The sequence below is a fragment of the Photobacterium angustum genome, assembly GCF_002954615.1.
Lineage (GTDB): Bacteria > Pseudomonadota > Gammaproteobacteria > Enterobacterales > Vibrionaceae > Photobacterium > Photobacterium angustum_A.
The window spans coordinates 1,325,851-1,441,193 of record NZ_MSCJ01000003.1 but is presented as its reverse complement, the minus strand read 5'-3'; the positions used below and the strand labels follow the sequence as shown (position 1 = coordinate 1,441,193).

The window sequence follows — 115,343 nt, the reverse complement described above, 5'->3', positions numbered from 1 at the left end:
AGTACTTTTTTCAATGATGGTGGTAAGAATAAAAACATAACAAGGCGTTATGTGTAGTGGAGTAGCCAATGATTGAGATTGGAAAAGTTGGGTTAATCGAATCTGGAGATGATATTGGTTTTCAGGTAAAAGTCATTGATGCCCCTGAGAGTACTGGTGGTGTTCTTATACTTACAGGAAAAAATATTTGCAATCCAAATCTAGAGATATTTGATAGCTGGGTGTCAAATAAAGAAGAACTTACATGCTACTTCAAAGAATCTAATTGGATAATAAAGTGGCTCTAAACAGAGCAATATATAACAAGACCATCAAACATCGCGTCCTAAGGAAGCTGAACTTGCAAACACGCTCGCCGTTTATGGCTACGTTATCCTTACTTTTATTAATATCTACCCATCAGAGTCCCTAACTCATTTTTGTCCATACATGAGTTAGTCTATTCGGCTAACTCATCATTACCTCTTTTCCTGTTAGATAAAAGCTTATTACCAAATCTGGCTCTTATCACTCAATTTTTGTTCTAAATAATCAAGAAATACCTTCAATTTTGCTGGCATAAATGCACGTTCAGGATATACAGCGTATATGCCGTGTTCGGGTAACTGATATTGTTCCAATATTGGCATTAGCGTGCCGTTGTCTATCTCATGTTCAACAAGGAAAAGTGGCATTTGGCAGATCCCAATATCATCAAGCATCAGCTGTTTTAGAACATTACTGTTATTTACCTGAATGTTACCTTCTGGCTTAATTCGTTCTAAGCCGTTGGGACCATAAAAAGTCCACTCTATGCCAGATCTGAAATAGGAATAATACAAACAGTTATGTTGTTTTAGATCGTTTATCGCTGTTGGTGTTCCGTATTTTTCAAGGTATCCAGGTGATGCGCAAAGTACGCTGTGACACGGCGATAACTTACGAGCCACTAAATTTGAATCCGATAATGCTCCGATTCTAAGTGTCATATCCAATCCATCTTTTACTAAATCGACGACTTTATCATCCATCGATAAATTTAGTTTTATATCTGGATAAAGATGCAAAAACTCACTGAGTAAAGGGGCAATATGAAGCTCACCGAATACCATAGGGACGCTTACTTTAAGATGACCTTTAGGAGAGCCCTGAAGACTGCTGATAGCATCCTCACCTTCATTGACCAAAGATTTTGCTCTATGTATGTAGCTATAATATTGCTCTCCCGCCTCAGTTAAGCTTAGTTTCCGTGTCGTCCGTTGAATAAGCTTGGCACCTAGGTGAGTCTCTAATGCGCTAATTCGTTTGCTTACCGCTGACTTGGTTATTCCGAGTTTGCGGCTCGCTTCGGAAAAGCTACCCAATTCTACGACGGCTGTGAATATGGGAATGGTTGAAAATGTGTCCATCTAATATTGTTAACTTATAGGAAACAAAGGGTTCAAAATATAACGGATTATCAATATAAAAGAAACGCTATATATTGCATCCCAACAGATAACCATTGGAAAAATAATATGAAAACTCAACCATTTCATTTATCTCTAGCGATGGCTGGGGGAGTAACACTCGCCAGTATGATCGCACTTAATAGTCATATGGCATTTTTTAGCTCCCCTTTACTTGCATCTTGGGTTGCACATGGCATCGGTGCTGTGGTCTCTCTTATTGTATTGATGATCGCCAGTATTTTAATTGGGAAAAAAATATCGTTATTACCTAAAACTAAAACCCCAATTTGGGCTTATTTAGGAGGTATACCAGGCGCTTTCACTGTGATTTTGGCTGCGATTACTGTTAATAGTCCATTGGGATTGTCTGGTTCACTCGCACTGATCATGGCAGGTCAGGTGCTATTTGGACTTGTTTGCGATTCTTTTGGCTTGTTTGGTTTGGTTAAACGGACAGTGAATTCTCATGATTTTATTGCATTAATCTTGATGGTAGCAGGTTGTTTAATGACATTATTCGGTAGGGGGTAATGATGACGCTAGTTATATTTCTTGCACTATTGAATGGTTGTTGTATCAGTTTTTGCCGAGTGCTTAATGGAAGACTTAGTCAGGATACCAGCGCATTTTATGCATCGTTTTGGAATCATGTTGTAGGGTTTATTTTTCTGAGTTTTGTCGTTTATTTTTCATCTACTGTTCCGGTTAAAACCATTATGGATGCTCCTGTGATAGCTTGGCTTGGCGGTGTGATGGGGGCTTTGTTTGTCGCTCTTAATAGTTATGTGTTATCAAAAGTTGGCGCAACGCTGACAGTAATACTTGTCATAACCGGTCAATTGCTGACGGGAGTTGTTTGGGATGCTATCAGTAATGGTGTAGAACTCGCCCCTTTATTGGGTATTTTGTGTATCCTTATGGGAATATTGGTCACTAAGCGCGGACAAGACCAGAAAGCAAACATTAAAGGATAATAAGTTGAATAATCAGAAAGCATGCTGGGGTATTGCAGGACTTGGTAAAATTGCACATCGCTTTGTTTCAGACCTGACTATGCAAGTCGACAATGCTGAACTCTACGCTGTTGCGGCACGAGATAAACAGCGAGCTGATAGCTTTTCAAATCAATATGGTTGCCAAAGAAGTTATGGCTCCTACATAGAACTCGCAAACGACGCTAATGTAGATATTGTCTATATCGCGACTATTCACCCATTTCATAAAGGCTTGGTAGAATTATTTCTTAATAAAGGAAAGCATGTTCTTGTAGAGAAACCAGCATTCACAAACTTACAAGATTGGGATGCTATGTCGACGCTTGCTGAAGAAAAAGGGTTACTTTTAGTGGAAGCAATGAAAACAGTCGCATTTCCAGCTTATCAAGCAATGAAGCAGTTTATAAAAGAAAACAAGGTAGAAATTAACGCTATAGAAGCTTCCTTTGGTAATTGGCATGAGTTCGATAGTGATTGGCACTTATTTAATCCAAAGTTATGTGGCGGGGCTACTTTAGATGTTGGTGTATACGGTCTCTGGTTTTACGCTGATTTGTGTCGATTAACAAATACTCCTATAGAGAAACCAGCTGTCGAGTACGTTAATGATAATAGCCAAAGCGAAGTCGATGAAAATGTTGTGTTTAAGTTTGATGGCCAGATAAAAGGTGAAATTTGCGCATCGATCACGCGTAACCTCAAACGAGAAGCCATCATTCGAGGGCCTGAACTAGAAATTGTTATTCATAATAAATGGTGGAACCCAAAGAAAATCGACATATCGTTTAAAGGTGAACAAACACAAATTTCAGCGGCTGTAAGCGGAGGTGGGTTTGAATACGAGATAGAGCATATATCTTCGCTAATTCTAAATAAGATCAATTATTCGGATGTCATGTGTAAAAAAACGAGTCGGCAAGTTATTTCTATTATGGAAGAGTCTCTCGTTGAGAATGGCTTTGACTATCTAGTTTGTTCGAAACCCTCAAGTAATTGATAATTCATATAACAGTTAGTTAAATTTAGACTCCTCTATACTGATATGCCATTTGCTGTGTAAATTGTTCACTCGCATTTGGCATCTATCAGCAAGAGATGATGAGTTATCTATAGTTTTAGGTTTGAGAGTTAGATGTATACAACCCGAAAAGCAGAAAATAGTGATTATGAGTTCCTGTTCGAACTTAAGAAATCAGCAGAATTTAAACCGATTAAAGCAGTCTTTGGTTGGAACGAAAATATTCAAAGAAAAATTCATCGTGAAGAGTGGGACGAAGAAAAGCCGTTCATAATTGAAGTCGATGGAGTCGCAGCGGGGAGTTACCTTGTACAATTCCACGCTGAACACCTGTACTTTTGTCGTTTTTTCTTGTTACCAAAGTATCAGGGTAGAGGCATTGGTAGCCAAGTCTTGAAAACTGTTATTGAATTAGCTAATCAAAAGTCATTGCCTATTAAGCTCAGTTATTTACAAGGAAACCGAGTGGGACAATTATATAAAAGATTCGGTTTCGAGATTACTGGGCAAGACAAAGAGTTTGTATACATGCTCAAACCATGCTGTGCATGATAAAACCAACGTGGATGTTACTTATTTACCTTATTAGCACGCAGGTTAAATAACATTACAAGGGAAGTACTGTTATCGAAATTATATTAGGGATACTTGCTTTAGTAACTTCTATGATCGCCGCCGTCGTCGGGTTTGGTGGCGGTATGTTATTGATTGCTTTTCTACCTTCATTTCTTGCGCCAAGCCTTATCATCCCTACTCACGGGCTTGTTCAATTAGCAAGTAACTCATCTAGGATGCTGTTTTCAATTAATAAAGTGAGGTGGGGGCTGCTACCACGCTTCTTAATTGGCTCGGTGTTCGGTTCACTTGTCATCGGTTATGGTTTGTCTCATATATCGATGGATTATGTTCCATTGGGTATCGGTCTGTATATTTTACTTAACTTATGGAATCCGCGTTTTTCTAAAGCTGTCAGTAAGTATGAAAACTATTACTTGATCGGCTTTCTACAAACAGGATTAGGGCTTGTTATTGGTGCTCCTGGCCCGCTTGCTCTGACGGTGTTAACGAAACAGCTTAAGTGTAAAGATGAAATCATAGCGACCAGTTCGTTATTTATGTCTATCAGTCATTTAGCCAAGATCCCCGTGTACCTTGTACTTTCCTCGGAACTCCTTGCTGATGTACCTGTCATTGTTGTTATGGTTATAGGGGCGGTGATGGGGTCATATATAGGTACAAAGCTTCGCTTCAAGGCAAATAATGCCGTTCTTGTTAAAATGATAAAGATATTACTGACGCTATTAGCTCTGCGTATGATAGTTGAAGTTTTATTTTAAGACGGTTTCTGCTGTTTAAATAAATGTATTCATGATTTGGTTTTGGAACTCTATTTAATGGTTTGCTTTGAAAGTTGAGTATTATCCTTAGTGTGAACCAAAATTTTAATACCCTCGGTTATAGTTATATATTCTTTAATTATAAAGTGGTAATGCCATTATTCTGATTATGTGTCGTGTTGTTTGATATATTTAATGATTAATATGTCTCGCGATGTATTTAATTGAGAAGTAATGCGATAGAACACACGACTATGGTTATCATTAGTTATTGCTCATTTACCGTATAAGGTGAGATGAGTAAGGTGTTTATTTATAAAATAATACCAACGATGTTGTTACTCTGTATTCGCCGTAGTTAAGTTGTGATTTTCACTCTTTTATACAACATCTCTATTGAATAAGTCATTAAATTAGAAAAAGGAATCTAATTATGCATCCAGACGTAATTTTGCTCAATGGAACAGGAAGTTCTGGTAAAACAAGCTTAGCTAAGGAGCTACAAGAATTATTATCAATACAATATTTAAATTTTAGTATTGATAGTGTTTTATATGCTTTACCTCCAACAGATCTAAGACTAATGATAGAAGGAAAGCCTATAAACCGTTCTGGATACGATTATGGTCGATTAACCGAAGGCTACCACAATAGTGTTAAAGGGCTACTAGAAGCTGGTTGTAAACTCATTATCGATAATGCTTGGATAAATGAAGATGAAATTAAAGCACTAGAAAGAACGTTGAGTGGCTTTCATGTAGTACGAGTCAAAGTAATGTGCCAATTGAATGTTTGTGTCGCACGAGAATTAGCTCGAGGGGATCGTGCAATAGGCTTAGCTGAATCTGAGTATCCATTAGTTCATAAATTTATGAATTATGACGTAACAATCGATACAAGTGATATAAAGCCAAAAGAAGCAGCAATGCATTTACTTAAGAAATTAGAACTCGATTGATAACAAAGTATAAGTAAATAGTTGATGTCTCTAGAAACTGGCATTTTATGAAATTTATTATTGTTCGCCACCACCAGACATCATATTAGAACTGCGTTTTACAGCGAAATAACAAGCGAAAGAGAAGTAATGAGAACAACCCTAAGAAATAAAATTATCGATGTGTGCGATAAGAAAATAGCCAGTAAAGGTGAAAATGTAGGCGTGTCATTTTACGCTTTTTTCAAAAACAAAAATGACGATCCTGACTTGTTAATGGAAGCTGCTAAATGGTGGATTGAAACGCATCAGCTCGATCATTTTGAAAAAGCATCTAAAATTAGAGATTTAGTCAAGAAGGGAAATAATTAATATCACCGCTGTTTCTTTTATTACTAAAAGAGGCAATGTTTATATTAAGTGATAAAAAAGCAAAGCATTTCTAATGATAACGGTAGTTGGCAAATATTGAAATTAAACCAACCCGTTGTTAAATGATGTTTAGAAACGTCATTATGATAGTTGGTTCTCTTTGGTACTGTTAGTGAATACACGATCAAACTGGCAAAGAGGAGCAACTTTTGTACTGGCTTTACGTTGCCATTTCGTATGATTTGCGACTAACCAAGTTTGTTGTGAATTTTCTAAAATAGCCTGACTAACTCTGCTTTCTCTTAACTCATGCTCCATCGCAACAGCTTGCTTTTTCTCTGCCGAATAGGTGGTTTGAGGTGAGGCGTAAGGTAATTCACTGATACCCGCACAGCCAATAATACCGATGTCTGCTGCAAATTGACTAAAGTAATTGAGTACCGTGTCGTCGACAATATCACCACCATTCGCTCTTATTCTGCCACTAGGTATCCAAGTTTCTATATTTTCGAACTTAGAGAGTGTATGCGCAGCTTGAAAGTTATTCGTCACTACACGTAATTCTTGGTGGTTAACTAATTGCTCTGCGATACATGCAATGGTGGTTCCGATACCTAAAAATAATGTACACCCATTGGGGATAGCTTTAGCGACGTTTTTCGCAATCTCTTGCTTTTCATCTTTATTAGTAATTTGTCTTGCATCGTAACTTCGATTGCTCAACGTAACAGGAAGGCCAACGCCACCATGATGACGCATAGCGATCCCTTGTTGGCAAAGTAAGTTAATGTCGCGTCTGATCGTCTGGGGCGTTATTTCAAACTGTTGCGCTAATTCTTCAATTGAGCAATATTCTTGCTTATGTATTAACGTCATTATTTGTTGTTGACGGGTACTTAAATCATCCATGAAATATGTTGCCATCCTTTATTTGATTATTTTGATGCTAGATAACGGTGTGGCGTATCGGTGATCATCATATCAACTCCCCATGTCCAGAGTTCTTCAACAAGTTCCGGTTGGTTTGGGGTGTAACAGTAAAGCTGATAACCTAAACGTTTTACTGCTTTTGCCTTTTCTTCTGTTAAATAACGATAGTCACAATGGACACTAAAAGCGTCTAGCTCGCTTAAAACATCAGCGTGATTGTTTGGGATCGTTTCCCACAATTGACCTCTTCTTACGTGAGGAAGGTGCTGCTTTATAATGAAGAGTGCTGATTGGTCAAAACTAGAGAAAAGCATCAACTCAGGTTCAATATTTAGCTTATTAATCACTTCAGCAACTTTTTCACATAGCAAATGAATACAGTCTCCTGCGTGAATTTTTAATTCTATATTTAACGCGACCTTAGCTTCACTTGTTAGCTGTAATACTTCTTCTAATGTCGGTATGGTTTCACCCTTAAAATCATCGCTAAACCAAGAGCCAGCATCTAGCTGTTTTAGTTCTATTTTTGACAAGTTTCTCACTTCTCCTTTGCCGTTACTGCAACGGTTTACTGTCTTGTCGTGTATTACCATAGGAACGTGATCAGCACTTAATTGAACGTCAATTTCAATCCACTCACAGCCATAGTTAATCGCTTCTTTCATCGCTGCAAGGGTGTTTTCAGGGGCTAAGCTAGAAAAACCACGGTGAGCTGTAATTTTCATTTTCTTTTCCATCTTCAGTTATTTTCAAATGAACTATCCATGTGTTTGATGAAAATTTTATTACAACTATCCTGAAAGTCTTAATCTTATTTACTTCATGCAACTGTAACCGAGATGTCACTTTTTGCTTCTAATGTTCACTTGAAAATAAATGAGTGGTTGGAACACAAGAAGTGAACATCCACTAAATCGTCAGCTTTTGTTAAAAATGGTTTCCAAGGAATAAAAATGGCTTTTAAACATATTGCAGGACTTGCCGTTACAGCGGCGCTAATGAGTACACAAGTGCAAGCAAAGACCGAAATTGAATGGTGGCATGCTATGGGTGGGGCATTAGGTAAAAAGGTAAATGAAATTGCCGACAACTTTAATGCCAGCCAATCTGAATACGAGATTAAACCTGTTTATAAAGGTACTTATGCCGAAACGATGACAGGTGCAATTGCTGCATTTAGAGCGAAAGAGCAGCCTGCTATTGTACAAGTTTTCGAAGTAGGCACTGCCACTATGATGGGAGCTAAGAAAGCGGTTTATCCTGTATATGAATTAATGGCTGATACCAAAGAACCTTTTAACAAAAACGATTATTTATCAGCTGTAACAGGTTATTACACTACTAACGATGGCAAAATGTTATCGTTGCCATTTAACAGTTCAACCCCAGTGCTTTATTACAACAAAGAAATGTTTGCTAAAGCGGGGATTACCACTCCACCCAAAACATGGAAACAAGTAGAAGAAGATTCTCGTAAGCTGATTGCTTCAGGTGCTAAATGTGGCTTTAGTACAACATGGCAGTCATGGACGCAAATCGAAAACTTCGGTGCAAGAAACAATGTTGCTATGGCAACCAACAACAATGGCTTTGATGGTGTAGATACTAAATTTACCTTTAATAATGCGCCTTTCGTTAAACATATTGAACAGATGGGTAAGTGGGCTAAAGAAGGTCTGTTCAAATATGGTGGACGTCAGTCTGATGGTATGCCGCTTTTCTATACGGGTGAATGTGCGATGACCATGGGCTCATCTGCGGGTCTGGCTGGCATTCAAGAGAATATGAAAGGGGTAGATGTCGGTGTTGCACAGTTACCTTATGATGATGAATTAGTGAAAAAACCACAAAACACCATTATTGGTGGTGCATCGTTATGGGTACTTCGTGGACACTCAAAAGAAGAATACAAAGGTGTTGCTAAGTTCTTTACCTACCTTTCAAGCCCTGCGGTTCAAGCTGATTGGCACCAATTCTCTGGTTACTTACCAATCACAGAAAAAGCGTACGAACTCACCCAAAAGCAAGGCTTTTACAAAACTCACCCGGGGACAGATGTTGCTGTTAAGCAGATGACATCAACAACACCTACGGTTAATTCAAAAGGCTTACGCTTCGGTAACTTCTTACAAACGCGCGACATTATTAATGAAGAACTTGAAGCCGTATGGGCGGGTAAAATTTCGGCAAAAGAAGCATTAGATAATGCGAAAAGCCGAGGTGATGCGCAGCTTCGTCGCTTTGAAAGAACTCAAAAATCATAATTTAAATATTTGATTAAGATTCATCCCCCGCTAATTTTGGCGGGGGATATACACCTTGCCTGTATTATTTTGGTATTTGTATGTCATCCCCTGTTGTATTTAAAAACAAATGGCTTCCGTTTTTCCTTATTGCGCCACAACTTCTGATCACGTTTGTGTTCTTTATTTGGCCAGCAGGACAAGCTATTTATCAATCATCTCTACTTGAAGATGCTTTTGGTATGAGCCAAGAATTTGTTGGTCTCGAAAACTTCATGAACCTGTTTCATGATCCTAATTATTTAGATGCTTTTTTTACGACGCTCCAGTTCAGTATTAGTGTTGCCGTATTAGCATTAGTTTGTGCATTAATATTATCGGCATTAGCCGAGCAAATTATCCGTGGTTCATTAGCCTATCGAACATTTTTAATCTGGCCTTACGCTGTAGCACCGGCTGTTGCTGGTTCATTGTGGCTATTTTTATTTGATCCAACGATTGGTGTGTTTACCGATATGCTGCATTTCTTGGGCGTAGATTGGAATCCTAAACTCAATGGCAGCCATGCGATGTGGATGGTGATCATTACTTCGACTTGGAAGCAAATCAGTTATAACTTTCTGTTCTTCCTAGCGGCATTGCAATCTGTTCCTAAATCATTACACGAAGCCGCAGCCATCGATGGCAGTGGCCCGATTAAGCGTTTCTTAACGATCAGTTTCCCACTGATCTCCCCAACGAGCTTTTTCCTATTAGTCGTGAACTTTGTGTACGCCTTTTTTGATACCTTCGCGATTATTCATGCGATGACACAAGGCGGGCCAAGTAATAGCACCTCGACCTTGGTTTACAAGGTATTTAATGATGGCTTCATCGGATTAGATTTAGGTGGCTCTGCGGCTCAGTCAGTGATCCTAATGATATTGGTTGCTTTATTAACGGTTATTCAATTTAAGTATGTTGAAAAGAAGGTAGCGTACTAATGGTAGAAAGAAGACCTCTTTTTAATTTTTGTTGTCATCTATTGTTGATACTTGGCGTGATTTCTATCGCGTTACCAGTATGGTTAGCAGTTGTGGCAACGACACACGAGAATCATGATTTCGCGACTAGTACTCCGTTATGGTTTGGTGATCTTGGACTTAGTGTTTTTAAAGATTTACTGAGTGGACATACGGCTTTTAGTGATAAGTCTTTATCCATAAATGGGCTATTACTTAACTCGTTTATTATGGCGCTGTGTATCACTGTGGGTAAATTAACAATCTCTATTATGTCTGCTTATGCGGTGGTTTTCTTCCGTTTTCGCGGCAGGATGATTGCTTTTTGGTTGATCTTTTTCACCCTGATGTTGCCTGTTGAAGTGCGTATTATGCCGACTTTTGAGGTGATCAGTAATTTGGGGATGTTGAATTCATTTTCAGGCTTAACCATTCCATTGATTGCCAGTGCAACAGCCACGTTCCTATTCAGGCAGTTCTTTTTAACGATTCCCAATGAACTCGTTGAAGCCGCACGGATTGATGGTGCAGGTCCAATAAAATTCTTTTTCGATATTTTATTACCATTATCACGCACCAATATCGCAGCCTTATTTGTGATCACTTTCATCTACGGTTGGAACCAATATTTATGGCCGTTATTGATCACGACGGATACCCATTATTTCACTATCGTCATGGCGATCAAGCAAATGACAGGAGTGGTTGATGGTGTCATTGAATGGAACAAAATTATGGCAACCACGATTATCGCAATGCTACCACCAGTCATTGTCGTTATAGCAATGCAAAAAGCCTTTGTTAAAGGCCTAGTTGATTCGGAGAAATAAATGTCTACTTTAACGCTTAATAAAATTGCGAAATCTTACCCTAATGGTTTTAAAGCAATTCATGAACTGAACCTTGATATTTCAGACGGTGAAATGGTGGTATTAGTTGGTCCAAGTGGTTGTGGTAAATCAACATTACTTCGAATGATTGCAGGGCTTGAAGATATATCATCAGGTGATTTAAGCATAGATACGACACGGGTCAACGATCTCGAACCGGGTGAGCGTGATATTGCGATGGTTTTTCAAAACTATGCCTTATATCCCCATATGACGGTATTTAATAACATGGCTTATGGTTTACGTAACCGTAAAACGCCAAAACACGAGATTGAACGATTAGTCAATGAAGCGGCGACTATGTTAGAGCTTGACCATTTATTGGATCGCAAACCTAATCAATTATCGGGTGGTCAACGTCAGCGTGTTGCTATGGGTCGGGCTATTGTAAGGCACCCTAAAGTGTTCCTTTTTGATGAGCCATTATCAAATCTCGACGCTAAGTTACGTGTTCAAATGCGCCTTGAAATCAAAAAGCTACAACGTCGTCTTGGTACGACATCAGTATACGTTACGCATGATCAGGTAGAAGCAATGACACTGGCTGATAAGTTAGTGGTGTTGAACAAAGGTAACGTCGAGCAAGTGGGGACACCAATAGAAATTTATGACAACCCAGCATCTTTATTTGTTGCGACATTTATTGGCTCTCCTTCTATGAACATTCTTGATGCGAATATGACGTCTCAAGGTATTGAGCTAAATGGACGTGTAAAATCACTATCAGCAAAACCTGTAGAACAAAAGAAAGTGAAGCTTGGGCTGCGTCCGGAACATCTACAAATCGATAATGAGCAGCCTTGGTTTAACGTTGAAGTAGAGTTTATTGAAGCATTAGGAGCTGACTTATTGCTTTACTGCCAGACACAAGAGGCGCAATCACAGCAGCTCGTTTTAAGAGTAGAAGGGCACAGCCCAATAAAAATGGGCGATAGCTTGGGAGTAAATATCAAACCTGAAAATATCCATTTATTTGATTGTGACACTTCAAAACGTATACCTTATGATCACTTCAAACAAAATGAAGAAGTGATTCTTGGAGTGGTGAATGGTTGAGTCATTGGACAAAGTAGATGTTCATCAGTTGAATAAGCTGAAATGGTTACTGACAGATGTCGATGATACGTTAACTTGGGAAGGTAAATTACCACCAGAAACGTTACAGGCATTAAGTAAGCTTGAAGCCGTTGGTGTTAACGTTATTGCTGTTACGGGCGCATGTGCAGGCTGGTGCGATCAAATGGCAAAGTTATGGCCTTTACATGGTGTTATTGGCGAAAATGGCGCGTTTTGGATGCGTAAAGATCAGCAAGGTTTTACGACACACTATATTCGTAACGCTGAGATGATGAAAAGAGAGCAACAAGTACTGAGCCATGCTATTGAGAGTTTGTTACTGGATTATCCAGATGTAAGTTTGAGCCTTGATCAGCCTTTTCGATTTTGTGATGTTGCTGTCAATATTGCACAAGATAGAGTGCCGTTACCTTCGGATGTAACAAAAACCATTCTTGAAGAAATAAAGCATCTTGATATTGAAGGGCAGAGAGTTCATGCAACACAAAGCTCAATTCATATTAATGCTTGGGTCGGTAATCATAGTAAACAGCAAACGAGTGAAGCTTACTTAAAGCAATTTTCACCACATGAAAAACTTGATTTAACTGAAGTCAGTTATGTCGGCGATTCTTTAAATGATGAAGGTATGTTTGCATGGCTGCCATTAACATTTGGTGTTAATAATATCCGCGCATTATTACCAAAGTTAATTCATCACCCCAAATTTATTACGGCAGAAAATGGGGGGTATGGATTTGCCGAATTAGCGGAAAAGATAGTTAAGGCAAAACAAACCAATTAATTTAAAAAGCACTCAATTGAGTGCTTTTTTACATTCAATAAGGCAGAAAATCGTCATTATTAGACTAAACTTATGCTATTCAATAAGTTAAAAAACAACGGAAAAGGTTTAAATATTTACAAGGCTAAAAAACAGTCTTGTAATATGAGTAATGATTAACATCAGGTGCACGTCTATATGTGCAGTGTGTTATAGATCGCAATAATTAAAAAGAAACACACTAACTTTGCATATCATCTAAAAATTTGTTTTGAATACATTAACTTCTAGTATTTATTGATATCGATAACCTCATTACAGGGTATTCATAGGAAGTTACACATGCGAAAAAAAATTATTTTATTGATTTTACTGCCCTTACTTTCAAGTTGTGTGGCGGCTCAAGTGCTGCAACCTATGTCTCTACAGCAAAGACTTGGAAGTAAACTAATTCCATTAAACCTCATCACAGCGAATCAACAATGTGTTGTTATTAAAAATGGGGCTTTTGACCATTCATTAACTACAGAACCCTGTATACCGACATTAAAGCCTCAATGGATACCCACCGAACAAGATAATAAACTATCACTCCAATATATGGGTAAAGATAACGAGTTAAGCTGCTTAGTCGAAAAAAACAATAACCTTAGCGTCGGTAGTTGTGATGACAAAAATATTATTTTACTAGAAGAAGATGCAACTGATAAAAATCATTATAAATTGCGTACTGAAGATAATCAGTGTTTAACTCTCTCTAATCAAAATGAGTTGTTCCTCGCTTCATGTAACCTCAATTTAGCTAAGATGAAGTTTCAGATTTCTCCCAATCGAGTCAAGGTTACTGGTGGTGAAATTGCTGGGCTTCAATTTGGTAATACAGCGCGCTTTATGGGGATCCCTTATGCACAAGCGCCCAAAAATAAGTTACGCTTCATGCCACCTCAACCACTTGAAAATGACAGCTGGCAAGGCGCTTTGTTAGCGTATCAACCTTCCTTTATGTGTCCTCAGAAAAACTTTAGTGGCGACTATTTTGGCAATGAGGATTGTTTGTATTTAAATGTTTGGACTTCACAAGATGCCGTAATGTCAAATCAATCTAAACCAGTTATGGTTTGGATCCATGGTGGTGCATTAGCGATAGGGGGTAGTTACTACGGACTTCCTGGACACACTAAAAATTATAATGGGAAGAAACTATCTGAGCTGGGTGATGTTGTTATTGTTTCAATTAATTACCGTTTAGGGACACTAGGTTTACTCGGTAATAAAGGAAAGTTTAAAGGTAATAATTCTTTAAGAGATCAAATAGCGGCATTGCAGTGGGTACATAACAATATCAGCAAGTTTGGTGGCGACCCCAATAATGTGACCCTTTTTGGTGAGTCAGCAGGTGCTTGGTCGATTTGCAGTATTCTCGCGGCCCCAAGTGCAGACAAACTTTTTCAAAAAGCGATTATGGAAAGCGGTGCTTGTACTTCTAGAACCATTGAAGACAATAACGTAGCCAATGAATGGCTGATCAAAAAACTAAACTGTTGGCACAATGGTAACACCGCAAAACAAGAGCAATGTCTCTTAAATTATTCGCCTCAAGAGTTAACTCAAGCTTGGGTGCTTACTCAGCCCAAATCAGCAGAGATTGCAAATGCATTTGTAATTGCACCTTATGTGGACGGGGATATACTTCCACAACCACCGTTAGAGTTATTTAAAGAAGGAAAAATAAATAAACCTTTAATCAACGGAGTTAACAAAAAAGAGCTCGCCAACTTTTCTTGGATATTATCATTAATGGGTGTTATTGATTTTAATAATTCAAAACTTCTTGAATCACTCGTTGATAACCCACAAGCCAAAGCCTATGTTGCACCAGCTTTAGAGTATTATAAAAAGCACAATAAAGGTGAAGGCGATCTTATCGACGATATATTATTTAAATGTATCAACTGGCAATTGTCCAATAGCATGGCAACCCATAACAAGGTTAACTATTCATACCTTTTTGATATGCCGTTTCTTTTTGATTTCAATATCCACACTGAAGAACTCCCATATATTTTTCAGCAAAAAAATAATGCTGTTGCTCGTGAGCTAGGTTTGTACTGGACTCACTTCGCTCATACTGGAACTCCTAATTTTGATACGTACAATCTATGGTCGAAGCAGAAAAAAGAGCAATTAACGCGACTCGTGATTGATAAAAATACAAAAGTATTTCCATGGAAAGAAGAAGAGAGGTGTAAGTTATTACAAAAATTTGTACCTTGGACAGTTATAGGTAGAAATGCAGGGTGGCTACCAACAACAATTAAAAAGTAATAAGTCTTAGATCTGTTTAAGTCATAAAGTGGAAAAATCTATACCTTTTTTATTCAAAAATAATAGGGTGGCTATCGTATAACTGTATTACCAGAGCTTCATCAGTTCATGACATAACTTTGACTCCCGTTACCCGCTCCATTTCTGACTGCTCTCACATCAAACAAAAAACCGCAGTGAAACACTACGGTTTTTCTTTGCATTCTATAGGTATGTATACAAATACCATTAAGGTTGGACTCAAAGTGTCGAGGGCAACCCTTTATCATTAATCGCATTGTGCGCGACTTTTGCTACCATACGTAATAATAAGCGTCTAAATAACCCTAATTTCATATGAGCCAGTACGATACAACATGGCTTTCCATCAGCACTGTAACCAACTAATGTTCTAAAACCTCCTTTATCCAAATGTAAAGCAAGCACATTATCTGCTTTGGACTCTTGAGGCTGAAATAAAGACACTGGTGATTTACGGTTCACCACTTTGTGCCACTGCTGTTTGTTGTCTAACGCAAATTTTGTTGCCGCTGCCGTGCCCAATAGCAGCTTTTTACCTTTCACACGTTTTTCAATAAACATGCGTAATTGATTAGAAGCAATGTACCAATGTTGTACCGAGGAATCATTTAAACGAAGTTCGCTAAATGCCAATTGTTTATCATCAAAATAGCTATAAACGTTGATTAAACTGTTCTCAAGTTGATGAGCAATATTCAACGTATCACAGTGTTTTTTAGCATCAACAATCGCTAACGCTTTATCACTTAAATTTAAACAACCGACTTGATGCTGTAATAAGTCACTACTTTGATATTGCTCTATCAAGGCATCAACGAGCAACGGGCGTTTAGATACAACATGAAACGTTTTTGATTCAATTATATTATCTTTTAAATCAAGTAATTCGATCTTGTATATACCAGCAACACACAAGCTCTTATGCGAAAACGTCCATCCCACATAACAGCTATAATCTAGTGTCACTTCTGAATCCCACTGCGAAACATACCCGTCATGACTTCGAATATAAGGATGATGAACACGCACTTTAAACGCTAATACTTCAGGCAATGCTTGTTCTTCATCATCACTGAAGTAGCCGACCCTCATACCAATCATCACACCGACTTCCGCTTCTACTAACAATGTTTCCTTTTGGTGTTCGAGTTGGGTAACAGCCACAAACTCATCATCAGTATCGTCGTCTAGTTCAGTTACCTCACCATCATCAACTGTCCCTACTTCTGTATAAATACCGTAATTGATTACTTCAAGCAGAGAAGAATGCAATGGTGCATATTTGCCATTGTGAATGTCAGCGACTAGATCACGGATCCGACGTGAAGCGTGATCTTTAAACGTGGTAATAAAGTGTTCAAAATTGCCTAACTTAGCGACATTGATTAATAGCTGATATAACGTTTCGATATCCAGCGTTTGTGCTTGCTCAGCAAGTAGGTCTTGATTAGGTAATAGAACTAAGCAGTTATGCCACTGCTCTTTAAGGATCAACCGTAGCAATTGCAGCGTGTTCATTCCTAATCCCAGTGCCCGTTCACAAAGCCAATATTGTTGCTCTTCATTACGCCACTGGCACAAAACATCAAACGACATATCACTGTGATGAATATAGATCTGCATGAGGTTGTCTTGCTGCACTGAAGACAAATGCCAAAACAGCTTATCAAGCTCAACACCACCATAAGGACTATTAAAGTCATCGATATAGCGTTTCTCCATCATTGACACAACAGCATCAATTTGAGCTGACGAGGCTGGTGTATCTAACAACAGATATTGGCGCACAACTTCAACATCATGTCGTTCTTGCTGATTGAATTCACGTTTGTCATGAATCGTATTTTGAATACGTTGCGTGACACGATTTATCACTAAATCCAACAGCATTTGTTCAAAATAGTTAGGGATAAGAGCCGAATTAAATTGCTTCAGCTCTGTCATGAATATTTGCTGATAACGCGGCAAAATAATGGTGAGAGCATGATGTAAACTACGTTGCTCTTCTGGTAACGATAATTCCTCTTGAAATTGCTTAAACCAAAGTTCAAACACCACTTGCATATCAGTATCGCTTGGCATCTCACCAATCAAGTTTTCTAACAAATAAGCACTTTCACCAACAGCCGTTACACCTTCTAGTTGTTCGATAAATGCAATTTTTTGGTGATGACGTTTATCAAAGTCGCTGTAGGACTCATGACCGTAACGAGGTTTAACATGAAAATAAGCCAACATCTTCAAAGTTTTCGTTGGTGCAATGTGTAACCACAACGCCACATAACGTTGAGCGAAAAGCTGAATCGATGATTGAGAAAACTGAGCAATAATTTGGGCGCAAACTAATAATTTTTGGGCTTTATCATCAAAATCACGTAAAAATTCGTAATGCGGCAACGCACGGAAAAGTGCATCTTCTTCATCGCAACGTACTTGATGCTTTTCAAACGCAGTTAAAACAAGCTCAAAATCTTGCGCATCCCCTTTTAGGTATTGCTCTACGATTTGCCAATCCTGATTTATTTGGCTGATTTCAGCTTCATCTAGCTTACTGTAATCATTGCGATAACGACGTTTTTTTGCGCACTGGAACAGACTTGTTTCTGCCGTTTGCTGATAAATAGCAGCAACAAGCTGATCATTTAAGATCTGTAATACTTTTTGAGTGAGATCATCACAAATGGTATGTTGCTGATCAAAATAAGCAATAATGGCACAAAGACCCAGTAAGGTTATCTGTTCACAGTCTTCATCACTTGCCATCTTGGCTATAAATTCAGCAACTTCTGATCTATGTTGTTGCGTCAATGCATACAAACTTTCTGCTTCATTACGTTCAATATTACTGCGATAACCTGAAAATGAATCCAGCGCGTGACTGAACATAATTCGCCAATCACCAGGATAACGAGCCATAAACGCACTGTGACTAAAGAATTCATATTCAGTGACCATATGCTCGATAAAATTAGGATCAAACTCTTTATTACCATTGCAGCGATAAAGCACATCTAATAGACGAAATAACTTAAAACGCCCCTCAGACTCATTCGCTTCACCATCATCATCAAACGTCCAATCAGCAAGTACATCATAAATAATCTTCTCTAATTCACTATCAAATGAATCAAAGCTGCCGACAAAATAATTTACTTTACCAATAAGTTGATAGTTACCTGCTCGGATCAACCCTTCAATATCACAAGGTTCAACCTGTTCCAGTATCTGCTCATTGTCACCACTAACAATAAAATCCCATATTTCTGTACCGTGATTTAATGCTCCAGTAATAAAAGCTTTCCACTGGGAAATTCCAGTTCCACGATAATAATGCTCAGTCAGATCATCATCTTCTTCGATCGTTTTAGGTGCAACAATTGAACGACCTAAATAAGTTTCTACTTCTAATTTAAGATCCGCAGCAGCATCATCGGCAGATGAATCAATAAACCATGCCTCACTCATCGTAAGAGATTGTTCATCAGTATCGTAGCAACCCGAACCGTCATCTGTGGCGACTAAAGACATGACAAAGCTACGAATAGGATCTTCATTGTAATAACGTTCATCATCAACATACTGAAGATAATCTTGTTCAGAAAAACGCTGCTTAAGTAGTTTTTTAAATACTTCAAACTCTTGTGGTTGCTGGCGGAAGGTATCTAGCAATGATTGAGGCTTAGCATCGCCGACTGCTGCTTGATGTTCATCATAAGTCGTATGTTGCAAAGCAAACATTTTGGCGCGGGCACTGTCGTTATCGCAATAGCAAAATGCTTTTAGCATATCGTGACTGTAACCATGATGGCTTGCAACAAGCGCTAATACTTCTTCACCAAAAGGCGCATGTTCAGTATCCCAATATGGAACGATGTAAGCTGCTAATAGATAAGTATATTTAGGATATTTAAGTGCTAAAGCGAGCAATGCTGATAGCCCTAGTACTTCTGTATCAGATATCCACATTTCTGCTGAATCATTTATTTGACGAGATACCTGACTTAGCACTACCGCTGTTTGTTTAAGCTCGTCTTCTAACTCAGGATACGTTAATGCTCGTAAGAAAAAAGCGGTTTCAGGCTCTATATAACAGTCTGCTAATTTATGATTTTGAGTTAATTCTGTAAGGCTGACATCACTAAATGATAAAAGAGTTTTTAAGAGGGGATCATGCAGTAATTCAGCGAAGCTGTCGTCGGTATTGTCTTCTAATTTAAAACGAACATGGCAGTGAAAATCACTAAAGGCTTGTTCTTGTTGAATGAACTGGCGGTAATCTTTTAGGCCATTTCTTAATGAATGAATATTTTTAGGGTCGTATGTAATCGTAAACGCAGCAGTTTGTGCTTGTATCGTCATGCGGCTATTTTGAATGTAATAGATTAAAGCATATGATTTTAATATACATTTAAAGGCAAACATATGCGTTGCTTACTAATCCCTGCCTTAAATCACAAATTAAACGCATGGCTGGATATTTACTGGTCAAGATTAAGTGATTGAAACTACGTGTAATCGTAGCTGATTAAACATTGTTGGTGAACTGAACCTGTCTGATATTGGGGCAACCATTATTCATGATTATAAGAGTATGAACCGTGACATCATTGTTCGTTTTTATTAGCGTTTTCTTTTGATAACCGATCACAATGAAAGCGTGTTTTTACTTGTCATTAATGATTCTAACTGATGTCGCAGAATAGCCTATAACCCAAAGCATTAAGATAATTTTCATGCTAGTTTCTTCGCGTTAATATTTTCTTATTGTCATTGGAGCAAACATTGAAAATTGAAGTGTCTGTTCAACCCTCTGAGCATCAATTACAAGTGATAAGTGATGGTATCAGCGCTTTTAATGCACCACATTTACCTAATGAAGGTGAGTTTGAATCAGGCTTACGTTTTGCGATTATGGCGCAGAATGAACAAGGTGAATATGTTGGTGGGCTGCAAGCAAGTGTGGTGTGGAGTTATTGCGTATTGGAGTTGCTTTGGTTGTCGGAAGAAACTCGTGGGCATGGTGTTGGTTCTCAACTTATCGAACAATTAGTGACGTTCGCGAAAGAAAAACAATTAACACAAATACGAACTGAGACGTTAGATTTTCAAGCAAAACCGTTTTATGAAAAGCAGGGATTTAAAGTCTATGGCGAAATTGATGATTCGCCCAAAGGGCATAAAACGTACTTTTTAGTAAAAGTGTTATAACAAAATTAAATACCAGTAGCTTAATTTGCTGACTGGTACTTTTAATAAATAAGTCATGATAAGAAGAGGCAAAAATGGATTTATCCTCAAACTTTAGAATGTTGGCAATATACAATCAGCGTATGAATAATCAGCTTTTAAATGCATGTAAACAGCTTACAGATGAACAACTGTATCAAAATACCAATGCATTTTTTCCAAGCGTAATGGCGCATTGGAATCATATTCTGTTTGGCGACTTAATTATGCTGCGACGTTTAATAGCTAATAATATCGTTGAGGTTAATTCGGAAATCCTAGAGCAGTTACCTGTAGCGAAAAGGATTAATGATACATTCGTAACAACAATGGATGAACTATCACAATTACGTACCTTAGTTGATGCTGTGTATATTGATATAACAAAGGGATTTACCGTAGCAACCTGTAATGAAATCGTGAGATATACAACAACAGATGGTCAGCTCATTGAACGCTATGTTGGTGAGTTTTGTCAGCATATTTTTAATCACCAAACGCATCATCGCGGTCAAATGACCTGTATCTTGAGTCAGTTTGGTGTTGATTTCGGTTGTACAGATTTACCCATAATTGTACCAGAAGGGGCCCGTTGCTAGATGTCTTTTCGGGAAGAGTAGATTCATAACGCTATAATTGAGCTAATCTTTTTGTTAACACATGTTGCTTATATTTAAATGAGGCGTATCGATGAAAAAGTACTGGCTAATTATATTTGTCTGTTTGTCATTCCCGTCGTTCGCAGCCAAAAAAGTATTAGATTGCGATAACCCTCGTAATACGTTGGAAATTAATGATTGTGCATCGTTAACCTTGACCTCTGCGCAAGAAGAATTATCCAAATATTTAGCTGCTAGCGTTGAGCACAATAAAAAAGATCCTGAGTTAGTGAAGGCGATAGAGAAAGCGCAAAAAGATTGGGAAGTGTATATGAAAGCGCAATGTAATGCGGTTTATACCCAATGGCGTGAGGGTACTATTCGTAATGTAATGGCATTGGATTGTAAAACTCAATTAACCAAAGAAAGAACCCATGATGTTTGGATGCACTTTTTAACTTATATGGATAGTACGCCACCTGTTTTACCTGAGCCTTCAACCTATTTTAAGAAGTGATTTTTTGATGTGTTAGATAGGGGAGGTATGTGCAAGTCACTGTTATCAATGCATAATGTGCTCAATAAAAAATCTCAGCTAACACGCTGTAATCGAATAAATAAAAGCTCTGTTTACGGCTATGTATTCAGAGCTTTATTTTTTATGTCTTTTATTAAGGACTAAAACAGGCGGCGTTTTAATCCTGTTCTTTCTAATATTCTGGTTGAGATTTCTTCAACGGACATACTGGATGTGTTGATATAAGGGATCGCCTCTCTGCGAAATAAACTCTCTACACTGAACAGCTCAGACTCACACTGGCTTTCACTGGCATAATCACTATTGGCGAGTCGGTTGTTTCGGATTTCTGTCAACCTCTCTGGATCTATAGTTAGGCCAAAAAGTTTATGTCTATGTATTTCAAATTCAGGCAGTAAACGAAGTTTGGCAAGATCTTCGGCAATAAATGGGTAGTTCACAACTCTTAAACCAAATTGCATTGCCATGTAAAGGCTGGTGGGTGTTTTCCCACTGCGTGACACGCCAAGTAATATCAAATCAGCGTCCTCTAAACCACGAAGAGAAATACCGTCATCGTGGGAAAGGGTGTATTCGATAGCCGCTATTCGATCAAAATAACCGTCTTGATCCTTACCAACACTGTGTGAGCGTTGTAGTTGTGGCTTTGGTTCTAATTGTAGATCGTCGGCAACAAAATTAACCATGGTTTGTAATACATCGTAGAACAGGGCATTGGCTGACAGTAACTGTTGTTTAATTTCAGGTACGACCATAGAGAAGAAAACCAAAGGCTTTTCTCCCGTCGCTAAAAAAGATCGTTCAAGCTCTTTAATAACTTCAGCGACCTTGTGCCCATTTTCCGTGAAAGGAAAGGTCTGTTCATTGACTTTCAATGGAAATTGCGCAAGGACAGCATGTCCAACCGTTTGACATGTTATGGCCGTTCCATCAGAAATGTAGAACACGTCACGAGTTTTAATTTTGTGATGCATAATAAGTTCAAATAAGGATTTATTTTTGAGATAAGATGTTAATAAAGTATAGAAAAGTCGTCGTACGTTCTGTAACTAATGCCACAACCTGACGAAAAAGTGGTTTTTTTTACGCAGTAACGCAAACGATTGCTTATGAATGGTAGCTGAATTACTTCGGAGATACACATGCAAAAGTACACCCTTTGGTTCAACACTTTATCAATGAATGATGTGAACCAAGTTGGCGGAAAAAATGCCTCGCTTGGTGAAATGGTATCAAACCTTTCAAATGCGGGAGTGTCTGTTCCTAATGGGTTCGCGACTACCTCTTACGCATTCCATGAGTTTTTAGAATATGAAGGGCTAAATAACCGTATTTACGATTTACTTGGAGCTCTTGATGTTAATGATGTTGAAGCACTTCAGCGCACTGGGGCGACAATCCGTAACTGGATTTTAGATGCGCCGTTTCCACTTGAATTAGAAGAGAGCATCCGTCGTGATTACCTTGAGCTTATTGAGGATAATCAAGCGTTGTCGGTTGCGGTTCGATCTTCTGCAACGGCTGAAGATTTACCTGATGCTTCCTTTGCGGGTCAACAAGAAACATTTCTTAATGTGAAAGGTGTTGATGCCGTATTAGAGGCAACGAAACACGTTTATGCCTCGCTATTTAATGATCGCGCCATTTCTTATCGCGTTCACCAAGGTTTTGATCATAAGGGTATTGCACTGTCTGCAGGTATTCAGCGTATGGTGCGTTCTGATAAAGCAGCGTCAGGGGTGATGTTTACGCTTGATACGGAATCAGGCTTTGATCAAGTTGTGTTTATTACCTCCTCTTGGGGCTTAGGTGAAATGGTGGTTCAGGGGGCAGTAAACCCTGATGAGTTTTATGTCCATAAACCAATGTTAGAAGCTGGGCATGCACCGATAGTAAGAAAGAATTTTGGTTCAAAACTTATCAAGATGATCTACTCAGATAATCAAGAAATTGGTAAGCAAGTAGACATTGTTGATACCACAGATGAAGAACAATACCAGTTCTCGATTAATGATGAAGAGATTAAAGAGCTTGCTAAACAAGCGATGATCATTGAAAAGCACTATCAACGTCCAATGGATATTGAATGGGCGAAAGATGGTATTGATGGCAAGCTGTACATTGTTCAAGCACGTCCAGAAACGGTATGTTCGCAAGAATCTCAAAATGTAATTGAGCGTTATGAGCTGAATAATAAAGCGGATGTGTTGGTAGAAGGTCGCGCGATTGGACAACGTATTGGCAGCGGTAAAGTACGCTTGGTTGATTCGCTTGATCAAATGTCACTGGTACAAGAAGGGGATGTACTCGTCACAGATATGACTGATCCTGACTGGGAACCTGTGATGAAACGTGCTTCTGCGATTATTACTAACCGTGGCGGTCGTACTTGCCATGCTGCCATTATTGCTCGTGAATTAGGCATCCCTGCGATTGTGGGTTGTGGTAATGCAACTGAAGTATTAACAGATGGCACAACGATTACTGCTTCTTGCGCGGAAGGTGAAACAGGTTATGTTTACCAAGGCGAATTGAACTATGAAGTTCGACGCTCTGCGGTAGATGAATTACCAATATTACCAACCAAAGTGATGATGAATGTAGGTAATCCAGAGCGTGCATTTGATTTTGCACAATTACCGAATGAAGGCGTAGGTTTAGCGCGTTTAGAATTTATCATCAATAAAATGATTGGTATTCACCCGAAAGCATTATTGAACTTTGATGCACAAAGTGATGAGTTAAAAGCGCAAATTCGAGAGAAAATTAAGGGCTATAACGATCCTATTGATTTTTATGTTAGCAAGTTAACCGAAGGCATTTCTACCATTGCTGCGGCGTTCTGGCCTAAGCGTGTGATTGTTCGAATGTCTGATTTCAAATCTAATGAGTACAGTAACTTAATTGGTGGTAAAGAATTTGAACCCCATGAAGAAAACCCAATGTTAGGTTTCCGTGGTGCTTCTCGTTATATATCACCAGTATTTGAAGATTGCTTTGAACTTGAAACACAAGCGATGAAACGTGTTCGTAATGAAATGGGTTTAAAGAACGTTGAAATTATGATCCCGTTTGTACGTACGCCTAGTGAAGCTGCATCTGTTATTGAGTTACTGGCAAAAAATGATTTACGCCGAGGCGATCAGGGTTTGAAAGTGATCATGATGTGTGAACTGCCATCAAATGCCGTATTAGCGGATGATTTCTTGAAATACTTTGATGGTTTCTCGATTGGTTCGAACGATATGACTCAGTTAACGCTCGGTTTGGATCGTGACTCTGGTGATGTTGCGCATCTCTTTGATGAGCGTAATCCTGCGGTTAAAGCAATGCTGAAAATGGCGATTGATGCGGCAACGAAAGCGGGTAAGTACGTCGGTATTTGTGGTCAAGGACCATCAGACCATGATGATTTAGCAAAATGGTTAATGGAGCAAGGTATTAGTTCTGTTTCGCTAAACCCTGATACTGTGATCGATACTTGGTTAAAGTTAGGTGATGTAAATAAAAATCATTAACAGACAGGTTAGGTTTAGTTGATAAAGGTAAAATTAAGCTCTGATTATTGATCAGAGCTTTTTTATAGCGGATTGAAAATTAAATGTCGTACACCTAAGTTAGGAGGACATATGGTTGTTGTAGAGCGATTTTCTTTTGTACATGAAGCGCATATAGCGAAAGCCAATCTAGAAAGTGCAGGTATTCACTGTTGCCTTGCCGACGAATTTACGGTCAATACACAATGGCTCTATTCTAATGCAATGGGGGGAGTGCGTTTGATGGTGGAAGAAAAAGATATAGAGTCAGCAAGAGTGCTACTTGAAAGTGATTTTTCTGATGCGCTAGAAGAACAAATACCATCTTTTGACAACGAGCATGAACATTGTGCTTATTGCGGTAGTCATGATGTAGTTACTTATACGAAAGGTAAGCGCCCAGCATTTTTAATGTTTATTGTGCTAGGTTTCCCTTTGTTTACATACCAACATGGTTATAAATGTAACCAGTGTGGTAAATTTAGTGAGGAGTTGTAAAACTATTTAGTATTAGCTTAATGCTATTACTTATCCACACGCTGTTACTTCTGTTTTAAAAGAATGTTTAACGGGATACGATAACAGAACGTTAATCTAGATACTTTAGTTTATTTTATGGCATAACGATTTTTCTATGTCTGTCATTTATCACCCTTTTTTCTAGTACGTAACCTTGATCTTTTAAAAATGATCACGTTTTTTAAAAGTAGTTGATTATTCAATTAAATAGTGCGTTATATCTGTTTGAAGAGTTTTTAGTTTGATATATGATTACCTCATCGATTTTCCTGAATTGATAAAAAATAATTGATGGTTCGCACACCCATCGACATAAAGACCGCTCCTTGTGAGCGGTTTTTCTGTTTATGGTCATTTAACGCTAAATTTTCTAATTAAATAAGATTAGAAAAATATGAGTAATAAAGACTACTGTCATTCATTCATACTTTATTAATTTACCGATTTAAGTGCTAACGCTAATGTTTGTTTTAATTCATCCAGCCACTGATAACGGTTTTTATAAAGCTTGCGTTTATTACGATTGAGTGTGCTTAAGTCTTTTCGCTCTGGTAATAAAGGTAATTTATAGGTTACGTTACTTTCTTTAACACCCTTATATTCTTGCCAGATCTGGTCATAGTCACAGTTAACCGCATGACGTTTTGAACCGATATAACGGAGTGCTTGATAAATGTGGCCATTATTACTGACAGCGGTAATGTTTTTTAATTGATAAGCATCAGCAAAAATTAGAGCTAATTCCACCATTAATGCCTTAGGACGTAAGCCATATAGTCCCTTAGTTAACTCTTTGATGAGTTCTTGACGGTTCTCAATATCACTGTCTGGGCCTTGTAACGCACCAATATGTAAATGGTTTTGATCTTGATTAACGGTAAAACTAATACAATATAATTGCATGTCGTTACTATCGGTGAGCGTAAGACCCAGCGAACCTTCTCTTGAGTAACCTGCATCAAGATAGATATTGTAAACGTTGTCGTTTTTATCTGTTATTTGAGATAACTTAAGGCCTTCATGCTGATATATATTTAAAAGGTTTGAAGAAAAGTTGTTCAGCATAAATTGGAGATGTTTTTTCAACATCTGCATTCTTTGTTTTTTATCCCATGAAACACAGCCATATGGCTTAAGTGGTTTCTCAATAAATGACGGATATACCGTGATTAATTTTTCAAGTAATGGGTCATCGAAACAGCTCATTAGTTCATCAGTAACTTTAGGTGAGAACACACACCAGCAATAGAGACGAAATTTTTTTCTTACTTTATCAATTCCAGTGATGTTTGGATAAAGCATGTTGGATAAAAATGATCCACGTTTAAATACCGCGCTTGATGCGATGGCTTGTTGAGACATTTTTGATAAACCTTATAGATATTTATATTTTTAGTTATGGATATTTTTCTTTCAATTACAATTGAATATTAAAAATCAAATTAAACAGTGTTTTGTTTAATGAAGCCTGAACAGAACATTAATATTTAAGACCTAATATTTTCTTTGTTAATTGCATTTAATATTATTAAAAGTATTTTCATTTATAGAAAGGATGGCGTGCTTTTTGTGACTATTTATGAATAAAGTGTTTCTGTGTGTAACAGGTAAAGGTATTAGACAATAGATTAAAATTTTTTCACTACGAATGTAAAATTAATAAATGACTATATTTTAGTTAACTTGTATCTATTTTTAAGCGCGAGCATTAAGAGGTTGGTAAAGTTCAACCATTTTATACTTAATTATTTGAATTCCGAATGAGCAATTAAAAGAGAGCTATACATTAATCCTGCTTGTAATATATGTGTTATGACAGCACGAAAGTGTGGCGCACTTAATGCTTCATTAAAAGGCGCACCAATCCAATACGGTAAAAAGAAAGCGGCAAAAATCACAAATAAGATTTTCCACGATGTTGGCGTTCGCCATGTAGTTGAGCCAAAGTAAATCAGGTAAACCATCGCTAATAAAATCAAGTTACTGGTTGCTTCTCGAAAGAAGTGATACCAACTGTGTATTTGGTAATGGGGATCTCCAATATGGCTTAACGTTAGCCCCATACTGCCTAGAAAAAAGATTGAGCCAATGAGTAGTAATAGCCTTGATAAGGTCAGTTTTGACATTGTAATCCTAAGATAAAAATAGTTTATTTAAGTGTTAGGGCAGGATAAAAGTACCAAGGTGAAAAAAGTGTAGAAACGATGATGTAGGTTAATTGTAAATATCATTTAGGAATGTGCGTTCACACCACTTATCCCAAGTATCTGGAAATGGAATATTTGTTAATGTAGAGATATGTTTATCAGGGAGAGCTTACAATGATCAAAGAAATCACCTTTCCAAGTTCAGCTGGGATCTCAGGCAATGAAAAAGGCCGCTATTATCGTGATTCCTTTTCCGTCAATATTAGTCAACAAAACTTAAATGCCATTGATGTGTATTATGCTATTTTTTCACATCTACCTAAGCCTGTGATTATTGCAATGAAAATAAGAAATAAGATCATGGGTTGGCTGGGTTTTTCAGCGGGCGCAACGGAAATGTCGTTACCAAAAGAGCAAATAGCCACAGGTAAACAAGCTGGTTTTCTTGTGTTTGAATCGGTATCGGAAATGGAGGTAGTTGCAGCAGCTTATGAGAAAAATATGGATATGTGGTTATCCGTATTAAAGCTTTCTGAAAGAGAATACGCGGTTTCAACATTGGTGAATTTAAAAACACGATCTGGACGTTTATACATGGCGTTCATTAAACCTTTTCATAAGCTGGTAGCTAAGTTCTGTATTGCTCAAGCATTGGGTGCAAAGCGTATTTAAACAGTTAATAAGGCGTAACATTTTACTATTAACTCTTGTTTAGAATTTTAATGTAAATTGCTGCTATCTAAGAAGTGATCACTGCGATCTGATAAAGGAAGATCATTGATGGTAGCGTTATTTTTCAAGTGTTTGTTAGGGGCTTTTGCTGTTTTGCTCATTGCGTTACTTTCTAAAAGTAAGAGCTTTTATATCTCAGGCTTAGTGCCGTTATTTCCTACCTTTGCTTTAATCGCGCACTATATCGTCGGCACAGAACGCACCATGGCAGATTTACGTATGACCGCATTGTTTGGACTCTATTCGTTAATCCCTTATGCGGCATACCTTATTGCTGTTTATTACTTTAGTTATAAATATGAGTTAGTTTGGACACTATCATTGGCAGCATTAGTATGGGCGTTCTTTGCTTGTTTGTTACTAATGGGGTGGACGAAGTTTAGCCCTGCATTGAGTTAATTGAGATAAGTCAGCATGGCGTGTTTAGTGCTTCTTTACTCTAAAACACGCCATAATATTAATGCGTTGACACTTATTTATTTACGAAGCCTGGCAGGCTTAGATCGCCTGAAGCAACATCAAACACATCTTTCACGCATAATAGTGGCGCATGAGCACTTTCATTGACCCGTAACCCAGATGTGACGCCATCGAATTTCGCCAGTTTTAAGCTTGTAATATTGTCGATTTTAATTGTGACATTTAGGCTATCTCCTTTAAATTGCGGTGTAGCATTTGGGCTATCAATAAGCAATGGTAAGCCAGGCCATGTTTTGGGTACTTTGGGTTTTTCACCTTTTGGAATATCAACCACTCCCAATGATCCTTTACCACATTTATCATTCGGTTTTAGCACAACCCAGTGACTGTGCCAAACATTACCATCATTAGCATTGTTACCATCACCGTTCTCGTCATAAAGAGGGGTGTCATCAAAATCTGGATGTGACGTGACAGCTAATGCAAGAATACCAGTATCTTTTTCAAAACCAACTTCAGCAGGGTTTAACGTGGTTGGCCAGACATAAGAAAAAACGTCACTACCGGCTAATTTTCCCGTTGGTGTCGGTTTTACCTTGCCTGCCATGCCTGATACCGCGATGTGAAAAGTTGCAAGATCGCCTTGTGTTGTGATTTTAGCGTGTACGATATCAAACGCGGGATCCTTAGCATTATTGGCGGAAGCTTTAATGCCGTTAGAATGCGCCATTACGCTTGATGCGCCAATAAACAATACCGCTGAAAGTGTGTGTGCTAAAAGTGTAGGCATCGTATTTTTAATAGTCATCATGCTAAATCCTTAAGTTTGTATCGACTCGATACTATACTAGGTTTAGCAGAGCATTAATCAGCTTGTCAATATTGTTTTGAGTCGATACTATTAAGTTATGAATATTACACTTATCCATCAGTTACTTGAGCGGCTCGGAAATTTGATCCGTAACGAGACGAGAACGTGTTTAGTTGAACATGGGCTGCAGCCTGTGCAATTAGATGCATTGTATTATTTGTCGGTGTGTAATCGATTTTCCAATACACCAAAAGCTGTCACTGAATACCTTGGTTTAACAAAAGGGACGGTGTCACAAAGCTTGAAAGTACTGGAAAGTAAAGGCTATGTCCGAAAAAGCATTGACCCTGATGACAAACGGATCACTCATCTTACTGTCACAGAGCAAGGTGAGAGTTTAATCGCTGTCATTCAACCATCACAACTTTTGAAAAAGGTATGGCAAGACAGTAGGGGAGATGAGTGTGGATTGGATGGCGAACTATTAGAGCAACAACTTACAAGCCTTTTAGCCGCGATTCAGCAGCAAAATCAGTGCAAATCCTTTGGCGTGTGCAAAACCTGTAAGCACAATCAAACGTTAACAGATGGCACGCACTTGTGTGGTTTAACCCAAGTGGCTTTAACTGACAGCGATATACAGAAAATTTGTATTGAGCACATTGATTCGATACAAATTGAATAAAAAAAGCCAGCATATTTGCTGGCTTTGATGTTTTATAACGATTGAAACGTCTTAACTCTTCAACGTTTTCTCATTTAAAAGGTCGATGAAGAAAGCATATTCCAATGCATCTTCGTGGAGTGCTTTAAAACGACCTGACGCACCACCGTGGCCTGCTTCCATATCGGTTTTAAACAGTAAACGATTGTTGTCTGTCTTCATCTCACGCAGTTTTGCTACCCATTTCATTGGCTCAAAATACTGTACCTGTGAATCATGTAGCCCTGTTGTCACAAGCATGTTTGGGTAGTCGTGCTGACCAACATTATCGTATGGCGAGTAACTTAACATGTACTCGTAATACTCTTTCTGATTAGGGTTACCCCATTCGTCATATTCGTTTGTCGTTAATGGAATAGACTCATCCAGCATGGTCGTTACCACATCAACAAATGGCACTTGCGCTGCAATACCGCAATATAATTCAGGCGCTTGGTTAGCAATCGCGCCCATTAACAAACCGCCTGCAGAGCCGCCAACAGCAAAGATTTTATCTTTCGCACCGTAACCTTGTTCGATAAGTGCTTTTGTTACATCAATAAAATCATTGAAGGTGTTTTGCTTGGTGAGTTTCTTTCCATCTTCATACCAAGGGCGACCTAGCATTTCAGAGCCGCGAATATGCGCGATAGCATAGACAAAACCACGATCAAGCAAGCTTAAACGTGATGATGAAAAACTAGGATCAATGGTTGAACCATAAGAACCGTAACCATATTGGTAAAGCGGATTGGTGCCATCTTTTTTAAATAAATCTTTACGGTAAACCAAAGAAACAGGTACCTGCTTACCGTCACGAGCGTTGATCATTAATCGCTCTGATTGATAGTTGCTTGCTTCAAAATCGCCTAGTACTTCAGCCTGTTTTAAAAGGTCGAACTCACTGTTATCAAGGTTGATATCAAAGTGAGACGCTGGCGTTGTCATACTTGAATAGTAAAGGCGGAGTTTATTGGTATTAAGCTCTTTATTGCCATAGAAGAAAGCGGTGAATGCTTCATCATTAAAGTGTAATTCACGCTCTTCATTGGTATCTAATTGACGTACTGTCACATGGGTTAAACCATTTGAACGTTGCTGATATACAAGGTAGTTATCAAATAATTCGTAATCTTCTAGCATCACACCTTCAGCAGGTGCTATTACATCTTGCCATTTTGACTTATCACCGATTTGATCGGTATCAACCTTCATTAAGCGGAAGTTAACAGCCTTATAATTGGTCAACACGTAAAATTGCTGCCCAAGTTTCGAAATACTGTACTCTAAGCCTTCTTCACGCGCCAAGAATGGTTTTGCCGTAGCGTTTGGATCGTTAGCATCGATAATAGAAACAGCACTGGTTTCAGTGCTTGAATGCCAAATATACACCAATTCGTTATCTTTACTTTTACCTATTGAGGTATAAAACGTTTGATCTTTTTCTTCAAAAATCAACACGTCTTCAGTCTGGTTTGTACCTAATTGGTGACGGAATACTTGATACCCCAATAAGGTTTGCGGATCTTTCTTGATGTAATAAAACGCTTTGTTATCGTTCTGCCACGCAATGGATCCACTGGTGCCTGTGATTTCATCAGCAAGGTATTCACCCGTAGCCAGGTTTTTTACTTTGATAGTGTAAATACGACGGCTAACGGTGTCTTCACCATAAGCCAGTAAATTTTCATCTTGGCTAATGCTCAGGCTTGAAACGTTATAGTACTCGTGGTTTTTAGCCAGTTCGTTAATATCAAGCAATACGGTTTTATTCGTTCCTTCAAAATCGTCTGCTCGAACTGAAACAGGATATTCATTATCACCCGTTACTTCGCTGGAATAGAAGTAATTGCCTTGTTTTACGGGGACTGAATTATCATCTTTTACAATACGGCCTTTAATTTCTTCAAAAAGCTGCTGTTGTAATGCTTCTGTATGCGCCATTACAGCATCGGTATAGGCGTTTTCTGCGTTTAAGTGGGCAATGATCTCAGGATCACAGCGTTTATCATCACGCATCCAATAGTAATTATCAGTACGTGTATCATTATGGATGGTCATTTCATGTGGTACTTTCTTTGCGACTGGCGCGTTAAATGAAGACGCATGAACCACGTTTGTTGTTTTTGTATTCACAATAATGTCCTTCCAAGTATTTTCTTTCATTGAGCATAAAAGAAAATTTAAAATAGGATACAACGATTGCCTTAAGATGTTGTATTTTTGTTGTTTTTTAAGACAGATTTAGGCATGAATAAAAGCGATAAGAATGTATTTATAGTTTTATTATGCTCTGCTTACATCCTATATCTTGGGGTATTTCTCTATTTTTCAATCCTTAGAATTAAAATCGTAGAATTAAAATAAAAAGTAATGTCGTAGATACTATTTTTTCTCATATGAAATAGAGAGAGTTGAAATTGAAGATTTCAATTATATTTAAAATAGACAAGATTATGATTTTATTAGTGATTTATAAAATAAGCTATGTATTTTTTGATCATATAGTCAGTTGTGGTTCTACAAAACGAAATAACGTGATTTCACTCACGAAATGAGCTTTGCTAGAGACTAATATAATAAATATAACTAATTGATAGTATGTATTTTTATGAAAAGCACATGGATTATAGCTTTAGGCATTGTTGTTGGTGCTATCGTGATAGGTGGACAATCTTTTTACCAGTTGCTGACCTCACAAAATATTCTTAACGAACCAAGTGGTGAAGTTAGATTAGGTGACGTTTACGATGAACAGTTAACGACGACAGTTACGATTTCAGATGCAGATAATAAGACGCCCATCTTGATGATCATGACGGACACAGATCAGATCACAACGGCTGTGAAGCAAGAGCTGAGTCAAATGGTAAAAGAAGCCAATGAAACGCTACCTGCACATGAAAAAATGCGATTAGAAACGACCTATTTTGATACGAATGTGAACATTGAGCTAACCACAGAAGTGGCCTACCATTCTCAATATCAAAATAAGATGAAGGTAACAATTGACGATACAGTGTTATCTCATCCTGCTGACGATCAATATCATTTTGCTGCAGCCGTCGATATGTTAAATACCTACGCGCAGAAAATGGATACGCTTTTTCATCAACAATATTCATTTATCCATAAAGTATAGTGATAAAAAAGGCGCTCAGTGAGCGCCTTTTGGTTGTGGTATCTGAGACTAACTAATCACGACTAAGCAATTAGGTAACTCATTTTTATTTTCAGTTAATGGATAAGCATTAGCCAGTAACTTGCTTGATTGCTCTAAGCACTGCAGAAAGCCTTCATAGGTTTTTCCTGCGCGAACATTGGTTGTGAAATCAGCAACAATAGAACTCCATGCTTCATCACTAATTTGTTCACTAATACCGAAGTCCGTTAAGATTTCAACGTAATGTTCGGCTTCACACACAAAAATCATCACGCCTAAATGCTGCTTGGTACGATGAATACCATTGGCGAGAAATTGCTCTCTTGCCACAAGGCTAGCACGACGATGTTTCACTGCTTTTGGCACCAGGCGATATTTAATCGCAGGGATCCTAAATAGCAAGGTAAACGCGATAAAGCCGACTAACTGACATAATAGAACATCGTTTAACTCTAACCAAAAAGGTAAAAAATTGAGTAGGGCGGGAATAAATAACGCAATAATTGCTGCCCATAATGTCGGTACAAAATAATAGTCGTCGGCTTTAGTTGCAACAACAGTCATTAATTCAGCATCGGTTGTTTTTTCAATTTCCCCAATTGCTTGGCTGATTGTTTCTAGTTGTTCTTTAGTAAATAACTTCAAATTTACCATCCTCCTGATGCGCCGCCGCCACCAAAGCCACCGCCGCCGCCACTAAAACCACCACCACTACTGCCTCCGCCAAAGCCACCACCATTACCGCCAGAGCGAGGAAAATTCCCCGAACCAAAACCACCACTGGTGAATACATCACCATTGCGACGATAATATTGTGAACGATTACTTCTGCGTCGGCTAAAAGCGATAATTTGAATCACGATGACAAAGAGTATGAATAGGTAAAGATCATAAGACGGTTTTTCTTCTTGAACCACAGGCTTATATTCACCTTTAATTGCACCAAGGATCGCTAAGACGCCATTTTCAATCCCTTTGGCAAATTGTCCTGATTTAAACTCAGGTTTTATTTCGTGGTTGATTATACTAATGGCTGTCGCATCTGGCAGTGCACCTTCTAAGCCATAACCGACTTCAATCCGGATTTTCTTGTCGTTATAGGCAACAATTAATAGCACACCGTTATCATGCTCTTTATTGCCAATACCCCATTGACGACCGAGTTGATACCCATAATCGGCAATAGGGATCCCATCTGTTGATGGAATGGTAACAACAACGACTTGGTTTGAAGATTGTTTCTCTTCATCCGCAAGCAGTTGCTCTAGCTGTTTTGTTTGCGAAGCATTAAGGATATGCGCATCATCCACCACACGTCCCGTCAGTTTTGGGAAGGTGGGTTGTGCAAAGCAAACTTGGCTAACTAGCAACAAGAGTCCGGTAAAATACAGGACTTTTTTTATCATTAGAATGCTACCTTAGGTGCAACATCAGCATTGGGTGTCGTTGCTGAGAAGTTTGGTTTAACGGTTAAATCGCTATACATGATCCAATGCCAGATACGACCTGGGAAAGTACGAATTTCTGTATTAAAGGCTTTAACACTATTAATGTAATCACGACGAGCAACGGCAATACGGTTTTCTGTGCCTTCAAGTTGTGCTTGTAGTGCGATAAATTGCTCATTGGCTTTTAAATCAGGATAACGCTCAGATACAACCATTAAACGAGATAGCGCACTGCTTAGTTGTCCTTGGGCTGCTTCAAACTTTTTAAAGGCTTCAGGGTTGTTTAATGTTTCAGGGGTAACCTGCATAGAAGAGACTTTTGCACGTGCTTCTGTAACAGCCGTTAATGTATCTTTTTCATGGCTAGCATAGCCTTTCACCGTTGCTACAAGGTTCGGGATCAAATCAGCACGGCGTTGGTAATTATTTTCAACTTGTGCCCAGTCTGCATTTACTTGTTCATCGAGCGTTGGAATTGTATTAATACCGCAACCGGTCAGTTGGAGCAGTAAAGCGAAGCTAAATACCCATTTCAGTACTTTTGGAAGATTAAACATTCGTATCCCTTCTGTTATGTATGGTCATGATTATATTTACGTTGTTTATTGATAATTGAACAATGCAAAATAATGGAGTTTATACATGTTAAGTATAAATAAAATTAAATAATTATCATAAATATGTCATTGTTATTTTTAGTATAAAAAATCAATAAGACGCAATTATTATGGCAAAAATAAAGAGTGTATTAGGTGTTATGTAGATCTAAATGTGTAACATCTACCTTGCTTGTTACTAGCTGACTTTTTGGTGGCTTTAAGTAAGGAAAATGTGTTTCTTTGGTAGTCGCGGTTTCTTTGCGAATTGAAGTTAAAGAGGAGAGATACAGCAACATCTGTCATGCTGAAACGATGTCTTTCTACATTATGAATTAGTAATTCATCTAACTAGGAATTGCCCCATTATGAGTTTCGAGAGTAAAGACGGCAGAAAATTTTATTGCTGAGTCTTGCACGCATATTTTTATAACATGAACTGTTGTTCCTCTTTTAGTACATTACACCTATTGTATATTTCATGGGTTCTACAATGTCTCGAAGTCAACGCCTTTTAGAGCTTCTCCAACTACTACGACGCTATAAATACCCAATATCCGCTGAGAAATTGGCTAGTCAGCTTAATGTAAGTGTGCGCACTATCTATCGTGATATTGCTACTTTACAAGCTCAAGGTGCCGATATCGAAGGAGAAACTGGTCTGGGGTATATCTTAAAACCTAGCTTTGATTTACCGCCAATGATGTTTAGCTTAGAAGAGCTTGAAGCCCTCAGGTTAGGAGCGGAATGGGTGGCAAAGCAAGCTAACGGAGAGTTTAGCGAGGCTGCCATTAACGCACTTTCTAAAATCTCAGCAGTGTTACCCACCGATCATGAAGCTAAACATATTGAGAGCGTCATTAGAGTTGCATCAGCTCTCAACGCTCCGAAGTTTATGATCTCTCTAAATGAGTTGAAATCAACGATTCAGAAAGAGCATAAAGTTGAAATTGTCTACGAAGATGCCAAAGGCTCTATCAGCAAAAGGATTGTGTGGCCAATTCTCATAGGTATGTTTGAGCAACGTTCTATTTTGGTTGCATGGTGCGAAGCACGAGACGACTTCCGTAATTTCCGACTTGATAGAATCCACTCGACTTCTCAACTTGATTCGAAATACAAGCGCTCTCGTCACGCTCTACTCACTGAATGGGAAGCCTTGGAGGGCATCAAGCATAAGCGTATTCTCTACTGACAAAAACTGTCAGCACTTTTGGATATACTTGATTCCGCAATTTATGAAACGAAGGTAATTACTATGTTAGCAATTGATTCTATTGTTCTTTATGTAGAAGACGTCCAACTTAGCATGGCTTTTTATGAGAGTGTATTCGAGTGCCAACCAAAGCTTTTGTCACCAACTTTCGCAGTTGTAGAGTTTGCTGAAAACGTGAAGATTACTCTTAAACAAGCTGATGCTTTAACACCAAGTAGCCAAGTTCGAGGCGGCGGCACGGAGCTTTCTATCCCAGCAACGAGTCGCGTCGAGCTAGACAACCTGTTCGAGCAATGGAAAAAGCAGAGTGTAGTATTTGCTCAAGAACGTGAAGAATCTGTATATGGCGTTAACTTTGTTGCATTAGACCCAGACGGTCACCGCTTACGAGTATTTGCTTAACATTGCCTTTTGGTTTAAAAGCTAGCATCTTTGCTAGCTCATTTATGTCCAAAAACGAACGACTCTGTCGCATCTTAACTACCCAACAAAAACGTAGCTATAAAACCCATTGTTATGATTAATAGTTAAGGTATCAAGCAACCCAATCGGGGGAACAATTGGGCTGCTTGATATTAGGCGTTTAACACCTTCTGATTGCTTGAATGCCAATCAAAATAGGAGTTGTTACAACCATAGTTTCTTGCTGAGCCTTTTACAATTTTGATCGCATTATCTGAAGACTCAGAAAACGTAAATGGTTTGGTTGATTCACTATACCAATGTTTATCACCTTGATGAAAAGTAAGGCGAAAGTTCACAATTTGTAAGGCATCGTTAATTTGATAAAAGCCCTGATCTTCGGTGGTTACTGAGGTCTGTATTTTGCTTGCTTTATCGTTATAAACAAAATCTGTGGTATGAATATCGTAATGATTACCTGTTCGTATAATGTTTAGTTTTCCATTTATTGCGATTTCAGCAGTATTGATATCAATCGGGCAATGAAAGTTTTTTCTTGTTGGTGTTTTATTAATACACTTTTTTGCCTGCTCTAGAATGCTTTGGTTTATATCAAGTTCTAACTTTGATTGCAGTGTTTTTTCTTGCTTAGAAAAATGCGCAATATTAGCCGTCGGTTGTTCGGTTTTATTGTAATAAAAGCAGCAAATCGTAATTAGTGCTACTGCGCCTATAAGACCATATTTCTTCATAACTATGTAATTGACTGTTGTTTTATTGCAGACAATAAACGAGGTGTCTAGGGCTGTAAATAGACTAGAGCAAGGGCAAAGCGAGTATCACAAAGAAATGACAAACGTGAATCGAATATGAAGACGAAGATAGTCATTGTTAAGTTCATGGCGAGGGGGAGGCAGATAATTGCCAAAATTTAGTGTGTTTTTATTAAAAAAATCAGCGAGTCAGTTTTTCACTAACTCACTGATTATATAATCATATTCTAACTAATGATTGTTGTTAATGCCCAGTCAGCAGTGCATCAAGAGCGTCTGGTTTATCGTGTATGCAGAATTTATCGACAATGGTACGGGATGCCGAGTTCATTCCAATGAGGTCGACATGAATCCCTGAACGGCGAAACTTGAGAATGACTTTATCTAATGCTGTTACCGAACAAACGTCCCAGAAGTGCGCAGATGATAAGTCTATCGTTACCGTCTCTATCATTTCTTTAAAATCAAATGACTCGATAAACTTATTGGATGAAGCAAAAAAGACTTGTCCAATTACGGCATACTCTCGGGATTTATTTTTCGGTAGATCACTTTTCTGAACTGTCATATGGCTAATTTGGTGCGCGAAAAACAATGACGCAAGTATTACACCGACTAATACGCCTATAGCCAAATTATGGGTTGCGACAACAATGCCGACTGTCGCTAGCATGACAAGGTTAGTCGATAGTGGGTGCTTTTTAAGATCCAATATCGAACGCCATGAAAAAGTACCGATAGCGACCATGATCATCACAGCAACTAATGCAGCCATTGGGATCTGTTTTATCCAAGGGCCAAGAAAAACCACCATAAATAATAAAAAAACACCAGCAGCTAAAGAAGACAGTCTTCCTCGTCCACCTGATTTTATATTAATTATGGATTGTCCAATCATGGCACATCCCGCCATTCCACCTAGCAAGCCTGTAAAAATATTGGCAATGCCTTGACCTTTACATTCTTGGTTTTTATTACTTGCTGTATCGGTGAGATCATCAATGATAGTTGCTGTCATCATTGATTCTAATAAACCGACGGCGGCAAGTCCTATCGCGTAAGGGAAAATAATACTCAGGGTTTCAAAATTTAAAGGCACATTTGGCCATAGAAAAATGGGAAGAGTATCGGGTAAGTTACCCATATCACCCACAGTACGTACATCTATTCCGAACATAATGGAGATAGTGGTTAAGGTTATAATGCAGACAAGTGGTGATGGGATTAATTTTCCAATAACTGGGATATAAGGGAATAGATAAATAATACCAAGACCTGCCGCCGTTAATGCGTATACATGCCATGTAACATTGGTTAATTCGGGTAATTGCGCCATAAAAATTAAAATGGCTAATGCATTAACGAAGCCTGTAATAACGGCTCGGGAAACAAAACGCATTAATTCCCCCAATTTTAAATAGCCGGCTAAAAGTTGCAAAATACCGGTTAGCACTGTTGTAGCAAGTAAGTATTCTAGTCCATGCTCTTTGACTAAAGTCACCATTAACAGCGCCATAGCACCCGTTGCAGCAGAGATCATGCCTGAACGACTACCTGTAATGGCAATGACAACAGAGATACTAAATGAGGCGTATAGTCCTACTTTGGGGTCAACACCTGCAATTATAGAAAAGGCAATCGCTTCAGGGATTAATGCTAAAGCAACAACGATCCCTGCAAGTAAGTCACCACGAATATTAGACGTCCAGTCGAGTTTTAAATTTTTGAACATTGAATTCTCAATATTTACACGTCAACACGCACCTGAAAGAGATCAGGTATGAGTCTTATGTTTGTTTGATAAATTTTAGGCGCGAGAAATCAGCCCTGAGGACATAAATTTATAGCGCAAAGAAAAAGCCAAATACCGAAGATAGTATTGTGCTTAAGTTAGCTGTGATAGCTAAAGGGGGGAGAAACTAAGGCGGCGTAATTAACACGGAGATTAATATCCTCATACTGATAAAAAAAAGCAATATACAGCAATCGATAATAGAATTAAATGCTAATTAAAGACGTTGTTGTGAATAATATGTATTATTTAATGTTTCATTATTAGCGGTTGATTTTAGTTATTTACTTTGAGTGATATTTAAATGCTTTACAAATTAAGCACGCCTTTTAAATATTTATCTCTAACAAGCTACGCTTAAATATGAGGGTTATATTTATTTTAGTGTGGGGTGAATATGGGTCTGTGGTTATACCTACAACGGATCACGGTAAAATATTTCTCTCAATTAACTGGGCGAAATATTGCAGTTATCACGGGTTTATACATCGCAATAAGTTGGTTGCTACTATTCCTTGTGGGTGAAAAACAATTAAGTAGTTCTTTCTCCACTTTCTTTTATTACTTAGTCGTAACAGCTTCTACCGTGGGCTATGGCGATCACTCCCCTGAAACCGCACTAGGTAAATGGGTGGCTGCGCTATTTATTATTCCGGGTGGTTTAGGGCTATTTGCGATTGTTGTTGGTCGGGTAGCAACCTTGTTCGTGAGCGTTTGGCGACGTGGCATGTTAGGAAAAAGGAGTCTTCAAATGGAACAGCATATTTTACTGTTGGGCTGGAATGAAAATCGAACGCTTAGCATGTTGCGAATGTTACTACATGAAGAAGCAGGGCGTCGCACTATTGTGTTATGCACGCGTTCTGAAATCGAAAACCCTATGCCTGATAAGATTGAATTTGTCCGTGTCACTAGCTATACCAATGCAGAAGAAATGGCGAGAGCCAGTCTAGATAAAGCTAGTTGTATTATTGTTGATGCGCTACATGATGACATAACCTTAACTGCGGCATTATTTGCGGCAGGTCGTAATCCAAATGCACACTTACTGGCTTATTTTGATGATGAGGGACTGAGCGATTTATTAAAGCTTCATTGTCCTAATGCGGAATGTATTCCTTCGGTTGCGATTGAAATGCTTGCTAAATCAGCCGTCGATCCGGGTTCGAGTTTGCTTCATCAAGAGCTATTGAGTACGGATAAGGGGATGACTCAATATGCAATCGATTACCCAACGACACAACAACCAACGACCTTTGCGTTATTGTTTGAGCATTTTAAATATCAGCACGATGCTATCCTTATTGCCTATGAAGATGGTAAGGGCATTCAAGTCAATCCACCTTTAAACCAACCTATTACTCCTGCTACTCGTCTATTTTATATTGCGGATGAACGTGTTGATGATATGACGTGGCCAGAGCCTGTATCTTGATGACTCATCGTTGTGCAATGAAGCATTATATTGGTGCTATGGGTACTTACGGTAGAATTTAAAAACCAAATGAATGGTAACTAACTTACTGTTATTTATTAGTAATATTATATTTTTTCATGTTGGCATACTCACTGCATTAATCTTATTGCACATCACTATTACGTTAAGCATTGGCGCTTATCTCTTCCCGGGATAAGCGTTTTTTTTATTTCAGTGGCAGTGCGATATTGTTAAGGGGAAGGGATGATTAGCCAAGGAATTAAATCAGCATGCCCATATTGTGGTGTTGGCTGTGGCGTTGTAACAAAGCAGTCTGAGATTATTGGTGATGTATCTCACCCAACAAATCGTGGTGCACTTTGTGTAAAAGGTTCGTCACTCGCAGCCAGTATGAGCCAACCTAATCGATTGTTATATCCTCAAATTAAAGGAGAGGTTGTCGAGTGGGATCAGGCAACAAGTCAAATAGCTGAAACCATTAGCCGTGTGATAGCAGAATCCGGTCCTGAAGCCATTGGTATGTACTTATCAGGTCAGTTATTGACGGAAGACTATTATGTTGCCAATAAATTAATGAAAGGCTTTATTGGTAGTAGCCATGTCGATACAAATTCTCGGTTATGTATGGCTTCTGCTGTTGCTGCACATAACCGAGCATTCGGTGAAGATATCGTTGCTACCAATTATAGCGATTTAGACAATACGGACTTAATTGTGCTGGTGGGCTCTAATTTAGCGTGGACTCACCCCATTGTTTTTAAACGTATTCAACAAGCAAAAAAACAAAATCCATTATTAAAAATTGTGGTGATAGATCCGCGTAAAACGGCAACAGCAGAACAAGCGGATTTACATTTAGCATTGGCCAATGATACTGATATTGATATTTACAATGGATTAATTCGTTACCTTATAGAAAACAACGCTATTGATCGTGATTTTATTGCTCAGGTAACTGAAGGTTTTGATGCATTACAGCAAGAGGTAATGAAAGATAAATATTCATTGCTTGAAGTAAGTCGAAGTAGTGGCATTGCGATTGAGCAACTAGCAACATTTTACCAGTGGATGAAGGAAGCGCCGCGTGCTGTAACTGTGTTTTGCCAAGGGGTGAATCAAGCAAGTTGTGGTACAGATAAAGCCAATAGCATTATTAACAGCCATTTAGTTAGTGGAAAAATGGCCAAACAAGGTTGTGGTCCTTTTTCTATAACAGGCCAGCCTAATGCGATGGGAGGAAGAGAAGTTGGGGGGCTTGCTAATCAACTCGCCGTTCATCGTGGCTTTGATGAGACTTCAATTTCGCAAGTTAAAGCGTTTTGGCAAGCGCCTAATATCGCAACAACGGCAGGGCATAAAGCGGTCGATTTATTTAAAAGCGTAGAAAACGGTGATATCCGCGTGTTGTGGATCATGGCAACTAACCCTGTGATTTCAATGCCAGATAACGAGCAAGTACGCCGAGTATTAGAAAAGTGTGAATATGTGATTGTCTCTGATATTACACCTGAATCAGATACAGCAGCGTATGCAGATTGCTTATTACCAGCAGCTGCATGGGGTGAAAAATCAGGCATGGTGACAAACTCAGAGCGTATGATGAGTCGACAACGGGCATTTACAGCAATGCCTGGTGAGGTCAAAGCCGATTGGCAAATTATATGTGATGTGGCGAAGCAGTTAGGTTTTAGCAAAGCGTTTGATTATCAATCAGAAGCCGATATTTTTCGTGAACATGCCGCTTTGAGTGGTATTAACAATAGCACTGACTTGTTATTTGATATTTCATGTTTAGCATTGCTTAGCGATGATGATTATCAAACGTGGCAGCCGCAGCAATGGCCCCTCAATTCGACCAGTAATGGCGTATTTGAACAACACAATGACCTTCCTTTATTCTCGACTCCAACCAGAAAGGCCCAATTAGTCGTTACGCCTTCACCAACTGAAAACACGTTGTCAAATGTGATGTTAGCGCAAGATTCCTCTCAATCGATCTTCTGGCTTAACACTGGTCGACAACGTGATCAATGGCATACCATGACACGAACTGGGCATGTTCCAGTATTGGCACAGTCTGAAGTCGAGCCGAGTCTTTACATTCATCCAACCTGTGCAAAACATGTTGGGTTAGTTGATGGTGACTTTGTTTGTATTGAATCGCTTGAGAGCTATCAAGGTTTGAATAAACACCTTGCTCGGGTTGTTTTTGATTCGACACTTAGTCAGCAGCAAGTGTTTATGTCTATGCATTGGGCTGGGAAATACGGTGCGAAATCGGCTATCAATCAAAGTGTGATTGTGGCTTGTGATCCTATTTCGGGTCAACCAAGTTTTAAGTCCGCACAAGTAAAACTAACACCGATCTCGATGGAATTTCATGGCGTGTCACTAGGGGATATTCCAGCACAATTGGATTATGAATATGCCAGTTTCCAAACGTACCAGAATGCACATTATCAGCAGAAAGGGATTTGGCGATATGCAGGTATGGCTTGCTTAGACAAAACGGCGCTATTGCGATCTTTATCTGGATCTAAACAGCAGTATTTATTAGTAGAACAAAAGTGGGGGTTTGCCTTAGTGCAATTAGCCAAGGTTATTAACCCTGATGTTAAATTGAATATTACGGCGATCCATCTTTTTAGTAATCAGCCAATTAATGTTGATATGACGACTCTTGTAAACAGTGTTAATCAACCCTTTGTGATGACTGATGTGCTTGAAGCTCTAGGTTGTCAGCATAGTAAACAAACGCTTGTCTGTAGTTGTTTTCAAATTACGGATCTGATGATTGAGCAAGCGATTGTCACCAATAACATCACATCATTATCCGATCTTACTAAGCAATTAAAATGCGGTACTAATTGTGGTACTTGCCTACCTCAAGTTGAACGACATTTTTTTGAAAGTCAGCAACTTATTCCAACTGTTCAATTATAAATGAAGGATGAAATCATGGATGATTTTTCAACAATCAAACGTACCGCTAAACAAGTATTAAAAAGCCGATTCCAGCCTCATGACGATCAGGGGTATAAAAAGGTACTGAGACCGCTTTCATCGACAAGTCGTAAGCCTGATCGCGGATTTGTAAGTTTAGTGGGAGCAGGCCCGAGCGATCCTGATTTATTAACGATAAAAGCATTACGCGCACTTGAGCAAGCCGATGTTGTCGTTTATGACCGTTTAGTTAGCCAAGATATTATTGCGTTAGCCAACCCTGAAGCTATCCACATTTATGTGGGTAAGCGTTGTGGTAAACCGAGTTTATCGCAAGAGGAAATTAATCAGATCTTGATATCAGAAGCACTTAAAGGACAGTACGTGGTGAGAATTAAAGGAGGCGATCCTTTGATTTTCGGACGAGGAGGAGAAGAAGCCTTAGCCTTGGTGGATGCAAATATTAATTATGAGTTCATTCCAGGTATTACTGCCGCGATTGGCTGCGCGGCTTCTGCTGGTATTCCTCTTACTCACCGTGAAGTTTCGCGTTCCGTTACCTTAGTCACAGGACATGTAGCAACTGGGGCTTTTAATGCGTGGTCGCAACTTGTCGCGAATGGGCAAACTTTAGTGTTTTATATGGGGCTAGAGAAAGCACAACAGATACAAAACCAATTGACTGAGGCCAAGTTAAGTGAAGAGACGCCTGTTGCTGTGATCTGTCATGGCTGCTCCGTTAATCAAGCTGTCTATATTGAACAACTTAAAGGACTCGCGGCATTAGCCGAAGACCTTAAAGGTGAATCCCCAGCCTTGATCATCATCGGTGATGTGGTGGCGTTACGTGAGCAGTTACAGCGCACAGCAAGGCAATTAACTGAGCAAGTGTGTTTGCTTTAAGGGGCTGATTTTAAATAAATACATTTATTAATAGTTATGTTTTTAGAGTTGGCAGTCTAATTGCAGTGTACGTAATAGGAAAATAACCACTTGTATAGAAAGACGTTGTTATCAAGGAAAGATTATGTCAGTTATCCCTATTATTATTTGCAGCGACAGCCAAGAAGAACAAAGCAAAATAGCGCAGCGTGTTGCCATTGATTTCCGCGTTGTTATCGAGGTTAAGTTTAATCAATTAGCTGGGATGTTATCGCAATATCCTGACGCTACTATTGTGACCTCATGGCTACAGCCTTGTGCTGAATTAAAAGAGATCATTAAACTCACTTCTTTAAATAGTACGCCGCTTATTGTTTTTATTCGTAAGTTTAATATTAATACTTTCAATATATTACCAGATCCTGAAGGGTATTTATTATTGCCATCAACGGTTGACTGCGAGTTTGAAACGTGGATTGGGCGAGCAAAACAAGTACGTGATAACCAAATAAAACTGACGCAGGAAATTGCAGATTTAGAGCAAAAAATCATGGATAAAAAATGGATCGATAAAGCGAAAGGCTTACTCCAAAAGCACCATGGTCTTAATGAAAATCAAGCTCATGACGCACTACGAAAAGCGGCGATGGATAATGGTTTGCCGATGGTGAAAATAGCGAGAAACTTAATCTCAACATTACAGAAAACCGAACAATATTAGCTTTATTTACTTTGTTATCTGTTACTTATCTGGTGCGACCTGCACCATATTAAGGCAAATATTAATAAAACAAATAATCGAAACTTCGTAACTAGCTGTTTTTAATGTTTTTTACGATTTTAAAAAAATTGGCATAAATGATGGATTAATTAATGTGTAAGTTGTGCAACCGCATCACTTACACAAAATTTTTGGTCGCACTTGAATAACCGATGAGAGCGATAAAAATCCATAGCTACCATGAAGGTACTTGGGATGGCACCGAAGCCACTGTTTCTTAACCGAAGCAGTGGCTTTTATTTTTAAGTTGGGTAGGAAATATTATGGCTATAAAAGGACTCATGCAGCTCATCAAAAAATCGTACGGCGTCAGTTTATCTGTTTTGCTGTTTGGGGCGTTAACGGTCAATGCATCGCCGTTGGTGTTAGGAGAGCCTGAGAAAGAAGAACTAAAACTAGGCTTTATTAAACTTACGGATATGGCACCGCTGGCTATTGCTTATGAGAAGGGCTATTTCGAAGACGAAGGCTTGTATGTCTCACTAGAAGCTCAAGCGAATTGGAAGGTGCTACTTGATCGCGTGATTGATGGCGAGTTAGATGGCGCGCATATGCTGGCAGGTCAACCTCTCGGTGCAACAATCGGTATTGGTACCAAAGCACCGATAATTACGGCATTTAGCATGGATCTAAATGGTAACGCGATCACTGTTTCCAATGAAGTATGGCAACAAATTAAGCCACAATTACCGGTTGATGAGAATGGAAAAGTTATCCATCCGATTAAAGCTGAAGCGTTAAAGCCTGTACTGGAACATTACAAAGATACCGGAAAGCCATTTCAAATGGGTATGGTTTTCCCTGTATCAACCCATAACTACGAATTACGTTATTGGTTAGCAGCCGCTGGGATCAATCCTGGTTTTTATGCCCCTGAAAAAGGCGATAACAGTGGCCAACGTGAAGCTGAAATCTTACTTAATGTCACGCCACCACCGCAAATGCCAGCCACTATGGAAGCAGGAACAATTCAAGGATATAGCGTTGGTGAACCTTGGAACCAACAAGCGGTAGCGAAAAAAATTGGTGTACCGATCATTGCTGATAATGATATTTGGAAGAATAACCCAGAGAAAGTCTTTGGTGTGACGGAATCATGGGCGAAAGAAAACCCTAATACGCATATTCGTTTAGTTAAAGCCTTAATTCGTGCGGCGGCGTGGCTTGATCATAATGGAAATGAGAATCGTGCTGAGGCTTCAAAGATACTTGCTCGTAGTGAGTATGTAGGGGCAGATGAAAAGGTAATAGCGAATAGCATGACAGGGAGCTTTGAATATGAGGCTGGTGATATTAGACCTGCACCCGATTTCAACGTGTTCTTTCGTTATAACGCAACTTACCCTTATTACAGTGATGCTGTTTGGTCATTAACCCAAATGCGTCGCTGGGGACAAATACCACAAGCAAAACCTGATAGCTGGTATATCGATATCGCCAAACAAGTTTATCGTCCTGATATTTATCGATTAGCAGTTAATGCGCTGATTTCAGACGGCCTGATGAAGCAATCAGATTTTTCAGACGTCGATAACGAAACGGGTTTTCGCCCTCCTCATAATCATTTCATTGACAATATTACCTATGACGGACGTAGCCCTAATGCGTATCTCGAGCAATTTTCGATTGGCTTAAAAGGCGATCAGCAGATCTAAGGAGAGATCATGTCAGCAACGATTAGTTTTCTTAAACAATTACCCGAGCAAAAAGTCATGTTAAAACGCTCAACCGAATGGTTACTACCTATATTAGGTATCTTGTTTTTTGTCGTGATTTGGCACTTTTCTGCACTACAAGTAAAAACTTCACTTGGTTCATTACCGGGACCTGTGCAAACTGCTGAACAGTTTGTGTTACTGGTTGAAGATCACCTGCAAGAGGGAGAAAAAGAGCAGGCTTTCTATGATCGTCAGGAAGAACGTAATGCTAAAAAATTAGCCACTGATCCTGATGCCAAGATTAAAATGCGTGCTTACACGGGGAAAGCGACATTCTTTGATCAAATAGTCACCAGTTTAGTGACCGTTGCTTGTGGCTTTATTTTAGCATCCGTTATTGCGATCCCATTGGGGTTAGTGCTTGGACTCAATCACAAGTTATACATGGCGTTTAACCCTATTATTCAATTATTAAAACCTGTTTCACCATTGGCATGGTTGCCTTTAGTGACCATGGTAGTAAGTGCAAGTTACGTAACGAAAGATCCGTTAGTCGCAAAATCCTTTCTTAATTCAATGCTTACCGTCACCTTATGCAGTTTATGGCCAACCTTAATTAATACGGCCGTTGGCGTAACGAATGTTGATAAAGATTTAGTCAATGTGAGTCGAGTATTGCGTTTATCTTATTGGCAGCATATCCGAACGATTGTTTTGCCCTCTGCAATTCCCATGATTTTTACCGGCTTAAGATTATCAATTGGTATCGCATGGATGGTACTTATTGCCGCAGAAATGCTCGCGCAAAATCCGGGATTAGGCAAGTTTGTATGGGACGAGTTTCAGAATGGCAGTGCAGCATCGTTAAGCCGAATTATGGTTGCGGTGGTGATGATTGGTTTTATTGGCTTAATGCTCGATAGATTAATGCTCATGATCCAAAAGCGTGTTTCATGGGATAAGCAGCAAGTGTTGCGATAAGGCGAAAAAGGAGAAGTAAGATGCAAAAACCATTACTTGAGTTAACTCAATTAGGGATGCGTTACCCTGTCGCAACGGGCGAATTTGTTGCTTTGAAAGACGTTAATCTAACTGTCAATAAAGGAGAGTTTATTTCCTTAATTGGACATTCTGGTTGTGGTAAATCAACCGTGCTTGATTTAATCGCAGGTCTTCAGATGCCAACCGACGGTGGGGTTATTGTCAGTAATAAAGAAGTTGCAGGCCCGGGTCCTGATAGGGCGGTCGTCTTTCAGCATCACGCTTTATTACCGTGGTTAACGGTTTATCAAAATGTTGAGTTAGCGCTTAAACAGGTCGCGATACATCAAAAACAAAAAGTGAGTAAGACCTTACTTAATCAACAGGTGATGCACTACTTAGAGTTGGTGCAAATGACTCATGCTAGTGACAAAAAGCCTGATGAAATTTCTGGTGGTATGAAGCAGCGGGTAGGGATTGCTCGTGCTTTAGCGATGCAGCCCAATGTTTTACTGATGGATGAGCCATTTGGTGCTTTAGACGCACTGACAAGAGCACATCTGCAAGATGCCTTAATGGCAATTCAAGCTGAGCTTAATAATACCATCATTATGATCACCCACGATGTGGATGAAGCTGTGCTGTTATCTGATCGCATTGTGATGATGTCCAATGGTCCTGCAGCCACAATCGGTCAAGTATTAGCAGTTGATCTACCTCGCCCTAGAAATCGTGTTTCTCTCGCAAATAACGAACGGTATCAATATCTACGTCAGCAAGTTTTACAATTTTTATATGAGAAACACTGCAAAGTTAAGCCAATGACTCAGCCAAGAACGCAAGAAGTCGCGTAAGGAGGCAATATGAACAACGGAATGGATAAACAACATCTTATTGTGATTGGTAATGGCATGGTGGGGCACCACTTTATTGATCAATTAGTCGATAAAGGCGGTTTAGTACACTATTGCATTACGGTTATTGGTGAAGAGTCGGTAGCGGCTTACGATCGGGTGCAATTATCAGCGATGTTTGCTGATAAATCTCAACAAGATCTTATGTTGGGTGATGTGTCGTGGTATCAAAACCAAGGTATAGATTTACGGCTAGGGCAACAAGTTGTTGAGATCAATCGCGCTCAGCAAACGGTTAATATTCGTGATGTGGTTACCTCTGAGCTGATTAGCTTAGACTATGACAAATTAGTGTTAGCGACGGGATCAACACCATTTGTTCCGCCGATTAAAGGCAACGATCGTCAAAATTGCTTTGTTTATCGCACTGTTGATGATCTTGCGGCGATAAAGAATGCCTGTTCACAAGCCAAAACTGGCGCTGTTATTGGCGGTGGGTTACTTGGGCTTGAAGCGGCAAATGCCTTACGTTTATTAGGTTTAGAAACCCATGTCGTTGAGTTTGCTCCTCGATTAATGCCTGTTCAGTTAGATGATTTAGCGGGTGATTTACTGGCAAAGAAAATCACTGAATTAGGCGTTCATATCCACACAGATATGCGTACAGAAAAGATAACTGATGGGGAAACCGCCACTCATCGTTTATGGTTTGAAAATGATACGCCATTAGATGTCGATGTGATTGTTTTTTCTGCAGGGATAAGACCGCAAGACACCCTTGCTCGCCAATGTGAATTAGAGATTGGCGAACGTGGCGGTATTGTGATTGACGATACCTGCTTAACCAGTGATGCACATATTTACGCGATTGGTGAATGTGCGTTATGGCAAGCTCGAATTTTTGGTCTTGTTGCACCAGGTTATAGCATGGCGCGTACTGTTGCTTCGCAATTAGTTAGCGATACAGAGGCTAAGTTTGTTGGTGCGGATATGAGCACCAAATTGAAACTATTAGGCGTTGAAGTGGCTTCTATCGGTGATGCACAGATGCGCACTGAAGGGGCGAAAGAAGTTGTATTGCAAGACAGTGCTGGTGGACGTTACAAGAAGCTAGTTGTGAATGCTGATAGTACTCAAATTCTAGGCGCTATTTTAGTGGGAGATAGCAGCGATTATGACGCCTTATTACAATGTTATTTAAATCAGATAATATTAACCGAGCACCCAGCACAACTGTTATTTGATACTTCAATGTTAGCGCCATCCACTGATGAAAATAGTGTGGTTTGTTCATGTCATAACGTTACTCGAGGCGCATTAATCAGCCAAGTACAGCAGGGGTGTCACGAACTCGGTGAAATTAAACAAGTGACGAAAGCGGGTACAGGTTGTGGCGGCTGTAGCTCCATGGTTAAACAGATTGTTGATGAGCAATTAGCGAGCATGGGAATGGAAGTAAACAATCATGTTTGCCAGCACTTTTCTTATACTCGCCAAGAGCTTTTCCATTTATGCCAAGTGGAAAAAATTCAAGATTTTGAAACCTTACTCTCTACTCATGGAAAAGGGTTAGGTTGTGATATATGTAAGCCAACAGCAGCATCAATTTTTGCTTCATTATGGAATGAGCATGTTCTCGAATCACCTTATCAACCTCTGCAAGATTCTAACGATGCTTTTCTCGCAAATATTCAAAAGGATGGCAGCTATTCAGTTGTGCCTCGTGTCCCCGGCGGTGAAATTACCCCCGATAAATTAATCACCCTTGGTGAAGTGGCCAAAAAATATGATTTATATACCAAAATCACAGGTGGACAACGGGTTGATTTGTTTGGCGCACAATTATCACAATTACCTGATATTTGGGCTGAGTTAATTGAGGCGGGTTTTGAAACGGGTCACGCCTATGGTAAATCATTACGAACCGTTAAATCTTGCGTTGGTTCGACGTGGTGTCGCTATGGGGTTGATGATTCAATGGCACTCTCGATTGAATTAGAAAATCGTTATAAAGGGTTACGCTCACCGCACAAATTGAAATTTGCTGTCTCAGGTTGTACCCGAGAATGCGCAGAAGCACAAAGTAAAGACATTGGCATTATTGCAACAGAGCAGGGCTGGAACCTCTATGTTGGCGGTAATGGTGGTATGCGTCCACGTCATGGCGATCTATTTGCTGTTGATTTAGATAAACCCGCCTTGATTGCTTATATCGATAGAATTTTAATGTTTTATGTAAAAACAGCTGATCGTCTACAACGAACATCAGTGTGGCTAGAAAATTTAGAAGGTGGGCTCGATTATCTCAAACAAGTGGTTATTGAAGATAAACTTGCCATCAACACCTCATTAGAACAGCAAATGGAACATGTTATTAATAGTTATCAATGTGAATGGAAAACAACCTTATCATCAGAGCAAAAACTGAACCGCTTTCGTCAGTTTGTCAATCTCAAAGATGAAGAGATCTCTTTACCATATCAACGTATTAGAGGTCAGCGTATCCCTATTAAGGAGGAATTATGAGTGATGTAATGGAAATACCTCAATCAATAAAATCAGATCTTCGTTGGGTTAAGATCTGCCATAAAGATGATTTAGTTCCTAACTCTGGTATTGCCGCCTTAGTGAATCAACAACAAATTGCACTGTATTACCTGCCTAAACAAAATAACGTGGTCTATGCCGTTGATAATTGGGATCCTATTGCAGAAGCTTATGTCATGAGTCGCGGCATTATTGGTGATCAAGATGGTGTGCTATGTGTCGCCTCACCATTATTGAAACAACATTATGATCTGGCGACAGGGAAGTGCTTAGAAGTCCCTGAGCATACCCTAGGTACATGGAAAACTCGCTGGAACAATAACGAGTTATGGCTTTATACAGGCTAGTGATTACTGTGAAGTTGAAAGATTTGATGTTATTAAGAAAACGTTGAAAATCGCGCTCTATCACTATCAACAACAAAGCTGGCTTAAGGCCGGCTTTGTTGTTAATGGTTTTAAGTTAATTATTCGCAAGTTGTTATAGGGAACGACTAAAGGTGTGATGAATAAATAACTTTTAAAATGACTTTGATGTTCTAATATCATATTGAATACAAAGTGATTTTATACGTATATACATTTATGTGTATTGAAAAGGAATGCGTAAATGCGACTAATAATAAAATTATATACATTATTATTTATCTCAGCGTTAACGATGGGCTGTACCCAACAAGAAAGTAAGTTGGCATTAGGAACATTGGAAAGAGATCAAATCAAACTAACGTCAACCGCTAATGAAATCATTACCTCGTTACCGATTAAAGAAGGAAGTGACGTTAAAAAAGGCGATGTGCTCGTTACCTTAAGGTCTTTACAGCAGCAAAGTCGATTAGATAAAGCACGTGCATCGCAACAACAAGCCGAGTTTTATTTAAAGCGTTTAACCAATGGTGCTAGGCCAGAAGATATTGCTGAAGCCCAAGCTTTAGTTGTCCAAAATCAAGCAAATCTCGAAGAAAAACAAGATGCATATGTTCGATTTCAAAAGCTCTTTAAAAAACGAGTTGTTTCGGCCGCAGATCGAGAGCGTGTTTTGGCACAAAGAGATATAGCTCAAGCTGAATTGACAGTCGCTGAGAATAAACTCAAAAAATTACTTAATGGCGAGCGTTTAGAAGACATTAAACAAGCGCAGGCGGGACTGTTAGCGGCAAAATCTGAAGTGCAATTACAGCAAGAATTATTAAATGACTATACGATTAAAGCAACGCGAGATGGTTTACTTGAAAGTTTGCCATTTCATGTGGGAGACAGAGTAGCTTCAAACAACACGGTTGCAATTTTAAGCGCGCATACTGTCCCTTACGCACGTGTTTATGTACCTGAACCTTATCGAGTTAAATTGAAAGCTGGTGATATTCTTAAGGTACACATTGATGGACTTGAAAAGAGTTATCAGGGAACACTGCGCTGGATTGCTACCCAACCTTCATTTACACCTTATTATGCGTTAAGCGGTGATGATCGCTCTCGTTTAGTTTATCTCGCAGAAATCGATCTACCGCCAGATGGTAAAGATCTACCAGCCGGTATTCCTGTACAAGTGGAGATGCCGTAATGAGTGATAATGCGATTGTTACTCAAGGTCTTACTCGTAAGTTTGGTGATTTTGTTGCGGTTGATAATTTAAACCTGACAGTGCCAAAAGGTGCTATTTATGGGTTTCTTGGCCCGAATGGCTGTGGAAAATCCACAACATTAAGAATGCTAACAGGCTTGTTAACCCCGAGCCAAGGTAAGGTAGATGTATTGGGGTTATCCATTCCTCAACAAGCCGAACAACTCCGTCTTCGCATGGGGTATATGACTCAGAAATTTTCTCTTTTCCAAGATCTTACCATCTATGAAAATCTTGAATTTATGGGGCAAATGTTTGGGCTATCGAATAAGGTACTAAAACCAAGAATTCATGAACAGCTTGCTGTATATGGTTTAGATCAGAGAGTAAAACAGCGAGCTGGAAGTTTAAGTGGTGGTCAAAAGCAACGTTTGGCCTTAGCTGCGGCCACAGTGCATAACCCTGATCTTTTGTTGCTTGATGAGCCTACTTCTGCCGTTGATCCAGAAAATCGTCGTGATTTTTGGGAGCAGTTGTTCGATCTTTCAGATAAAGGAACAACCATCCTTGTCACTACACATTATATGGACGAAGCCGAACGCTGCCACGGTCTTGCAATTATGGAGGCGGGAATTGTGCGCGCTGATGGATCTCCACAGCAGCTTATGGAGAATATGGCTGTTAATGTTGTTGAAGTAGAAGCTGAGCATTTAAGGCAGTTGAAACCGATTATTGTACGACTTCCTGAAGTACGCTCTGCAGCACAACTTGGTATACGTTTAAGAGTGTTAATAGCCAAACAAATTAATAATCCTATCGAATGGCTAAAAGTTCAAATTCCTCAATTGCAGACAGCAACAATGACGATTACACGCCCCAGTCTTGAAGATGTTTTTGTTACCAATACTGGAAAAGGTCGGCAGTAATGAATCAAGCGACATTAAGTTTATTGCGTATCAAAGCGCTAATTATAAAAGAATTACGACAATTAAGCCGTGATCGTATCACCTTTGCCATGATTGTTATGATCCCATTGGTTCAATTATTACTGTTTGGCTATGCGATAAATACGGATGTACGTAATATACCTGTAGCGGTTGTAGATCAAAGTCATTCAACTACAGGTAGAATGATGGTAGAGGCAATAAAAGCAACGCAAGCTGTTGATGTAATTCATCGTTATGCTACTCCTCAGCAGGGTGAAAAAGCGATTGTTGATGGCAAAGTTAAAGCTGTACTTGTGCTTCCAGATGATCTTGAACGTCGAATTATCCAGCATCAGGTATTAGGGCAGTGGCTTGTTGATGGTTCAGATACCGTTATTAGCTCGACCATCATGCAGTTAAAAAACATGCCATTTAAAGATGTATTACCACAGAGAGCGATCGCAACTAACAGTTTTGAAATTGCCTTATTTTTTAACCCTGAACGAAAGTCTGCCATTAATATTATCCCAGGCTTACTTGGGGTGATATTAACAATGACGATGGTGCTATTTACGTCTGTTGCAATCGTAAGGGAAAGGGAGCAAGGAAATTTAGAGTTATTGATCACGACGCCTATGTATCCCTCTGAGCTTATGTTCGCCAAGATCATTCCCTATATATTTATCGGCTTAATTCAATCATTCATTATATTAAGTTTGGGTAATTTGGTGTTTGATGTGCCGATTAATGGTGCAATCACGCAGATATTTTTAGCAACGCTGCTGTTTATTCTTGCCAGCCTAACGCTTGGGTTAGTGATATCGACGAAAGCAAAGACGCAATTGCAATCAATGCAGATGACAATCTTTATTATTTTGCCTTCTATTTTATTATCAGGCTTTATGTTTCCCTATGAAGGGATGCCGTTATTTGCACAGTGGTTAGCTGAGATATTACCGACGACGCATTTTATTCGTATTATTCGCGGAATTGTACTTAGAGGTGCAGATATGATGGAGTTATGGCGTGATACGCTGTGGCTTGTTGGCTTTACGATAATCGGTATGCTCATTGCGATAATGAGGTTTAAGAAAAATTTAGATTAGTATTTTGGGATATGTAAAGGTCGTTATAACAAGTAGCTAAATGCTAAGTTTTTAACGACCTTTTACTACTGAATAATATTTTACTTATTCAGTTGTGCTTTTGCTTCTTCAACTTTAGAGAAGTCTAAGCCTAACTCTTCAACTGCTTCTTTGATTAATGCTGGATTTTGCATTACCTGAGCCATCAATTGTTGTAGCTTATCTTGTGGTAAGCCGAGCTGACTAATTGTTGTCATTGCTGCAAGAGGGTTTTGCGTCAACGTCTGAAAAATCTCATTAATTTGGGAATCGCTGATATTGTTCTCTTTCAACAGGGCAATAATTGGGTTCATCACATGACCTTTAACGACTAAATAAAATAGACAATTAGTTTAACACTAGCTTTTCATTGTGAGTACTGAGAAATGACGCTTACTTGGAAGTTAAGAAGTATTGTTAATTACACATAAATAATAAGCGATTAAATTTGTTACTTACATATCTATAGGTTATAACTTTTACATAACCTTTACATACGAATTATCAAATAGTTATATGATGGCGTAAAATTGCTCTGATGCTCATATATAGGATTAATGATGTTTGTACCGAAAATCGCTATTCGACACTGTGTTTTATTATTTGCTTGTTTGTTAACAGTGGGAGGATGTGCAAACTCAGGTAATACGGAATTAACAAAAAAAACTGTTTTAAACCATAGTCATCATACTGAATACGGTAAAGCATCGTATTACGCAAATAAATATCAAGGGCGTAAGACAGCAAGCGGACAGCGCTTTGATCAAAATAAACCAACAGCAGCACATCGAACATTACCTTTTGGTACCAAAGTTAAAGTAACTAATTTAGCAAATAGTAAAAGTGTTGTTGTGACCGTTAATGATCGAGGCCCATTCACAAAAGGGCGAGTAATAGATTTATCCCGTTCAGCTTTTAGTGCGATCGGAAATACAGCGTCAGGTGTACTTAAGGTAAAAGTTGAGACGTTAAATTAGCCTGTATTAGTTTATCGTTATGACGATGATTGAAAGGATATTAGATGATTTTAGAAACACTTCACCAGTCGGTACAAACCGTTTTTTCTAATAAAAGACGGTTAGTAAAGGCATTACTCATTCCATTTATAGTGACGTATTTATTACGTTCATTAAAGGTATCAATGGCTGGTAGTGAGATATATGAGGAGCTTATTGTATTTGTCCTAAATATAGCAATTTTCCTTGTTTCTTCCATTATTTGTCTACGAACTCAGCAAATACTAGACAGCCATGGTACAGACGATACGCGCTTTTCTACCTGGAAAGGTATCAGTTTTGATGCCCAGCAGCGTCACTATACGGCTTATTTATTCCTACTGTTTGGATTGTTAAATGCTATATGGGCTGTTTTTCAAATCGATTATGACTGGGTAAATAACGGCGTACTGTATTGTATATTGTTACTATTAGGCTGTGCAGGTTGGGTGATTTTTTCTCGTCTATCTTTTGTTTTACCTGCTATTGCTGCGGGGAAAAAAGCGTCTTTTAAAGATGCACTAGAGCTGACTAAGCATAAAAGGTTATATGCCTTTGTGATTGCCGGGCTGCTACCTGTTGCGTTTTATATGTTGTTTATCGGTTTACCTATTTTCTTATTATTTGCTAACCCTAACTTTGCGATGAGCCTTAAATTTATTTATGTGTTTATCTGGGGCGTTATTGTTATTGCAATTCCATTTATTATTGCAGCAGTTGAAGCTACGGCTTATCGTGCTTTAATGGATAATTCAGAAGCAACCGAAATTTCTAGCGTAGAATAAATGCGAATTTCAGAGAGATAAAAAAAGAGCGCTGATGCGCTCTTTTTTGTTTTTATAATCGATTATAGGTCGTCGTCGAAGTCACCAAAGCCACTGTCGTCGCCACCACCAAAACCATTGTTAGCGAATGTATCATCGTCACCAAAGCCGCTGTCATCACCGCCAAAACCTGAATCGCCAAACCCTTGGTTATCATCAAAGCCTGAGTTACCAAATCCACCGGTGTAATCAGAGCTAAAGTTGTTAGCTGTGTCGTCTAGGAAACTGCTGCCGCCTTGGTCGTCAAACGCTGGGTTTGCTACATCAGCTTCTGGTACAGACTGATCTGCAGATGCTGTATCAGGTGCAGCATCTTGGGTTGTATCCGTTGCATCTGCTGCTGGCGCAGGATCTGCCGCTGCTGTATCTGCTGGCTGATCGTGATCAAATAGCATGTTACTAATTACGCTACCTGCAACCATACCTGCAGCAACACCTGCCGCTGTTTGCATAAATCCACCAAATGCACTTGGCTGGCGAACTGGTGGTTGTGGTGGCTGAGGAGCAGGACGTGAGCCACCAAACATACGACTTAATGAACCACGGTTTGATTCTTCTTTATAGTACTCAGCATTCTTTTCTAAATAGTCGTTCTTCTCTTTTAGTTGTTTTAGTGCCATTTCTTGTACTAAAACTGCTTGAGTAAGTTTGTAAATAGCATCGGGTTGAGATGCTATTTCATCGGCTATGAATTTTTCAGCATCTGCATCTTTTTTGCTTTCTGGGCTTTGTTTGAGCTTAGTAGCAACACTTTGAATAAGATCTTTTTCTTGTGGAGTCATGGTTTTTACCTTCTCAATACCCTATGTGCAGGGATAGCTTAGTTGCATAGCTGATTCTGAAATAAAGAGAATCAGCCGTGCTTTATAGGTTAGTTCGTTACTGCATTATTCGCATTATTAACTTGAACAGTAGCTGAATATGCTAATACAAGCCTTAAATCTAAATAAAATGCCCAGATAATGTATTACGAAAGTTGTAACACATCTACTCTTCGCCACAAAAATTAGGGACGATTATTGTTACGATCTGTAAATGAGGGCTGCAATATGAAATATCAATACAGTAATAGGTTAAAACAGCATAAAATCAAAAGTATGCTGTTGTTATGATGCGCATGTCTGTTGTTAGCGTAAGATATTGTTATCGTGTCGCCAGTCCATAATTGTCCACTCATTCATTTGAGCGTGAAGTGCGAGAGCTGGATCAGGGTTAACAGCAAAAGGTTTTTGAACGAATGTAAGTAAAGGTAAGTCGTTGATGGAGTCACTATAGCCGTAATAGTGACGAAAATATTGTGATTGCTCTGCTAGCCATGATTCAAGACGTGTAATTTTACCTTCGCGATAGCTGAGAACACCACATGTTTTCCCTGTATATACACCGTTAATCGTCTCTAAATTAATAGCGATGCAATGGGAGACGCCGAGTTTCTTCGCAATTGGTTTCACGAGATGTTCAGATGAAGCTGAGACAATAATGATTTCATCACCACGTTTTTTATGCCATTCAATTCGCTTAATAGCATCAGAATAAACGGCAGGTGAAATATATTCTTCAATAAAACGTGTAACGAGGGCAGATATTTCTTGCTCCGTTTTTCCTACTAAAGGAGCTAATGTTTTATGCATATAGCTCTCCATATCAAGCTTACCTTTTTTGTAAGCTTTCATCATTTCAGCTTCTTGTTGTTCTAACGATGAAGAAGCAAGTAGGTTATTAACGAGAAATGTTGTCCAAAGGCTAGCTGAGTCTGCTGCGATAAGTGTTTCATCAAGATCAAAAATGGCCAAACAAGGGCGAATGTTGTGTTCAAGATTAAGTGACAAATCTCATTCCTTACTAGTTAGTTATCACGATAAATTGCTGATTGAGGGTAGGGAGGTAGCATGACATTTTTGTGTCGTAACCATGTAATTTTTACTAATTCATGATTACGACAGATAAATGTAAACGGAACGTATTGAGAGATAGAAGAAAATATTAAGCGATGCTTTCTTGAATGAGCTGTTCATTTAGGTACTTACAGCGGTGATGTTTGGCAGTTTGATTATCAAACTCTTTTGTCATGTGAAAAGGCGTTCCCTTTGCAAAATGCCAAAAGTATTTTTCGAGCTCTTGATTAAATTGACTCTCGGTACAACTGGCGACAGGTGCAAAAAAAGCAAAGGTTGTTATGTCGTCTTTGTCTGAATTAACAAAGCTGCGCTCAAAGCCATTAAACCCAAATGCTTTGACATTAGGAGTGGGTAAACCTCCAGGCACTAAATGCGCTGGCACTGTGATTGTTACGCTTGTCATGCTCATCATGTCATCTCCATTGCGTATTGATGATAATTATACTCTACAGAAAAAGACGGTATTTCACTATAAAAATTAAATCTATCAAATATTCCCTTAACGTATTGATATATATAGTGATGATGGGGGTGGTGTTTTTTTGTGACTAATATATCTATTTTTAATAAAGAAACAGTAATTACGGTTAAATTGTTTAAGTTAGATCTAGATAATTACTGAAAATAAAGGGATTTATGAAATATTCAACGCTTTCTTCCTCATTAATGCTAATGCTAGCATCTACATCATTTAGCGCTCTTGCAAATGAACATAAAGATCCTCAAACAACGATTTTCTATGGTGGCTCAGTGATCACTATGGAAAAATCACAACCAAGAGCTGAGGCGGTTGTGACGAGTAAGTATGGCAAAATTGTTTATGTTGGATCAGAAAAAGAAGCATTGAAACAGTATCCAAACTCTAAAAAAGTAGATTTAGACGATAAAGTACTGATGCCCGGCTTTATTGAACAACACTTACATCCTTTCTTAGCTGCGTTAACATTAAATATGCCTGTTATAGCGCCAGAAGAGTGGCAACTGCCTTCAAAAACGTGGCCTGCTGTAACTAACCATGATGACTATATTGCTGCTTTGATAGCGCAAGAAAAAGCGTTAAAAGATCCGAATGAAGTGCTATGGACATGGGGATTTAACAATTTCTTTCATGGTGACCTCTCACGTCAAGAGCTAGATAAAATATCTAAAACACGCCCAATAGGTGTGTGGCATCGTTCTGCGCATGAGTTTTATGTCAATTCTGCATTTATTGAAAAATTTGGTCTTAATCAAACTGATATTGATAAGCTAGGTAAAGAAGTTTCCGATCAGGCTAACCTTGAGAAAGGACATTTTTACGAAGGTGGCGCTTTAATTTACTTACTTCCACGTATTGCCACTGAGTTAGGTACTAAAGAGCGTTTCTCTGCTGGTTTACAGCAAATGGTGACGATGCTGCACCAAAAAGGGGTTACCGCTTACAACGAGCCTGGAGCATTTATCCCTGATTATATGATTGATACTTACCTTGATATTCTTGGTAGTGAATCAACACCTATGTATTCATTCTTTACGCCAGAAAGTAAAACGCCATATTTTGCAAAGGGTAAAGAAGGTGTATTGAAAGAGGTTGAACGCATAACGACAATATTACCTGAAGATGGCAAAGTTCGTTTCTTTGATAAACAAGTTAAGTTGTTGTTTGATGGTGCGATTATCTCTCAGTTGATGAAGATGAAAGATGGCTATACCGATGGACATCATGGGGAGTGGATTCAAACGCCAGAAGATGTTGAAGCTATCACTAAGATTTTCTGGGAAAACGATTACCAAGTACTGGTGCATGTAAACGGCGATCTTGGCGTTGAGAAGTTAATTAAGATTTTAGAAAAGCGCCAGGCTGAATACCCACGTGAAGATCATCGCTTTACCATTATTCATTTTGCAAACTCAACGGATAAGCAAGTCGAGAAGTTAAAATCACTCGGGGCTATTATTAGTGTAAATCCTTATTATGTGACTGGCTTTAGCGAAAAGTTTGGAGAGGTTGGTTTAGGTGAAGAGCGTGCTCACTCAATGGTTCGCTTGGCAACGATTGAGAAACAAGGTATTCCGGTATCGCTTCACTCTGATGCACCAATGGCGCCATCAGATCCATTATTACTAGCTTGGAGTGCAGCAACACGTATAAGTAATGAAGGCAATGTTATTCGACCAGATTTAGCACTATCTCGAGATGCTGCTCTGCGTGGTATAACAATTGAAGCGGCTTATTCATGGGGCCAAGAAGAGACGCTAGGCAGTATTAAAACGGGAAAAATAGCGAACTTTACTATTCTAGAGCAAGACCCGTATAAAGTGGAAATCAAAACCCTTAAAGATATCCCAATTTACGGCACTGTATTTGAGGGTAAACTGTTTCCAATTGATAAGTAACAGACTGTAAAAGCAATAAAAACGCCTATTAACAGCATGTAAGCTGAAAATAGGCGTTTAGATCATGGGCCTAATTAATCTTTAACCCATTGATCATTAACTTTCTTCAGTGCAACTTCTTCTGAAATGGTATCGACAACTTGACCTGCTTTGAAATCGCCGTATTTCGCTCCGTAAGCTACAACCATAACTTCTGAAGATAGGTTGTTCTTAAGGCTGGTTAATGCTGAACCTAAATCGTTTTTGGTTTGATCTGCGGCATTATTTTCTTTTGCTGGCTGCTCTGCAACTTTACGCATTGATTCTTTGAATTGCTCAAGACTCTTTGTTGCAACAAGATCGTAAGTTACTTTTGCTCTGTAATCAGTTTTGGTATCAAGTAATACTTTATCAATCTTTAGGTTTTTAACTTCAAACGGAGTTGTATCAGCTGTTATACCAAGATTTGGTTGTTCGTACTGGCTTGATTGTACAACATTACTGATTGTTGATTCGTCAACTTTGTCACTGCATCCAGTAAGTAATAATGATGATGCAATCGCTGCCGCTAAAACAAACTTTTTCATTGATAACGCTCTTTAAACGATAAAATATGCTTTATTTTATACCCCTTGAATGAAGAAGGAGCAAGCCTGTACTAGCAAGTTTTTCCTAATGCTAACAATTGTATACGAAATTGATGGGTGTTTTTTTACATTGCAATATACATAAAAATCTTTTTAATAAAGAATAAGATAGATGTGATGTAAAAATGTAACATATGAACAAATGGCAGTAAGTTTAGTTTTGTTGATGACGATAAAGGAAATTGACATTGTCTTACTCTATTACATAATTCTCTAAATCGAGAGTCTCAATATTGATTAATTCGTTACACTTAAATTAAATAAGAGCAGGGAAGAGATAATAGTCATATATGTAGTTAAATAGTATGGGGTCGTTGATGGTAGTGATATCTAATTTTATTTTGGTTAATAATAGCTTGCGTGTTGTTTAAGGCTATTGATAAATACTGCAGCTCAGATGGATGAAAAAGATGAAATTTAAGCTATTTGTGCTATCAGTCAGCACTATGGGGTTGTTTTTTATGTCAACAGCTCATGCCGATCCGATAGAAAAGCCTTCAGACGTAATTAGCATCCCTAAGGCCATGAAAATTCTTGAAAAAGGTGGCTATTATGATTTTCGAAAAATTAAGGTAGTGCGAGAATATAATGAGATAGAAGTCGATGCATTAAATAAAGATGGTCATCGTGTTGAGATTGAAATGGATCTCTATACAGGTGACATCATGCAAGAACAGTTGGATTAAGCAATACAAAAACGGCGATGAATAATCATCGCCTGATATTAAATGATTACTTCTTTAGTCGTGATCATCATAATAAAAACGTCCCTCTAGCGAGTAAGGGTCATTTTGGTCATATAAATTATGGTGTCCCCGCATTTTCTTTAATTGCTTCTCTAGGGCCCGGGCCTGATCAAAATGACCTTCTTGATAGGCAATAGATATTTTTTGTTCGATATCTTCAATTCTATCTTGGTTATTCATGTTCAGTCCTCCATCTATATCATTATCATATGCCACGATGAATAATTGCCAATTGAGATTGACCCTATAATTTTATACTAAAAATATATAACAATGGCTTAACAACCTGCATTTTTGCAGTAATAAAATGAATAAAAGAAGCATGATGTTCATAAAGACAGTCATTTTATATCAATAAACAAGCTATTCTGCTGTTTGGTTAAATAAAGTGGTCGATTGTAAATTTTGTGTGATATGTTTGATTTGTTGATAGTTTTATAAAGATAAAAACAAGCAGATTGTGAATAATCTGAGGCTATGAATGAAAAATGAGTCTGTGGATGTTCTTCAAAAATAGTATTGAATAAAGTTTGGCCGCTGCTTATCAATACTGGATTGGTTGTTCTTTAATTATATGAGTATAAGTTCACAATGTATTAAGCCCGATGCACACATCGGGCTTTTTTTATATTACTAGCGTGACTATAAAGATTTGGCTATTGTGCACATTGAACACGATTTCTTCCGGCCTCTTTCGCTTTATATAATGCGTTATCAGCTTGTTTTAAAACATCTTCTGGTTCTTGTTCTAAATAGTTTTCTGCAACGCCAATACTGACTGTTACTTTGACTGATTTTGATGTTTTATCTTGTCCACGAGCTTTAGACCCTGCTCGATTGCTGGCGGGGCGCTTATCATGATCACGAATAATCATTTTATACTTTTCAATTTTTTCTCTTAATTCTTCAAGAAAAGGTAAACATTCATCGATACTTTTCCCTTTGAATAAAATCGTAAACTCTTCCCCGCCATAACGGTAGGCATTGCCACCACCATCAATGTCTTTCATAAGAGTAGCAACTAACTTGAGTACGTCGTCACCAGTATCATGGCCATATTTGTCATTGAATTTCTTAAAATGGTCAACATCAATCATCGCTAAGGTATAGGTTCTTCCTAAATGCTTAAGTTCATTATCTAAAGCACGACGCCCCGGGATTTCTGTAAGTTGGTCAATGAAGGCTAATTCATGGCTACAACTGATGATGTTAATAAGTAGTAATACCGCGACAATACTGAATGCAACACTAGAGATGAAGGAGTATTGGAAAAAGGTAAATGTAACAAAACTAAACAGCAAACAAATGAAGACGGCTTGATCTGAACTATGGTTTCGTTTCAAAAGTGTTGATGCGCTGCTACATACCAAGGCGAGATTTAATAACAATATAACTAATGGTAATAGCGACAAGTTTCGATAAGTAAAAAGGTATGTATCCCACCAAGAAGTAAGATCTGTACCGTTAAAGTGTTTATATACTAAAGCTGCCCATCCTACTTGTAGTAGTAAAAATACAGAAAATAGTGCGCCAAAACGAGAAAATAAGCGCTTATCTGGCATGATATGCACTTGTAGAAGATTAAAGGGGAGTAAACCTGCAAGTAAGCTAAAAATGAGTTTTATGTTATCGTTTGTCAAAGGCGTTTGCAGGTAATGAATGATAATTATATATGCAACTAACATAATTAGTGCAACATAACCGGTTCTGCCTTGATTAAATGGTTGGCTTAGAAAAATAACAATCGTAAATAGAATATAGGGAATATTGACAAGAAGATCTTGATAGTTAGCCAATGATACTGTGGAAAAAGGTAATGCTATTAACATTAAGATTGCTATCGTTAGCGGGATCATTAACCGCATGCCTGCTGAACGAAAGTGTGAAAAAAGGAGCATTAATCTTAACCTTCAATAAATACGTTTGTTTATGAGCGAATACGAGCCTAATAATTATTCGTATTTATTCTCTTCCATGAACATGTTAGCCGTAGCGACTATTTTAGCTATATCGGCTAACACATCAATAACTTAAATTATCTATTTACTTTTTTAGGTAGGGAAAAAGTTGTTTAATTTGCTCTGGTGTTAAATTTTCAACACAGTCAATATTTCGCTCAGGGATCGCCTCTGGATCAGGGTAGTGCTTGAGTACCTTCTCCATACTTTCTTCACGGATCAAATGAAAAATAGGATACGGTGAGCGGTTTGTTAGGTTTTCAGCATCTTCAGGCTCTGTGCCATAAAAGCAGTAATCTGGATGAAAACTAGCGATTTGATATATCCCACTTTTACCTAGTTGGACGACAAGCCCTTCAACTAAATCAAGAAATTGATTGTAGTCATCGAAATCTTCAAGTAAATAAGGTGCGACAACAAGTGTCGTTTCTAACTCTTGTGGTGGTGTTTCATCGAGTTCTTTAAGTTGTAAATAAATGGACTCAAGCAGATCGTTTTCTGTCTTGTCATTGCTTACATGAACTTTAATTTGTTTGTTACGCTGAGGTTTAGCAGCAAAAGGGCAAAGGTTTAAACCAATCACAACATCATTGAGCCATTGCTGAACACTTTGCTCAATATCATTAAGCGCTTGATCATTTTCGGCGATTGTTGACTTCATAGACTGACTTTCCAATAGTTTTAGTTATAAAAAAGGCCAGCAAAGGCTGACCTTTTTGAAGTGATAACAGAAGGTTTATGCTTTAACTTCTTCTTTATTCTCTTCAGCTATTGCTGATTCAGTATTCTCTGGCTTTTCGGGCGCAGGGAATTGTTTTACTGGTTTAGCAATAAGTTGACGAGTTGTGCTACGTATCTCAGCAAGTGTTACTTCAAAGGTATCGCCTAATTGATATTCTTTTACGCCATCAATGGTAATAATACCGAGTTCACCGCTACAGCTAATACGTTCTTTATTATCTAGAATTAATGAGCTAGGAATAAACGCGGCAGCGCCATTTTCTAATAGGCGTACACGCATACCAGCGCGATTAATATCGAATATTTCAGCATTAAAGACGGTAGCATTTTTAACGGCGTCTTTTAGTAATCGAACATATAGCCAATCTGAAACATCACGCTCTGCCATACGGTGGCGACGACGATGTAAGGCAATTTCATCACCAACATTATCATCAGGGGTTTGGCTTGGCTCATTACCTGTGATTAGCGCTTTTAATAGGCGGTGGTTAATCATATCGCCGTACTTACGGATAGGTGATGTCCAAGTAGCGTAGACATCTAAGCCCATTGCGTAGTGAGGAGCAGGTTTATTTGCCACTTCACTGTATGCTTGGAATTTACGTAAGCGATTATCTAAATAAGTGCTATCAAGTGTATTTAACCAACGACGTAAAGCACTAAACCCATTTAGTTCAAGCAATTGCTCTTTTTCAAAAGGTGCTTCAGCATTGGTTAAAAACTCCATTGCTGCATCTAACTTTTCAGGGTTAAAACCGCTATGAACGTTAAATACACCAGTGCCGAATTTTTCTTGTAGCGCACGACCAGCACAAATATTAGCTGTGATCATTGCCTCTTCAATCATACGATTTGCTGTACGACGCGCATCAGTATGAATAGCAACAACATCGTTATCTTCACTTAATTCAAAACGGTAATCTGGACGATCTGGGAATACAACAGCGTTTTCTTTGCGCCATTTAGTACGTGCGTCAGCAAACGCTTGTAATGCTCGAACTTGTTGTTCGATCTCAGCGTTTGGTGTCCAATTTTCACAATTGCCATTTTCTAGGTAATCAGAGACGTTATCGTAAGATAGACGGCCTTGCGATTTTATCCATGCTGCGAAGAAAGTAATATTATCTTGGATAACACCATCTTTATCGACAGTTACTCGGCAACAGAGAGTAGGTCGCTGCTCGTTTTCAATTAATGAACAAAGCTCATCACTTAATTCACGAGGGAGCATTGGAATATTACGACCTGGTAAATAGATAGTAAAACCACGCTCACGTGCTTCATCATCCATCTTATCGCCAACAGCGATGTAAGAGGTTGGATCTGCGATCGCAATAGTAATATCAAAGCTACCATCAGCATTTGCAACTGTGTAGATGGCATCATCCATATCTTTAGTTGATTCACCATCAATAGTAATGAAAGGTAAATCAGTAAGATCTTGACGTTCAAGTGCTTCATCTAGCATAGTCCAGCTTTCTTGTGGTGCTGGTTCTGCATTGGGTAGTTCATGGCGTGCTAACGTAACCCACCATGGTGCAATTTTATCATTACTGTCTGTGATTTTCTCTTTAATGTCACAGAAGAATGTTTTGTTTTTGTCTGTAAGAGGGTGGCGGGTTAGCGTTGCTACAACCCAATCTCCTTCTTTAAGCGTTTCAGGGTTCAAACCTTTAACTGCTTTGGCTTTAATGGCATCTTTAAGCTGAGGATGATCAGGCACAACGTGCAAGCGATCACGAATTAGCTTCACTCGACCAATAAAGCGTGTCATTGATTGTTCAATTAACTCTTGTGGCTCAGCTACTTCACGTTCCTTTTCTGTTCGAATAACAGCCATAACACGATCACCGTGCATAACGTTTTTCATATACAAAGGCGGAACAAAAAAGCTTTCTTTGTTATCGGTTTCTAGAAAGCCAAAGCCACGGTCAGTTGCTTTGATATAACCTTCCTTTTTAGGAAGTGTTTCTTGAATTTGCTTTTTAAGCTGTGCTAACAGCGGATTATCTTGAAACATTATACCTGGTCTCAGATTATTGACGTTGACACTATACTTTTTTGGGTTGATAAAACCAATATTTGAGCAGGATATTTTCATTAAATGTGCTTTTCATTAGTAGGATTTAATAAAAGCGATGCATATTTTGCATAACAACTAAAAAATTTCAGGGAAAAGGTTAATATCGGAAATGTAAAGGTATTAAAAATAAAGCGCTGAGATTATAAATAGGTGCTAATACGACCTTTTTAATGTTTTAACTAGTTATGGGTACATAAGCCTTGAATTAATTGAAGAAGCGATGCTGAAATAACATTATTTATCAGTGTATTACGGCTGTTATTTTTAGAATAAAGTTAATGTACATTGGTGAGTGTTAAATAATCATCTTTCAAATAAGAAAGATAAAGGAAAGGAATTTGAAATTCTATTTATAAGATAAGAAACTGTTGGCTATAAATGAGAGATGATTAACTATTAAGGTTACTTTCCTCCGTATATTTAAAGTATTAACAGTAAGATAGGTTAAATAATAACAAGTCTATGAATATTTATGTTTATCTGATGTTCTAATTGTTCAAGAAATAGTAATTTGAGACTTATTTTGTGACATTCCTCAATTTTTTCTGGCTTTTTATCAAGTATTACCTCACAATACGCCCCCTATTAGTCGAGGCCCGTGCTTGAGGTTGCTGTTGCAGAACCCGTATGTAGCAAAGGGGCCCCGTTTTTAAGTCGTTCATATATTGGGATCCCAATGCAAGAAACTGTAACAGAATTTCGCCAACTAGACTTGGCCGACACACTTCTATCTGCACTAGACAACATGGGCTTTGTAGCGCCAACGCCGATTCAGGCAGCGTCTATACCTCTACTACTAACTGGTACTGATGCCCTTGGTAAAGCGCAGACAGGTACTGGTAAAACAGCAGCATTCTCACTGCCTGTACTAAACAAAGTTGACTTATCTCAGCACAAACCACAAGCAATTGTTATGGCTCCAACGCGTGAGCTTGCAATTCAGGTTGCTGCAGAAATTAAAGTACTTGGTCAAAATATCAAAGGCCTAAAGGTTCTTGAAATTTATGGCGGTGCTTCAATCGTTGATCAAATGCGTGCACTTAAAAATGGTGCTCACATCGTTGTTGGTACACCTGGTCGTGTAAAAGACCTTATCTCACGTAAGCAACTTCAACTAGACGAAGTACATACTTTTGTTCTTGATGAAGCTGATGAAATGTTGAAGATGGGCTTCGTTGACGATGTAACATGGATCATGGAACAAGCACCAGAAACAGCACAGCGTGTGCTTTTCTCTGCAACTATGCCTCCAATCGTTAAAGAAATCGTTGATCGTTTCCTACGTAACCCTGCACGCATTGACGTTGCTGGTGAAAACCGTACTGTTTCTAAAGTAGAGCAGCAGTTCTGGGTTGTTAAAGGCGTAGAGAAAGACGAAGCAATGAGTCGTCTACTTGAAACTGAAGATACAGATGCATCAATCGTATTCGTTCGTACTCGTCAAGATACTGAGCGTCTAGCTGATTGGTTATCATCTCGTGGCTTTAAAGCTGCGGCACTTCACGGTGATATCCCACAGTCGCTACGTGAGCGTACTGTTGATCACATCAAACGTGGTGTTATTGATATTTTAGTTGCAACTGACGTTGTAGCACGTGGTCTTGATGTTCCACGTATTACACACGTATTTAACTACGATATCCCGTTCGATGTTGAATCTTATATTCACCGTATCGGTCGTACAGGTCGTGCAGGACGTGCTGGTAAAGCGATTCTATTAGTTCGCACAAACCAAATCCGTATGCTTCGTACTATCGAGCGTGTTACTAAGTCTCGCATGGAAGAAATTCAACTTCCTCTACGTGATTTAGTTGCTGCATCTCGTTTAAACCGTTTAGGTGAAGAACTAGCAGCACAAAAAGAACAAACAAGTGTAGAAGCGTTTGTTGAACTTGTAGAAAAACTACAAGAGTCAATCGATGTTGATGCAGCAACACTAGCAGCAATGCTTCTTCAGCGTCAGCAAGGTAACCGTCCTTTATTCTATAAAGGTCCAGACCCAATGATCGCAGCTATCGAACGTGAATCACAACGCCGTGAGCGTCGTGGTAACGATCGTGACCGCGGTGAGCGTGGCGACCGTCGTGAGCGCGGTGGTGAGCGTGGTGAACGTCGTTCATACAACAATGCTGATTGGGATACTTACCAGTTACAAGTTGGTCGTGAGCAAGGTGTTCAGGTTAAAGATATCGTTGGCGCAATCGCAAACGAACTAGGCCTAAGCAAAGAGTTCATTGGTGCAATCAAACTTGCTCCAACGCATACTTTTGTTCAACTTCCTAAGAAGATGACAGCAGAAGTGGCTGCTCAGCTTAAGAAACTACGCATTCGTCAAAATGATGTTAAAGCTGTAGTTGTTGAAGGCGAAGTTCTTCGTGAACACCGTCCTCGTAGCGGCAACCGTGATGGTAATCGTGACGGCAACCGTGGTGGCTACCGTGGTAACCGTGACGGTAATCGTGGTGGTGAACGTGGTGGTGAGCGTCGCTTTGACCGTAATCGTGGTAATGACACACGTGGTGGTTACCGTGGTAACCGTGATGGTGCACCTCGCACAGATCGTAAGCCTCGCACAGAAGCATAATTTATTCATTAAATTAGATTGCTAAATAAAAGCCGAGTTAATTAACTCGGCTTTTTTGTGTCTGAATTTTAACTAATAGTAATTAAGTTAAAACGAGAGCATCATAAGAATTTATTTAGTTGTTTATTCTATTTCTATTCAAGTTGATATTTATATTCATTAAATATTAATTTGTACTTATATATCGTTAATATTGAGAATGTTTTATATTTTTATTTAATATCGATATTTGCTTATATTTTTCTGCAATATGATTTTTTGTGGTTTATTTTTGTCATACAATTGACACATCACTCATCTCTGATACCTTTCGGGGATGTTTGTTGAGGATGTAGTATGAAAGTCATTTCTTTATTAGTTGATTGTTTGGTTGTTTCTTTAGATAAGAATATTTTAATTAAAAATTCAGATGGTCAAATTGTTAAACTTGCATCAGGGATGGAACTCCAAAAGGGTGATCTTTTATTATTACCAGATAATTCTAATATTGTACTTGGCTCAAAAAATCAAAATGTAAATATCTCTAACGTTGATGGCTTTCTTCAGCATATATCAACAGGCCCTGCCACCAATAATACGGCATTTTATCAACAATTCTCATTTGGGCAGGAATCCCATCATTACGATAGTAGTGATAAGCAGCATTTTGATGGTCATTTGGATGTTGAAGTTGCGGTATTACAACAAAAAATACTCGATGATCAAGATCCAACTATAGAACTGAAAGATCCTAGTGCTGGAATTCATACGCTTGATAGTTCATCTATTGGTGGCTTTGGGGAAATACTTTACGACAATGACAAAATGCTTGCTGTCGCGGGTTTTGATACAGCATATATTCCAAGTGAGCATAAGGAACATAAAGATAACGTTTACCCACAAGCACATCAACAATTAGTGGCTGATATCACTATCGACACCATTGCACATGATGATGTGGTGGATGCTGCCGAATCTCACCAAAAACAAACCATCACAGGTACTGTTGGCGGTGATGTCAAAGTGGGTGATACTGTTCACGTCACACTGGATGGTCAATCTCTTGGTACAGCCCATGTGGTGCAAGGTGCACACGGTTTAGTGTGGGCATTAGACGGTGTTGACGGTAATACGCTATTAACGGCGCCTTTAGATAAGGTAGAAGCGTCCGTTACGACTGAAGATAAGGCAGGCAACACAGCAACAGCCCAAACAACCCATGATTACTCCGTTAAAGTAGAAGCGGCAATCACCATCAATCCAATCACTGGCGATAACGTGATCACCCAACAAGAAGGTCACGAAGCGCACTTACCAATTACAGGTACGGTGGGTAAAGACGTTGAACCGGGTGATGTTGTAACTGTCACTATTGGTAACCATTCGTACACTACCAAAGTGACCGCTGATAAAACATGGTCTGTAGAGGTCTTAGGTAGTGCTGTTTTACATGCCGATAAAGCAACGGCTTCGGTAACCACCAGTTACGGTGTCGCACACGAAGCGACAGCTACGACAGATGAACCCTACAAGGTTGATATTCAAGCCACAATCAAGATCACTAACATCGGTGGCGATGGCATTATCAACGAGCAAGAATCGCACAGTAAAGTGCCAGTCACAGGTACTGTTGGTGGTGATGTTAAAGCTGGTGATACAGTCACTGTTCATATTGGTAGTCACGATTACACGACTCAGGTGAGCAGTGATAAAACATGGACGGTTGACGTTGATGGCTCTGCATTGGTTGAAAACAAAGGCCACGATGTAACTGCAAGCGTAACAACAAGCGATGATGCAGGCCATCATGCAAGTGCACAGACTGACAAGCCCTATGATGTCGATACCAGCATTAACGCCACTATTTCTATCGACACCATTGCACATGATGATGTGGTGGATGCTGCCGAGTCTCACCAAAAACAAACCATCACAGGTACTGTTGGTGGTGATGTCAAAGTGGGTGATACTGTTCACGTCACACTGGATGGTCAATCTTTGGGTACAACCCATGTGGTGCAAGGTGCACACGGTTTAGTGTGGGCATTAGACGGTGTTGACGGTAATACGTTATTAACGGCGCCTTTAGATAAGGTAGAAGCATCAGTTACGACTGAAGATAAAGCAGGTAATACTGCTACTGCTCATGCAGTCCATGATTACTCCGTTAAAGTAGAAGCGGCAATCACCATCAATCCAATCACTGGTGATAACGTGATCACCCAACAAGAAGGTCACGAAGCGCACTTACCAATTACAGGTACGGTGGGTAAAGACGTTGAGCCGGGGGATGTTGTAACGGTCACTATTGGTGACCATTCGTATACCACCAAAGTGACCGCTGATAAAACATGGTCTGTAGAGGTCTCAGGTAGTGCTGTTTTACATGCCGATAAAGCAACGGCTTCGGTAACCACCAGTTACGGTGTCGCACACGAAGCAACCGCAACGACGGATGAACCCTACAAGGTTGATATTCAAGCCACAATCAAGATCACTAACATCGGTGGCGATGGCGTTATCAACGAGCAAGAATCGCACAGTAAAGTGCCAGTCACAGGTACTGTTGGTGGTGATGTTAAAGCTGGTGATACGGTTACTGTTCACATTGGTAGTCACGATTACACGACTCAGGTTAGCAGTGATAAAACATGGACGGTTGACGTTGATGGCTCTGCATTGGTTGAAAACAAAGGCCACGAGGTAACTGCAAGCGTAACAACCAGCGATGATGCAGGACACCATGCAAGTGCACAGACTGACAAGCCATATGATGTCGATACCAGCATTAACGCCACTATCACTATCGACACCATTGCACATGATGATGTGGTGGATGCTGCAGAGTCTCATCAAAAACAAACCATCACAGGTACTGTTGGTGGTGATGTCAAAGTAGGTGATACTGTTCACGTCACACTGGATGGTCAATCTCTGGGTACAACCCAAGTGGTGCAAGGTGCACACGGTTTAGTGTGGGCATTAGACGGTGTTGACGGTAATACGCTATTAACGGCGCCTTTAGATAAGGTAGAAGCATCAGTTACGACTGAAGATAAAGCAGGTAATACTGCTACTGCTCATGCAGTCCATGATTACTCCGTTAAAGTAGAAGCGGCAATCACCATCAATCCAATCACTGGCGATAACGTGATCACCCAACAAGAAGGTCACGAAGCGCACTTGCCAATTACAGGTACGGTGGGTAAAGACGTTGAGCCGGGTGATGTTGTAACGATCACTATTGGTAAAAACTCGTACACTACCAAAGTAACCGCAGATAAAACGTGGGGTGTGGAAGTTACAGGCAGTGATGTTTTACATGCTGATGAAGCGACGGCTTCGGTAACCACCAGTTACGGTGTCGCACACGAAGTGACGGCAACAGCTCATGAGTCTTATAAAGTCGTTATTGATGCGAGCATTCAAATAACATCAATTGCTGACGATAATCTTCTCACTCAAAAAGAAGCACATTCTACGAACGTACCCATTATTGGTGATGTGGGTAAAGATGTTAAAGATGGCGACAAAATAACACTCTCTGTTAATGGTCATGAGTATCATGGTGTAGCCAAAGATGGCCACTTTGAGATCGATGTGCAAGGTAAAGACTTACTAGATGATCCCGATAGAACGGTGGATGTAAGTGTTGTTACCTCTGATGGTGCTAACCATACCGCCTCAGCTACAGCATCACATCAGTATCAAGTTGATGGTGTGGTAATACAAGGTGGCAACGGTGATGATGTAATTACTGGTGGTAATGGTTCAGATTTGTTGATAGGTGACTTAACCCCACCACAAGCAGATCAGCAACCAGTTAATATTAACTATGTTATGGATATATCTGGCAGTATGTATTTTGGTCGTTTGCTAACATTAGATGCTGTTAAAGGCCATGTTGCAAAGAGTTACGAAGTATATGTTGGGCGAAATTCACAACTGACAGCGGCTGACGGTAAAGAAGTAAGTCATACAGAAGGATGGGTGACAGTAAGCTATGATCAGTTAAAAGCGGGTTTACAGTATGATGCAGGTTCGTATGACAATATTCAGATAAAGGCATCTGATGGTACGGAATACAGTGATAACTTTAATAGTTTGCCTTCACTTATTGATATGGCAAAAAAATCATATCAAACATTAACATCGAGCATCATCGATAGTGTCGAAGATAAAAGTAAAATTACGTTTAATATGGTTACCTTCAGTAGTGATGTTAAAGGTAATACTTCGTTCCACTATGATGAAACATCAAAGACATTTGTTAATGATCAACATCAAACGATAAATAACTATATTGATTCGCTTGTTGCTGGTGGCGGCACTCAATTTGAAGGTGCACTAAGTGACATAAGCCAACATATAACAGATCCGTCTATACGCAACGTTATCTATTTTTTAAGTGATGGTAAGGATGAAGATAAATTTCACCCTGAAGGTATTCATTTTTTAAAAGGTACTGAAATAGTTTCAATAGCGGTTGGCCCTTCAGCTGATGCTACACAAATTAATCAGATTGCTCAGATGGGAACTGGCTATGATCATAACAATCCAAACGCGCCTAGCTACTCAAAGATAATTACAAATGCCAACGATCTAGATGGTGTGTTCCATAATATTGGTCAACATTTTGTACCGGGAAGTGACACTATTAGCGGTGGTATGGATGGCGATGTACTGATTGGTGATGCATTAAATCTAGATTGGATGGATAAAGCTGGAATGCTTGATCATATTGATCATTCAAAAGGACATAAACCGGCTGAAGTATTAACAGAATACTTACATCAGCAATTGGGACGTGAAGTTAATACGATCGATCTTGACCACTTTATTACTGATAATATTGATCATTTTGCTGGCAGTAAATATGGCGGTAACGATACCCTAAACGGTAATGGTGGTAATGATATCTTATTGGGTGACGGTGGTAATGATACGCTCAATGGTGGTGATGGGGATGACTTACTGTTAGGTGGTTACGGTAATGACACACTATCTGGCGGTGATGGAAACGACATTCTAACCGGTGGTGCTGGTCGTGATTTGTTCCTATTTGATACTATCAGTAAAGATAAGGTTTCAACGGATCACATTACCGATTTTAAAGTTAGTGAAGATAAGTTAAACATCAGTGACTTATTAGATAAATATGAGCATCAAGACAGTTTAGATACCTTATTGTCTCATGTTGATGCGAAAATTATCGATAATGATGCATCGAAAAAAGATCTTGAGCTGACAGTGAAGACTGATAGCGGGAAAGAGCAAAATATTGTTCTAGATAATGTCGATATTAATGGTTTTTCATTAACTGATCATAGTAGCTCTCACGATATTGTTAGCTCATTGTATGATCATCATGTGTTTACAGCAGCAGTACACTCATAAGTGTTAAATTAAACGACAAAAGCCTATTACTTATATACTTTCAATAAGAAAGAAAATTTAGGTAATAGGCTTCATTTTATTTACTGTAATGTGTTTAGGCGTTATAGGCTTTAGCTCTTACCATTTTTCGGTATTGATTCGGAGTAACATCGAATTCTTTTTTAAATATGGTAGAGAAATGATAACTATCTTTATAACCTACTTGTTCTGAAACATCATTGATTGTCATTCCAAAATCGCGCAGAAGCTCTTTTGCGGAAGCCATTCGTATCTTTTGAAGGTATTGGTGAGGTGCCAATCCTACCTGATCTTTGAATTTACGATTGAAGGTGCGTAAAGGTAATTGGCAATGTTCAGCCATACTTTTTGCGGTGATCGACTTGTTCATATTCAGTCTGATCCAATCTTGCGCTAAAGCAATTGATTCATCAAATTGTACCTGTCCTCCAATTTCATAAAATGGTTGATGATCGGATTTACTGATCTCATGTCCATAATGTGTCTCTATCGTTTTGGCAATCTTCTGACCAAAATTATTCGTTATAAAATACAACACCATTTCTGTTTGTGAGTTAATACTTTCGGTGCAATAAAGCCCATTGGCGGACGTGATTGATGCCTGCTTATTGAGTTTTACCTTTGGATATAATTGAGAGAATTTATCGTGAAAATACCAGTGAGTTGTGGCTGTTTGATGGTCTAATAAACCCGTTTCAGCAAGCCAGATAACGCCAGTTCCTGTCGCAATAATTTTAGCACCATTCTGGTACTGCTTAATGAGCCAATGAGGGATTTCAGGATGTTTGGTCAGTGAAGCTAATGGGTTCCCCCACATGGGCGGTAATATAATGACATCAAATGAATTGTCATTTGCAAAGGTACAATCGGGTTGAATACGAATACCAGCAGTCAATTTGGGGGATATAAGACTAGGTGCAATCACCTTTATCTCAAATGGGGTTGCTTTTTGGCTTTTTCGATCACGAAGGCTAGCTGCACTGGTGAGCATTTCAGCACTTAGTGATATTCCTGTGATCAAAGCTCGGTGATAGAGCACAAAACCAATTTTCATACCTTCCCCTGTGTGATCAGAATATTAATTCTGTTGCTTGTTATTTTTATAAATGGCACATATGACAGTTATTTTGGCATAAATTTAAGATGATAAACAATCTAATACTGTTATCCTGTTTTAAAACAGTGTTTAAATATAAGTCAGGGATTTTAAATGGCAAAGTTACCGTTAATTGTAGGTTTAGGCGGCATTAATGCTGCTGGTCGTAGTTCAGGCTTTCATAGCTATAAATTGATGGTTGCTGATGTTCTCTCAGCTGATGTGATGCAATCAACATGGCAGGATCTCGCCTCTCGAATGGGATTGGAAACAGATAATAACGTTACTGCTGACGTCATTGATGCAATTAAAGCTGGTACATTTGTTCGTCGTATCGATTCTTTTGATCCTGATAATTTACTGTATCAATACAAAGCCAATTTAAATACGGACAACGATAAGATCTGTTTTACTTTACGTAAGTCGAAACTGCCGACCAAAATTCCTGATAATTGGGAAGTCGAAGTGGATGGGAGCAAAGTACATATCACGGTTAATGGTAACCTTGATGCATTGATTGAAGATCGTGTTGCTTTCCCTGTTACTAGTGGTGGAAATATTCCCGCTGGTTTCAATCCTGCTTCTTTATACAATTCACGTTTCCATCCTCGTGGACTTAGCTTAACTATCTATGGTGCATCAGATGCATTAAATTCATTGGGCGTTGAGTGGGATGAAATTCTTAAACAGATTAAGCCCGATGAAGTGTCAGTTTATGCGGGTAGTGGTTTAGCGCAAATCGATGATAATTCATTAGGTGGTATGCTTGCAGCTTCCCTCACAGGTGGGCGTGTTAGTTCTAAAATGATGGCGTTGTCATTGGCTGAAATGCCAGCTGATTTTATCAATGGTTACGTGATTAATAGTATTGGGACAACTGGTACTAACATGGGGGCTTGCGCGACGTTTTTGTATAACTTACGCCAAGGTATGTACGACATTCAACACGGAAAATCAAAAGTCGTGATTGTCGGTAATGCTGAAGCGCCAGTGATCCCTGAAATAATGGAAGGCTTCCGTGTTATGGGCGCACTGGCAGAAGATGCCCAATTAAAAGCGCTTGATAGCAGTGATGAGGTTGATAATCGTCGTGCATGTCGCCCATTTTCTGCCAACGCTGGCTTCACTATGGCTGAATCAGCCCAATTTGTAGTGTTAATGGATGATGAACTAGCACTTAAGCTAGGGGCTAATATTTACGGTTCAGTGGCAGATGTCTTCGTAAATGCAGACGCTAATAAAAAGTCTATTTCGGCACCCGGTGTAGGTAACTATATCACGGTTGCAAAAGCTGCAGCACTGGCGAAAGCGATTTTAGGTGAAGAGGGCGTTAAGCAAACTTTCGTACAAGCGCATGGTACAGGTACCCCACAAAACCGTGTTACTGAAAGCCACATTCTTAATGAAGTAGCAAAAACTTTTAAGATTGATAATTGGCCTGTAACGGCGATTAAATCGTATGTCGGTCACTCAATGAGTGCTGCTGCAGGTGATCAGTTAGTGGCATCGTTGGGTGTATGGCAACATGGTTGGATCCCGGGAATTAAAACCATCGATCACATTGCTGATGATGTTCATCACTCAAACTTGAATATATTAATGGATCATCAATTTGCAGGAGAAATGGGGCAAGATTACAAAGCGGTTATTTTAAATGCAAAAGGGTTTGGTGGTAATAATGCTTCAGGCCTTGTCTTATCACCTAAGCAAACATTAACAATGTTAACGGCAAAACATGGTCAGACTGTGATGGCTCGCTATTATCAGTCTAACCAAGCTATTTCTGATGCATCATGTAGTAATGATAAAGCAGCTTGCCACGGTCAAGAAACCATTCGTTATCACTTTGGCGAAGCGGTGATGGATGAAAATTCAATTACCATGACGCAAGATAGACTACGCTTATCTGAATTTGAGCAAGAAATTGATCTGGGTACGGTAAATCCATACTCAGATTATAGCTAAGAGGGATATTTTCTCGCATTTCTGAAAGGGTAAGTTATTATTTAACTTACCCTTTTTAATATCTGGAATATCAGTGTGAATAAGAATAAAGCAATAGTTATAGGGCTTGTGGGTGTAGTGTTATCACTGTTTACTTTACCGGCTTTCAGTGTCGAATGTCAGCAGAATACGGCCTCGTTGCCGTTATGGGCAAATAGTCAACCAAGAAGTGCATTATTGAATTTTGTTGAAAAAGTAACGACAGAAGGTAGTAAGGATTATGTAAAACCTATTGATCGTATTGCTGTGATTGATAATGACGGTACATTATGGTCAGAAAAGCCAACCTATACTCAGTTCTTATTTGCTTTTGATCAAATAAAAAAGAAGAGTGCTAATCATCCAGAGTGGAAAACTACCGCACCTTATAGTTGGGTTTTAAATAACAATACTGATGCGATTTTCAAAAAAGGATGGGATGCATTAGTACCTATCTTAGAAACGGCGCAATCAGGTATGACGCCTGCTGAATATAAGAAAGATGTACTTAATTGGCTTAAAAACAATCAATCAACTCGTTTTAAGCGTCCTTATACATCGTTGGTATTTCAACCAATGATTGAACTGATTGATTACTTACAAGCTCACCAATTTGATGTCTTCATTGTAACGGGTGGAGGAAGCTCTTTCGTTAAACCATGGAGCGAAGCGATTTATCATATCCCAGCACAAAATGTGATCGGTACCGCTTTTGGTTATGACTATAAAGATGGTCAATTAGAGAAAAACAAGAAGCTGATTTACATCAATGATGGCCCACAGAAAGCGATCAACATTGAAACCATTATTGGAAAACGTCCAATCTTAGCCATTGGTAATTCAACTGGTGACGAAGCGATGTTGAAATGGACGACCTCTCAACAAGGTATAAGCCTTGGTATGTTAATCCACCACACTGATGCAAAGCGTGAGTGGAAGTATGGTGCAGACTCATTTGAGGGTAAGTTTACACCAGCGCTGATGGAAGCGGCGAAAAAGAATAAATGGCAAGTCGTCGACATGAAAAATGATTGGTGTCAGATCTATCCAACTCAATCACAACAGCGTGTATTGCCCTAAATAAGAAAAGCCGAGCATAATATGCTCGGCTTTTTTAATCATTTTTATTCGAATCAAACACTAAGAAAAAACTTACTTTTTAAGTGTAGTGATCTTTGTCGCTTTAATGTTGATAGCGCGGCGTAAACGTGCACGGCGCTCTGCAGCTGACTGATCTTGTGTTGGGTTATTCTTACGCCCTTCACGTTGACTGAAAGCAGGCTTTGAGTGCATACGCTCAAGTAATGCATCACGGCTCTTTGGCTCATAACCGATTAATTGCACTCGGTGAATACGTTGACCAATTAGACGTTCAATTTGCACTAGTGTTAGTTCTTCTTCACGACTAACAAAAGAAATAGCATTACCTTTTTGTCCTGCACGACCTGTACGGCCAATGCGGTGAACGTAATCTTCTGCAAGGAAAGGCATGTCGTAGTTAACTACATAAGGTAAGTTCTGAATATCAAGACCACGAGCAGCAACTTCTGTTGCAACCATTACACGAGCTTTACCTTCTTTAAACTCTTCTAATGCACGACGACGAGCACTTTGTGCTTTATCACCGTGGCAAAGTACTGCTTTAATACCGTCGAGTTTTAATTCTTTAACTAGTTGATTTGCTGTTTCTTTGTAATTAACGAAAACGAGCACTTGTTTCCAGTTCTTTTTACCAATTAATTCAGACAGCATTTCACGCTTGCGATCTTCATCAACAGGGTAAACCACGTGAGCAATAGTATCGGCAGTACTGTTTTCAGGTGTTACAGTAATACGTTGTGGTTTATGAAGAATATCAGATGCTAATGAATTCATTTGTGCTGATGATGTTGCTGAGAACAGCATGGTCTGTGGCTTGGTGCGAATATCATCAAGAATAACGCGAATAGCACCAATAAAGCCCATATCAAGCATACGGTCAGCTTCATCAAATACTAAGAACTCTAGATTCGCAAGCGAAACGTTATTCAATTCCATATGCTCGATTAAGCGACCTGGAGTTGCCACAAGAATATCAACACCTTGCTCAAGACGTTTTTCTTGTGTTGACATTTTCTTACCACCAAAAATAGCAGTACAGTTTACGTCAGTATATTTTGCATACTCATTGATGTTGTTAGCAATTTGCTCTGCTAACTCACGAGTCGGTGCCAAAATTAGAGCACGAACATTAAAGCGGCTTTTTGATTTTGGTTTTTCAATTAATTTTTGAATAATTGGCAGTGAAAAAGCGGCGGTTTTGCCTGTACCTGTTTGTGCTAGTGCAAGAATATCAGCACCGCGACGTGCTTGAGGGATAGCTTTTTGTTGCACTGGTGTGAGTTTTTCATAACCTATTTCAGTTAATGCTTTAACTAAATCTTGAGAAAAACCTTGTGATAAGAATGACATGCTTTGTTCCTAAACTGTCGGCTATAGCCGATTACATTCATAAACTCAGTTGCTTATGGATGTAATCATCTTGCCGTTAAAATGGTGGCATATTATAGTTGATTTTAGGTTAATCCGCTATCTTAACGTAATATGTTAGTGGTTTTGATTTAAGCTTCCTCCATTTGTATTTTTTGTCGTGACAATAAGTATCTTTATATGAGTGTGAGATGCTTATAGGGTATCATTTAGCCATAAATATAACATATTAGAATAAAATGGCAGCTTCAAAGAAAAACAATAAGAAAAGTTACATCATCTTTGTACTTAGTCTGATATTTACTTTCATCGTTTCGCTACTGTACTCCTACATTGCAGGACATAGCGTTAATGAATCTGTCGCTTATGAAATATATACTGCTGTTCATGAACCAGAAGAAAAGGTGATACGCAGTCATTATAACCAAATCCCTAAAGCTCAACGACAAGCGATGTTAGAACAAATCGTAGTGGATAATAAGGATTTGAAGGGTATATTCTATATTAAAGATGGTAAATATATTTATTCAGACCGTGATGTATCTATTAAGAAAGATATTGTTGCAGACTTATCAAATAAAGTGGATGAATATAAAAATAAAGCTGTTTATTATTATATCGATAAAAAAGATATTTATGGTTCTCCAGCTTTTATTTATATGTTTAAATTTGGCAGTGGTTTCTATCAAATGATTTTCTATCAAGAAGCGATCACGCCTCCAAGTAGTATATTTAACTCCTATGTTGTGAGTAACATCGATAATACGATTTTATCCGGAAATAATAAAGATACCTTTACTATTGCAGAGGATACACTGCATGGCCTAAGTCTTAGCGTTATTACAGGAATATCACTTTCACATTTTTTAGATATTTATTTGATTGCATTTCTTCCTGTTTTAATGATTATTTTACTCATTCCTTCAGTGATTGAAAAAGTTCAAGTTAGACAAGATAATATCTTAATTGATATTAATGCAGGTATTAGAAATAAAGAATTTATTCCTTTTTATCAAGGCGTGTATTCTATTGAACAGAATCGATTTGTTGGCGTTGAATTACTGTGCCGTTGGAACTATAAAAGGCAGAAAATACTGTCACCTGCAAGCTTTATTAATATTTTAGAAGATTCAGGGCAAATCAACACAGTTACGTTAGAGTTACTTAATCAGTTAGCTATTGATCAAGATCTTCTTGATACAATCAACCCAGAGATGTATTTTTCAGTAAATGTCACTGTTAATATGTTATTGGATGATGATTTTGTTGAAAGTGTTATTCAGTTTTTAACGCAAAATCCTCGTTTAAAAAATAGAATAACGTTTGAATTAACTGAACGTGATAAGCGTTTTGATTATATAGCAGATGTTAAAGAAGCAATGTGTTTACTGCATTCCCATAGTGTTAAATGGGCACTGGATGATTTTGGCACAGGGTACTCTAACTTTTTAACAATGCATAAGTTGCCGATTGATGTCATTAAAGTAGACCGGATGTTTATATCCTCTAAAAATGACATTATTTCCTTTGATATCTTAACTAAAATTATCGATCTTTTAGATACATGGAAACTTCCAATTATAATGGAAGGGGTAGAAACAGAAGAAGAGTTGAATAAAGTTAAGAATTTATCAATCGACTTGATTCAAGGTTACTATTTTAGCAAACCCTTATCTGTGGATGACTTTATCAAATACGCCAGATCTTAATATAAATCCAGATAATATAAAGCCCACATATTGCTTGATGCGATATGTGGGCTTTATCATTTATTGCTATTGCTATTGCTATTGCTATTGCTATTGCTATTGCTATTGATATTTAAAGTTATTACTTAAATTCAGCTTTGCGCATACGGTTAAGTACAGCCATTACCTCAATTACACGAGGTTTCGACATTTCGCCGTATTTAGGCATCATATCAGCCCAATTATCATGCAGCATGTTAGCAAATGCACGCGCAGGGACTTTTTCCCAACCTTTAAGTTGTGCAAGTTGGAACCATAAGTAACCAATAGCAAGTAATTGACTAGGATGAGCCACTTGTTCTAACGCTTGTAAATCAACGTATTCACGACCAAAGCGTAACGATGTTTTATCTTTCACTTGAATACGGAATTTTCCTTCTTCAAGTAACGCTTGCAGCGCGCTACGGTTTATTTGGCGCGTGCGAGGACGAACAATAACTTCTGTGCCTTCAGCTTTACGTCGGGTAGGGTGAGAAGCAACAACTTCACGTGCTTTATCTGTTACATCTACTGCTTCATAGTTATGCATCTGAATAACAGTATCGGCAACATCTAAATAGTCACCAGAGCCACCCATAACAAGCATTACTGAGATATCATGCTGATCGCGAAGTAAAGCTATACGGTCAACAAGTGGCGTAATTGGCTCATCATCTTTACAAATCAGAGCCTGCATGCGCTCATCACGGATCATAAAGTTTGATGCAGAAGTATCTTCATCAATCAATAATGCTTCAGCACCAGCTTCGATCGATTCTTGTAACCAAGAAGCTTGTGAAGTTGAACCTGATGCATTTTGGCTAGTAAAAGCTGTGGTGTCTTTACCCATAGGTAAGTTACTGATGTAAGGCGATAGATCAACATTATGAACACAACGACCATCTTCAGCTCGTATCTTAGCGGCATTATAATTGGTTACGACGTACTCACGACCATCACCAGGGATATGATCGTAAACAGAACGCTCAATGGCACTTAATAGCGTTGATTTACCATGAAAACCACCACCAACAATTAAAGTAATGCCCTCAGGAATACCCATACCACGGATTTTACCTTTGTGTGGCGCTTCAAGCTCTACTGCTAGGTTATCTGGGCTTGTAAAAGGTACAGCATTCGGAAGTGGTAAATCACTGTTACCTGCAAGGCGAGGAAGAATACTACCATCAGCAACAAAAGCTAATAGCTTATGTTCTTTTAACTGTGCGCGAAGTGCTACTTGATCTTCTGCTGCTTCACAGTGGGCTTTTAACTCTTCCATTGGTAATTCGCGTGCAATCGTTGCACGGCGGATCATTTTTGGTAGGTGGAAAGTTAAGAGATTCATTGTACGCTTAGCAATGATGGTACGACCGTCAGCCGGAAGGTTTACACGAAAACGTAATTCGATACCTTCGTCATCAAATACCACAGCCGTACGGTCAAGGATCACCTGTCCAGGCATATCAATTAGTACTGCATTATCTTGTTGTGATAAATCAGCAAAAAAGCGAGCAATAAAATCTCGTGCTGCACATTGATAGACTGAAGATTTTTCACGTAACCATTCTAAGTCTGTAAGTGACCATGCACGACGAGCACGTACTCGAGAAGCCGGAGCAAACGGATCCGATTGAACGGTATCAATATAAAAGTCGAAATCAACGAAGTGGTATTCACCGCGCATACTCGTATAGCTGCGGTAATTATGACGGTCAATTTTATGGAGTTTGGCTTCGAGTAATTGCATATCGCCTCGATATCGTTCGTTATGGTGCACAGCACCGAGAATCTAGTGTGTTCGGGGGCTGGATATTACACTAAAGTCTGATATTTAGCATGTAAACTTTAAACGAGATCACAATAATTAGTGTTTTTTATTATTGCTTTAAATGTGTCGTTTCCTTAGGTTTATAGTTTAGTTAATAAGGTGTGACTTGTAGTGAGGATTCATCATTCGTGCTTAATACATTATTCGTTTATGGCACTTTGGCGCCAGAACAATCTAATGCCTATGTGCTTTCTGATTTGAAAGGTTCTTGGCAAAAAGCGAGCGCAATTGGATTTATTTACCCAAACGGTAAAGGAGCGACATTAGGTTATCCTGCTTTTGTACCGCAATCAGAAGGGGAACGTGTTCAAGGCTTACTCTTTACGTCTGATGATTTAACAACGCATTGGCAGCGAATTGATGAGTTTGAAGGCGAGGGGTATGACCGTGTAGTGATCACCGTTATTCTTGACGATGGCTCTGAACAATCCGCATTCGTGTATCGTTTAAGTCCAACTGAAATGTAAGTTGTTCAGACAATATTATAGAAATATAAAAAACAAGAGCGCTATTAATAGCGCTCTTGTTTTTAAATAAATTGGCTTATCGACGTCCGAGTACTTTAATGCCAGCACTGCCATCTTCAGCACGGCCATGCACTTGAATATCTGTTACGCAGCGCTCATAAGAGAATCGACGCCAATCTGTTTTTTCGTTTTTATCTAATTTGCGTTGAAACTGGAATACGCGCGAAGAGCCATTTTGAAATTTAAAGACAACTTTTGTTAAAAATACATCACGTTCAGCTTTAATCTGAATCGATTTAGTATTACGACAAAGTGGTACAGGGATCTTAGCGTGACTATTTTTAGCTTCAAGAAGAATAGTACGACCTAATGTAAATGTATCAGCTGAAGCTGTTGTTGAAAATGCCATCGTAGAAAGCATGATTGCAGCAGCCATTGTCGCTTTTAGTTTCATAAAGAAATCTCACAAGTAAAAACTGCACTGATTATAATGAGATAAATTCGAAATGGTTAAATAATGAGTTGTAAGTATCTGTAATTTAGTAATACAGAACATATGTCAAATAGTTGGGTGTTTTTTGTTTTATTTTAGTTATGTTGTCGCTATTTGAAAATCAGTTTGAACAATAATATAAAAGAAGAAAAACGTGGTGTCATCCGAAAGGAGATGACACCGTTTATTATTAATAGTTAGCCTGCTGAGCGGCCACCAATACATTGGCTTAAGAAATTATCAACTTTTCTCGCAAGTTTCCTTGTTTGTGTAGGGGTACCATAATGATGACCAACGTTATTCATCTCCCAATACTGCACATCTTTTCCTGCTTTCTTTGCCGCTTCAACAAAACGACGAGAGTGCTCAGGGATCACAACAGCATCACTGTCACCTTGAATGACTAACAGAGGTGCATTCATATTATTAATAAAGTTGATGGGCGATTGCTGTGCACGCTGTTGTTTCATATCTGGATCGTTGAAATCACCAATATAGTTTACCCAAATATCTTCATGTCGCCTCCATGGTTCAGGGAAGTTATTTACCATTAGTTCGAGATCCGAAATACCAAAAATATCAATACCACAAGCAAACTTATCGGGAGTCAGTGTCATACCGACTAAGGTTGCGTATCCACCGTAACTAGCGCCCATAATTGCGACATTGTTCGGATCTGTTATTCCTTGCTCTACAGCCCAATTCACACCATCAATTAGGTCGTTATGCATGGCTTTAGAGAATTCACCATAGCCTGAAGATGTAAACGCATAGCCATAACCTGTAGATCCCCTGAAATTAACTTGAATAACCGCATAGCCACGGTTGGCAAGTAACTGTGCTTCAGTATTAAAGCCCCAGTAGTCACGAGCATGTGGCCCACCGTGAACCAGTAATACCGTTGGAAGATTATTGGCTTTAATGCCCTTAGGTAGGGTGATATAACCGTTAAGGGTTAAACCATCTCGGCTCGTGAACTGAATAGGCTTTTGGGTGGCAAGAAATTGCGTGTAATGATGTGATTTACTTTGTGATAACAGTTCTTTCTTGTTTTTAGCCGTATCATAGAGATAAATGTTATATCCGTATTCATTATACTGGCTTAATGTGAATTTCTCATTTTTACTGTCAGTGCTAAAAATAACTATTCCACTTTTATCTTTTTGATAAAATGTAGAGGCTAATTTTTTATAATTAGAGTTAAAAGTAACGACTTCTTGAGAATCAGGGTAACTAGCTGCTAGCGCAGGTGCATGATTACTATCAAAATAATAATTTTCTACGTCAACAGTCTTATTTGAATAAAGGGTATTAACGGCATTTGTTGCAAGATCTAGCTCAATAAGTTGAGTCTTGTCGGAATTATTGTTAGCTAAAATAGTTAGGGTATTGTTGCTATGATTCAACATTGCATGTGCAACTTCACCATTTTTACCTGCATCAAATAACAGTTTATCTGTACCAAATTTATATATTTTTCTCTTATCTTTGATATAAGCGAAAATTGACCCACCTTTAACTCTGTCGTCAATAATAAATCCATCTATTGTTAATTCTTTATCGACTTTAAATAATAATGTTTCTTTTTTTGTTTTAATATTTAAGCGGTATAAATTGAAGATTTTAGCATCGCCACCGTTATGCCTAACAAGAATGTTTTCTGGGTCGTTAAATAAAAAATCGACAACATTGATCTGATTGTTTTTATCATAAAAAGGTTTAACGAATTGTGTTGGATGCTCTATGTCAAAAAAGAATATTTTAGATTTCATATTGTCAAAGTGAGGCACATAAATAAGGTTACGACTATCAGGCATCCATTCAAAGAATGAAACCCAGTAATTAAATTTACCTTTTTCACCAGTTTTTAAATTCTTAAAGTGTAGCGCAGTATAAGGGTTACCATTGTTGTCGAAACTGTCTTTTAGCCAGGCCAATTTCTCACCATCAGGTGAGACTTGGTATGAGTGTGTACCGTTTGTTGCTGTAGTCAGATCTTTAAAATCTAGCAAGATAGGTAGTTGTTGAGTTGTCAAAGACTGGTGTGTTGCTTCTTTAGGTCGAATGCATCCAGTTATTAATAGAAGAAGAGCACTGCTCAGTAATATGGTTTGTATAAGTTTCATTATACTCTCAATATAGCCAACTAAATATAAAAAGATAATAAATGAATTACTAAGCTTTTATTATGAATAGTTAATAATTTACATACTGTTCATAGTAAAATTGCGATCGGAATAGTGCTTACTTAAAATGCAGTTGATAGGACTTAATATGCTTGTAATTTCGAGATATACAGAGAAGGATCAAGAGGGTGTGAAAGCGGTGTCTTTATTTGAGGATCAAATCCTATTTGCCGCTACAGCAGAAGATTTTTTAGAAAGTGAATCTGCAACAATGCATCTTCATGTCATTAAGCAAGGTAGCCATGTTGTAGGCTTTTTTAAAATAGATATTGCTTACTTTCGTGATGTGGATTTTTGCTCTGAAAATTGTGTTGGTTTGCGAACCTTTGTTATAGACCAAAAATTACAAGGTAAGGGTATTGGTAAACAAGCATTAATGGCGTTATTTACTTATTTAGCGAAGTACTACTCAAACTATCAAAGGGTTTATTTAACAATAAATTGTAAAAATACAGTGGCAAGGCGTTGTTATGAAACGGCTGGTTTCGCTTTTACAGGTGAACGTTATCTGGGAGGTTTATTTGGGCCACAAGAAATTATGTATCATGACATTTAAGGTAAACGAATTACGTTATTATTAATTGATAGTATTTCGCATTAGTCTTATTTGGAATAATGAAATATATATCACATTCCTTTGTGTATCGTTTTTTATTTTGCTTATATTTGGTGAATTAGAGCACACTTTTTATTTATTGCTAAAAAAGAGTTTTATTCGCTAATTTTTAGCTAGTGTACGGAGGTAAAGCTCTGTAAAAAATCAAATGTAACCAAAAGTAAAACATTTTAAGTTTTATTTACTGTATCGACTGGTCATATTGGCTGTTATGTTGCATTCTTAACCCATAATAAAGATTAAAAAACCAATAAAACCAGATGGTTATGCTTATTTGGTATTTATTGGTTACAGTTGCTAGATAACATCCAAGGTACAAAATATGAATAGAGCCCAGCTAAAAAATATTGCTGAAAAATCGTTTTTCGCAATGTTCCGACAAAAAGCTGTTGTATGTGATATTCAGGAAACCTTTTATGGTTGGGTTGTATTTCTTGCCACAGGGAAGGCAAAGATTGTTGTTAAGTTTTCACGAGAAGTGGGCCGAATAAGTAAAGAAGTTGCGTGTTTACAGAAGTTACGCTCTATTGTGAGTTGTCCTGTACCGCAGATCTATTTATTTGGTCGTGAAGAAGGGTATGACTATATCGTGCTAGATTGGCTCGAAGGTCGACCTGCGAATGAATTACCCAATAATAAATTCGCTATAGAGACATTCCGTGAAGATTACACTGATATTTTACTCGCATTACATGAGCATAATCATCCACAAGGCTTTGAATTAACTAATGGAAGCTTTGATGGTGATTTTAATAACGCGTTCGATGACTGGATGAAAGATGTATACAAATACCTTTCTTGTTCAGCATCGCCATTTAGTTCAAAGATCAAAGATCAATATACTGAATTATGGGAACGTCGTAGAGAAATACTAGCACCTATTGCTCATGAAGCGTCTTCTTTCGTTCACGATGATTGTCATTTAGCGAATGTATTATTTGATCCTAATACGTTTAAAGTTGCAGGGTTGCTTGATCCTTGTGATAGCGGCTTCAAACACCGTGAACTCGATGTGATCCATTTATTTGATGTACGTGGTGATACGCATATCGCCGAACGCTATATTGAAAAACGTCAGTTAGATGATGGCTTTGAAGCACGACGTTATTTCTTTAGTTTGTGGGATGATGCGAAACACAGTCGAAATATGGGTTGGTATGATGAAAACTGGTTAGCAAATAAGTTTAATAAGTTTGAAGCAGCCATGAGTATGCAATGAGTTTGAGGGAAATAGTTGCCTATTTCCCCTTGTAAGTATTATGTTTTGTAAGGTATGGGTATAAAAGAATAACGAAAAGGTTAACTTATGATGAATAAAGTAAGTCGAATATCTGCTTTTTTTTTACTGGTAGTCAGTCATCAATCTTTTGCTGATAATCATGTTACTTCATCCAAGTTTCGTGTTTCTTTTTTCCCAGATCCTTTGAGTCAGTCTTCTGATCTTTCTCTTCCTCATGCCAGTGATACTCAGTTTAATGCTTCAAGCGATTTAATCCTTGCACATAACAGTACAAAATCAGCAAATTCATCAGTAAAGAAAGAAACTCAAGATGGGTTGTTTATTTTAGGGCGACATGAGTGGATCTTACTGCCTTCATCAACAGAATATTTTGCAGCTTATATTGATCCTGTATCAACAAATTCACGCATCGGTGTAAGTGATTTAGTTGAATTTGAACGTGATGGAAAAGATTGGGTTAAGTTTAAACTTCTTGATAAAGAATATAAATTTGCCATTCTTGAAAAAGTTAAAGTACCAGAAAAAAGCGATAAACCCTTACCTGTTGTAAAGTTAAGAACCAAACTTGGCGATATTAATGAAGAAATTGAATATGTGCTGATCAATGGTGGTAACGGTATTGTATTAGGTGAGAACTTTTTACGTGATCTCGCGATACAAAATAGAAAATATGATTATATTCAAGGACGAGCAAAGAAATAAAAGCGAAGTATGATTCGGTTAGTCGAATACAGTTGCTTCGCTTTTATCGTTCTTATTCTCTATTGATTCTGATAGAGAGTACTTAAATATATTTTATGCTTCTGCAATTACTTCGTAGCTGGTGAATTTACGAATGTTGATCACGCCAGTATCAAAGATCAGATATTGACCTTTAATTCCTTGCAAAATACCTTCAACCACAGGCTCTTTATCAAAGTTGTGTGAGCTAATCTTGGTTGGGAAGGCATCAACAGGAAAATGAATATCAACAATATCGTTATCAAGATATTCAATCGCATCTTCACCATATTCTGCAGTGATTTCTGCAAGACGAGCTTTTACTTCTGGTAATAAAACCGAGGCTTTTTCTGTTAAATCTATCTCAGCATTATCACCTTTGAGCATTGCACGCCAGTTGGTTTTATCAGCGACAAGCTCTGCAATAGCCACTTCCACTAAACCTGAAATTTGACGTGTTTTTACTTTTAGTACAGCAAGTGCCTGTGTTGCACCTTGATCAATCCATCGTGTCGGTAGTTGGGTATGTCGAGTAATACCCACTTTTAAACCCGAAGTATTTGATAGGTAAACATAGTGCGGCACCATGCAATTTTCTTCACCCCATTGTGGCTCACGGCATGTACCTTTGTCGTAGTGACAAGTTTCAGGTTTCATAATGCACATATCGCATGACGCTAATTTTTTCATACAAGGGAAGCAATGACCTTGAGAGTAACTTTTCTTGGTTTTTTTGCCACACGACTGGCAAAAAATATTGCCTGTATGAGTCAATTTAAGTGACTTACCAATCAAAGGATTTAAATGCAATTGTTGATCACCGATAGGGAGATGGTAGTCAACAACGTCATTTAACGTTGACTTCATTTTACTTAATGTTCCTTGCATACATTGCTCAGTAGTTTGTTTTTATAGTGCGGTGATTTTAGCAGGTGAAAGAGGGAAGCGGCTATAAAAGCACAGCGGAAAAATATGAATTCCCTCTTCGAAGTTTTAAATCGGAGAGACAATCAGCACAACAATCAGTCTTTATGGGTGAAATATGTAAATGCTATAAAGTAAAAAGTGATCGTTATCTAGAGGGAAGTGGTAAACACTGGTGCATTTATTAGTGTGCTCTAATGTTAGAGATAGATATCAAGCATCATCATGGAAAGAGTTATGCTCAATAGATTTTCACAAAATATCTCTTATGCCGTAATAAAAGAATTATCTTTAGCTCGGAAAGCGAGACGTAATAAAGATGTAGTATTAGAGTTCAGCCATTTAGAAAACGCTCACGTTTTGGGACAACATTCTACTTACTGGCATACTAGAATCCATTGTCATATGCTGTATTGGGCACGACGTAATGGTGATAGCCAAGAGCTAAGAGGGCAGTTATTAAGAGTCTTTGGCGCATTAACTAAAACTGCTGTGGGTCTTGTGCCTGAAGGAAATACAGGGGGAAGTAATGTAAGCCCTTTTAAACGTTTACCTATTTCAGCTTTACACCAACAACAAATTATTCGCGCGAAACAAATGTAATGTAGCTAATAATTTAATTAGAAAAAACGACACTGAACGGTGAAATGATTCTGAGATCTCTTGGGAATAATGGCTATCGGATTTGATAGCCATAATGGAATATAGTAAGCGTAACTTTGTTTATATTGCACTTACGGACGTGTTTTTTACAATAGCTCGCTGTTTTATTGTGTGATAAGTAAACACTACAATAAAGTTTATTGTCAGTAATAATATGATTGTTGGTGCGGGAGCACTATCGATAAAGAAGCTAAGATAAACGCCTAAGAAGCAATTTATGATAGAAATGAATACCGATATTATCATCATGCTTTGAAAACGGCGGGTGAGCATAAAGGCTGTTGCTCCAGGCGCAATCAGCATTGAAATCACTAATATCATGCCAACGGCTTTAAGTGCGGTAACAATTGCGAACGAGAGTAGCGCAAGCAATCCGTAATGTAATACTTTGGTGGGAAGTCCAATGGCTTGTGCATGTTGATGATCGAAAATAAGTAAAAGTAAATCTTTACCTTTAACAATACACAGAGCTCCAACAATGAGTGCAATTGCGCCTGCTTCTGTAATATCACGCCAACTAGCCCCAAGAGGATCACCAAACAGAATGTGATCTAAGTGAATATTAGTATGAATTTTCGTCATCATCACAATACCGAGCGCGAACATTGCTGAAAATACAACACCCATAATTGTATCTTCTTTAATTCTGCTATTTTCTTTTAAATACCCTGTGGTTAACGCACAAAACATACCTGCGATAAAAGCACCAATCGTAAATGGAATTGATAACACATAAGCAATAACAATCCCCGGTAAAACAGCATGGGAAATGGCATCACCCATTAAAGACCAACCTTTGAGAATTAAAAAACAAGATAGTAATGCGGTTGGTATCGCGATAAAAAAAACAATCAGAAAAGCTTGCTGCATAAAAATAAATTCAAAAGGCGATAACAATGTCTCTATTAGATTAGCCATGTTGAACTCCTTTCGTTTGCTTAAAACGTTGTGCTTTTTTTAACGCTTGCTTTGTTTTTCTATAAGTTGCTAATCGACCATATTTAGGAGCAAATATAAAAGCTAAACCAAAGAAAACAGTTTGTAATAACACGATGATCCCGCCTGTTGCGCCATTGATAAAATAGCTAAGGTATGCACCAAGAAAAGCGCTGAACACACCAATAAATACACTGTAGATAATGACCATTGAGAAACGGTCAGACAGTAAATAAGCAGTTGCACCAGGTATTACAACCATAGCAATAACTAAAAAGGCGCCTACAGTTTGCAATGCGGCAACGGTTGAGGCACTTAAAATACTAAAAAATACAATTTTTAAAAATGTTGGTGATAACCCAATGGTTTTAGCATGGTTTTCATCAAAGAAAACAACCATGAAATCACGCCACTTTACACATAAAACTAAAAGAGAAAGGCAGCCAATGATGACGATTTGTAATGTATCTACTGGGGTTATTGCGAGAATATTTCCCATTACAATAGTTTGAATATTAACCGCACTAGGATAGAGCGAGACAAGAAATAAACCGAGCCCGAAGAAAGCAGTAAAAATTAAGCCAATAACAGCGTCTTCTTTTAATTTACTACGCTGGCTTAAAAATAACATACCAGCAGCCGCTAAACCGCCAGAAAAAAAGGCACCAAAAGAAAAGGGGAGCCCTATCATATAAGCGCCGGCAACACCGGGTACGATAGAATGTGATAGTGCATCACCAATAAGTGACCAGCCCTTCAGCATTAAATAACAGGAAAGAAAAGCACAAACGCCACCTATTAACGCACTAACCCACATGGCGTTGATCATATAGCTATATAAAAACGGCTCAAGTAATTGGTCCACGATTATCACTCCTTTTATTTTTGACGGGAAAGGGAGCGAGATTGCTGTTCACCGTTCTCACCATACATAACAACAGGACGCTCATGATCGGAAATAACCGATAATTTACGGCTATCGTCGTCTTCGTGAAGATCTTTCCCTGATAAAATGAAGTGTCGTAATACACCACCGAATGCGAGTTTTAAATTTTCTGGCGTGAAAATCTCGGTTGTTTCTCCTGACGCCAAAATGGTTTTGTTAATTAAAATTGTACGGTCACAAAAGTCAGGAATACTGCCAAGATTATGGGTGGAGACAAGCATGACTTTGCCTTCATTACGAAGTTCGCGTAACAATGCCATAATTTGATCTTCAGTTTGAACATCAACGCCTGTAAAGGGTTCATCGAGTAATATCACCTGACTTTCTTGCGCGAGTGCACGAGCAAGAAATACCCGTTTACGTTGCCCCCCAGAAAGTTCTCCGATTTGACGTTTACGAAAGTCAGTCATATTGACCCGCTCGAGAGCGATATTCACTTTTTCATGATCTATTTTTTTGGGGATACGTAACATATTCATATAACCATAACGCCCCATCATGACGACATCTTCAACCAGAACAGGGAAGTTCCAGTCTATATCTTCACTTTGTGGAACATAGGCAACTACATTGCTTTTTAGGGCTTTTTTTACTGTCTTATTAAGGATTGTCACACTACCTTGGCTGGTGGATACAAATCCCATAATGGCTTTAAAAAGCGTTGACTTTCCGCTGCCATTCATACCGACCAGCGCAGCAATGGAACCTTGAGGAACGCTAAATGTGGCATTGTGAAGAGCGGTATGTCCGTTACGGTATGTAACCGTAATATTGTTTATATCTAACCCTATCATTATAAACTCAGCCCTTTAGCGATGGTTTGAGAGGTCACTTTAATTAGCTCTAAATAGGTAGGAACAGGGCCGTTTTTAGCACTCAAGGAATCAACATAAAGCACGCCTGCATAGTTAGCTCCTGTTTCTCGTGCTACTTGTTGAGCCGGTTTTGCTGAAACGGTACTTTCACTGAAAACCGCATGAATTTGATGTTGGCGAACAGCATCTATCAGTTGACGAACTTGTTGAGGTGTCCCTTGGGCATCAGCATTAATTGGCCATAAATACAGTTCTTTTAGTCCAAAATCACGAGCAAGATAACTAAAAGCGCCTTCACTCGTAACAAGCCAACGTTTATCTACAGGTATGGTATTAATCTGATTGCGAATAGGTGTAATTGTTCGCTGAATTTCTTGAGTATATTGTTGAGCGTTTTTATTATAAATATCCGCATTTTTAGGGTCATACTTAACAAGTGCTTGGCGAATATTTTCAACATAGATAATACCGTTCTCAGGTGACATCCAAGCATGAGGGTTAGGTTTACCGTTATAAGGCCCCTGAGTAATACTTAGTGGCGTGATATTTTCAGTTACCGTTACAGATGGAATATTGTGGAGATTTTGAAAAAATTTATTAAACCACAATTCTAAATTTAAACCGTTATAAAGAATTAAATCAGCACCTTGTGCCCGTTTAAGATCGCCAGGTGTTACTTGATAATTATGAATTTCCGCATTGGGTTTAGTAATGGATTCAACAATAGCGGCGTCACCTGCGACATTTTTTGCCATGTCAGCAATGATTGTGAATGTTGTAATTACTTTAAACTTATCATTAGCATGGCTGACTGTACTCATAAACAGTCCAACAGATAGCAGTACAGTATTTGTCACATATCGTAATCGTCGCATTTGATGAAAGTTCATCCTTTTTATCCCTATAAAGAAAGTAATTTAAATTTTTCAAAGTTATAACAAACGCAACCCTTAAATGCAATTGATAATTATTATCAATAAGGTGTTTTTTGCTTTTGTCGGCTTTTAAGGTTGTTTGTACATATTCAATCGGTATATTGAATTAATAAGGAATATTAAATTTTATTGATGGTTAGGGGATGAATGATGAAAAAAAGCGTATTGATAACAGGAGCTAATCGGGGGATTGGACTAGGGCTAGTGAAGCAGTATTTATCGCAAGGCTGGTTGGTTCACGCAACTTCGAGATCATTAGAAACAGCGGTAGATCTGCAAGATCTTGCTAGCCATAATGCAGATCTCATTATTCATTCATTAGACGTAACTAATTACGAGCAGCTTGATCAGTTAGCTACGCAATTACCAAGTCTCGATCTTGTGATAAATAATGCCGGTTATTATGGTCCAAAAGGCTACGGCTTTGGTCAGACTGATGCGGAAGAGTGGCGTCGTGTTTTTGAAATAAATACGATTGCACCCTTAAAGTTAATAGAAAGCTTGTACCCATTACTCAAAAATGGGACGACAAAAAAAATAGCCTGCATATCTTCAAAAGTTGGCAGCATGGAAGAGAATACTTCAGGTGGCGGTTATATTTATCGTTCATCAAAAGCGGCACTTAATTCTGTAGTAAAAAGTTTAAGCAATGATCTTCGTGACGAGGGGTTTACGGTTATTGCTTTACATCCTGGTTGGGTGCAAACAGAGATGGGCGGCCCTAATGCACTTATTGATATAGAAACTTCAACCAGAGGATTATTTGAAGTTATTGAAGACACTTCAGTAAACCATTCAGGGGAGTTTATAAACTACGACGGCACACGTATCGCGTGGTAATTTAATTGAACAAAAAGGAGTGTACTAATGGAAAATATCATTATTCGACATAGCGAAGATAAAGATATTATGGGTGTTAAAGCTATTTATGAATCTGAAATTGCCTATGGCGGTACACTTCAACTCCCATTTCCTTCACTCGATCGTTGGACGTCTCGATTGTCAAACTTACCTCAAGGCTGTTATAGCTTGGTAGCGGAATATGAGGGAGAAATTGTCGGGCAACTTGGACTGTCGGTTTGTGATAACCCAAGACGCAGGCACGTAGCTAGCTTTGGTATGGGGGTTAAAGAGACATTTCAAGGTAGAGGTGTTGGTGGGCAATTGATACAGTCTGCATTGATGTTGGCAGATAAATGGCTCAATGTTCAACGTATCGAGTTAGAAGTCTATACAGACAACATTGCTGCAATGAAGCTTTATCAAAAACATGGTTTTGAAATTGAAGGCGAGGCGAAAAACTTTGCGTTTCGTAATGGCGAGTATGCCAATGTATACCATATGGCGAGGCTACGTACATACACTGCATGATTCGATAAAGTGGATAAGTAAAAGTAAAAAGGCAGTAATCTACGCGATGATTACTGCCTTTTTTATTGAAGTTATTTATTAATGGCCAACAGTTTTCGACAACAGGTTAACAATTAAAACACCAACAATAATAAAACCAATACCTACAATTGCGGGTAAATCTAAGCGTTGTCCGTAAAGAAAAAAGCTAATCGTTGCGACAAGTACAATCCCAGCGCCACTCCAAATCGCATACACAATGCCAACAGGCATAGTTTTAACGGTGACAGATAACAGAAAAAAAGCGACAGCATAACCGACAAGCACAACTGCACTTGGTATAAATTTAGTAAATTGCTCGGCTTTTGGAATGAAAGACGTTGCGATCACTTCAAACACAATGGCAATAGATAAAGCTAAAAAAGGGGGCATAGATGTCAATAGTTTAAACATAACGATTATCTACCATTAAATAAGAGATGCGCATTTTAGTGTCAAAGAAGAGGTTTCGCCAAGTGATATTTACACAAATGATTATTACTATTTAGTAATAATAATAGCGTACGGTGTTTTACTTTTGATATATAAATCATTATAGGAACGCTAAACAGAACTACATCTTAAAAATATGCTTTTATTTCATAAGAAAATATAGTTAGAAGATTGTATTTATTATTATCTTTTTGTTTTTAATTAATTTTTTATAAAGCATGGTAGCGATTTTTTCTCTGTAATATCCCATGAAATATAGATTAAGATTTGCATTGTATATTCAGAAAGCAGAAGCAAATTAGAGTTATATACAAGTAAACGTTAGTATTAAATTAATTTAGTAGATTAAGTTTTAAGTAAAATAAGCCTGAATACAACGATATATTCAATCAATATGTACTCAGGGCTTATTTTCATAACTAACGCTGCAGATGACGTAAACTACGTTTCTCTAATTTGCTGAATAAAAGAGATAAAGATAGGCATAAAACTAAGTAAACAGCGCCAACGAGTAACCAAATTTCAAAGATTAACCCCGATGAATTTGCCATTTCACTGCCGACGAAGGTTATTTCTTGTATCGAGATCAATGAGATAATTGATGAATCTTTCACAATTGAGATAAATTGACCTGCAAGTGCTGGTACGATCCCTGCAATGGCTTGGGGGAAAATAACAAAGCGAAAACGATCAAATTTATATAGGCCTAGCGAATCTGCAGCTTCCCATTGTCCGTTATCGATTGAATCGAGACCAGCACGAATGACTTCAGCGATATAAGCGGCAGCAATCAGGCCGACACATAAAATTCCCGAAAATAAGTTTTCCCATAATTGGCTACTACCAAAAAGAAAAGACTGGAAGGCGTTCTCTTGTCCATTGTAAAAACGAAACAAATCATTCAAGCCAAGTAGTGGCACCAGTTGGCTTGAAATAAAAAAGTAAAAGATAAAAACAAAGACTAAAGGCGGTATGTTACGTACTAATTGAATATATGCATTGGCGGGTAGTCGTAAAAAAAGAAGTGAAGAGCGGCGAGCGAGTGCTAATAGCAAGCCAAAAATAGCGGCAAATAACATTCCCCATAAGCTTATACGAATAGTGCTGACTACGCCTTGAAAAAAATAGGGTATCTCATTGTTTTGACTAGATGAAAAAACTAAATCAAAGGCTTTTTGCCACTGCCAATGATAATGAATACCAATTGATGAGCGGTAATATAGCCAGCCAAGAAAACATCCCACTACTAAAAGTAAGATGTAATCTAAAAGTTTAAGTTGAGGCAAAGTAAAGCTAGCAGCCGAACGTTTATTCGGCTGCGATGTGGCTTCCTTTGTAGTTGAGCAGGAAGACATTAATTTATTGACCTTCTTTCACCTGATTCTGCCAATCGACAGTTGTAAACCAATAGTCATAACGCTCTTTTAACCAGCCATCCTGTGTGCGAAGTAAGATCCAGTTATTAAAGAAGTTCAGTAGGTTGAAGTCACCTTGTCGAATGGCGAAACCTTCAGAACCCTGGCTTAAACGCTCTTTAAAAGGTAGAAATAGCTTATCTTTGTATTGTAATGTCATTTGTTCTGGTTTTGGCGTTGATGCCAATACCGCTTGCGCATTGCCGTTTAAGACTTCTTGGAATGCTTGTGATTCATCGTCAAATTGACGAAGTTTCGCTTTAGGAAAGTATTTCTTTGCTGTTTGAACTGTTACTGCACCACGACGTACAGCTAAAGTCACACTACGCTTATTATAATCAGCAATGGAGAGCTTATCTCCTGCTAGCTCTTTACTTGCAGCAAGTTGTACACCTGAGTGAGAATAAGGAGTTGTGAAAAGAACACTCAAGTTACGTTGTGGTGTTATTGACATACCGCCAATGATCACATCAAATTTGCCCGCTAGAAGTGCAGGAATAATCCCGTCCCATGCAGTAGGAATAAATTCAACTTTTACACCGGCATCTTTAGCGAGTTGCTTAGCAACATCAACTTCAAAACCAATCAGTTCTCCTTGCTTATCACGCATTGCCCAAGGCACGAATGTTGATAAACCAACACGTAATGTACCGCGCTCTTTAATTTGTTCTAATGTGCTTTTTTCTGCCGCTAATGCATGGCTAGCACTCAGTAAAAGGGTTAATGCGGTGATCAGTACCGCAAAAAAACGTTTCATTTTTCCGTCTCCATATCGTTAAAAATGATCAATTAATGAGTAGGTGTCGCAAGTTTGTGTTCTAACAATGTTGCAAACGCTGATAAAAGCAACGTTATGCATAAGTACATTGCTGCGATTGTGAACCAGATTTCAAAGGGCATCGCTGTATCAGCGACTATATCGCGTCCTTGTGTCGTTAAATCAAATATAGCCATGATACTGACAATAGAGGAATTTTTTACTAACGAGACAGCTTCGTTTGTTAGCGCTGGTAAGATACGACGTAACATTTGAGGTAAGATTATATATCGATAGCTATCAACTTTACTTAACCCAAGACTTTCAGCCGCTTCAAATTGCCCTTTAGGAATGTTCATTAGACCTGAACGAAATATCTCTGCGGTATAGGCTCCTTGAAATAATGAAAGTGCTAATACGGCTGTAGTAAATCGCTCTAATCCTAATACCGGACCAAATACAAAATACAGCAGATAAATTTGGACAAGTAGTGGGGTATTACGAATAACTTCAATATATCCACGTGCAAGAGCGCGACCAACAATAGATTGAGATAAACGTAAAAGCGCGGTTACTAAGCCAAAAATAATTGTAAAGATAAGGCTAATGGCTGATATTTTGATGGTGATGAGTAAACCATCAATAAGCTCGGCAGAAAACCACTCACCGTCTTCTTTAAAAAATAGATACTGAGGAACACGGTACCATTGCCAATTATAATTCATCGCATCAGCACCGCTATTTAGTAACCATACAATGGCCAATACAATAACAGTAATCTGCAATAACCCACTGACAACAGGTTTAAGTATTTTGACGATAGCCGATGTTGACTGAGGTTTAGTTATCATTTTTACCTCAGTAACTTAGAATTTTTCTAAGAAAAGACTGGGTTCTTGCATTTTGTGGTTGGTCAAATAAAAGTGCAGGAGGAGCAATTTCGACGATTTCACCCTCATCCATAAAAACCACACGATCTGCTACTTTGCGAGCAAACCCCATTTCATGGGTCACGCATACCATTGTAATACCTTCATCTGCTAATTCCTTCATTACATCTAATACTTCATGAATCATTTCAGGATCTAATGCAGAAGTGGGTTCATCAAACAAAAGAATATCGGGTTTCATGCAAAGGGAGCGAGCAATAGCAACACGTTGTTGTTGTCCGCCGGATAGTTGCCCAGGGAACTTATTGGCTTGGTGAGCAATATGGACACGCTCTAGGTATTGAATTGCTAGCGTTTCGGCCTCAGCCTTTGACATCCCTAATGCTCGACGAGGAGCAAGTGTTAAATTATCTAAAACTGTCATATGAGGAAAAAGATTAAAATGTTGGAAAACCATACCAACTTTGCCACGAACAGCTTTTAAATTCTTTGAATCTAACAAGTGACTATTTACTGTAATTTGCCCCGAGTCATATTGCTCCAGTCCATTTATACAACGAATAAGAGTCGACTTACCTGATCCAGATGGGCCACAGATAACTAATCGTTCACCTTTATGAATGCTCAAATTGATCGATTTTAGCGCATGAAAATCGCCATACCACTTGTTTACTTCTTTAAATGTAATTATCTCGTCTTTAGCTAACAAGACGTACCTCGACTAATAAAATTGTTGTTTGCAATGTAAGCGGTAAATAGTAATGGTTTTATGTTACGCCATCGTAAATTAAAATTAACACTATATTTCAATATTATATAGCAATGAATTACTAACGGAACAACTGATAATTTAGATCAATATCCCATGTCTGAGTGGGCATAAAGTGTTCTGTTGTAATTCCTCAATAATCTAGGAATATACCATATATGATCTTTAATGTGTGTTAAGTGGCATATTGAATGTTTTGTTAAATTTTATTGGGTAGGTTGGATACATCTAAGTTGTTGCTGAGTTAAAAAATGTCGACTTAACTGTCAATAATCCATTGCACAAAAAGGGTTAAGGCGATAAGTTAAGAAACGACTATTTGGAGATAAGTACACTACATCGATTGACCGACATAGACGTAGTGTAGCGATACGGGAAGTATAAGCATGCATAAAACAGATGATGTCCGCATTAGCGAGATCAAAGAACTATTACCACCAGTTGCAATACTGGAAAAATTTTCTGCTTCAGAAACAGCTTCAGAAACAGTATATCAAGCTCGAAATGCCATTCATAATATCTTAAATGATGAAGATGACCGTCTTCTTGTCATTGTTGGACCTTGTTCTATACATGATACTGATGCGGCAGTAGAGTACGGTAAAAAGCTAAAAACACTACGCGATGAGCTTAACGCTGATTTAGAAATTGTTATGCGTGTTTATTTTGAAAAGCCACGTACAACAGTGGGTTGGAAAGGGTTGATCAATGACCCTTACATGGATAACAGTTTCCAACTAAATGATGGTTTACGTATTGGTCGTAAACTACTTCTTGATTTAACTGAATCAGGCCTACCAACGGCAGGCGAATTCCTTGACATGATCACACCTCAATACATGGGAGATTTGATCAGTTGGGGCGCAATTGGTGCACGTACTACTGAATCTCAGGTTCACCGTGAACTTGCATCAGGTTTGTCATGTCCAGTAGGCTTTAAAAACGGTACAGATGGCAATATTAAAATTGCAACAGACGCTGTAGGTTCGGCAAGTGCGCCTCACCACTTTTTATCGGTGACTAAATACGGCCATTCTGCGATTGTATCAACGGCAGGTAATGAAGATTGCCATATTATCCTTCGTGGTGGTAAAGAGCCAAATTATAGCGCAGAGCACGTTAAAGCAGTGACAGATCAACTTGAAGGTGCTGGTCACCGTTCTAAAGTGATGATCGATTTTAGCCATGCAAATAGCTTGAAAAAATTTGATCGTCAGCCACTAGTATCACAAGATGTTGGTGAGCAAATTGCGAGTGGTAACAAATCTATCTTTGGTGTGATGATTGAAAGTCACCTTGTTGAAGGTCGTCAGGATATTGTTGAAGGTGTTGAACCGACTTACGGTCAAAGCATTACAGATGCCTGCATTGGTTGGGAAGATACTGAAAAAGTACTTCGACAATTAGCATCAGATGTACAAAAGCGCCGCCAAGCGTAACAACATGTATATTAATAAAAACCGATGTTTATAAGCATCGGTTTTTTTATGTCTTTTTTATAGCAAATCTTGATTCATAACATACTGAATTAAAATCATTTCTCATTATAATGTCGATAACCATCATTAAATTCAATATCATAGCTTTCATCGTATTGGTGCTTTTCTATCAAGCTCTCGCAATGAGGAAATTGGCAATAAATAGGGTATCTACGATGTAATCCATTTTCAATGAAAGCTTCAAGGATGCCATGAGTATCCGCAATAAGTGTTTTATCTTCCATATATCGACTCCAAACAAATATATGTGATAGCTACATATGAATACTGTATCTTATTGAGTGTGGATTAATTGTCTTAATAGTAAGAAATATATCTAAAATGAATATTGTAATTATAGCGGCTTTTGTAATGTACAGATTTGTTGACAATATTTTCGCTATCTAAAAATGAAAAATATCATTAAATTTATATGCTTATAAATATATCTGCTATAACAATATACAGTGATATGGTAGTTATTGATTGAAACTGTGTATACCAATAAGCGATAGGTCGGTGTGTATGAAGAGTTTGATATTAAGCGTGCTGTACGGTGTATTTTTATTAAGTCCATTGATGATACAAGCTGAAATCGTTTCAAAACCATTAGAGTCAACAACAAGTTTTATTGAGACGGTTGATAATTATGAATTATCACAAACACAGCAGCAGGGGATTACGGTTTATCATCCTGTACTGGGCTATGCGAATTACGAAAATACCGTTTGTGATTCTGAAGATAATCATCAACAACAATTCCGACGCCTAGTATCAAGCTATTGCTTACAGCACAGTGGTAAAGTTGTAGACAATTGGTGTGTGGATAAACAAAATAATATGCCGCTGTTTACTGCAGAATTAAACCAACTGCGTACGGATTGTCATTCTGGCGGAAATGCATCAATAATTCATGTTCTTGAGTTTTTACCTTCAGTCGAACACGATCAGCAAACACAACAGAGTTGGTTACAGGTCGCGACTGCTTTTGGTTATTAAGTCTGAATGATGTGCTTTAGGGCTGTGAAAGCATCTATGGTGTATTTTTCAGGTATTAGGAAAACGTTAAAAATTAGCTGTAGAATCTACAGCTAATTAAAGAGATGACTCGATGAGAAATAAATGGAAGAGCACTATGTTGTTATTTTTTATTAAATAACGGGTAGCACTTAGACGCTTTATTTTATCTAAAGGCTATATATTATGAAGCAACATTAATTATTTCAACTGCCCATTGCTGTTCATCTTTATTAATAATTATATCTAATTATTAATCTTCCCTTACAAATATATAAATGCTGGTTTTCTATTAATGTCTTTGTTTTCTTTAAATTAATGAGATAGATAAAGTTTAAGCTTGATCACACTCAACTATATCTATATATGATAATTATAAAAAATACATCTATCTTCTCTTTATTGATTTAGTTACGGGGGAGTCACATGATATTATATAATCCTATACAAAATACGCTTTCTAATCGTAAGAAAATATTAAAAATTGGATATCGAGATTCACAGATTCTTTATCTCTTGCTTAAACACTCTCCTAATGTAGTCTCAAAGAAAGATATTATTCAGTTTGCCTGGGGCAGTGAATGTATTGGCGAAACATCATTAGCAAAAAGTATCAGCAAAATTAGACTCTCACTGATAAAGCTAGGTATTAAGGAATCACCAATAGTGACAGTACCTAAAGTTGGATACCGTTTAATTGAAGGTGTGTTATTTGATGAAGTGCTTAATGCTAAAATACCGATAGAGAAAGGTGAAAAAAATAAGGAGTTTGCAACTGACTTTACACGGCGAAGCAATCATGGAAAGGGATATCGGCCTTTAGTCTGTTCATTTTTTTTATTTGTCATTTTAATATCCACGCTACTCGTAACAGTCAATAAAGGTCATAGCATTAATACAGCACTTGAAATGAACGCGTTGATAAATAAACCAAGGGTTGGCTTATTAAACGATTATCCTAATTACAAAATTTTGGAATTAAATCTTAAAAAGTCACTTTAATCATAATTCATTTTATTAGTTATAAGCTTTATATAAAAACTGATTTATGACTTTTAATTCCACTTATAACCTACTGATAATTATAGGTATAAAATTTCAATTAATTTCATTGTTACTAAATTTATTAATATGAAAAGCTTATATAGCTCTACTTTGAGTATCTCATCAAAATTAATATATGAGGATTGATCATGCGAAGTATCTACATAAGTATATTGTTAGTTACTATCCTTCCAACCTTAACAAGTAGTGTATATGCGCAGAAGGTCTACCCTGATCAAATTGTATTGGATCACTTAGGTTCAAATGTTTGTCGAGCAGGCTACCACCCTCTTGACCATTATGAAGCAGGGGAGCATGTAAAATATCTTCTTCCTTTTATGGATGACTGGCAAATCGTCTCGCTAAAAGGATTATGGGTCGTTATGGGGCCGGGTTACAAAGGTTTGATAAAACAACAACCAGCAGGAACTAGCCCTCCCAACACTTTTTGTTATCCTGATGAAAACCATACAGAAATCCCTAAGTATACTGATATTGAGTTACCTGAAGGGGATGAAATCGATGTTCAATATGCATTATTACATGACCAAGATAATTTTATTCGTCCTTTAAGCCGACTTGCTGATTATCTGGGTTATGCATGGGTTGGTGGCAACCATGCTCAATACGCTGGTGAAGATATGAACATTCAACATATCGGTGATGACTGGGTTATCCAAGGAAATGATATTGGAAAGTGTACAGGTTACAGGTGTGATGAAAAGACTAAAATCACAGTAAATAATTTTGCCTATCGTTTAGATGATGACAGTTTCTGGCATGGCGATGTTACTGAATCAGACAAAAAACTAGTAAAAACCATTACCGCGTTAGCGAGAAACGACAGTGATCAAGATCAGAAAATTTCCGTTAGCTTAAAGTTGGATGAGTCAACAACGTGGTCAAAGACTGATAATTACGGGTTTTCTGCAAGAGTAACAACTGAAGATGCTTTCAATTGGCCACTCGTCGGAACGACAAGGCTGAATATTAGCATTGAGGCAAATAAAAGCTTTTCACAATCCAAAGGCGAATCAACCAGTGAGCAAGTTTCGTTAGAAGCACAACCAACGGTGCCACCTCACTCAATCATACCAGTTCGCGTCGATTTATATCTCTCATCCATTGCTTACCCTTACCAATTTAACGCAGATGTAAGTTACGACGTCAATTTCAATGGATTTCTTCGCTGGGGAGGTAATGCGTGGAATACACATCCAGAAAATCGCCCAAACATGAGTTATACGTTTACCGTTGGACGTGGCAGTGATAAGCCCACGAACATTCCTTATCAATGGGAACATCGATATATTCCAAATGAAGTGCAATGGTGGGATTGGACTTGGGCGATTAATGAAATCGGACTGGGCAATATTCAATCTGCTCTTGGTATGAGTTTGCGTCCTTTCCATTCTTTTGTATCCGGTGATTTTTCTGCCGAGTCTCAATATGCTGGCACTATGGATATTGGTAAAGCGCAGCCTATAGACAAAAGCTCTCTATCATTAAAAGATAATGTTACGACCCTGCGTGCTGGTAATGTAGAGGTAACATCGAATTTTGATGCTGATGAACTTAATTCATTAGGTTTTACTAATGCAGAATTGAGCGTACATGCGGTAAATTAACGTCATCATAGAATAACTATCATTCACTGTTTGCCCGTAACTACGCGTTGCGGGCTTTATATTTGTGAAAAACAAACCGTTTTATTGGTGTTATTCTTAAATAAGTAAACGGCAGTTTTATTATATTTGTTTTGCTTGTTTTTATTTTTTCATAAAGAAATAACAAACTTCATCCATGATCCTTCTGTGATAATTTTAGTTGTTGGTTATTCTTAAATGTAATGTCTAATGCTTGAAGTGTGCGTGTGGAGTATGTTCTGTTTTTAACCTATCAATCAGACATAAGATAGTTAGCTATAATAGTAGGGATAATGTTACGTTACATTTATGTATTTTAATCCGTGGTGTATTTTTTATGTCTGACTTTAAAAAGAAGTGGCGAGATGTTTTTTTTGTCATTCTATTCTTTTGGGGGATTTCGTTTGCTGCTTTTATTATCAATTACAGTTTCAATGGCGCATTAAACAGCTACGGTTTATTACCTCGCCATGTTAGTCATCTCAGCAATATTATGTTTTATCCCTTTATCCACGGCAGTTGGTCTCATTTAATTTTTAATCTTACTTCTTTCACACTACTGGCTCTTGGGGTAGGGGTTAATGGTGTTGCTCGGTTAATTAATGTCATTTTGTTGTGCTGGTTATTCGGCAGTATCAGTGTCTGGTTGTTTGGGCGCATCAGTTATCATGTCGGATTAAGTGGTATCATTTATGGCATTTGGGGCTACTTGCTTATCTATGGTTTAGTCTTAAGAAGTATCATGTCATTAATTATTACATTTTTAGTGCTGGTTTATTTTAGCTCGATGATTTGGGGTGTCTTCCCGTTTAATTATTTGGTGAGCTTTGAAAGCCATTTATTTGGTGCTATAGCTGGTGGCTTTATTGGTTACTTTCTTGGAAAAAAAGACCGTGAAAAATTAAATTGCCATTACGATCAGAAACCCTAACAGAATATAATGGTCTAATAGCTATATGAATAAGAAAAGGATAGGTGAGTTATGCTAATTACATTTCATAGTAAAGGAAGTAACGATATTACAATGTTTGGTGATATCGCACAGCAATTGATTCATATGATGGGGTTCTGCGAAACAGTCCCTGGCGCTATTCGCGAAGAAGATATCGCACAAGCGTTAAAAAACCTAAAAGATGATATTAATAAAGCTAAGCAAGAGAATAAGCAGAATGGTATTACTGCTGACTCCGCAATCGAGCCAAATCCGCTTGATGCCGACTTAGATGATGATGAATTTGAGCCTGAAATTTGTTTATCAGTACGGGCTATGCCTTTGATTACATTATTAGAATCAGCAGTAAATGAAAAAAGCTATGTAATGTGGGAATAGAAACTATTGAACAATATGTAGCGGAGCAAAAGGGTCATCGTCAGGATCGTTTTGCCATAAATACTCTGCATCAACAGCGACTTTTCGTGCAACACTGTCACCAAATTGGTAGGCAATAATTGCTAATGCCATATCTAAACCTGACGAACAGCCTGAGGCAGTAAAGATATTGCTGTCTCGCACCCATCGAGCTGACGATTGCCAATCTACATGGTGTCCAAGTTCTTTAACCCAATGAAATTGTTTTTTATTTGTCGTTGCTTGGCAATAGTTGAGTAATCCCGCATTTGCTAATAATGCTGAGCCAGTGCAAACAGAGCAGATTAATTTTTGTTTAGGTGCAATGCGTTTCAACCAGAACAACACAGTGGGATCGTCAATGACGGATTTAATCCCACTGCCACCGGGAATGAGCAAAATATCAGAGTTAAACGTATCGCTAAAACTTAATTGCGTTGTAATAGAGATATGTTGTTGGCTTAAGATTGCTTTTCCATCAACAGAGATTGTTTGAGTGTGATAAATATCCGGTAACAAGCCAAACATTTGTAATGGTCCAAAAGCATCAAGCAGTTGAAAATCATCAAACAAAAATAGTGTGACTGTTTGTGGTTTTTTCATTGTTATCACCTATTGTATGTCTTTTAACGATTAGCATAGCTAAGATTTTGAAACCATTTGTCCGATATTGAGATGGTTTTCGAGGCCTGTTGATGGATAAAGCTTGTTATTCAGCGCTGAACCATTACAATCAGCGCCTTGTTTAAAAATGATGAAAATATCAGCTGGCGCGATTATGAACAGAAAAAAGAAAATTAACGAAACGCTTAAAAAGAGAATGAAAAAGGCAAATGCTAAGTTACATAAAAGTAATAAGCCTCGTTACATCTCTAAAGCGGAACGTGCCAAGTTAGACGCTGAAGCAGCACAACAAGTGTCTGCCGAAGAAACTATTTCACCATCAGAAACTGAAACTATGAGTACAGAAACAACGGTTTCATAGTTACGTACATATCAGTAAATTTTCAACAGGGAAGGTAAGCATTACCTTCCCTGTTTTATTCTCATTGAACAGCACGTTTGTTCAATAGCTGGCTTAAATTAGCCACTACTATCGCCAAATTGGCGTTTTATATAAAAGAGAGATGCTATGAGTTTTGCCTCTTTAGGCCTATCTGCCCCAATTCTTGAAGCTGTTGCAAAGCAAGGCTACGAAAAACCATCACCAATCCAAGAGCAAGCGATCCCAGCTATTCTTGCGGGTAAAGATGTAATGGCGGCGGCCCAAACTGGTACAGGCAAAACAGCAGGCTTTACCTTACCTTTGCTAGAACGTTTAGCGAATGGTCGACCTGCTCGTTCAAATCATGTACGTGCACTCGTATTAACCCCAACACGTGAGCTAGCGGCTCAAGTAGGGGAGAGTGTTGCGACTTACGGTAAAAACTTACGTTTAAGCTCTGCAGTTGTTTTTGGTGGCGTTAAAGTAAACCCACAAATGCTGCGTATGCGTAAAGGTGCTGACGTATTGGTGGCAACACCAGGGCGTTTGATGGATCTTCATAGCCAAAATGCTGTGAAATTCCGTGATGTTGAAATTTTGGTTCTTGATGAAGCTGACCGTATGTTAGATATGGGTTTCATCCGCGATATCCGTAAAATTTTAGCGTTACTACCAAAAGAGCGTCAAAACTTACTATTTTCAGCAACCTTTTCTGATGAAATTCGTGAGCTTGCAAAAGGATTAGTGAATAATCCAGTAGAGATTGATGTTAACCCGCGTAACCAAACAGCACGTACCGTGAAACAGTGGATTTGCCCTGTTGATCAAAAGAAAAAACCTAACTTATTAACTAAGCTACTTAATGAGCGTAATTGGAAGCAAGTGCTTGTTTTCACTAAAACAAAGCACGGTGCTAATAAGCTTGCTACCCATTTAGAAAGTCGTGGAATTTCTGCAGCCGCAATCCATGGTAATAAGAGCCAAGGTGCGCGTACTAAGGCACTTGCTAACTTTAAGTCTGGTGATATTCGTGTACTCGTTGCGACAGATATTGCAGCTCGTGGCTTAGATATTGAGCAACTACCACAAGTGGTTAACTTTGATTTACCGCACGTAGCAGAAGACTATGTACACCGTATTGGTCGTACTGGTCGTGCAGGTTGCGTTGGTGAAGCGATTTCATTAGTGTCGGCAGAAGAAGCAAAAGATCTTGCTGCAATTGAGCGTTTAACACAGCAAGTGTTTGATCGTGAAATTATTGAAGGTTTTAAACCGACTAACGCATTGCCACAATCTAAGCTAGATACACGCCCGATTAAACCGAAGAAGCCTAAAAAGCAGAAAACGTTTGTTGCGCGTGAAGGTGCAGCGACAGGTGAAAAGCGTAGCGCAAACAATAATAACGGTGGCGCAAAGCGTAAACCAGCCTCTCGTCGTCCACAGGGTCAGTCTACTGATGCTGCAAACAACGAGAAGCGTTCAGAGCAAGGTGCAAGACCTGCACGTAAGCCACGTAATACAGATGCGAAACCACAATCAAATGGTGATAAGCCTCGTCGTCGTTTCAACGATGAAAAGCCTAAATCAGATGGCCGTCGTCGCTCTCCACAGCGTAGTCGTGCACCAAAAGCGACAGCGTAATAACGTCTAAAACGTTAAATAAAAACGACTGATAAATATCTTTTACGAAAAGAATATATCAGTCGTTTTTTATGTGCTTATTTTATCAAAGTGTGGTTATAAGCAGTTATCAGCTAACCTAAAGCTAGGTTGGTACTAGGATCGCAGTGATAAGGTCACAATAGGAATAGCGTGATCAGTACTGTAGCCGTCAATATCAAAGCTTGAATTGACCAAATGCTTATCTTCAGTGTGATAATGGCTAACTTCAAATAATGAGCCTAAATAACTCGCATTGAACTCCTGTGACAGCAGGATGTAATCTAATACCGATCCTTTACCATTAAAGTAATGTGTGGCAGGACGAATAGCTTCTTCATCTTGTGGATTGACTTGAGTATAAAGCTGCCAACCATCGTAAAGGCAATAGAAGTTAATTAAGCGCTCAGTGTCACTTTCAGACATCCCGTAAACACGACTTGCCGTTAACTCTTCTAAACAACTACTCGAAATAACATCGTTATAATCGCCACACAGTACCATCGGATTACTGGTTTGCTCGCGTCGCTTCACCATCGCAAGTTGCAGTAAAGCCGCTTCAGTGCCCCGTAGCATGGATGAACCCCAATTCCCTAAGCGTTGACCAAGAAAAGAAGAAAGCGCACTGCCTGATTTCGCTATTGTCTCAGGAAGTGGATCATCAAATAATGAACGCTTGGATTTTAAATGAGTGACATAGCAATCTGTTGTGCCAATATGGGGAATATCAACTGTCGCTCGCAGCGGCTTGCGACTAAATGAAAACTCAGCCCAACCCATTAATTGTGCCGCTTCATTATCGGCTTCAACAGCGATAACTTCAGTGATGGGAAATTTCGAAGCAATGGCGACGACAGGGCTACGATAAATAAAATCGCCTTCCACTTTAGGCTCATCAACGACTGCAAAATAGGGATAGCCAATATCGCGCAATAATGCTTGCAAATCGTCTGCGCTAAACACTTCTTGAAAACCAATAATATCAGGTTGTTGGGCTTCTAAAATCGAGGTTAGCCAATGCTGTTTTTTATGCCATTGTTCGTAGCTATAAATGTTTTCAAAGTCATAATAGGCATTAGGGGGGGCAAGGTAATTCAATAAATTAAAACTTGCGATTTTTATCTCCGACTGAGCGATAGGCATTAGGGGGAAATGTTCATTATCTGGCTGTTGCAACATCGAATTCTCAGTGAAGTTATTAAAAACTGTATAGCTGTTTTAGCATACTTGTTACGATGAATATACGACTTATTCTTAAGCGTAGCGGTGAAATAAAGTATCGATTTTTGCTTTTGGTGTTTTTGCCAATTTCATCATCAATTCAAAAGAGATGGTGTGAAGATTATACTGTCGCTTAATATCTTCGAGCATCACTAACCATAATCGTGCTGTCATTTCAGAATCGGCTAACGCGCGGTGAAATACACCATTGTGTTCAATATGTTTGTAATCCACTAATGTGCCTAATTTATGATTCGGCGCATCTTGATATAAACGTCGCGCAATCAGCATTGAACAGGTAAACGTACCCGTATAGTGCCTGCTAATATCAGCAAGCTCTGCGTCTAAAAAGCGCTGGTCGAAAGAGGCATTATGCGCTACAAGGTTGGCATCACCAATGAAATCAGCAAAGGCATCCATTACCTCATAACAAGGTGGTGCAGTGCGTAACATGTTATTGCTGATCCCCGTATAACCTTCAATAAAGCTACTCACACGAAAACCAGGATTCATGAGCTGTTGGAATTGATCAACAACTTCGCCATTAACTAATTTAACAGCACCAATTTCGATAGCGCGATCGCCTTGATTAGGAGATAAACCAGTCGTTTCAAAATCGAGAACAACAACGCTGTCAGCGGAGCGAGAAAGGGTCATGGTAAAACCTATAGAGAGAGAAGATGGTCATTTTAATGGTCGTTGAGGGCTTGTAAACTCCTCAAACACATTATATCGCGACAACTGAGGTTAAATTATCGTCAAACAAGCAACCAGTTATTACATTCTAACGAGAGATCACGCATTATACGGACTGGGTATAAGTACAATTCTCTGTTAACGACGGCACATATGGCCATTGAGATCTCATAAGCATCTATGAAGAAAGAAAGAAGTCAATTTCGTGATCACCAAGCTGAAGTGTCGCTATTTAAGCGTCGAGCGCTTGCTGGGTTTATTGGGATTATCATTTTATCGTTTGTATTGATCGGTAATTTGTATCACTTAGAAGTGCAAGATTACAGCGAATATACTGCTCGTTCGAATGATAACCGCATCAAAATTATCCCAGTGGCACCGAATAGAGGCCGTATTTATGATCGAAATGGCGTTATTCTCGCAGAAAATATACCGGTCTATTCTTTAGAAATTATTCCAGAAAAAGTCGCACACCTCACTGAAACACTCGACAGTCTAAAAACCTTACTGGGTGTCACGGATGATGAAATAGACTCATTCATGAAGGATAAAAAGCACACCCGTCCGTTTATGCCAGTGACATTAATTGATCAGATGACGGAAAAGCAGGTTGCTGAGTTCTCAGTTAATGAATTTCATTACCCAGGTGTTGATGTTGATGCACATTTAGAGCGCTATTACCCTTATGGCTCAGCATTAACACATACGTTAGGCTACGTGGCAAAAATCAACGATCGTGATATCAAATCATTAAAAGAGCAGGGTATTTATAGTAATTATAAAGCTACGCGCACGATCGGAAAGCTAGGTGTTGAACGTTACTATGAAGATTTACTTCATGGTCAATCTGGTTATGAAAAAGTAGAAGTGAATAACCGTGGTCGTATTATTCGTACCTTAGAATATGTTCCACCTATTTCGGGTAAAGATATTAAGTTAACGATCGATCTTAATTTGCAGTTGTACGCCAATAAGCTGTTAACTGAAGATGTTAAAGATCCAAAAACAGGCAAAATGGTCACTAAAACTCGTCGTGGTGCGATTGTGGTATTAAATCCGCAGGACGATGGCATATTAGCGATGGTATCTAGCCCTAGCTATGATCCTAACTTGTTTGTACATGGTATTACGTCCAAAGAGTACAGCAAATTGCTGAATAGTCCTGCGCACCCGTTGGTAAACCGAACCACATTAGGGGTATACCCACCGGGTTCAACGGTTAAACCACAAATTGCGGTTGCAGCATTAGCCACAGGGGTTATCACACCCAATACAGTACGTAATAACCCGGGCTGGTGGCGAATTCCTAATTCCAAAAGTCGTAAATTCCGTGATGATGTCCGATGGGGACACGGTAACGTTGATGTATATAAAGCCATTGAACAATCAGTAGATACCTTCTTCTACCAAGTGGCTTATGACATGGGTATTGACCGATTATCGACGTGGATGAACAAATTTGGTTATGGTGAACCTACTGGTATTGATATTAAAGAAGAAACATCCGGTAATATGCCGACTCGCCAATGGAAGCTCGCGCATACCAAACAACCTTGGTACCAAGGTGACACCATCCCTATTGGTATTGGTCAGGGCTACTGGACAGCAACACCGATGCAAATAGCCAAAGCAACCTCGGTTGTTGCAAATTCTGGTGTCGTTCATCGCCCTCACTTGCTATATGCGATTCTTGATGGCAAAAAAGAAGATATTGTTAAGTTTAAAGACTTTCCAAAAGTCGAGCCTGTGCCATTAAAAGATTGGCAAATTGCACAAGAAGGTATGCACTTAGTTACAACTAAAGGTACAGCACGTAAAGAGTTTAAAAACTTAGCGTATGAAGCAGCAGGTAAAACAGGTACCAGTCAGGTGTATACCATGTCTGATACTCAAAACTACGATGCGAATGAAGTTGCAGAACATTTACGTGACCACGCATTGTTTACTGGATTTGCACCGCTTCATGATCCGAAAGTGTTGGTATCCGTTATATTAGAACACGGCGGCTGGGGGCGTAACGCAGCACCTCTTGCCCGTAAGATAATGGATTATGTGTTAGTAAAACCTACCCTAGATCCCGCAGCACAGAAGCAGCTGAAGAGTGATGAAACGAGCACAGAAACACCTGTGGATGTGTCGAAAACTGCAGAAATAAAGGCGAATTAGTAGCTATAAACGCACGTTGATTAAAATAATAAAAGGTCACTTCGGTGGCCTTTTTTACTTTTTAGCGATCTGATTGTTTAAGTCGTAATAGATAATAGATTATTCAATCACACTGCCCCAAATCGTTAAAATATCATGAAGCTCGGAAGCCAAATAAGGTTTACATAAAATGTCATTCATACCTGCTTGGATACAGGCTTCACGCTCAGCGCTCGTTGTGCCTGCGGTTAAAGCAATAATAGGTTTGGAATAGTCTTGTTTTCGTAACTCTTTAGTTGCGGTGTAGCCATCCATAATCGGCATTCTGCAATCCATAAACACCACATCAAATGATTCGATATTTAATATATCTAATGCTTTTTGTCCGTTATCAACAATAGTTGGTTCAATTTGGACTTTATTTAGCATCAATTTAATGATCATTTGGTTAGTCTTTAAATCTTCAACTACTAACACTTTTAAATGCTTAATTGGTGTTTTA

The 115,343-nt window shown here is 38.6% G+C and carries 105 protein-coding genes and 2 pseudogenes (2 of these 107 only partly in view); 64 read left to right on the top strand and 43 right to left on the bottom strand.

Annotation, left to right across the window (positions count from 1 at the left end):
• On the top strand, nucleotides 1-40 hold the 3' portion of the coding sequence (locus BTO08_RS21280) for a hypothetical protein (protein ID WP_105062542.1). The gene continues 452 nt to the left of window position 1, outside the view; the window shows 40 of its 492 coding nt (coding positions 453-492); the start codon falls outside the window, past its left edge; the stop codon is at nucleotides 38-40.
• Nucleotides 41-68: 28 nt separating this feature from the next.
• The gene (locus BTO08_RS21275) at nucleotides 69-287 is read left to right on the top strand and encodes a hypothetical protein (RefSeq protein ID WP_105062541.1); all 219 of its coding nucleotides are present in this window, start codon (nucleotides 69-71) and stop codon (nucleotides 285-287) included.
• A gap of 201 nt (nucleotides 288-488) precedes the next feature.
• Here the strand turns inward: BTO08_RS21275 and BTO08_RS21270 are convergent, their stop codons facing one another.
• Complete coding sequence (locus tag BTO08_RS21270) at nucleotides 489-1,388, bottom strand: LysR family transcriptional regulator (protein ID WP_105062540.1); 900 nt, start codon at nucleotides 1,386-1,388, stop codon at nucleotides 489-491.
• Between the two features lie 108 nt (nucleotides 1,389-1,496).
• Between BTO08_RS21270 and BTO08_RS21265 the strand changes: the two genes are divergently transcribed.
• The 7 genes from BTO08_RS21265 (at nucleotide 1,497) to BTO08_RS21235 (ending at nucleotide 6,089) form a co-directional block, all read left to right on the top strand.
• Entirely contained in the window at nucleotides 1,497-1,961 is a 465-nt protein-coding gene (locus BTO08_RS21265; protein WP_105062539.1) for a DMT family transporter, read from the top strand.
• Nucleotides 1,961-2,404, top strand: coding sequence for a DMT family transporter (locus tag BTO08_RS21260; RefSeq protein ID WP_105062538.1), 444 nt, complete (start codon nucleotides 1,961-1,963; stop codon nucleotides 2,402-2,404). The genes BTO08_RS21265 and BTO08_RS21260 overlap by 1 nt, the downstream gene beginning before the upstream one ends.
• 4 nt (nucleotides 2,405-2,408) lie before the next feature.
• A complete protein-coding gene (locus BTO08_RS21255) occupies nucleotides 2,409-3,422 on the top strand; it encodes a Gfo/Idh/MocA family protein (protein WP_105062537.1) in 1,014 nt (337 codons plus the stop codon).
• 135 nt (nucleotides 3,423-3,557) lie between these two features.
• Nucleotides 3,558-3,995: a GNAT family N-acetyltransferase gene (locus BTO08_RS21250; protein WP_105062536.1), complete on the top strand. Its 438-nt coding sequence runs from the start codon at nucleotides 3,558-3,560 to the stop codon at nucleotides 3,993-3,995.
• A 74-nt stretch (nucleotides 3,996-4,069) separates the two neighbouring features.
• Complete coding sequence (locus BTO08_RS21245) at nucleotides 4,070-4,780, top strand: sulfite exporter TauE/SafE family protein (protein ID WP_277949273.1); 711 nt, start codon at nucleotides 4,070-4,072, stop codon at nucleotides 4,778-4,780.
• Nucleotides 4,781-5,213: 433 nt separating this feature from the next.
• Nucleotides 5,214-5,738 carry a chloramphenicol phosphotransferase CPT family protein gene (locus BTO08_RS21240; protein ID WP_105062534.1) on the top strand — a complete coding sequence of 175 codons (525 nt, stop codon included), beginning with the start codon at nucleotides 5,214-5,216 and terminating at the stop codon, nucleotides 5,736-5,738.
• A gap of 129 nt (nucleotides 5,739-5,867) precedes the next feature.
• On the top strand, nucleotides 5,868-6,089 hold the full coding sequence (locus BTO08_RS21235) for a DUF6500 family protein (protein WP_105062533.1): 222 nt from the start codon (nucleotides 5,868-5,870) through the stop codon (nucleotides 6,087-6,089).
• 141 nt (nucleotides 6,090-6,230) lie between these two features.
• Here the strand turns inward: BTO08_RS21235 and BTO08_RS21230 are convergent, their stop codons facing one another.
• Together BTO08_RS21230 and BTO08_RS21225 are read right to left on the bottom strand one after the other, a co-directional pair.
• Nucleotides 6,231-6,998 (bottom strand): DeoR/GlpR family DNA-binding transcription regulator, encoded by a 768-nt coding sequence (locus BTO08_RS21230; protein ID WP_105062532.1) that lies wholly within the window; start codon nucleotides 6,996-6,998, stop codon nucleotides 6,231-6,233.
• 26 nt (nucleotides 6,999-7,024) lie between these two features.
• Nucleotides 7,025-7,744, bottom strand: coding sequence for a glycerophosphoryl diester phosphodiesterase (locus BTO08_RS21225; RefSeq protein WP_105062531.1), 720 nt, complete (start codon nucleotides 7,742-7,744; stop codon nucleotides 7,025-7,027).
• Between the two features lie 228 nt (nucleotides 7,745-7,972).
• Here BTO08_RS21225 and ugpB point away from each other — a divergent pair, with 228 nt between their 5' ends.
• From ugpB to BTO08_RS21195, 6 genes are all read left to right on the top strand, one after another.
• Nucleotides 7,973-9,283: a sn-glycerol-3-phosphate ABC transporter substrate-binding protein UgpB gene (gene ugpB / locus BTO08_RS21220; RefSeq protein WP_105062530.1), complete on the top strand. Its 1,311-nt coding sequence runs from the start codon at nucleotides 7,973-7,975 to the stop codon at nucleotides 9,281-9,283.
• A gap of 80 nt (nucleotides 9,284-9,363) precedes the next feature.
• Nucleotides 9,364-10,245, top strand: coding sequence for a sn-glycerol-3-phosphate ABC transporter permease UgpA (gene ugpA, locus BTO08_RS21215; protein WP_045082377.1), 882 nt, complete (start codon nucleotides 9,364-9,366; stop codon nucleotides 10,243-10,245).
• Entirely contained in the window at nucleotides 10,245-11,093 is an 849-nt protein-coding gene (gene ugpE, locus BTO08_RS21210) for a sn-glycerol-3-phosphate ABC transporter permease UgpE (protein ID WP_105062529.1), read from the top strand. The genes ugpA and ugpE overlap by 1 nt, the downstream gene beginning before the upstream one ends.
• On the top strand, nucleotides 11,094-12,209 hold the full coding sequence (locus BTO08_RS21205; RefSeq protein WP_105062528.1) for a sn-glycerol-3-phosphate import ATP-binding protein UgpC: 1,116 nt from the start codon (nucleotides 11,094-11,096) through the stop codon (nucleotides 12,207-12,209).
• Nucleotides 12,202-13,014 carry an HAD-IIB family hydrolase gene (locus BTO08_RS21200; protein WP_105062527.1) on the top strand — a complete coding sequence of 271 codons (813 nt, stop codon included), beginning with the start codon at nucleotides 12,202-12,204 and terminating at the stop codon, nucleotides 13,012-13,014. The genes BTO08_RS21205 and BTO08_RS21200 overlap by 8 nt, the downstream gene beginning before the upstream one ends.
• 321 nt (nucleotides 13,015-13,335) lie before the next feature.
• On the top strand, nucleotides 13,336-15,318 hold the full coding sequence (locus tag BTO08_RS21195) for a carboxylesterase family protein (protein WP_105062526.1): 1,983 nt from the start codon (nucleotides 13,336-13,338) through the stop codon (nucleotides 15,316-15,318).
• A gap of 240 nt (nucleotides 15,319-15,558) precedes the next feature.
• Here BTO08_RS21195 and BTO08_RS21190 read toward each other — a convergent pair whose 3' ends face one another.
• On the bottom strand, nucleotides 15,559-19,698 hold the full coding sequence (locus BTO08_RS21190; RefSeq protein ID WP_105062713.1) for a DUF3859 domain-containing protein: 4,140 nt from the start codon (nucleotides 19,696-19,698) through the stop codon (nucleotides 15,559-15,561).
• A 103-nt stretch (nucleotides 19,699-19,801) separates the two neighbouring features.
• Between BTO08_RS21190 and BTO08_RS22465 the strand changes: the two are divergent.
• The 4 genes and pseudogenes from BTO08_RS22465 to BTO08_RS21175 all read left to right on the top strand — a co-directional run.
• Nucleotides 19,802-19,960: pseudogene (locus BTO08_RS22465) on the top strand (IS630 family transposase); the annotation flags it as partial.
• Between the two features lie 161 nt (nucleotides 19,961-20,121).
• Nucleotides 20,122-20,547: a GNAT family N-acetyltransferase gene (locus BTO08_RS21185; RefSeq protein WP_105062525.1), complete on the top strand. Its 426-nt coding sequence runs from the start codon at nucleotides 20,122-20,124 to the stop codon at nucleotides 20,545-20,547.
• Between the two features lie 74 nt (nucleotides 20,548-20,621).
• Entirely contained in the window at nucleotides 20,622-21,164 is a 543-nt protein-coding gene (locus BTO08_RS21180; protein WP_105062524.1) for a DinB family protein, read from the top strand.
• Between the two features lie 91 nt (nucleotides 21,165-21,255).
• Nucleotides 21,256-21,681 (top strand): lysozyme inhibitor LprI family protein, encoded by a 426-nt coding sequence (locus tag BTO08_RS21175; protein WP_005364422.1) that lies wholly within the window; start codon nucleotides 21,256-21,258, stop codon nucleotides 21,679-21,681.
• A 161-nt stretch (nucleotides 21,682-21,842) separates the two neighbouring features.
• Here the strand turns inward: BTO08_RS21175 and ppsR are convergent, their stop codons facing one another.
• Nucleotides 21,843-22,676, bottom strand: coding sequence for a posphoenolpyruvate synthetase regulatory kinase/phosphorylase PpsR (gene ppsR / locus BTO08_RS21170; RefSeq protein ID WP_105062523.1), 834 nt, complete (start codon nucleotides 22,674-22,676; stop codon nucleotides 21,843-21,845).
• A 168-nt stretch (nucleotides 22,677-22,844) separates the two neighbouring features.
• Here ppsR and ppsA point away from each other — a divergent pair, with 168 nt between their 5' ends.
• Together ppsA and BTO08_RS21160 are read left to right on the top strand one after the other, a co-directional pair.
• On the top strand, nucleotides 22,845-25,220 hold the full coding sequence (gene ppsA, locus BTO08_RS21165) for a phosphoenolpyruvate synthase (RefSeq protein WP_105062522.1): 2,376 nt from the start codon (nucleotides 22,845-22,847) through the stop codon (nucleotides 25,218-25,220).
• A 111-nt stretch (nucleotides 25,221-25,331) separates the two neighbouring features.
• Nucleotides 25,332-25,736 (top strand): DUF2007 domain-containing protein, encoded by a 405-nt coding sequence (locus tag BTO08_RS21160; RefSeq protein WP_105062521.1) that lies wholly within the window; start codon nucleotides 25,332-25,334, stop codon nucleotides 25,734-25,736.
• A 453-nt stretch (nucleotides 25,737-26,189) separates the two neighbouring features.
• Here BTO08_RS21160 and BTO08_RS21155 read toward each other — a convergent pair whose 3' ends face one another.
• A complete protein-coding gene (locus BTO08_RS21155) occupies nucleotides 26,190-27,119 on the bottom strand; it encodes a VirK/YbjX family protein (RefSeq protein WP_105062520.1) in 930 nt (309 codons plus the stop codon).
• Between the two features lie 383 nt (nucleotides 27,120-27,502).
• Nucleotides 27,503-27,883, bottom strand: coding sequence for a hypothetical protein (locus BTO08_RS21150; protein ID WP_105062519.1), 381 nt, complete (start codon nucleotides 27,881-27,883; stop codon nucleotides 27,503-27,505).
• A 195-nt stretch (nucleotides 27,884-28,078) separates the two neighbouring features.
• Here BTO08_RS21150 and BTO08_RS21145 point away from each other — a divergent pair, with 195 nt between their 5' ends.
• Together BTO08_RS21145 and BTO08_RS21140 are read left to right on the top strand one after the other, a co-directional pair.
• A complete protein-coding gene (locus BTO08_RS21145; RefSeq protein ID WP_105062518.1) occupies nucleotides 28,079-28,576 on the top strand; it encodes a DUF2867 domain-containing protein in 498 nt (165 codons plus the stop codon).
• 108 nt (nucleotides 28,577-28,684) lie between these two features.
• Nucleotides 28,685-29,035 (top strand): GlpM family protein, encoded by a 351-nt coding sequence (locus BTO08_RS21140; RefSeq protein WP_008989077.1) that lies wholly within the window; start codon nucleotides 28,685-28,687, stop codon nucleotides 29,033-29,035.
• Between the two features lie 73 nt (nucleotides 29,036-29,108).
• Here the strand turns inward: BTO08_RS21140 and BTO08_RS21135 are convergent, their stop codons facing one another.
• Nucleotides 29,109-29,864: a hypothetical protein gene (locus BTO08_RS21135; protein ID WP_105062712.1), complete on the bottom strand. Its 756-nt coding sequence runs from the start codon at nucleotides 29,862-29,864 to the stop codon at nucleotides 29,109-29,111.
• Nucleotides 29,865-29,964: 100 nt separating this feature from the next.
• Here BTO08_RS21135 and BTO08_RS21130 point away from each other — a divergent pair, with 100 nt between their 5' ends.
• Nucleotides 29,965-30,552: a MarR family winged helix-turn-helix transcriptional regulator gene (locus BTO08_RS21130; RefSeq protein ID WP_105062517.1), complete on the top strand. Its 588-nt coding sequence runs from the start codon at nucleotides 29,965-29,967 to the stop codon at nucleotides 30,550-30,552.
• Nucleotides 30,553-30,603: 51 nt separating this feature from the next.
• Here the strand turns inward: BTO08_RS21130 and BTO08_RS21125 are convergent, their stop codons facing one another.
• Complete coding sequence (locus BTO08_RS21125) at nucleotides 30,604-32,736, bottom strand: S9 family peptidase (RefSeq protein ID WP_431356679.1); 2,133 nt, start codon at nucleotides 32,734-32,736, stop codon at nucleotides 30,604-30,606.
• Between the two features lie 445 nt (nucleotides 32,737-33,181).
• On the opposite strand from BTO08_RS21125, the gene BTO08_RS21120 reads away from it, so the two are divergent.
• Nucleotides 33,182-33,712 (top strand): hypothetical protein, encoded by a 531-nt coding sequence (locus BTO08_RS21120; protein WP_105062515.1) that lies wholly within the window; start codon nucleotides 33,182-33,184, stop codon nucleotides 33,710-33,712.
• Nucleotides 33,713-33,760: 48 nt separating this feature from the next.
• Here BTO08_RS21120 and BTO08_RS21115 read toward each other — a convergent pair whose 3' ends face one another.
• Genes BTO08_RS21115 through BTO08_RS21105 form a run of 3 tightly spaced genes read right to left on the bottom strand, consistent with a single transcriptional unit; the run spans nucleotide 33,761 to nucleotide 35,738 of the window.
• On the bottom strand, nucleotides 33,761-34,387 hold the full coding sequence (locus tag BTO08_RS21115) for a TPM domain-containing protein (RefSeq protein WP_105062514.1): 627 nt from the start codon (nucleotides 34,385-34,387) through the stop codon (nucleotides 33,761-33,763).
• Nucleotides 34,381-35,139: a TPM domain-containing protein gene (locus tag BTO08_RS21110; RefSeq protein WP_105062513.1), complete on the bottom strand. Its 759-nt coding sequence runs from the start codon at nucleotides 35,137-35,139 to the stop codon at nucleotides 34,381-34,383. Before BTO08_RS21110 ends, BTO08_RS21115 begins: the two co-directional genes overlap by 7 nt.
• A complete protein-coding gene (locus BTO08_RS21105) occupies nucleotides 35,139-35,738 on the bottom strand; it encodes a LemA family protein (RefSeq protein ID WP_105062512.1) in 600 nt (199 codons plus the stop codon). The genes BTO08_RS21110 and BTO08_RS21105 overlap by 1 nt, the downstream gene beginning before the upstream one ends.
• 532 nt (nucleotides 35,739-36,270) lie before the next feature.
• On the opposite strand from BTO08_RS21105, the gene BTO08_RS21100 reads away from it, so the two are divergent.
• Complete coding sequence (locus BTO08_RS21100) at nucleotides 36,271-36,972, top strand: helix-turn-helix transcriptional regulator (protein ID WP_045184894.1); 702 nt, start codon at nucleotides 36,271-36,273, stop codon at nucleotides 36,970-36,972.
• A gap of 63 nt (nucleotides 36,973-37,035) precedes the next feature.
• Nucleotides 37,036-37,395: a VOC family protein gene (locus tag BTO08_RS21095; protein ID WP_045152365.1), complete on the top strand. Its 360-nt coding sequence runs from the start codon at nucleotides 37,036-37,038 to the stop codon at nucleotides 37,393-37,395.
• A 173-nt stretch (nucleotides 37,396-37,568) separates the two neighbouring features.
• Here the strand turns inward: BTO08_RS21095 and BTO08_RS21090 are convergent, their stop codons facing one another.
• Both BTO08_RS21090 and BTO08_RS21085 read right to left on the bottom strand, forming a co-directional pair.
• On the bottom strand, nucleotides 37,569-38,147 hold the full coding sequence (locus tag BTO08_RS21090) for a hypothetical protein (RefSeq protein WP_105062511.1): 579 nt from the start codon (nucleotides 38,145-38,147) through the stop codon (nucleotides 37,569-37,571).
• A 265-nt stretch (nucleotides 38,148-38,412) separates the two neighbouring features.
• A complete protein-coding gene (locus tag BTO08_RS21085) occupies nucleotides 38,413-39,900 on the bottom strand; it encodes a SulP family inorganic anion transporter (RefSeq protein ID WP_105062510.1) in 1,488 nt (495 codons plus the stop codon).
• A gap of 457 nt (nucleotides 39,901-40,357) precedes the next feature.
• Here BTO08_RS21085 and BTO08_RS21080 point away from each other — a divergent pair, with 457 nt between their 5' ends.
• The 12 genes from BTO08_RS21080 (at nucleotide 40,358) to BTO08_RS21025 (ending at nucleotide 55,639) form a co-directional block, all read left to right on the top strand.
• Complete coding sequence (locus BTO08_RS21080; RefSeq protein ID WP_105062509.1) at nucleotides 40,358-41,395, top strand: potassium channel protein; 1,038 nt, start codon at nucleotides 40,358-40,360, stop codon at nucleotides 41,393-41,395.
• Between the two features lie 246 nt (nucleotides 41,396-41,641).
• On the top strand, nucleotides 41,642-44,341 hold the full coding sequence (locus tag BTO08_RS21075) for a nitrate reductase (RefSeq protein ID WP_105062508.1): 2,700 nt from the start codon (nucleotides 41,642-41,644) through the stop codon (nucleotides 44,339-44,341).
• A 15-nt stretch (nucleotides 44,342-44,356) separates the two neighbouring features.
• On the top strand, nucleotides 44,357-45,244 hold the full coding sequence (gene cobA, locus BTO08_RS21070) for a uroporphyrinogen-III C-methyltransferase (RefSeq protein WP_105062507.1): 888 nt from the start codon (nucleotides 44,357-44,359) through the stop codon (nucleotides 45,242-45,244).
• 124 nt (nucleotides 45,245-45,368) lie between these two features.
• On the top strand, nucleotides 45,369-45,944 hold the full coding sequence (locus tag BTO08_RS21065) for an ANTAR domain-containing response regulator (protein ID WP_105062506.1): 576 nt from the start codon (nucleotides 45,369-45,371) through the stop codon (nucleotides 45,942-45,944).
• Nucleotides 45,945-46,267: 323 nt separating this feature from the next.
• Nucleotides 46,268-47,659: a CmpA/NrtA family ABC transporter substrate-binding protein gene (locus BTO08_RS21060; protein WP_242446319.1), complete on the top strand. Its 1,392-nt coding sequence runs from the start codon at nucleotides 46,268-46,270 to the stop codon at nucleotides 47,657-47,659.
• Nucleotides 47,660-47,716: 57 nt separating this feature from the next.
• Entirely contained in the window at nucleotides 47,717-48,643 is a 927-nt protein-coding gene (locus BTO08_RS21055; protein WP_105062710.1) for an ABC transporter permease, read from the top strand.
• 20 nt (nucleotides 48,644-48,663) lie between these two features.
• Entirely contained in the window at nucleotides 48,664-49,497 is an 834-nt protein-coding gene (locus BTO08_RS21050; protein WP_005364475.1) for an ABC transporter ATP-binding protein, read from the top strand.
• Between the two features lie 9 nt (nucleotides 49,498-49,506).
• Nucleotides 49,507-52,023: a nitrite reductase large subunit NirB gene (gene nirB, locus BTO08_RS21045; RefSeq protein ID WP_105062505.1), complete on the top strand. Its 2,517-nt coding sequence runs from the start codon at nucleotides 49,507-49,509 to the stop codon at nucleotides 52,021-52,023.
• Nucleotides 52,020-52,391 (top strand): nitrite reductase small subunit NirD, encoded by a 372-nt coding sequence (gene nirD, locus BTO08_RS21040; protein ID WP_105062504.1) that lies wholly within the window; start codon nucleotides 52,020-52,022, stop codon nucleotides 52,389-52,391. The genes nirB and nirD overlap by 4 nt, the downstream gene beginning before the upstream one ends.
• Nucleotides 52,392-52,653: 262 nt before the next feature.
• Entirely contained in the window at nucleotides 52,654-53,607 is a 954-nt protein-coding gene (locus BTO08_RS21035; RefSeq protein WP_105062503.1) for an HlyD family secretion protein, read from the top strand.
• Nucleotides 53,607-54,533 carry an ABC transporter ATP-binding protein gene (locus BTO08_RS21030; protein WP_105062502.1) on the top strand — a complete coding sequence of 309 codons (927 nt, stop codon included), beginning with the start codon at nucleotides 53,607-53,609 and terminating at the stop codon, nucleotides 54,531-54,533. The genes BTO08_RS21035 and BTO08_RS21030 overlap by 1 nt, the downstream gene beginning before the upstream one ends.
• Nucleotides 54,533-55,639, top strand: a complete 1,107-nt coding sequence (locus tag BTO08_RS21025) for an ABC transporter permease (RefSeq protein ID WP_105062501.1) — start codon at nucleotides 54,533-54,535, stop codon at nucleotides 55,637-55,639. The genes BTO08_RS21030 and BTO08_RS21025 overlap by 1 nt, the downstream gene beginning before the upstream one ends.
• Nucleotides 55,640-55,719: 80 nt before the next feature.
• On the opposite strand, the gene BTO08_RS21020 is transcribed toward BTO08_RS21025, so the two are convergent.
• On the bottom strand, nucleotides 55,720-55,971 hold the full coding sequence (locus tag BTO08_RS21020) for a DUF2999 family protein (protein WP_005364493.1): 252 nt from the start codon (nucleotides 55,969-55,971) through the stop codon (nucleotides 55,720-55,722).
• Between the two features lie 246 nt (nucleotides 55,972-56,217).
• Here BTO08_RS21020 and BTO08_RS21015 point away from each other — a divergent pair, with 246 nt between their 5' ends.
• Nucleotides 56,218-56,634, top strand: a complete 417-nt coding sequence (locus BTO08_RS21015) for a septal ring lytic transglycosylase RlpA family protein (RefSeq protein WP_105062500.1) — start codon at nucleotides 56,218-56,220, stop codon at nucleotides 56,632-56,634.
• Nucleotides 56,635-56,678: 44 nt separating this feature from the next.
• Complete coding sequence (locus BTO08_RS21010; RefSeq protein ID WP_105062499.1) at nucleotides 56,679-57,437, top strand: hypothetical protein; 759 nt, start codon at nucleotides 56,679-56,681, stop codon at nucleotides 57,435-57,437.
• 62 nt (nucleotides 57,438-57,499) lie between these two features.
• On the opposite strand, the gene BTO08_RS21005 is transcribed toward BTO08_RS21010, so the two are convergent.
• The 3 genes from BTO08_RS21005 to BTO08_RS20995 all read right to left on the bottom strand — a co-directional run bounded on the left by BTO08_RS21005 (nucleotide 57,500) and on the right by BTO08_RS20995 (nucleotide 59,786).
• Nucleotides 57,500-58,258 carry a DUF2076 domain-containing protein gene (locus tag BTO08_RS21005; protein ID WP_105062498.1) on the bottom strand — a complete coding sequence of 253 codons (759 nt, stop codon included), beginning with the start codon at nucleotides 58,256-58,258 and terminating at the stop codon, nucleotides 57,500-57,502.
• A gap of 345 nt (nucleotides 58,259-58,603) precedes the next feature.
• Nucleotides 58,604-59,305 (bottom strand): HAD family hydrolase, encoded by a 702-nt coding sequence (locus BTO08_RS21000; protein WP_105062497.1) that lies wholly within the window; start codon nucleotides 59,303-59,305, stop codon nucleotides 58,604-58,606.
• 154 nt (nucleotides 59,306-59,459) lie between these two features.
• Complete coding sequence (locus tag BTO08_RS20995) at nucleotides 59,460-59,786, bottom strand: hypothetical protein (protein WP_242446318.1); 327 nt, start codon at nucleotides 59,784-59,786, stop codon at nucleotides 59,460-59,462.
• A gap of 224 nt (nucleotides 59,787-60,010) precedes the next feature.
• Here BTO08_RS20995 and BTO08_RS20990 point away from each other — a divergent pair, with 224 nt between their 5' ends.
• Nucleotides 60,011-61,750, top strand: a complete 1,740-nt coding sequence (locus BTO08_RS20990; RefSeq protein WP_105062496.1) for an amidohydrolase — start codon at nucleotides 60,011-60,013, stop codon at nucleotides 61,748-61,750.
• Nucleotides 61,751-61,824: 74 nt separating this feature from the next.
• Here BTO08_RS20990 and BTO08_RS20985 read toward each other — a convergent pair whose 3' ends face one another.
• Nucleotides 61,825-62,316, bottom strand: coding sequence for a hypothetical protein (locus tag BTO08_RS20985; protein WP_105062495.1), 492 nt, complete (start codon nucleotides 62,314-62,316; stop codon nucleotides 61,825-61,827).
• A 470-nt stretch (nucleotides 62,317-62,786) separates the two neighbouring features.
• Here BTO08_RS20985 and BTO08_RS20980 point away from each other — a divergent pair, with 470 nt between their 5' ends.
• Complete coding sequence (locus BTO08_RS20980; protein ID WP_105062494.1) at nucleotides 62,787-63,062, top strand: PepSY domain-containing protein; 276 nt, start codon at nucleotides 62,787-62,789, stop codon at nucleotides 63,060-63,062.
• Between the two features lie 54 nt (nucleotides 63,063-63,116).
• Here BTO08_RS20980 and BTO08_RS20975 read toward each other — a convergent pair whose 3' ends face one another.
• The 4 genes from BTO08_RS20975 to BTO08_RS20960 all read right to left on the bottom strand — a co-directional run bounded on the left by BTO08_RS20975 (nucleotide 63,117) and on the right by BTO08_RS20960 (nucleotide 67,841).
• Nucleotides 63,117-63,302 carry a hypothetical protein gene (locus BTO08_RS20975; protein WP_045147560.1) on the bottom strand — a complete coding sequence of 62 codons (186 nt, stop codon included), beginning with the start codon at nucleotides 63,300-63,302 and terminating at the stop codon, nucleotides 63,117-63,119.
• Between the two features lie 476 nt (nucleotides 63,303-63,778).
• Nucleotides 63,779-65,020: a GGDEF domain-containing protein gene (locus BTO08_RS20970; protein WP_105062493.1), complete on the bottom strand. Its 1,242-nt coding sequence runs from the start codon at nucleotides 65,018-65,020 to the stop codon at nucleotides 63,779-63,781.
• A gap of 145 nt (nucleotides 65,021-65,165) precedes the next feature.
• Nucleotides 65,166-65,741, bottom strand: a complete 576-nt coding sequence (locus BTO08_RS20965; protein WP_105062492.1) for a DUF1415 domain-containing protein — start codon at nucleotides 65,739-65,741, stop codon at nucleotides 65,166-65,168.
• A gap of 75 nt (nucleotides 65,742-65,816) precedes the next feature.
• Nucleotides 65,817-67,841 (bottom strand): exoribonuclease II, encoded by a 2,025-nt coding sequence (locus tag BTO08_RS20960; protein WP_105062491.1) that lies wholly within the window; start codon nucleotides 67,839-67,841, stop codon nucleotides 65,817-65,819.
• 739 nt (nucleotides 67,842-68,580) lie between these two features.
• Between BTO08_RS20960 and BTO08_RS20955 the strand changes: the two genes are divergently transcribed.
• Both BTO08_RS20955 and BTO08_RS20950 read left to right on the top strand, forming a co-directional pair.
• Nucleotides 68,581-70,488, top strand: a complete 1,908-nt coding sequence (locus BTO08_RS20955) for a DEAD/DEAH box helicase (protein ID WP_105062490.1) — start codon at nucleotides 68,581-68,583, stop codon at nucleotides 70,486-70,488.
• Nucleotides 70,489-70,824: 336 nt separating this feature from the next.
• On the top strand, nucleotides 70,825-75,864 hold the full coding sequence (locus BTO08_RS20950; RefSeq protein WP_105062489.1) for an Ig-like domain-containing protein: 5,040 nt from the start codon (nucleotides 70,825-70,827) through the stop codon (nucleotides 75,862-75,864).
• A gap of 94 nt (nucleotides 75,865-75,958) precedes the next feature.
• On the opposite strand, the gene BTO08_RS20945 is transcribed toward BTO08_RS20950, so the two are convergent.
• Entirely contained in the window at nucleotides 75,959-76,936 is a 978-nt protein-coding gene (locus BTO08_RS20945; protein ID WP_105062488.1) for a GlxA family transcriptional regulator, read from the bottom strand.
• 156 nt (nucleotides 76,937-77,092) lie between these two features.
• Between BTO08_RS20945 and BTO08_RS20940 the strand changes: the two genes are divergently transcribed.
• Nucleotides 77,093-78,943 carry a beta-ketoacyl synthase gene (locus tag BTO08_RS20940; RefSeq protein ID WP_105062487.1) on the top strand — a complete coding sequence of 617 codons (1,851 nt, stop codon included), beginning with the start codon at nucleotides 77,093-77,095 and terminating at the stop codon, nucleotides 78,941-78,943.
• Nucleotides 78,944-79,018: 75 nt separating this feature from the next.
• A complete protein-coding gene (locus tag BTO08_RS20935) occupies nucleotides 79,019-80,041 on the top strand; it encodes an HAD family hydrolase (RefSeq protein ID WP_242446317.1) in 1,023 nt (340 codons plus the stop codon).
• A 72-nt stretch (nucleotides 80,042-80,113) separates the two neighbouring features.
• On the opposite strand, the gene BTO08_RS20930 is transcribed toward BTO08_RS20935, so the two are convergent.
• A complete protein-coding gene (locus BTO08_RS20930; protein ID WP_005364529.1) occupies nucleotides 80,114-81,412 on the bottom strand; it encodes a DEAD/DEAH box helicase in 1,299 nt (432 codons plus the stop codon).
• A 257-nt stretch (nucleotides 81,413-81,669) separates the two neighbouring features.
• On the opposite strand from BTO08_RS20930, the gene BTO08_RS20925 reads away from it, so the two are divergent.
• Nucleotides 81,670-83,139: an EAL domain-containing protein gene (locus BTO08_RS20925; protein ID WP_105062486.1), complete on the top strand. Its 1,470-nt coding sequence runs from the start codon at nucleotides 81,670-81,672 to the stop codon at nucleotides 83,137-83,139.
• A gap of 121 nt (nucleotides 83,140-83,260) precedes the next feature.
• Here the strand turns inward: BTO08_RS20925 and BTO08_RS20920 are convergent, their stop codons facing one another.
• Nucleotides 83,261-84,907: an ABC-ATPase domain-containing protein gene (locus BTO08_RS20920; RefSeq protein ID WP_045127646.1), complete on the bottom strand. Its 1,647-nt coding sequence runs from the start codon at nucleotides 84,905-84,907 to the stop codon at nucleotides 83,261-83,263.
• 209 nt (nucleotides 84,908-85,116) lie between these two features.
• Here BTO08_RS20920 and BTO08_RS20915 point away from each other — a divergent pair, with 209 nt between their 5' ends.
• Nucleotides 85,117-85,455, top strand: coding sequence for a gamma-glutamylcyclotransferase family protein (locus tag BTO08_RS20915; protein WP_105062485.1), 339 nt, complete (start codon nucleotides 85,117-85,119; stop codon nucleotides 85,453-85,455).
• Nucleotides 85,456-85,531: 76 nt separating this feature from the next.
• On the opposite strand, the gene BTO08_RS20910 is transcribed toward BTO08_RS20915, so the two are convergent.
• Nucleotides 85,532-85,909, bottom strand: coding sequence for a DUF2541 family protein (locus tag BTO08_RS20910; RefSeq protein ID WP_005364537.1), 378 nt, complete (start codon nucleotides 85,907-85,909; stop codon nucleotides 85,532-85,534).
• A 236-nt stretch (nucleotides 85,910-86,145) separates the two neighbouring features.
• Entirely contained in the window at nucleotides 86,146-88,074 is a 1,929-nt protein-coding gene (locus BTO08_RS20905; RefSeq protein ID WP_105062484.1) for an alpha/beta hydrolase family protein, read from the bottom strand.
• A 148-nt stretch (nucleotides 88,075-88,222) separates the two neighbouring features.
• On the opposite strand from BTO08_RS20905, the gene BTO08_RS20900 reads away from it, so the two are divergent.
• The 3 genes from BTO08_RS20900 to BTO08_RS20890 all read left to right on the top strand — a co-directional run bounded on the left by BTO08_RS20900 (nucleotide 88,223) and on the right by BTO08_RS20890 (nucleotide 90,692).
• Complete coding sequence (locus BTO08_RS20900; protein WP_105062483.1) at nucleotides 88,223-88,690, top strand: GNAT family N-acetyltransferase; 468 nt, start codon at nucleotides 88,223-88,225, stop codon at nucleotides 88,688-88,690.
• Nucleotides 88,691-89,072: 382 nt separating this feature from the next.
• Nucleotides 89,073-89,969, top strand: a complete 897-nt coding sequence (locus BTO08_RS20895; protein WP_105062482.1) for a phosphotransferase — start codon at nucleotides 89,073-89,075, stop codon at nucleotides 89,967-89,969.
• Nucleotides 89,970-90,056: 87 nt separating this feature from the next.
• Nucleotides 90,057-90,692, top strand: coding sequence for a RimK/LysX family protein (locus BTO08_RS20890; RefSeq protein WP_242446316.1), 636 nt, complete (start codon nucleotides 90,057-90,059; stop codon nucleotides 90,690-90,692).
• A gap of 93 nt (nucleotides 90,693-90,785) precedes the next feature.
• Here BTO08_RS20890 and BTO08_RS20885 read toward each other — a convergent pair whose 3' ends face one another.
• A complete protein-coding gene (locus tag BTO08_RS20885) occupies nucleotides 90,786-91,598 on the bottom strand; it encodes a DUF2797 domain-containing protein (protein WP_005364550.1) in 813 nt (270 codons plus the stop codon).
• Nucleotides 91,599-91,871: 273 nt separating this feature from the next.
• On the opposite strand from BTO08_RS20885, the gene BTO08_RS20880 reads away from it, so the two are divergent.
• Complete coding sequence (locus tag BTO08_RS20880) at nucleotides 91,872-92,237, top strand: DUF3703 domain-containing protein (RefSeq protein WP_005364552.1); 366 nt, start codon at nucleotides 91,872-91,874, stop codon at nucleotides 92,235-92,237.
• A gap of 120 nt (nucleotides 92,238-92,357) precedes the next feature.
• Here BTO08_RS20880 and BTO08_RS20875 read toward each other — a convergent pair whose 3' ends face one another.
• The 4 genes from BTO08_RS20875 to BTO08_RS20860 are packed head-to-tail and all read right to left on the bottom strand — an operon-like array spanning nucleotide 92,358 to nucleotide 95,884.
• Complete coding sequence (locus tag BTO08_RS20875) at nucleotides 92,358-93,215, bottom strand: metal ABC transporter permease (protein ID WP_105062481.1); 858 nt, start codon at nucleotides 93,213-93,215, stop codon at nucleotides 92,358-92,360.
• Nucleotides 93,208-94,098 (bottom strand): metal ABC transporter permease, encoded by an 891-nt coding sequence (locus BTO08_RS20870; protein ID WP_105062480.1) that lies wholly within the window; start codon nucleotides 94,096-94,098, stop codon nucleotides 93,208-93,210. The genes BTO08_RS20875 and BTO08_RS20870 overlap by 8 nt, the downstream gene beginning before the upstream one ends.
• Before the next feature lie 14 nt (nucleotides 94,099-94,112).
• A complete protein-coding gene (locus tag BTO08_RS20865) occupies nucleotides 94,113-94,973 on the bottom strand; it encodes a manganese/iron ABC transporter ATP-binding protein (RefSeq protein WP_105062479.1) in 861 nt (286 codons plus the stop codon).
• Nucleotides 94,973-95,884: a metal ABC transporter substrate-binding protein gene (locus BTO08_RS20860; protein WP_277949271.1), complete on the bottom strand. Its 912-nt coding sequence runs from the start codon at nucleotides 95,882-95,884 to the stop codon at nucleotides 94,973-94,975. Before BTO08_RS20860 ends, BTO08_RS20865 begins: the two co-directional genes overlap by 1 nt.
• A gap of 195 nt (nucleotides 95,885-96,079) precedes the next feature.
• Between BTO08_RS20860 and BTO08_RS20855 the strand changes: the two genes are divergently transcribed.
• Complete coding sequence (locus BTO08_RS20855) at nucleotides 96,080-96,769, top strand: SDR family oxidoreductase (RefSeq protein WP_105062705.1); 690 nt, start codon at nucleotides 96,080-96,082, stop codon at nucleotides 96,767-96,769.
• A gap of 27 nt (nucleotides 96,770-96,796) precedes the next feature.
• Nucleotides 96,797-97,300, top strand: a complete 504-nt coding sequence (locus BTO08_RS20850; RefSeq protein ID WP_105062478.1) for a GNAT family N-acetyltransferase — start codon at nucleotides 96,797-96,799, stop codon at nucleotides 97,298-97,300.
• 78 nt (nucleotides 97,301-97,378) lie between these two features.
• Here BTO08_RS20850 and BTO08_RS20845 read toward each other — a convergent pair whose 3' ends face one another.
• The 5 genes from BTO08_RS20845 to BTO08_RS20825 all read right to left on the bottom strand — a co-directional run bounded on the left by BTO08_RS20845 (nucleotide 97,379) and on the right by BTO08_RS20825 (nucleotide 101,542).
• Nucleotides 97,379-97,711: a DMT family transporter gene (locus tag BTO08_RS20845; protein WP_173425646.1), complete on the bottom strand. Its 333-nt coding sequence runs from the start codon at nucleotides 97,709-97,711 to the stop codon at nucleotides 97,379-97,381.
• A 479-nt stretch (nucleotides 97,712-98,190) separates the two neighbouring features.
• Entirely contained in the window at nucleotides 98,191-99,126 is a 936-nt protein-coding gene (locus tag BTO08_RS20840; protein ID WP_105062477.1) for an amino acid ABC transporter permease, read from the bottom strand.
• Between the two features lie 4 nt (nucleotides 99,127-99,130).
• Nucleotides 99,131-99,943 carry a transporter substrate-binding domain-containing protein gene (locus tag BTO08_RS20835; RefSeq protein ID WP_105062476.1) on the bottom strand — a complete coding sequence of 271 codons (813 nt, stop codon included), beginning with the start codon at nucleotides 99,941-99,943 and terminating at the stop codon, nucleotides 99,131-99,133.
• A 32-nt stretch (nucleotides 99,944-99,975) separates the two neighbouring features.
• The gene (locus BTO08_RS20830; protein ID WP_105062475.1) at nucleotides 99,976-100,794 is read right to left on the bottom strand and encodes an amino acid ABC transporter permease; all 819 of its coding nucleotides are present in this window, start codon (nucleotides 100,792-100,794) and stop codon (nucleotides 99,976-99,978) included.
• Nucleotides 100,795-100,801: 7 nt separating this feature from the next.
• Nucleotides 100,802-101,542 (bottom strand): amino acid ABC transporter ATP-binding protein, encoded by a 741-nt coding sequence (locus BTO08_RS20825; protein WP_105062474.1) that lies wholly within the window; start codon nucleotides 101,540-101,542, stop codon nucleotides 100,802-100,804.
• 446 nt (nucleotides 101,543-101,988) lie between these two features.
• Between BTO08_RS20825 and aroG the strand changes: the two genes are divergently transcribed.
• A complete protein-coding gene (gene aroG, locus BTO08_RS20820) occupies nucleotides 101,989-103,041 on the top strand; it encodes a 3-deoxy-7-phosphoheptulonate synthase AroG (RefSeq protein WP_105062473.1) in 1,053 nt (350 codons plus the stop codon).
• A 95-nt stretch (nucleotides 103,042-103,136) separates the two neighbouring features.
• Here aroG and BTO08_RS20815 read toward each other — a convergent pair whose 3' ends face one another.
• The gene (locus BTO08_RS20815) at nucleotides 103,137-103,325 is read right to left on the bottom strand and encodes a hypothetical protein (RefSeq protein ID WP_105062472.1); all 189 of its coding nucleotides are present in this window, start codon (nucleotides 103,323-103,325) and stop codon (nucleotides 103,137-103,139) included.
• A 280-nt stretch (nucleotides 103,326-103,605) separates the two neighbouring features.
• On the opposite strand from BTO08_RS20815, the gene BTO08_RS20810 reads away from it, so the two are divergent.
• The 5 genes and pseudogenes from BTO08_RS20810 (at nucleotide 103,606) to BTO08_RS20790 (ending at nucleotide 108,117) form a co-directional block, all read left to right on the top strand.
• Nucleotides 103,606-104,079, top strand: a complete 474-nt coding sequence (locus BTO08_RS20810) for a hypothetical protein (RefSeq protein ID WP_105062471.1) — start codon at nucleotides 103,606-103,608, stop codon at nucleotides 104,077-104,079.
• A 444-nt stretch (nucleotides 104,080-104,523) separates the two neighbouring features.
• Nucleotides 104,524-104,818, top strand: a pseudogene (locus BTO08_RS22570) (winged helix-turn-helix domain-containing protein); the annotation flags it as partial.
• A gap of 472 nt (nucleotides 104,819-105,290) precedes the next feature.
• Nucleotides 105,291-106,769 carry an aerolysin family beta-barrel pore-forming toxin gene (locus BTO08_RS20800; protein ID WP_105062469.1) on the top strand — a complete coding sequence of 493 codons (1,479 nt, stop codon included), beginning with the start codon at nucleotides 105,291-105,293 and terminating at the stop codon, nucleotides 106,767-106,769.
• 355 nt (nucleotides 106,770-107,124) lie between these two features.
• Nucleotides 107,125-107,718 carry a rhomboid family intramembrane serine protease gene (locus BTO08_RS20795; protein WP_105062468.1) on the top strand — a complete coding sequence of 198 codons (594 nt, stop codon included), beginning with the start codon at nucleotides 107,125-107,127 and terminating at the stop codon, nucleotides 107,716-107,718.
• Nucleotides 107,719-107,769: 51 nt separating this feature from the next.
• On the top strand, nucleotides 107,770-108,117 hold the full coding sequence (locus BTO08_RS20790) for a DUF1840 domain-containing protein (RefSeq protein ID WP_105062467.1): 348 nt from the start codon (nucleotides 107,770-107,772) through the stop codon (nucleotides 108,115-108,117).
• A gap of 3 nt (nucleotides 108,118-108,120) precedes the next feature.
• On the opposite strand, the gene BTO08_RS20785 is transcribed toward BTO08_RS20790, so the two are convergent.
• The gene (locus BTO08_RS20785; RefSeq protein WP_105062466.1) at nucleotides 108,121-108,738 is read right to left on the bottom strand and encodes a DJ-1/PfpI family protein; all 618 of its coding nucleotides are present in this window, start codon (nucleotides 108,736-108,738) and stop codon (nucleotides 108,121-108,123) included.
• A gap of 175 nt (nucleotides 108,739-108,913) precedes the next feature.
• Between BTO08_RS20785 and BTO08_RS20780 the strand changes: the two genes are divergently transcribed.
• Nucleotides 108,914-109,120, top strand: coding sequence for a DUF2986 domain-containing protein (locus tag BTO08_RS20780; RefSeq protein WP_039871979.1), 207 nt, complete (start codon nucleotides 108,914-108,916; stop codon nucleotides 109,118-109,120).
• A gap of 147 nt (nucleotides 109,121-109,267) precedes the next feature.
• Nucleotides 109,268-110,761 (top strand): DEAD/DEAH box helicase, encoded by a 1,494-nt coding sequence (locus BTO08_RS20775; RefSeq protein ID WP_105062465.1) that lies wholly within the window; start codon nucleotides 109,268-109,270, stop codon nucleotides 110,759-110,761.
• Nucleotides 110,762-110,896: 135 nt separating this feature from the next.
• Here the strand turns inward: BTO08_RS20775 and BTO08_RS20770 are convergent, their stop codons facing one another.
• Together BTO08_RS20770 and BTO08_RS20765 are read right to left on the bottom strand one after the other, a co-directional pair.
• Nucleotides 110,897-111,958, bottom strand: a complete 1,062-nt coding sequence (locus BTO08_RS20770) for an endonuclease/exonuclease/phosphatase family protein (RefSeq protein WP_242446315.1) — start codon at nucleotides 111,956-111,958, stop codon at nucleotides 110,897-110,899.
• Between the two features lie 75 nt (nucleotides 111,959-112,033).
• Nucleotides 112,034-112,657 (bottom strand): 3'-5' exonuclease, encoded by a 624-nt coding sequence (locus BTO08_RS20765; protein WP_105062464.1) that lies wholly within the window; start codon nucleotides 112,655-112,657, stop codon nucleotides 112,034-112,036.
• Between the two features lie 219 nt (nucleotides 112,658-112,876).
• Between BTO08_RS20765 and mrdA the strand changes: the two genes are divergently transcribed.
• A complete protein-coding gene (gene mrdA / locus BTO08_RS20760; RefSeq protein ID WP_105062463.1) occupies nucleotides 112,877-114,862 on the top strand; it encodes a penicillin-binding protein 2 in 1,986 nt (661 codons plus the stop codon).
• A gap of 99 nt (nucleotides 114,863-114,961) precedes the next feature.
• Here mrdA and BTO08_RS20755 read toward each other — a convergent pair whose 3' ends face one another.
• A protein-coding gene (locus tag BTO08_RS20755) for an ATP-binding protein (protein WP_105062462.1) crosses the window boundary here: on the bottom strand, nucleotides 114,962-115,343 show its end. It continues 1,349 nt past the right edge of the window; only the last 382 of its 1,731 coding nucleotides appear in the window; its start codon lies beyond the right edge, outside the window; its stop codon occupies nucleotides 114,962-114,964.

What these genes read in the sequence shown, in the direction of transcription:
- BTO08_RS21275 (WP_105062541.1), top strand. Translation starts at nt 69, where the DNA reads ATGATTGAGATTGGAAAAGTTGGGTTAATCGAATCTGGAGATGATATT.
- BTO08_RS21270 (WP_105062540.1), bottom strand. Translation starts at nt 1,388, where the DNA reads ATGGACACATTTTCAACCATTCCCATATTCACAGCCGTCGTAGAATTG.
- BTO08_RS21265 (WP_105062539.1), top strand. Translation starts at nt 1,497, where the DNA reads ATGAAAACTCAACCATTTCATTTATCTCTAGCGATGGCTGGGGGAGTA.
- BTO08_RS21260 (WP_105062538.1), top strand. Translation starts at nt 1,961, where the DNA reads ATGATGACGCTAGTTATATTTCTTGCACTATTGAATGGTTGTTGTATC.
- BTO08_RS21250 (WP_105062536.1), top strand. Translation starts at nt 3,558, where the DNA reads ATGTATACAACCCGAAAAGCAGAAAATAGTGATTATGAGTTCCTGTTC.
- BTO08_RS21240 (WP_105062534.1), top strand. Translation starts at nt 5,214, where the DNA reads ATGCATCCAGACGTAATTTTGCTCAATGGAACAGGAAGTTCTGGTAAA.
- BTO08_RS21235 (WP_105062533.1), top strand. Translation starts at nt 5,868, where the DNA reads ATGAGAACAACCCTAAGAAATAAAATTATCGATGTGTGCGATAAGAAA.
- BTO08_RS21230 (WP_105062532.1), bottom strand. Translation starts at nt 6,998, where the DNA reads ATGGATGATTTAAGTACCCGTCAACAACAAATAATGACGTTAATACAT.
- BTO08_RS21225 (WP_105062531.1), bottom strand. Translation starts at nt 7,744, where the DNA reads ATGAAAATTACAGCTCACCGTGGTTTTTCTAGCTTAGCCCCTGAAAAC.
- ugpB (WP_105062530.1), top strand. Translation starts at nt 7,973, where the DNA reads ATGGCTTTTAAACATATTGCAGGACTTGCCGTTACAGCGGCGCTAATG.
- ugpA (WP_045082377.1), top strand. Translation starts at nt 9,364, where the DNA reads ATGTCATCCCCTGTTGTATTTAAAAACAAATGGCTTCCGTTTTTCCTT.
- ugpE (WP_105062529.1), top strand. Translation starts at nt 10,245, where the DNA reads ATGGTAGAAAGAAGACCTCTTTTTAATTTTTGTTGTCATCTATTGTTG.
- BTO08_RS21205 (WP_105062528.1), top strand. Translation starts at nt 11,094, where the DNA reads ATGTCTACTTTAACGCTTAATAAAATTGCGAAATCTTACCCTAATGGT.
- BTO08_RS21200 (WP_105062527.1), top strand. Translation starts at nt 12,202, where the DNA reads ATGGTTGAGTCATTGGACAAAGTAGATGTTCATCAGTTGAATAAGCTG.
- BTO08_RS21195 (WP_105062526.1), top strand. Translation starts at nt 13,336, where the DNA reads ATGCGAAAAAAAATTATTTTATTGATTTTACTGCCCTTACTTTCAAGT.
- BTO08_RS21190 (WP_105062713.1), bottom strand. Translation starts at nt 19,698, where the DNA reads ATGACGATACAAGCACAAACTGCTGCGTTTACGATTACATACGACCCT.
- BTO08_RS21180 (WP_105062524.1), top strand. Translation starts at nt 20,622, where the DNA reads ATGGATTTATCCTCAAACTTTAGAATGTTGGCAATATACAATCAGCGT.
- BTO08_RS21175 (WP_005364422.1), top strand. Translation starts at nt 21,256, where the DNA reads ATGAAAAAGTACTGGCTAATTATATTTGTCTGTTTGTCATTCCCGTCG.
- ppsR (WP_105062523.1), bottom strand. Translation starts at nt 22,676, where the DNA reads ATGCATCACAAAATTAAAACTCGTGACGTGTTCTACATTTCTGATGGA.
- ppsA (WP_105062522.1), top strand. Translation starts at nt 22,845, where the DNA reads ATGCAAAAGTACACCCTTTGGTTCAACACTTTATCAATGAATGATGTG.
- BTO08_RS21160 (WP_105062521.1), top strand. Translation starts at nt 25,332, where the DNA reads ATGGTTGTTGTAGAGCGATTTTCTTTTGTACATGAAGCGCATATAGCG.
- BTO08_RS21155 (WP_105062520.1), bottom strand. Translation starts at nt 27,119, where the DNA reads ATGTCTCAACAAGCCATCGCATCAAGCGCGGTATTTAAACGTGGATCA.
- BTO08_RS21150 (WP_105062519.1), bottom strand. Translation starts at nt 27,883, where the DNA reads ATGTCAAAACTGACCTTATCAAGGCTATTACTACTCATTGGCTCAATC.
- BTO08_RS21145 (WP_105062518.1), top strand. Translation starts at nt 28,079, where the DNA reads ATGATCAAAGAAATCACCTTTCCAAGTTCAGCTGGGATCTCAGGCAAT.
- BTO08_RS21140 (WP_008989077.1), top strand. Translation starts at nt 28,685, where the DNA reads ATGGTAGCGTTATTTTTCAAGTGTTTGTTAGGGGCTTTTGCTGTTTTG.
- BTO08_RS21135 (WP_105062712.1), bottom strand. Translation starts at nt 29,864, where the DNA reads ATGACTATTAAAAATACGATGCCTACACTTTTAGCACACACACTTTCA.
- BTO08_RS21130 (WP_105062517.1), top strand. Translation starts at nt 29,965, where the DNA reads ATGAATATTACACTTATCCATCAGTTACTTGAGCGGCTCGGAAATTTG.
- BTO08_RS21125 (WP_431356679.1), bottom strand. Translation starts at nt 32,736, where the DNA reads ATGAAAGAAAATACTTGGAAGGACATTATTGTGAATACAAAAACAACA.
- BTO08_RS21120 (WP_105062515.1), top strand. Translation starts at nt 33,182, where the DNA reads ATGAAAAGCACATGGATTATAGCTTTAGGCATTGTTGTTGGTGCTATC.
- BTO08_RS21115 (WP_105062514.1), bottom strand. Translation starts at nt 34,387, where the DNA reads ATGGTAAATTTGAAGTTATTTACTAAAGAACAACTAGAAACAATCAGC.
- BTO08_RS21110 (WP_105062513.1), bottom strand. Translation starts at nt 35,139, where the DNA reads ATGATAAAAAAAGTCCTGTATTTTACCGGACTCTTGTTGCTAGTTAGC.
- BTO08_RS21105 (WP_105062512.1), bottom strand. Translation starts at nt 35,738, where the DNA reads ATGTTTAATCTTCCAAAAGTACTGAAATGGGTATTTAGCTTCGCTTTA.
- BTO08_RS21100 (WP_045184894.1), top strand. Translation starts at nt 36,271, where the DNA reads ATGTCTCGAAGTCAACGCCTTTTAGAGCTTCTCCAACTACTACGACGC.
- BTO08_RS21095 (WP_045152365.1), top strand. Translation starts at nt 37,036, where the DNA reads ATGTTAGCAATTGATTCTATTGTTCTTTATGTAGAAGACGTCCAACTT.
- BTO08_RS21090 (WP_105062511.1), bottom strand. Translation starts at nt 38,147, where the DNA reads ATGAAGAAATATGGTCTTATAGGCGCAGTAGCACTAATTACGATTTGC.
- BTO08_RS21085 (WP_105062510.1), bottom strand. Translation starts at nt 39,900, where the DNA reads ATGTTCAAAAATTTAAAACTCGACTGGACGTCTAATATTCGTGGTGAC.
- BTO08_RS21080 (WP_105062509.1), top strand. Translation starts at nt 40,358, where the DNA reads ATGGGTCTGTGGTTATACCTACAACGGATCACGGTAAAATATTTCTCT.
- BTO08_RS21075 (WP_105062508.1), top strand. Translation starts at nt 41,642, where the DNA reads ATGATTAGCCAAGGAATTAAATCAGCATGCCCATATTGTGGTGTTGGC.
- cobA (WP_105062507.1), top strand. Translation starts at nt 44,357, where the DNA reads ATGGATGATTTTTCAACAATCAAACGTACCGCTAAACAAGTATTAAAA.
- BTO08_RS21065 (WP_105062506.1), top strand. Translation starts at nt 45,369, where the DNA reads ATGTCAGTTATCCCTATTATTATTTGCAGCGACAGCCAAGAAGAACAA.
- BTO08_RS21060 (WP_242446319.1), top strand. Translation starts at nt 46,268, where the DNA reads ATGGCTATAAAAGGACTCATGCAGCTCATCAAAAAATCGTACGGCGTC.
- BTO08_RS21055 (WP_105062710.1), top strand. Translation starts at nt 47,717, where the DNA reads ATGTTAAAACGCTCAACCGAATGGTTACTACCTATATTAGGTATCTTG.
- BTO08_RS21050 (WP_005364475.1), top strand. Translation starts at nt 48,664, where the DNA reads ATGCAAAAACCATTACTTGAGTTAACTCAATTAGGGATGCGTTACCCT.
- nirB (WP_105062505.1), top strand. Translation starts at nt 49,507, where the DNA reads ATGAACAACGGAATGGATAAACAACATCTTATTGTGATTGGTAATGGC.
- nirD (WP_105062504.1), top strand. Translation starts at nt 52,020, where the DNA reads ATGAGTGATGTAATGGAAATACCTCAATCAATAAAATCAGATCTTCGT.
- BTO08_RS21035 (WP_105062503.1), top strand. Translation starts at nt 52,654, where the DNA reads ATGCGACTAATAATAAAATTATATACATTATTATTTATCTCAGCGTTA.
- BTO08_RS21030 (WP_105062502.1), top strand. Translation starts at nt 53,607, where the DNA reads ATGAGTGATAATGCGATTGTTACTCAAGGTCTTACTCGTAAGTTTGGT.
- BTO08_RS21025 (WP_105062501.1), top strand. Translation starts at nt 54,533, where the DNA reads ATGAATCAAGCGACATTAAGTTTATTGCGTATCAAAGCGCTAATTATA.
- BTO08_RS21020 (WP_005364493.1), bottom strand. Translation starts at nt 55,971, where the DNA reads ATGAACCCAATTATTGCCCTGTTGAAAGAGAACAATATCAGCGATTCC.
- BTO08_RS21015 (WP_105062500.1), top strand. Translation starts at nt 56,218, where the DNA reads ATGTTTGTACCGAAAATCGCTATTCGACACTGTGTTTTATTATTTGCT.
- BTO08_RS21010 (WP_105062499.1), top strand. Translation starts at nt 56,679, where the DNA reads ATGATTTTAGAAACACTTCACCAGTCGGTACAAACCGTTTTTTCTAAT.
- BTO08_RS21005 (WP_105062498.1), bottom strand. Translation starts at nt 58,258, where the DNA reads ATGACTCCACAAGAAAAAGATCTTATTCAAAGTGTTGCTACTAAGCTC.
- BTO08_RS20995 (WP_242446318.1), bottom strand. Translation starts at nt 59,786, where the DNA reads ATGATGAGCATGACAAGCGTAACAATCACAGTGCCAGCGCATTTAGTG.
- BTO08_RS20990 (WP_105062496.1), top strand. Translation starts at nt 60,011, where the DNA reads ATGAAATATTCAACGCTTTCTTCCTCATTAATGCTAATGCTAGCATCT.
- BTO08_RS20985 (WP_105062495.1), bottom strand. Translation starts at nt 62,316, where the DNA reads ATGAAAAAGTTTGTTTTAGCGGCAGCGATTGCATCATCATTATTACTT.
- BTO08_RS20980 (WP_105062494.1), top strand. Translation starts at nt 62,787, where the DNA reads ATGAAATTTAAGCTATTTGTGCTATCAGTCAGCACTATGGGGTTGTTT.
- BTO08_RS20975 (WP_045147560.1), bottom strand. Translation starts at nt 63,302, where the DNA reads ATGAATAACCAAGATAGAATTGAAGATATCGAACAAAAAATATCTATT.
- BTO08_RS20970 (WP_105062493.1), bottom strand. Translation starts at nt 65,020, where the DNA reads ATGCTCCTTTTTTCACACTTTCGTTCAGCAGGCATGCGGTTAATGATC.
- BTO08_RS20965 (WP_105062492.1), bottom strand. Translation starts at nt 65,741, where the DNA reads ATGAAGTCAACAATCGCCGAAAATGATCAAGCGCTTAATGATATTGAG.
- BTO08_RS20960 (WP_105062491.1), bottom strand. Translation starts at nt 67,841, where the DNA reads ATGTTTCAAGATAATCCGCTGTTAGCACAGCTTAAAAAGCAAATTCAA.
- BTO08_RS20955 (WP_105062490.1), top strand. Translation starts at nt 68,581, where the DNA reads ATGCAAGAAACTGTAACAGAATTTCGCCAACTAGACTTGGCCGACACA.
- BTO08_RS20950 (WP_105062489.1), top strand. Translation starts at nt 70,825, where the DNA reads ATGAAAGTCATTTCTTTATTAGTTGATTGTTTGGTTGTTTCTTTAGAT.
- BTO08_RS20945 (WP_105062488.1), bottom strand. Translation starts at nt 76,936, where the DNA reads ATGAAAATTGGTTTTGTGCTCTATCACCGAGCTTTGATCACAGGAATA.
- BTO08_RS20940 (WP_105062487.1), top strand. Translation starts at nt 77,093, where the DNA reads ATGGCAAAGTTACCGTTAATTGTAGGTTTAGGCGGCATTAATGCTGCT.
- BTO08_RS20930 (WP_005364529.1), bottom strand. Translation starts at nt 81,412, where the DNA reads ATGTCATTCTTATCACAAGGTTTTTCTCAAGATTTAGTTAAAGCATTA.
- BTO08_RS20925 (WP_105062486.1), top strand. Translation starts at nt 81,670, where the DNA reads ATGGCAGCTTCAAAGAAAAACAATAAGAAAAGTTACATCATCTTTGTA.
- BTO08_RS20920 (WP_045127646.1), bottom strand. Translation starts at nt 84,907, where the DNA reads ATGCAATTACTCGAAGCCAAACTCCATAAAATTGACCGTCATAATTAC.
- BTO08_RS20910 (WP_005364537.1), bottom strand. Translation starts at nt 85,909, where the DNA reads ATGAAACTAAAAGCGACAATGGCTGCTGCAATCATGCTTTCTACGATG.
- BTO08_RS20905 (WP_105062484.1), bottom strand. Translation starts at nt 88,074, where the DNA reads ATGAAACTTATACAAACCATATTACTGAGCAGTGCTCTTCTTCTATTA.
- BTO08_RS20900 (WP_105062483.1), top strand. Translation starts at nt 88,223, where the DNA reads ATGCTTGTAATTTCGAGATATACAGAGAAGGATCAAGAGGGTGTGAAA.
- BTO08_RS20895 (WP_105062482.1), top strand. Translation starts at nt 89,073, where the DNA reads ATGAATAGAGCCCAGCTAAAAAATATTGCTGAAAAATCGTTTTTCGCA.
- BTO08_RS20890 (WP_242446316.1), top strand. Translation starts at nt 90,057, where the DNA reads ATGATGAATAAAGTAAGTCGAATATCTGCTTTTTTTTTACTGGTAGTC.
- BTO08_RS20885 (WP_005364550.1), bottom strand. Translation starts at nt 91,598, where the DNA reads ATGCAAGGAACATTAAGTAAAATGAAGTCAACGTTAAATGACGTTGTT.
- BTO08_RS20880 (WP_005364552.1), top strand. Translation starts at nt 91,872, where the DNA reads ATGCTCAATAGATTTTCACAAAATATCTCTTATGCCGTAATAAAAGAA.
- BTO08_RS20875 (WP_105062481.1), bottom strand. Translation starts at nt 93,215, where the DNA reads ATGGCTAATCTAATAGAGACATTGTTATCGCCTTTTGAATTTATTTTT.
- BTO08_RS20865 (WP_105062479.1), bottom strand. Translation starts at nt 94,973, where the DNA reads ATGATAGGGTTAGATATAAACAATATTACGGTTACATACCGTAACGGA.
- BTO08_RS20860 (WP_277949271.1), bottom strand. Translation starts at nt 95,884, where the DNA reads ATGAACTTTCATCAAATGCGACGATTACGATATGTGACAAATACTGTA.
- BTO08_RS20855 (WP_105062705.1), top strand. Translation starts at nt 96,080, where the DNA reads ATGAAAAAAAGCGTATTGATAACAGGAGCTAATCGGGGGATTGGACTA.
- BTO08_RS20850 (WP_105062478.1), top strand. Translation starts at nt 96,797, where the DNA reads ATGGAAAATATCATTATTCGACATAGCGAAGATAAAGATATTATGGGT.
- BTO08_RS20845 (WP_173425646.1), bottom strand. Translation starts at nt 97,711, where the DNA reads ATGCCCCCTTTTTTAGCTTTATCTATTGCCATTGTGTTTGAAGTGATC.
- BTO08_RS20840 (WP_105062477.1), bottom strand. Translation starts at nt 99,126, where the DNA reads ATGTCTTCCTGCTCAACTACAAAGGAAGCCACATCGCAGCCGAATAAA.
- BTO08_RS20835 (WP_105062476.1), bottom strand. Translation starts at nt 99,943, where the DNA reads ATGAAACGTTTTTTTGCGGTACTGATCACCGCATTAACCCTTTTACTG.
- BTO08_RS20830 (WP_105062475.1), bottom strand. Translation starts at nt 100,794, where the DNA reads ATGATAACTAAACCTCAGTCAACATCGGCTATCGTCAAAATACTTAAA.
- aroG (WP_105062473.1), top strand. Translation starts at nt 101,989, where the DNA reads ATGCATAAAACAGATGATGTCCGCATTAGCGAGATCAAAGAACTATTA.
- BTO08_RS20815 (WP_105062472.1), bottom strand. Translation starts at nt 103,325, where the DNA reads ATGGAAGATAAAACACTTATTGCGGATACTCATGGCATCCTTGAAGCT.
- BTO08_RS20810 (WP_105062471.1), top strand. Translation starts at nt 103,606, where the DNA reads ATGAAGAGTTTGATATTAAGCGTGCTGTACGGTGTATTTTTATTAAGT.
- BTO08_RS20800 (WP_105062469.1), top strand. Translation starts at nt 105,291, where the DNA reads ATGCGAAGTATCTACATAAGTATATTGTTAGTTACTATCCTTCCAACC.
- BTO08_RS20795 (WP_105062468.1), top strand. Translation starts at nt 107,125, where the DNA reads ATGTCTGACTTTAAAAAGAAGTGGCGAGATGTTTTTTTTGTCATTCTA.
- BTO08_RS20790 (WP_105062467.1), top strand. Translation starts at nt 107,770, where the DNA reads ATGCTAATTACATTTCATAGTAAAGGAAGTAACGATATTACAATGTTT.
- BTO08_RS20785 (WP_105062466.1), bottom strand. Translation starts at nt 108,738, where the DNA reads ATGAAAAAACCACAAACAGTCACACTATTTTTGTTTGATGATTTTCAA.
- BTO08_RS20780 (WP_039871979.1), top strand. Translation starts at nt 108,914, where the DNA reads ATGAACAGAAAAAAGAAAATTAACGAAACGCTTAAAAAGAGAATGAAA.
- BTO08_RS20775 (WP_105062465.1), top strand. Translation starts at nt 109,268, where the DNA reads ATGAGTTTTGCCTCTTTAGGCCTATCTGCCCCAATTCTTGAAGCTGTT.
- BTO08_RS20770 (WP_242446315.1), bottom strand. Translation starts at nt 111,958, where the DNA reads ATGTTGCAACAGCCAGATAATGAACATTTCCCCCTAATGCCTATCGCT.
- BTO08_RS20765 (WP_105062464.1), bottom strand. Translation starts at nt 112,657, where the DNA reads ATGACCCTTTCTCGCTCCGCTGACAGCGTTGTTGTTCTCGATTTTGAA.
- mrdA (WP_105062463.1), top strand. Translation starts at nt 112,877, where the DNA reads ATGAAGAAAGAAAGAAGTCAATTTCGTGATCACCAAGCTGAAGTGTCG.